The organism is Pseudomonas synxantha (genome assembly GCF_900105675.1).
Classification (GTDB): Bacteria; Pseudomonadota; Gammaproteobacteria; order Pseudomonadales; family Pseudomonadaceae; genus Aquipseudomonas; species Aquipseudomonas synxantha.
Map to the genome: position 1 here is coordinate 2,321,735 of NZ_LT629786.1, position 114,723 is coordinate 2,436,457.

Annotated in this window: 99 protein-coding genes and 2 pseudogenes (1 of these 101 running past the window's edge); 64 read left to right on the forward strand and 37 right to left on the reverse strand. The window is 60.1% G+C overall.

Annotated elements, in window-relative coordinates; genetic code table 11:
* Positions 1–89: 89 nt before the first annotated feature.
* From BLU48_RS11065 to BLU48_RS32265, 4 genes and pseudogenes are all read left to right on the forward strand, one after another.
* Positions 90–1,865: an SIR2 family protein gene (locus BLU48_RS11065; RefSeq protein ID WP_057022373.1), complete on the forward strand. Its 1,776-nt coding sequence runs from the start codon at positions 90–92 to the stop codon at positions 1,863–1,865.
* Between the two features lie 340 nt (positions 1,866–2,205).
* Positions 2,206–2,496: a type II toxin-antitoxin system ParD family antitoxin gene (locus BLU48_RS11070; protein WP_057022374.1), complete on the forward strand. Its 291-nt coding sequence runs from the start codon at positions 2,206–2,208 to the stop codon at positions 2,494–2,496.
* A 2-nt stretch (positions 2,497–2,498) separates the two neighbouring features.
* Positions 2,499–2,855, forward strand: a complete 357-nt coding sequence (locus tag BLU48_RS11075) for a type II toxin-antitoxin system RelE/ParE family toxin (protein ID WP_057022375.1) — start codon at positions 2,499–2,501, stop codon at positions 2,853–2,855.
* 352 nt (positions 2,856–3,207) lie between these two features.
* Positions 3,208–3,322, forward strand: a pseudogene (locus BLU48_RS32265) (recombinase family protein); the annotation flags it as partial.
* A gap of 212 nt (positions 3,323–3,534) precedes the next feature.
* Here the strand turns inward: BLU48_RS32265 and BLU48_RS11080 are convergent.
* Positions 3,535–4,452: a helix-turn-helix domain-containing protein gene (locus BLU48_RS11080; protein ID WP_082636628.1), complete on the reverse strand. Its 918-nt coding sequence runs from the start codon at positions 4,450–4,452 to the stop codon at positions 3,535–3,537.
* A gap of 171 nt (positions 4,453–4,623) precedes the next feature.
* The gene (locus BLU48_RS11085) at positions 4,624–5,997 is read right to left on the reverse strand and encodes an amidase family protein (RefSeq protein WP_057022376.1); all 1,374 of its coding nucleotides are present in this window, start codon (positions 5,995–5,997) and stop codon (positions 4,624–4,626) included.
* 366 nt (positions 5,998–6,363) lie between these two features.
* On the opposite strand from BLU48_RS11085, the gene BLU48_RS11090 reads away from it, so the two are divergent.
* The 3 genes from BLU48_RS11090 to BLU48_RS32505 all read left to right on the forward strand — a co-directional run bounded on the left by BLU48_RS11090 (position 6,364) and on the right by BLU48_RS32505 (position 9,362).
* Positions 6,364–7,263, forward strand: coding sequence for an alpha/beta fold hydrolase (locus tag BLU48_RS11090; protein WP_057022377.1), 900 nt, complete (start codon positions 6,364–6,366; stop codon positions 7,261–7,263).
* Positions 7,264–7,508: 245 nt separating this feature from the next.
* Positions 7,509–8,984: an amidase gene (locus BLU48_RS11095; protein ID WP_197678344.1), complete on the forward strand. Its 1,476-nt coding sequence runs from the start codon at positions 7,509–7,511 to the stop codon at positions 8,982–8,984.
* Between the two features lie 159 nt (positions 8,985–9,143).
* Complete coding sequence (locus BLU48_RS32505) at positions 9,144–9,362, forward strand: hypothetical protein (protein ID WP_156422412.1); 219 nt, start codon at positions 9,144–9,146, stop codon at positions 9,360–9,362.
* Between the two features lie 269 nt (positions 9,363–9,631).
* Here BLU48_RS32505 and BLU48_RS11105 read toward each other — a convergent pair whose 3' ends face one another.
* Both BLU48_RS11105 and BLU48_RS11110 read right to left on the reverse strand, forming a co-directional pair.
* The gene (locus BLU48_RS11105; protein WP_057022379.1) at positions 9,632–10,807 is read right to left on the reverse strand and encodes a sensor histidine kinase; all 1,176 of its coding nucleotides are present in this window, start codon (positions 10,805–10,807) and stop codon (positions 9,632–9,634) included.
* A 5-nt stretch (positions 10,808–10,812) separates the two neighbouring features.
* Positions 10,813–11,502, reverse strand: coding sequence for a response regulator (locus BLU48_RS11110; RefSeq protein ID WP_057022380.1), 690 nt, complete (start codon positions 11,500–11,502; stop codon positions 10,813–10,815).
* Positions 11,503–11,721: 219 nt separating this feature from the next.
* On the opposite strand from BLU48_RS11110, the gene BLU48_RS11115 reads away from it, so the two are divergent.
* Complete coding sequence (locus BLU48_RS11115) at positions 11,722–12,534, forward strand: MipA/OmpV family protein (RefSeq protein WP_057022381.1); 813 nt, start codon at positions 11,722–11,724, stop codon at positions 12,532–12,534.
* A 61-nt stretch (positions 12,535–12,595) separates the two neighbouring features.
* Positions 12,596–13,768 (forward strand): alginate lyase family protein, encoded by a 1,173-nt coding sequence (locus BLU48_RS11120; protein WP_371851116.1) that lies wholly within the window; start codon positions 12,596–12,598, stop codon positions 13,766–13,768.
* Positions 13,769–13,784: 16 nt separating this feature from the next.
* On the opposite strand, the gene BLU48_RS11125 is transcribed toward BLU48_RS11120, so the two are convergent.
* Positions 13,785–14,678, reverse strand: coding sequence for a DMT family transporter (locus BLU48_RS11125; RefSeq protein WP_057022383.1), 894 nt, complete (start codon positions 14,676–14,678; stop codon positions 13,785–13,787).
* A gap of 152 nt (positions 14,679–14,830) precedes the next feature.
* Between BLU48_RS11125 and BLU48_RS11130 the strand changes: the two genes are divergently transcribed.
* From BLU48_RS11130 to BLU48_RS11155, 6 genes are all read left to right on the forward strand, one after another.
* Positions 14,831–15,412 (forward strand): helix-turn-helix domain-containing protein, encoded by a 582-nt coding sequence (locus BLU48_RS11130; protein WP_057022384.1) that lies wholly within the window; start codon positions 14,831–14,833, stop codon positions 15,410–15,412.
* A gap of 64 nt (positions 15,413–15,476) precedes the next feature.
* On the forward strand, positions 15,477–15,656 hold the full coding sequence (locus BLU48_RS11135) for a type 2 periplasmic-binding domain-containing protein (RefSeq protein ID WP_057022385.1): 180 nt from the start codon (positions 15,477–15,479) through the stop codon (positions 15,654–15,656).
* Positions 15,657–15,924: 268 nt separating this feature from the next.
* The gene (mexE, locus tag BLU48_RS11140) at positions 15,925–17,166 is read left to right on the forward strand and encodes a multidrug efflux RND transporter periplasmic adaptor subunit MexE (protein WP_057022683.1); all 1,242 of its coding nucleotides are present in this window, start codon (positions 15,925–15,927) and stop codon (positions 17,164–17,166) included.
* A 15-nt stretch (positions 17,167–17,181) separates the two neighbouring features.
* A complete protein-coding gene (locus tag BLU48_RS11145) occupies positions 17,182–20,361 on the forward strand; it encodes an efflux RND transporter permease subunit (protein WP_057022386.1) in 3,180 nt (1,059 codons plus the stop codon).
* Positions 20,358–21,773, forward strand: a complete 1,416-nt coding sequence (locus BLU48_RS11150) for an efflux transporter outer membrane subunit (RefSeq protein WP_057022387.1) — start codon at positions 20,358–20,360, stop codon at positions 21,771–21,773. The genes BLU48_RS11145 and BLU48_RS11150 overlap by 4 nt, the downstream gene beginning before the upstream one ends.
* Before the next feature lie 290 nt (positions 21,774–22,063).
* Positions 22,064–22,588, forward strand: coding sequence for a hypothetical protein (locus tag BLU48_RS11155; protein WP_057022388.1), 525 nt, complete (start codon positions 22,064–22,066; stop codon positions 22,586–22,588).
* Positions 22,589–23,316: 728 nt separating this feature from the next.
* Here the strand turns inward: BLU48_RS11155 and BLU48_RS11160 are convergent.
* Complete coding sequence (locus tag BLU48_RS11160) at positions 23,317–24,339, reverse strand: AraC family transcriptional regulator (RefSeq protein WP_057022389.1); 1,023 nt, start codon at positions 24,337–24,339, stop codon at positions 23,317–23,319.
* Between the two features lie 168 nt (positions 24,340–24,507).
* On the opposite strand from BLU48_RS11160, the gene efeU reads away from it, so the two are divergent.
* From efeU to efeO (BLU48_RS11180), 4 genes are read left to right on the forward strand one after another with little or no spacing between them, the layout of a single operon-like run.
* The gene (gene efeU, locus BLU48_RS11165; protein ID WP_057022390.1) at positions 24,508–25,353 is read left to right on the forward strand and encodes an iron uptake transporter permease EfeU; all 846 of its coding nucleotides are present in this window, start codon (positions 24,508–24,510) and stop codon (positions 25,351–25,353) included.
* 10 nt (positions 25,354–25,363) lie between these two features.
* A complete protein-coding gene (efeO, locus tag BLU48_RS11170) occupies positions 25,364–26,566 on the forward strand; it encodes an iron uptake system protein EfeO (protein ID WP_057022391.1) in 1,203 nt (400 codons plus the stop codon).
* 13 nt (positions 26,567–26,579) lie between these two features.
* Positions 26,580–27,881: an iron uptake transporter deferrochelatase/peroxidase subunit gene (gene efeB / locus BLU48_RS11175; protein WP_057022684.1), complete on the forward strand. Its 1,302-nt coding sequence runs from the start codon at positions 26,580–26,582 to the stop codon at positions 27,879–27,881.
* A 25-nt stretch (positions 27,882–27,906) separates the two neighbouring features.
* The gene (gene efeO, locus BLU48_RS11180; protein WP_057022392.1) at positions 27,907–28,725 is read left to right on the forward strand and encodes an iron uptake system protein EfeO; all 819 of its coding nucleotides are present in this window, start codon (positions 27,907–27,909) and stop codon (positions 28,723–28,725) included.
* Between the two features lie 72 nt (positions 28,726–28,797).
* On the opposite strand, the gene pssA is transcribed toward efeO (BLU48_RS11180), so the two are convergent.
* Positions 28,798–30,141, reverse strand: a complete 1,344-nt coding sequence (gene pssA, locus BLU48_RS11185) for a CDP-diacylglycerol--serine O-phosphatidyltransferase (protein ID WP_057022393.1) — start codon at positions 30,139–30,141, stop codon at positions 28,798–28,800.
* 124 nt (positions 30,142–30,265) lie between these two features.
* Here pssA and BLU48_RS11190 point away from each other — a divergent pair, with 124 nt between their 5' ends.
* Complete coding sequence (locus tag BLU48_RS11190; RefSeq protein ID WP_057022685.1) at positions 30,266–30,829, forward strand: TetR/AcrR family transcriptional regulator; 564 nt, start codon at positions 30,266–30,268, stop codon at positions 30,827–30,829.
* A gap of 55 nt (positions 30,830–30,884) precedes the next feature.
* Positions 30,885–31,364, forward strand: coding sequence for a nuclear transport factor 2 family protein (locus BLU48_RS11195; RefSeq protein WP_057022394.1), 480 nt, complete (start codon positions 30,885–30,887; stop codon positions 31,362–31,364).
* A 68-nt stretch (positions 31,365–31,432) separates the two neighbouring features.
* Here the strand turns inward: BLU48_RS11195 and BLU48_RS11200 are convergent, their stop codons facing one another.
* Both BLU48_RS11200 and BLU48_RS11205 read right to left on the reverse strand, forming a co-directional pair.
* A complete protein-coding gene (locus tag BLU48_RS11200; RefSeq protein ID WP_057022395.1) occupies positions 31,433–32,590 on the reverse strand; it encodes a PQQ-dependent sugar dehydrogenase in 1,158 nt (385 codons plus the stop codon).
* An 11-nt stretch (positions 32,591–32,601) separates the two neighbouring features.
* Positions 32,602–32,916 (reverse strand): hypothetical protein, encoded by a 315-nt coding sequence (locus BLU48_RS11205; RefSeq protein WP_057022396.1) that lies wholly within the window; start codon positions 32,914–32,916, stop codon positions 32,602–32,604.
* A gap of 184 nt (positions 32,917–33,100) precedes the next feature.
* Between BLU48_RS11205 and ku the strand changes: the two genes are divergently transcribed.
* Positions 33,101–33,940: a non-homologous end joining protein Ku gene (gene ku / locus BLU48_RS11210; RefSeq protein ID WP_046068018.1), complete on the forward strand. Its 840-nt coding sequence runs from the start codon at positions 33,101–33,103 to the stop codon at positions 33,938–33,940.
* A gap of 24 nt (positions 33,941–33,964) precedes the next feature.
* Positions 33,965–36,463, forward strand: coding sequence for a DNA ligase D (gene ligD / locus BLU48_RS11215; RefSeq protein WP_057022397.1), 2,499 nt, complete (start codon positions 33,965–33,967; stop codon positions 36,461–36,463).
* 19 nt (positions 36,464–36,482) lie between these two features.
* Here ligD and lpxO read toward each other — a convergent pair whose 3' ends face one another.
* Complete coding sequence (gene lpxO / locus BLU48_RS11220) at positions 36,483–37,382, reverse strand: lipid A hydroxylase LpxO (RefSeq protein ID WP_056845883.1); 900 nt, start codon at positions 37,380–37,382, stop codon at positions 36,483–36,485.
* A gap of 264 nt (positions 37,383–37,646) precedes the next feature.
* Positions 37,647–38,981, reverse strand: coding sequence for an LPS O-antigen chain length determinant protein WzzB (locus tag BLU48_RS11225; protein ID WP_057022398.1), 1,335 nt, complete (start codon positions 38,979–38,981; stop codon positions 37,647–37,649).
* A 340-nt stretch (positions 38,982–39,321) separates the two neighbouring features.
* Here BLU48_RS11225 and BLU48_RS11230 point away from each other — a divergent pair, with 340 nt between their 5' ends.
* Positions 39,322–39,708: a TIGR03067 domain-containing protein gene (locus tag BLU48_RS11230; protein ID WP_057022399.1), complete on the forward strand. Its 387-nt coding sequence runs from the start codon at positions 39,322–39,324 to the stop codon at positions 39,706–39,708.
* A gap of 139 nt (positions 39,709–39,847) precedes the next feature.
* Here the strand turns inward: BLU48_RS11230 and BLU48_RS11235 are convergent, their stop codons facing one another.
* Positions 39,848–40,660 carry a class I SAM-dependent methyltransferase gene (locus BLU48_RS11235; RefSeq protein WP_057022400.1) on the reverse strand — a complete coding sequence of 271 codons (813 nt, stop codon included), beginning with the start codon at positions 40,658–40,660 and terminating at the stop codon, positions 39,848–39,850.
* Between the two features lie 154 nt (positions 40,661–40,814).
* Between BLU48_RS11235 and BLU48_RS11240 the strand changes: the two genes are divergently transcribed.
* Positions 40,815–42,074, forward strand: a complete 1,260-nt coding sequence (locus BLU48_RS11240) for an MFS transporter (RefSeq protein WP_057022401.1) — start codon at positions 40,815–40,817, stop codon at positions 42,072–42,074.
* Positions 42,075–42,147: 73 nt separating this feature from the next.
* On the opposite strand, the gene BLU48_RS11245 is transcribed toward BLU48_RS11240, so the two are convergent.
* The gene (locus BLU48_RS11245) at positions 42,148–42,594 is read right to left on the reverse strand and encodes a hypothetical protein (protein ID WP_231989034.1); all 447 of its coding nucleotides are present in this window, start codon (positions 42,592–42,594) and stop codon (positions 42,148–42,150) included.
* Between the two features lie 6 nt (positions 42,595–42,600).
* Complete coding sequence (locus BLU48_RS11250) at positions 42,601–43,176, reverse strand: hypothetical protein (RefSeq protein ID WP_057022402.1); 576 nt, start codon at positions 43,174–43,176, stop codon at positions 42,601–42,603.
* Between the two features lie 418 nt (positions 43,177–43,594).
* On the opposite strand from BLU48_RS11250, the gene BLU48_RS11255 reads away from it, so the two are divergent.
* Positions 43,595–45,181 carry an ABC-F family ATPase gene (locus BLU48_RS11255; RefSeq protein ID WP_080889092.1) on the forward strand — a complete coding sequence of 529 codons (1,587 nt, stop codon included), beginning with the start codon at positions 43,595–43,597 and terminating at the stop codon, positions 45,179–45,181.
* A gap of 75 nt (positions 45,182–45,256) precedes the next feature.
* Here the strand turns inward: BLU48_RS11255 and BLU48_RS32275 are convergent.
* Positions 45,257–45,373, reverse strand: a pseudogene (locus BLU48_RS32275) (outer membrane lipoprotein carrier protein LolA); the annotation flags it as partial.
* Positions 45,374–45,412: 39 nt separating this feature from the next.
* On the opposite strand from BLU48_RS32275, the gene BLU48_RS11260 reads away from it, so the two are divergent.
* A complete protein-coding gene (locus BLU48_RS11260; protein WP_057022403.1) occupies positions 45,413–46,585 on the forward strand; it encodes an MFS transporter in 1,173 nt (390 codons plus the stop codon).
* Here BLU48_RS11260 and BLU48_RS11265 read toward each other — a convergent pair.
* Both BLU48_RS11265 and BLU48_RS11270 read right to left on the reverse strand, forming a co-directional pair.
* Entirely contained in the window at positions 46,579–47,616 is a 1,038-nt protein-coding gene (locus tag BLU48_RS11265; protein ID WP_057022404.1) for an alpha/beta hydrolase family protein, read from the reverse strand. The genes BLU48_RS11260 and BLU48_RS11265 overlap by 7 nt on opposite strands.
* Positions 47,617–47,806: 190 nt before the next feature.
* Positions 47,807–48,418, reverse strand: coding sequence for an FMN-dependent NADH-azoreductase (locus tag BLU48_RS11270; protein ID WP_057022405.1), 612 nt, complete (start codon positions 48,416–48,418; stop codon positions 47,807–47,809).
* Positions 48,419–48,543: 125 nt separating this feature from the next.
* Here BLU48_RS11270 and BLU48_RS11275 point away from each other — a divergent pair, with 125 nt between their 5' ends.
* Both BLU48_RS11275 and BLU48_RS11280 read left to right on the forward strand, forming a co-directional pair.
* Entirely contained in the window at positions 48,544–49,452 is a 909-nt protein-coding gene (locus BLU48_RS11275) for a LysR substrate-binding domain-containing protein (RefSeq protein ID WP_056845880.1), read from the forward strand.
* Complete coding sequence (locus BLU48_RS11280; protein ID WP_057022406.1) at positions 49,449–49,805, forward strand: MmcQ/YjbR family DNA-binding protein; 357 nt, start codon at positions 49,449–49,451, stop codon at positions 49,803–49,805. Before BLU48_RS11275 ends, BLU48_RS11280 begins: the two co-directional genes overlap by 4 nt.
* Here BLU48_RS11280 and BLU48_RS11285 read toward each other — a convergent pair.
* Positions 49,794–50,177 (reverse strand): DUF1294 domain-containing protein, encoded by a 384-nt coding sequence (locus BLU48_RS11285; RefSeq protein ID WP_057022407.1) that lies wholly within the window; start codon positions 50,175–50,177, stop codon positions 49,794–49,796. The two genes, BLU48_RS11280 and BLU48_RS11285, sit on opposite strands and share 12 nt — an antisense overlap.
* Positions 50,174–51,004 (reverse strand): undecaprenyl-diphosphate phosphatase, encoded by an 831-nt coding sequence (locus tag BLU48_RS11290; RefSeq protein WP_057022408.1) that lies wholly within the window; start codon positions 51,002–51,004, stop codon positions 50,174–50,176. The genes BLU48_RS11285 and BLU48_RS11290 overlap by 4 nt, the downstream gene beginning before the upstream one ends.
* Before the next feature lie 227 nt (positions 51,005–51,231).
* On the opposite strand from BLU48_RS11290, the gene BLU48_RS11295 reads away from it, so the two are divergent.
* The 4 genes from BLU48_RS11295 (at position 51,232) to BLU48_RS11310 (ending at position 55,767) form a co-directional block, all read left to right on the forward strand.
* Entirely contained in the window at positions 51,232–52,866 is a 1,635-nt protein-coding gene (locus tag BLU48_RS11295; protein ID WP_057022409.1) for a methyl-accepting chemotaxis protein, read from the forward strand.
* 207 nt (positions 52,867–53,073) lie between these two features.
* Positions 53,074–53,637 (forward strand): nicotinamide riboside transporter PnuC, encoded by a 564-nt coding sequence (gene pnuC, locus BLU48_RS11300; RefSeq protein ID WP_057022410.1) that lies wholly within the window; start codon positions 53,074–53,076, stop codon positions 53,635–53,637.
* Positions 53,634–54,164: an AAA family ATPase gene (locus BLU48_RS11305; protein ID WP_057022411.1), complete on the forward strand. Its 531-nt coding sequence runs from the start codon at positions 53,634–53,636 to the stop codon at positions 54,162–54,164. Before pnuC ends, BLU48_RS11305 begins: the two co-directional genes overlap by 4 nt.
* Positions 54,165–54,249: 85 nt before the next feature.
* Positions 54,250–55,767, forward strand: coding sequence for an FAD-dependent oxidoreductase (locus BLU48_RS11310; RefSeq protein WP_057022412.1), 1,518 nt, complete (start codon positions 54,250–54,252; stop codon positions 55,765–55,767).
* Here the strand turns inward: BLU48_RS11310 and xth are convergent.
* Positions 55,764–56,558, reverse strand: coding sequence for an exodeoxyribonuclease III (gene xth, locus BLU48_RS11315; protein WP_057022413.1), 795 nt, complete (start codon positions 56,556–56,558; stop codon positions 55,764–55,766). The two genes, BLU48_RS11310 and xth, sit on opposite strands and share 4 nt — an antisense overlap.
* 60 nt (positions 56,559–56,618) lie before the next feature.
* Complete coding sequence (gene ggt / locus BLU48_RS11320) at positions 56,619–58,343, reverse strand: gamma-glutamyltransferase (RefSeq protein WP_057022414.1); 1,725 nt, start codon at positions 58,341–58,343, stop codon at positions 56,619–56,621.
* Between the two features lie 159 nt (positions 58,344–58,502).
* Here ggt and BLU48_RS11325 point away from each other — a divergent pair, with 159 nt between their 5' ends.
* Positions 58,503–59,171 (forward strand): TetR/AcrR family transcriptional regulator, encoded by a 669-nt coding sequence (locus tag BLU48_RS11325; RefSeq protein ID WP_057022415.1) that lies wholly within the window; start codon positions 58,503–58,505, stop codon positions 59,169–59,171.
* A 145-nt stretch (positions 59,172–59,316) separates the two neighbouring features.
* Here BLU48_RS11325 and BLU48_RS11330 read toward each other — a convergent pair whose 3' ends face one another.
* The 4 genes from BLU48_RS11330 to BLU48_RS11350 all read right to left on the reverse strand — a co-directional run bounded on the left by BLU48_RS11330 (position 59,317) and on the right by BLU48_RS11350 (position 65,696).
* Positions 59,317–62,841, reverse strand: coding sequence for a molybdopterin cofactor-binding domain-containing protein (locus tag BLU48_RS11330; RefSeq protein WP_057022686.1), 3,525 nt, complete (start codon positions 62,839–62,841; stop codon positions 59,317–59,319).
* Between the two features lie 2 nt (positions 62,842–62,843).
* Positions 62,844–63,329, reverse strand: coding sequence for a (2Fe-2S)-binding protein (locus BLU48_RS11335; RefSeq protein ID WP_057022416.1), 486 nt, complete (start codon positions 63,327–63,329; stop codon positions 62,844–62,846).
* Positions 63,330–63,470: 141 nt separating this feature from the next.
* Positions 63,471–63,905 carry a MarR family winged helix-turn-helix transcriptional regulator gene (locus BLU48_RS11340; RefSeq protein WP_082636639.1) on the reverse strand — a complete coding sequence of 145 codons (435 nt, stop codon included), beginning with the start codon at positions 63,903–63,905 and terminating at the stop codon, positions 63,471–63,473.
* A 738-nt stretch (positions 63,906–64,643) separates the two neighbouring features.
* Positions 64,644–65,696, reverse strand: a complete 1,053-nt coding sequence (locus BLU48_RS11350) for a 2,5-dihydroxypyridine 5,6-dioxygenase (RefSeq protein WP_057022419.1) — start codon at positions 65,694–65,696, stop codon at positions 64,644–64,646.
* 306 nt (positions 65,697–66,002) lie between these two features.
* Here BLU48_RS11350 and BLU48_RS11355 point away from each other — a divergent pair, with 306 nt between their 5' ends.
* From BLU48_RS11355 to BLU48_RS11375, 5 genes are all read left to right on the forward strand, one after another.
* The gene (locus BLU48_RS11355) at positions 66,003–67,136 is read left to right on the forward strand and encodes an FAD-dependent monooxygenase (RefSeq protein ID WP_057022420.1); all 1,134 of its coding nucleotides are present in this window, start codon (positions 66,003–66,005) and stop codon (positions 67,134–67,136) included.
* Entirely contained in the window at positions 67,133–67,933 is an 801-nt protein-coding gene (locus tag BLU48_RS11360) for an alpha/beta fold hydrolase (protein ID WP_057022421.1), read from the forward strand. The genes BLU48_RS11355 and BLU48_RS11360 overlap by 4 nt, the downstream gene beginning before the upstream one ends.
* A 10-nt stretch (positions 67,934–67,943) precedes the next feature.
* Positions 67,944–68,696, forward strand: coding sequence for a maleate cis-trans isomerase family protein (locus tag BLU48_RS11365; protein ID WP_043049871.1), 753 nt, complete (start codon positions 67,944–67,946; stop codon positions 68,694–68,696).
* Between the two features lie 10 nt (positions 68,697–68,706).
* Positions 68,707–69,339, forward strand: coding sequence for an N-carbamoylsarcosine amidohydrolase (locus tag BLU48_RS11370; protein ID WP_057022422.1), 633 nt, complete (start codon positions 68,707–68,709; stop codon positions 69,337–69,339).
* Positions 69,340–69,524: 185 nt separating this feature from the next.
* Entirely contained in the window at positions 69,525–70,835 is a 1,311-nt protein-coding gene (locus tag BLU48_RS11375) for an MFS transporter (RefSeq protein ID WP_057022423.1), read from the forward strand.
* On the opposite strand, the gene pdxR is transcribed toward BLU48_RS11375, so the two are convergent.
* A complete protein-coding gene (gene pdxR, locus BLU48_RS11380; protein ID WP_057022424.1) occupies positions 70,786–72,207 on the reverse strand; it encodes a MocR-like pyridoxine biosynthesis transcription factor PdxR in 1,422 nt (473 codons plus the stop codon). The genes BLU48_RS11375 and pdxR overlap by 50 nt on opposite strands.
* Positions 72,208–72,338: 131 nt before the next feature.
* Here pdxR and BLU48_RS11385 point away from each other — a divergent pair, with 131 nt between their 5' ends.
* The 6 genes from BLU48_RS11385 (at position 72,339) to BLU48_RS11410 (ending at position 78,845) form a co-directional block, all read left to right on the forward strand.
* Positions 72,339–72,815, forward strand: a complete 477-nt coding sequence (locus tag BLU48_RS11385) for a carboxymuconolactone decarboxylase family protein (RefSeq protein WP_056845868.1) — start codon at positions 72,339–72,341, stop codon at positions 72,813–72,815.
* Positions 72,808–73,248, forward strand: coding sequence for a GNAT family N-acetyltransferase (locus tag BLU48_RS11390; protein WP_057022425.1), 441 nt, complete (start codon positions 72,808–72,810; stop codon positions 73,246–73,248). The genes BLU48_RS11385 and BLU48_RS11390 overlap by 8 nt, the downstream gene beginning before the upstream one ends.
* Complete coding sequence (locus tag BLU48_RS11395) at positions 73,245–73,838, forward strand: FMN-dependent NADH-azoreductase (protein WP_057022426.1); 594 nt, start codon at positions 73,245–73,247, stop codon at positions 73,836–73,838. Before BLU48_RS11390 ends, BLU48_RS11395 begins: the two co-directional genes overlap by 4 nt.
* Before the next feature lie 58 nt (positions 73,839–73,896).
* On the forward strand, positions 73,897–75,042 hold the full coding sequence (locus tag BLU48_RS11400; protein WP_057022427.1) for a MalY/PatB family protein: 1,146 nt from the start codon (positions 73,897–73,899) through the stop codon (positions 75,040–75,042).
* Positions 75,043–75,129: 87 nt separating this feature from the next.
* Positions 75,130–78,174 (forward strand): dermonecrotic toxin domain-containing protein, encoded by a 3,045-nt coding sequence (locus tag BLU48_RS11405; protein ID WP_057022428.1) that lies wholly within the window; start codon positions 75,130–75,132, stop codon positions 78,172–78,174.
* Positions 78,175–78,191: 17 nt separating this feature from the next.
* Positions 78,192–78,845 carry a hypothetical protein gene (locus tag BLU48_RS11410; protein WP_057022429.1) on the forward strand — a complete coding sequence of 218 codons (654 nt, stop codon included), beginning with the start codon at positions 78,192–78,194 and terminating at the stop codon, positions 78,843–78,845.
* 47 nt (positions 78,846–78,892) lie between these two features.
* Here BLU48_RS11410 and BLU48_RS11415 read toward each other — a convergent pair whose 3' ends face one another.
* Positions 78,893–79,108: a TOBE domain-containing protein gene (locus BLU48_RS11415; RefSeq protein WP_003173733.1), complete on the reverse strand. Its 216-nt coding sequence runs from the start codon at positions 79,106–79,108 to the stop codon at positions 78,893–78,895.
* 379 nt (positions 79,109–79,487) lie between these two features.
* Here BLU48_RS11415 and BLU48_RS11420 point away from each other — a divergent pair, with 379 nt between their 5' ends.
* The 5 genes from BLU48_RS11420 to BLU48_RS11440 all read left to right on the forward strand — a co-directional run bounded on the left by BLU48_RS11420 (position 79,488) and on the right by BLU48_RS11440 (position 84,170).
* On the forward strand, positions 79,488–80,738 hold the full coding sequence (locus BLU48_RS11420; protein WP_057022430.1) for a ribonucleotide-diphosphate reductase subunit beta: 1,251 nt from the start codon (positions 79,488–79,490) through the stop codon (positions 80,736–80,738).
* Between the two features lie 17 nt (positions 80,739–80,755).
* Entirely contained in the window at positions 80,756–81,247 is a 492-nt protein-coding gene (locus tag BLU48_RS11425) for a DUF1289 domain-containing protein (protein ID WP_057022687.1), read from the forward strand.
* Positions 81,248–81,484: 237 nt separating this feature from the next.
* Positions 81,485–82,405, forward strand: coding sequence for a class I SAM-dependent methyltransferase (locus BLU48_RS11430; protein WP_046067980.1), 921 nt, complete (start codon positions 81,485–81,487; stop codon positions 82,403–82,405).
* Positions 82,406–82,553: 148 nt separating this feature from the next.
* Entirely contained in the window at positions 82,554–83,270 is a 717-nt protein-coding gene (gene pcsA / locus BLU48_RS11435; protein WP_057022431.1) for a phosphatidylcholine synthase, read from the forward strand.
* A gap of 120 nt (positions 83,271–83,390) precedes the next feature.
* A complete protein-coding gene (locus BLU48_RS11440) occupies positions 83,391–84,170 on the forward strand; it encodes a TSUP family transporter (RefSeq protein WP_056845863.1) in 780 nt (259 codons plus the stop codon).
* Here BLU48_RS11440 and nudC read toward each other — a convergent pair.
* Together nudC and BLU48_RS11450 are read right to left on the reverse strand one after the other, a co-directional pair.
* Positions 84,138–84,971 (reverse strand): NAD(+) diphosphatase, encoded by an 834-nt coding sequence (nudC, locus tag BLU48_RS11445; RefSeq protein ID WP_057022432.1) that lies wholly within the window; start codon positions 84,969–84,971, stop codon positions 84,138–84,140. The genes BLU48_RS11440 and nudC overlap by 33 nt on opposite strands.
* A 5-nt stretch (positions 84,972–84,976) precedes the next feature.
* The gene (locus BLU48_RS11450) at positions 84,977–85,789 is read right to left on the reverse strand and encodes a crotonase/enoyl-CoA hydratase family protein (protein WP_057022433.1); all 813 of its coding nucleotides are present in this window, start codon (positions 85,787–85,789) and stop codon (positions 84,977–84,979) included.
* Positions 85,790–85,967: 178 nt separating this feature from the next.
* Here BLU48_RS11450 and BLU48_RS11455 point away from each other — a divergent pair, with 178 nt between their 5' ends.
* The 3 genes from BLU48_RS11455 (at position 85,968) to BLU48_RS11465 (ending at position 88,371) form a co-directional block, all read left to right on the forward strand.
* Positions 85,968–86,522 carry a UPF0149 family protein gene (locus BLU48_RS11455; RefSeq protein WP_057022434.1) on the forward strand — a complete coding sequence of 185 codons (555 nt, stop codon included), beginning with the start codon at positions 85,968–85,970 and terminating at the stop codon, positions 86,520–86,522.
* Positions 86,523–86,691: 169 nt separating this feature from the next.
* The gene (aroA, locus tag BLU48_RS11460; RefSeq protein WP_057022435.1) at positions 86,692–87,948 is read left to right on the forward strand and encodes a 3-phosphoshikimate 1-carboxyvinyltransferase; all 1,257 of its coding nucleotides are present in this window, start codon (positions 86,692–86,694) and stop codon (positions 87,946–87,948) included.
* A 33-nt stretch (positions 87,949–87,981) separates the two neighbouring features.
* Positions 87,982–88,371, forward strand: coding sequence for a hypothetical protein (locus BLU48_RS11465; protein ID WP_057022436.1), 390 nt, complete (start codon positions 87,982–87,984; stop codon positions 88,369–88,371).
* Between the two features lies 1 nt (position 88,372).
* Here the strand turns inward: BLU48_RS11465 and BLU48_RS11470 are convergent, their stop codons facing one another.
* Positions 88,373–88,972 carry an NAD(P)H-dependent oxidoreductase gene (locus tag BLU48_RS11470; RefSeq protein WP_057022437.1) on the reverse strand — a complete coding sequence of 200 codons (600 nt, stop codon included), beginning with the start codon at positions 88,970–88,972 and terminating at the stop codon, positions 88,373–88,375.
* A 72-nt stretch (positions 88,973–89,044) separates the two neighbouring features.
* Here BLU48_RS11470 and BLU48_RS11475 point away from each other — a divergent pair, with 72 nt between their 5' ends.
* Positions 89,045–89,647 carry a TetR/AcrR family transcriptional regulator gene (locus BLU48_RS11475; protein ID WP_057022438.1) on the forward strand — a complete coding sequence of 201 codons (603 nt, stop codon included), beginning with the start codon at positions 89,045–89,047 and terminating at the stop codon, positions 89,645–89,647.
* On the opposite strand, the gene BLU48_RS11480 is transcribed toward BLU48_RS11475, so the two are convergent.
* Together BLU48_RS11480 and BLU48_RS11485 are read right to left on the reverse strand one after the other, a co-directional pair.
* Positions 89,637–90,314 carry a GNAT family N-acetyltransferase gene (locus BLU48_RS11480; protein ID WP_057022439.1) on the reverse strand — a complete coding sequence of 226 codons (678 nt, stop codon included), beginning with the start codon at positions 90,312–90,314 and terminating at the stop codon, positions 89,637–89,639. The two genes, BLU48_RS11475 and BLU48_RS11480, sit on opposite strands and share 11 nt — an antisense overlap.
* Before the next feature lie 56 nt (positions 90,315–90,370).
* Positions 90,371–91,255, reverse strand: a complete 885-nt coding sequence (locus tag BLU48_RS11485; RefSeq protein WP_057022440.1) for a LysR family transcriptional regulator — start codon at positions 91,253–91,255, stop codon at positions 90,371–90,373.
* Positions 91,256–92,258: 1,003 nt separating this feature from the next.
* Between BLU48_RS11485 and BLU48_RS11495 the strand changes: the two genes are divergently transcribed.
* The 6 genes from BLU48_RS11495 (at position 92,259) to BLU48_RS11520 (ending at position 100,215) form a co-directional block, all read left to right on the forward strand.
* The gene (locus BLU48_RS11495) at positions 92,259–93,491 is read left to right on the forward strand and encodes an MFS transporter (RefSeq protein ID WP_057022441.1); all 1,233 of its coding nucleotides are present in this window, start codon (positions 92,259–92,261) and stop codon (positions 93,489–93,491) included.
* Between the two features lie 38 nt (positions 93,492–93,529).
* On the forward strand, positions 93,530–94,240 hold the full coding sequence (locus BLU48_RS11500; protein WP_043051049.1) for a FadR/GntR family transcriptional regulator: 711 nt from the start codon (positions 93,530–93,532) through the stop codon (positions 94,238–94,240).
* Between the two features lie 106 nt (positions 94,241–94,346).
* Positions 94,347–95,540 carry an L-2-hydroxyglutarate oxidase gene (gene lhgO, locus BLU48_RS11505; RefSeq protein WP_057022442.1) on the forward strand — a complete coding sequence of 398 codons (1,194 nt, stop codon included), beginning with the start codon at positions 94,347–94,349 and terminating at the stop codon, positions 95,538–95,540.
* A gap of 57 nt (positions 95,541–95,597) precedes the next feature.
* Positions 95,598–96,923, forward strand: a complete 1,326-nt coding sequence (locus BLU48_RS11510; RefSeq protein WP_057022443.1) for an MFS transporter — start codon at positions 95,598–95,600, stop codon at positions 96,921–96,923.
* Positions 96,924–97,005: 82 nt separating this feature from the next.
* The gene (locus BLU48_RS11515; protein ID WP_057022444.1) at positions 97,006–97,857 is read left to right on the forward strand and encodes a CAP domain-containing protein; all 852 of its coding nucleotides are present in this window, start codon (positions 97,006–97,008) and stop codon (positions 97,855–97,857) included.
* A gap of 171 nt (positions 97,858–98,028) precedes the next feature.
* Positions 98,029–100,215 (forward strand): GAF domain-containing hybrid sensor histidine kinase/response regulator, encoded by a 2,187-nt coding sequence (locus tag BLU48_RS11520; protein ID WP_057022445.1) that lies wholly within the window; start codon positions 98,029–98,031, stop codon positions 100,213–100,215.
* Between the two features lie 2 nt (positions 100,216–100,217).
* On the opposite strand, the gene BLU48_RS11525 is transcribed toward BLU48_RS11520, so the two are convergent.
* From BLU48_RS11525 to BLU48_RS11540, 4 genes are all read right to left on the reverse strand, one after another.
* A complete protein-coding gene (locus BLU48_RS11525) occupies positions 100,218–101,345 on the reverse strand; it encodes a GGDEF domain-containing protein (RefSeq protein ID WP_057022446.1) in 1,128 nt (375 codons plus the stop codon).
* A 90-nt stretch (positions 101,346–101,435) separates the two neighbouring features.
* The gene (gene glgB / locus BLU48_RS11530) at positions 101,436–103,673 is read right to left on the reverse strand and encodes a 1,4-alpha-glucan branching protein GlgB (protein WP_057022447.1); all 2,238 of its coding nucleotides are present in this window, start codon (positions 103,671–103,673) and stop codon (positions 101,436–101,438) included.
* Positions 103,670–107,017, reverse strand: a complete 3,348-nt coding sequence (gene treS / locus BLU48_RS11535) for a maltose alpha-D-glucosyltransferase (protein ID WP_057022448.1) — start codon at positions 107,015–107,017, stop codon at positions 103,670–103,672. The genes glgB and treS overlap by 4 nt, the downstream gene beginning before the upstream one ends.
* A gap of 83 nt (positions 107,018–107,100) precedes the next feature.
* A complete protein-coding gene (locus BLU48_RS11540; RefSeq protein WP_057022449.1) occupies positions 107,101–109,089 on the reverse strand; it encodes an alpha-1,4-glucan--maltose-1-phosphate maltosyltransferase in 1,989 nt (662 codons plus the stop codon).
* 549 nt (positions 109,090–109,638) lie between these two features.
* On the opposite strand from BLU48_RS11540, the gene BLU48_RS31695 reads away from it, so the two are divergent.
* On the forward strand, positions 109,639–110,949 hold the full coding sequence (locus BLU48_RS31695; RefSeq protein WP_139811357.1) for a M10 family metallopeptidase C-terminal domain-containing protein: 1,311 nt from the start codon (positions 109,639–109,641) through the stop codon (positions 110,947–110,949).
* 6 nt (positions 110,950–110,955) lie between these two features.
* On the opposite strand, the gene BLU48_RS11550 is transcribed toward BLU48_RS31695, so the two are convergent.
* On the reverse strand, positions 110,956–111,453 hold the full coding sequence (locus tag BLU48_RS11550; RefSeq protein WP_057022450.1) for an MgtC/SapB family protein: 498 nt from the start codon (positions 111,451–111,453) through the stop codon (positions 110,956–110,958).
* 119 nt (positions 111,454–111,572) lie between these two features.
* Here BLU48_RS11550 and BLU48_RS11555 point away from each other — a divergent pair, with 119 nt between their 5' ends.
* The 3 genes from BLU48_RS11555 to mapR form a co-directional block, all read left to right on the forward strand.
* Complete coding sequence (locus BLU48_RS11555) at positions 111,573–111,812, forward strand: DUF3203 family protein (RefSeq protein WP_056845851.1); 240 nt, start codon at positions 111,573–111,575, stop codon at positions 111,810–111,812.
* Between the two features lie 185 nt (positions 111,813–111,997).
* Positions 111,998–113,407 carry a cytochrome c oxidase accessory protein CcoG gene (gene ccoG / locus BLU48_RS11560; protein ID WP_057022451.1) on the forward strand — a complete coding sequence of 470 codons (1,410 nt, stop codon included), beginning with the start codon at positions 111,998–112,000 and terminating at the stop codon, positions 113,405–113,407.
* A gap of 97 nt (positions 113,408–113,504) precedes the next feature.
* Positions 113,505–114,723 carry the 5' portion of a GntR family transcriptional regulator MpaR gene (mapR, locus tag BLU48_RS11565; RefSeq protein ID WP_057022452.1) on the forward strand. It continues 191 nt past the right edge of the window, so only the first 1,219 of its 1,410 coding nucleotides appear in the window; the start codon lies at positions 113,505–113,507; its stop codon lies beyond the right edge, outside the window.

Consider the following 114,723-nt stretch of genomic DNA (forward strand, 5'->3'; position numbering starts at 1 on the left):
TGCCACCGACCGACACGGATCTGACTACTCTTAGATAAGCCGATGCTCGCGCAGAAACCTCACCTCCCCGCTGAAATTTAGGAATGTGCATGACTGCTGCCATCAGTGATTCAACAGCCCAAATCGCGTTTTCAATGTTTGAAAACAAAGGCGTCTACGCAGTGCTTCTTGGCTCGGGGGTATCACGCTCGGCGGGAATACCGACCGGCTGGGAAATCACTATGGAGCTGGTGAAACGATGGGGCATAGCGTCTGGTACCGGCGAACAGGAAGATTGGCTCGCGTGGTACGTAGGTCAAACAGGAGAGCAGCCCAATTACTCCACGTTGCTCGAACGCCTGGCGACAACCCAGACTGAGCGGCGAGCCATCATTCAAGGCTTTCTGGAACCTAGCGAAGACGAGTTAGAGGATGGCCTTAAACTGCCTACCCCCGCACATCGAGCGATCGCTGCGATGATCAAAGCGGGTTATGTGCGCGTGATCATCACGACGAACTTCGACCGACTCATGGAAAATGCACTTCGCGATGTCGGCGTTGAGCCAACTGTAGTCAGCTCAGAAGACACCCTCGGAGGAGCGGAGCCACTCACTCATGCGTCCTGCTACATCCTGAAGATCCATGGTGATTACAAGGATGCCAGGATCCTCAATACCGATGGGGAGCTGGGCAAGTATCCGCCAGCGTTCAATACGCTGCTTGACCGCATCATCGATGAGTTTGGGCTGATCGTCGCGGGCTGGTCAGGTGAGTGGGATCATGCGCTGAGGGCGGCTTTTTTGAGGGCGCCCTCCCGTCGCTACCCGACCTACTGGCTTTCGCGAGGAAAATTGAGCGAGCGTGGCCAAGAGCTCATCACTCAGCGGCGCGCCAACGTCGTGACGGGCCTGGATGCCGACACCTTCTTCGATGGGCTGAACCTCAAACTGGAAACCATCCAGCAATCCCGCCTGCAGAACCCAGCCGGCATCGAGCTGACTCTCGCTATGGCCAAACGCTTTATGGCCAGACCCGAACACAGGATTCAGCTCGATGATTTAGTGACAAGCCAGGCTCATCAAGCGATCAGCCATCTGGCTCCTCTCTTCACAGAACGACCTCAGGGCAGCACGTCCAAGGACTTTATCGATCTGGTTGAGATATACGAAGCGGCCATCGAGCCACTAGCACGCCTTTGTGCAGTGTTAGGGCGATGGGGTGCAGGTGTTGAGCATCTGATCGTTTTGGATGCGATCAAGGGCCTGCACGCTGCGTCTCAAGTCGAGCAGTCAGGCTGGGCAGCTGGACTTGCATTGAAGAGTTACCCGATAGCACTTGTTACCTATGCGTATGGCATGGGACTTGTGCGGGCCAATCGCCTGAGCGAGCTAAACGAGCTGTTTAACACGACCCTTATCAATCGGCGCGAAATGCCTTTCCCTGTGGGAGTTGATCTATCACCGTTCTACGTTGAGGGAGCCAATGGCCTGCTTGAATTATGGAGGAGCTTCGAAGACCAAAGTAGAGCTCTTACCCCCTTGTGCAACCGACTCCATGACCGTCTTGCGTCTCGGTGGGCGCCTGACTTCGCAGGTCTGCAGGATCACGGGCTGCTTTACGAACGTTTTGAGTTTTTCAGTTTCCTGTTCTTCTGCGAGCAACGCGGAGTCAGTGAAGAGTCGCTCGCGGATGCCGTGAAAAACCACGATTTCAAAAGAATCGCATTGGGCCGGCTTTCCTGGCATTCAGAGACCATCAACCGCTTCGCTCACGAATATGCGACCAGCGAGTACAGGGCCCCGCTGCTGGCAGCAGGGTTCGCACTTGGGTCGCAAAGCTACCTGGAGCAAATTCTTGAAGGACTGAAGCGGCTGTCCAGGTACTGACGCCTCACGCATTCCAATTAATGCAAATACGATTCAAATGGGGTACATGCGTTTGCTGCTGAAACTCTAAGACAAGTTTTGATTCTGGCAGCAGGCATCGAGGGAGGTGATTTATGCGTTCTTCATCAACGAAGGAGGTAGCTTGCTGACTGCCTGTAGGCTGCGTTGGGGGCTCAGTCCACAACGCCCCCCCTGCGACAGCCTTTTTTCGAATGGAGCAAAGGATGACGCCGTACGACACAGTCCTTCAGATTAAAATCCCAAACCATGTGTTCGCAAGCAAAATGGCATAATATGCCAATGATCAGAAGAAACTGTTTACCGAAAGCTGGAGCTCATTATGGCAACGAGAAACGTTGTACTTACCCCTCACCAAGAACAGGTTATCCAGGATCTGGTGCAGTCCGGCCGTTATCAGAATGCCAGCGAAGTGATGCGAGAAGGTTTACGTTTATTGGAGCAGCGTGTCGCCGAAGACACCGCCAAAATTGAAGCCCTGCGTCAGGCGACCTCGATTGGCATCATGGATCTTGAACACGGGCGCTTTACTCAGGTGAACGAAGAGGATATGGAGCACTACCTCGAGGGCTTGAGCCTGGAGGCAACCCTCCCCGCGAGAGAGAAACACTGAGCATGCCGCAGTATCAGATTTCCAACGCGGCGCGCGCCGACATTGTCGACATCCTCAGGCTCTCCCAGACGCAGTTCGGCGATCAAGCACGCCAGCGCTACCAGGCGCTGATCCTCGCGGCGCTGCAAGCGCTTGCCGACACGCCTTATCGCATTGGCAGCCACGACCGCGATGAACTTGCACCGGGCCTTCGCAGCTATCACCTCATCTATTCACGCCAGCAGGCCAAACAAACCCATGGAACGGTCAAAAGCCCACGCCATATAGTGTTCTATCGTGTGACAAACGACGACGTGATCGAGGTCGTCAGACTCCTTCATGACGCCATGGAAGTGCAGTTGCACTTGCCTAACGACTGATTAGCGACCTGGCCCAACGGCTTAACTGGCCAGGAATAGCGAAGTCCGTCGGAGATCGCCATTTGCGATCACTCGCACACTCGGTATGAATGGGGGGCAAAAGTGGGGGCAAACGAAAGTGTTATCGACCTGAAAACATCGTCCCAGAGCCTAGTCAAAATGTTCTTCGGGGACCCCGATAGCCTGTAATGGAGCCCCAGTGAATCCCATAAAACTGTTTTATAACAATAGGTTATTGGCAATTTAAGTTCATTGTCGCCTGTCTAAATCCAATGGATTCCACGACTCATGGGGACATAGTTGGGGGGCAAATTTCGGTTCCTTGAAAAGGATGCCCCCACCGATGCCCCCGGAGGGCGACGAGTTCTCCGGGCGGATGCTGGGAGCCATCAACTCAATGTTGGTGGATATGATGGCCGCCATCGCGCAAGGACGAGCAACCCCGCGAACGTCAGGCTCAGGCAGTCGTCAGGCGCGCAATGTGACAACAAATGGTCGATAGACGACGACGAGCTGCGTCCTTGATTGCAGCATAGATCGATAGGCAGTTATCGGCCACGAGCCCTCGTGATGACTGTTGGGCCACGCCGTGGGGGCGCGCCGATGTCGTCTACTACCTTGCAGCATTGAAGCAATCTACAATATTTAGATGCGTCATCTTACCGGCCAGCGGCCCGTCCTATCTGCACGTGCGCTGCAATCGGTATTCGCTCGGCGATACGCCAACAGTTTTTCTGAAAGATCGAGCAAGATTAGCTGCAGAGGTAAAGCCTGATTGCATCGCAATTTCGCTAATGCTTACATCTTTATCAATAAGCAAAGATTGCGCGCGCTTAATGCGCAGGTCTGATATATATCTGATAGGAGATGCGCCAGTCGCAACTTTGAATGACCTCGAAAAATGAAAAACACTAAGGCAGGCTGCGTTAGCCAGATCGTCGAGCGAAATATCTCTGTCCAGGTTGTGTTGTATATACTCTAGTACACGTTTGAGCCGTGCTCGGTCTAAGCCTCTCCCCGAATTAGCATCAAAGTATGATTCAGTAAAGTTTTTACGGTCATCAATACGGTATCTCTGCAGTAGTCGTGCCGCCAGCCCGACGGCTAACGAATCCAACATTAATCGGCTTGTCGCTTCCTGTGAGTCTCTTCTTGCAAGTTCCTCGGCCACAGCAAAACCAATTCCTTGAATGAGTGGGTCATGGAGCCCCCCTATATATTCAAAGCTAGGGTTCATTGTACTTTCTTCCCGCTGACGTAGAGTTCCAAAGAGATCTGGCGGCATATAAATGTGCAGTAAGTCCACGGGACCAGAATTAAGGTGTAGATATCTAACGGCGACTCCCTGGGGACAGATGCTGGCAGAACCTGTATGAGAAACGAATCTCTGTTCAGTTCCCGCTGCCCTTCTGCGAAAATATGCTGTGCCGGCAATATTGACAACGACTTCTGTCACTGGCTGCAGAAAATCGGAGCATTCAAGCGTCACGTGCCGATACATTTCTGCCGTCAGTACGCTAGTCCACCCTAGATCCGCCGATGATTTCAACAGATTACTTCCGCCGTCTAGGTATTTGCTTCCAAAACCTCCACTCATGAGCTCTCCCCTGACTACACAAAACTTCTAGCGCTAATGATGGATAAGGTTTGGGTGTGCAAATCTTATGCATCCATTAAGGATTTTGACAAAGTACCCGCTTGAATTTGACATACCTTATCAATCCGACTGACCACGCTGTCTCTATTTCCTATCTTTTGTCAAGCCCAGTTAGTAATAACTGCTAGAACGGACCAAGGGCTCCATGGCGATTGTCGCCAACAACAATTGGCTGTCATCGCCCGGCCCACCTGAGAAAAGAACAGATGTCGGAAGACCAGTCGCATCGAATCCGCTAGGAATGGCCACGCCACACCAATTCAAAAAGCTGCCGATCATCGTGTTTCTGAGCATAAGCGCATTCGTCGCGGCAAATGCTTCGTCATCGTTTTCAAGGAGCACTAGGAGGGGAGCGACAATGGGGACTGTTGGAAATGCGACAAATGTATTGCCATCAAATAGCGCAGCCAAGGATTCAATTAAGCATCCACGCGAGGTACGTAGTGCTGCCGCCAATTCAGTGCTGATGCTGCCCCCCTCTACTAGACGTGACTTCACTCTTCTATCCATCAGGTTGGCTGCGGTTGTAAGCAAGCGGTGGCCGTGAAGCTCATAGGCTTCAATGGCAACGAGTGTGCCGTATCTAGCCCCTAGTGACAGCACATCGTCCAAAACTGGCAACCGCCGACGTTCTATAACGGCACCTTCATCACTTAGACGGCCGATCGCGGACTCAAAGTTACTGAGGACGGCCGGCTCCACGCCATCCCAAACCGCGTTTGTGGGAACAACCAGCCGTATGCCCCGAACGGTTCGGCGGGGTCGCTCGGCTATGGCGAGTCCACGAGCAGCAGCATCAATAATGGCTGCATCTACGACCGTTTGTGTCAAGACTCCAGCCGTATCAAGAGTGCGCGAAAGAGGGTAACAACCATTAAGAGGCCACCGCCCGCTCGAAGTCTTAAATCCAATGATGCCATTGAGCGCAGCGGGTATCCGCACTGAGCCACTTGTGTCTGTTCCGATAGCTGCGGATACAAGGCCAAGCGCTACGGCGACTCCACACCCTGATGAAGACCCCCCCGGAATGCGTGGTTCTTTCCGGTCCCAAGGATTCCTTGGCGTGCCATAATGAGGATTGAGCCCAAGCCCTGAAAAAGCGAACTCAGTCATATTCAGCTTCCCCACCGTCACCGCGCCCGCATCTGTTAAGCGACGCACCAATTCAGCGTCAACCAGAGCCGGGCCTTGGTCAAGAATGCGAGACCCCGCGCGCGTGACCATTCCCTTCAAGTCATAAAGATCCTTCCACGCCACAGGGATGCCATCAAGGACTCCAAGGGAACGACCTTCTAAGATTCGCTTGGAAGAGGCTTCAGCCTCTCTGAAAGCCCTCTCGGGAGTAACTGAAGTGAATATTGCGGTGTCGTCGCAATTGGCGATCGCGTGAAATGTGGCATGAGCGATGTCGGTGGCCGTCGTAGCACCGCTCTTAATTAGCTCCGTCAGTCCGGATATTAAGCCATTATCCTCCCTAAGTTTCATTCTGCCCCCCCGAATTCCGTGTTAAGTGATTCGCCATTAAAGACACGAGACTGTAAGCATCGTAAAGAAGGCCATTCCATTCGAGACCAGCAGTCACTGAAGGCGGCTTATCAACCTCTTGGCTGAGTGACGCCGACGTGTAGACAGTGAGGCTACGACGGGCCCATTAAGTAACGCAGATTCGCTCTTTGGAATAGCCGACAATCCGTAAGCGGCTACCATCATACTGCTCGGACTGGTAACTTTTGGCAAGAGAACGCAGAACCGCAAGATTCGCTGCATAAGTCAGCAATTTTAGTGTGGCGTGCGTTTTTTTGGCGGACTAAGATTAGTTTCCGTATCTCGAACAAATTAAGGAAACCAACGATGACGACTTTGAAGACGATGGATATTACTCATTTGGGCGGCTCCCAAATAGGATACAGGCTAAGCGCAAACTTTGATCCAGCTCTTCCAACCCTTGTGCTTATAAACTCCTTTACTACTTCATCGGAGCTTTTTTGCGCGCAGTTTTCAGATAGTAGCTTGAGCGGCAGCACGAACTTGCTCGCCATTGAGCCTTATGGACATGGAGCGACTCGTACAAACAGCGAGCAGTTCACCTATTGGGATAGTGCAGCCGCTAACCTTCAAGTTCTGGAAAACCTCGAAATTCGCTCAGCGTTTGCCCTAGGCACATCGCAGGGCGGATGGATTGCGGCGCGCATGGCACTGCTCGCGCCAACCAAAATCAACGGGATTATTTTGCTTGGCACCTCGATGGATTATGAAAGCGCCGAAAGTCGAGAGATCGGCTGCTGGAACGCAGATCAATTCTGCAGTCCGTGGATATCTGAGTTAGCTGAGCAAGTCGATACTGACTGGACGTTGTCCGACCAATACTGCAATGACCTCATTGATCCAGCGTTCGGCGCAACCGTAGATGCGCAGATGCGTTCATTTTGGACGGCTCGCTTGAAAGAGAATTACAATGGCGACGATGGTAGAGCGCGCCTGCGCATGTGCACAATAAACTTGCGCGACCGAGATAGTTTGCGTGGTCGTCTGGATTCGATAACTTGCCCAGTCTTGTGGCTGCATGGCACAAACGACGTCGTATACTCTGTCTCGCATGCTGAGAAGGAAATCAAGATGTTCTCTCGTTCGCGCAGCGCAGAACTGGCTTCTGTAGAAGGTGGACACCATTTTTTGAGCGCCACGAACCCCAACGAAGTTAATAAGCTTACTTTGGAATTTATCAATCGTTGGCAAGCGCATTTGGCGTAATCATTTGATAATAGACAGGGCAGTGTCTCAAGCGCTCTTAAAGTCATCTGTTAACGGGGCGCTTCAATTCGAGACTCAAAGGCTGCTCTGTACTTATCGACCAGGTAATCAACTTTATAGGTTTCCAGTGCTGGCTGTAGTGCCGAAGTAATTGCGTATACTGGCTCGTGCCAAAACACCAATGCAATGCAAGGCCAATATCAGAATGTATTAAGTTTTTTGCCCCTCCCAAATGGGTGAGGGTCGTGCGCTCGAAGCGTAAAGAAGCATTTGAGTACGGGAATTTGAGAATGGACATTGATTGGCCGGATCTGTGTGAGCTGGACAGCGCGACGCTATTGGCAGCTTATAAAAGTCGGCATCTGTCACCTGTTGACGTTGTGCGTGCGGCGCTTGATCGTTGCATAAAAGTTCAAGATGCGTTGAACGCCTTTACATATATTGATTTCGATGGTGCGCTGACAGCAGCCAAGGCATCTGAAAAGCGTTGGCGGAATGGGAAGCCGCTTTCGCTTATCGATGGTATCCCGACGACCCTTAAGGACATCTTCCACGTTGAGGGATGGAGCGTCCGCTATGGAAGTATGACAACGCCGGGAACGCCGAACAACCAAGATGCACCGTCCGTTTCTCGGCTGCGCGAAGCCGGGGCAGTGTTCATCGGCCAAACTGCCGCTCCGGAATACAGCTGGAAAACGGTTACTGACAGCCCAGCGTTCGGTGTAACGCGTAATCCGTGGGATCCAACCTGTACACCAGGTGGCTCTTCGGGAGGGGCGGCTGTGGCGGCGGCCTGCGGGGCGGGTGTGTTACACCTCGGTACGGACGGTGGTGGCTCCATCCGGATACCAGCGTCCTTCACCGGAGTTTTTGGGCTAAAGCCCAGTCACGGCCGCGTTCCTGTCTACCCGCCTAGTTCGTTCGGCACAGTAGCGCACATCGGTCCAATTACGCGTACTGTCGCTGACGCTGCGGCGATGCTTCGGGTTCTATCAGGTCGAGATTTACGTGATTGGACGCAACCGCCGATGGCGTTCCCGAACGTTTCTTTGGCGCCATTCACATGGAGAGGCAAACGAATCGGATACTGGCGTACACCCTGCATCGGAAACGTGGATGGCCAAGTGGCCACGGCTATTGAAGCAACACTCGTAGGTTTGGAAGCGGCAGGGGCGTCGGTGACTGAGATGCGGCTCCCTTATCAGGATGAGCTCCTCGAGATGTACAACCGACACTGGTATATCGGGGCGGCAAATCTTCTGACATCAATCAGCACGCGAAACCATGCCAATCTTGACCCAGGACTCCTCCGGGCCGCTACCGTTGGGCGCAGATACAGTGGGGTCGAGAGGCTGGAGGCAGAGGTTTGGCGGAACAGATATGGCTCGGCGATGGATAATTTACTTTCTGATTTCGACTTTATCATGTCTCCATCCGTCCCAATCCTTCCCTTTGAGGTGGGTAGAGACGTTCCTCGGTCCAGCGATGCAAAAAGTTGGACTGAATGGTGCTCATTTAGCTTCCCCATCAATCTCAGTCAGCAGCCAGCCTGTTCTGTGCCATGTGGCTTGAGCAAAGAGGGGCTGCCAATTGGTTTGCAAATCATTGGATCACGTGGAGCGGACTCAGACGTCCTCAGTGCAGCGCTCTGTTACGAGAGAGCATTTCCCGACCGACTTATACGACTAAAAGGCGCATGGCGGGGAATTGGTGCGGTATAACCTTGATCGTTATCCCCTTGTACAGGTTCGTCGAGCTGCCACCAACGTTTTACGCGTAATACAAGCCCATGGACTCAGCCTCGATAATGAAGAAATCCGAGGCCGCACCTCTGTCGTGGGTCGGCTGGTATCTAGCGCTGCATGCGAGGGGGGAGCTCGATGCAGCTAATTCTCGACATGTTGCAAATCATCGCGGCACCGCCCAGCGGACCAAACTGTTCGCTGACGCCTCTGATCAATCCGGCGGCGGTGCTCCACAAAAGGATTGCCACCAAACCGCACATAGTGGCCGCCCGCTCACTTCTTATCTGCATCGTGCCCTCTGCAACAAAATCGCAAGTCGACCGCACAGACTACCGAGCAAAGCTGGGAGCATAAAATGATATTTCTGCGGTACAAACGATGCGCTGTAGCCATGTCATGAAGCTTGAGCCGCCGAAGCCTTTCATCACAATGCCCTCCACGTCTCATCTGATTGGGGGGGCAATTCCGGTTCCTTAAAAAAAGCTGCCCCCACCAACGTCCCCTACCGCCCCGCACCACGTTTTCCTCTCCACGCACAATGCCCGGTCAATGCAGGCGCTCGAATGACTGCCATCGACGGCATATTTACCTATATCCAGCCACAGACATATAGCCCGAAAAAACTACAGCGCAAACTCCGCCCGGATCAGCGTGCCCCCTTCGGCGCGGTTGCTGGCGGTAATGGCTCCGCCATGGGCCTGGCAGATTGCGCGGGCGATGGACAAGCCCAGCCCGCTGCCGCCTGAATAACGCGCCCTGGAGCGCTCCGCCCGCCAGAAGCGGTCAAATACGCTGTCCAGGTGCTGAACCTCGATACCTGGGCCGCGGTCACCGATCTCTAACACCACCCGGTCTTCGACTCTATGCGCCATGACGCTCAATTCGCCCCCGCTAGCCGCGTAACGCAGCAGGTTATCCACCAGGATATTGATCACCTGGCCCAGGCGATCGCGATCGGCATGCAGACGAAACCCATCGGCAATACTGACCTGCGCACGCACGCGGGCCTCATTCAGTTGCGGCTGGAACCAGGCCAGTCGTTCGGCGACCAGGGCCGCCAAGGAAAAATCGCTGCGCTCCAGCACCAACCGGCCGGCCCGGGCCATCGACAACAGGTGCAGGTCATCCACCAGTTTTCGCAGTTGATCGAGCTGGCGCTTGACCATGCCCAACTGCGCGGCATCGCTGGGGAACACCTCATCGAGCATGCCCTGCACCCGGCCCATGGCGGCGTTCAATGGCGTGCGCAGTTCGTGGGCGATGACCGCGCTGGACTCGCGTACATCGCGCTCATAGCGCTCCAGTTGCGTGGTCATGCTGTTGAAGTCGCCAATCAGTCGCTGCAGCTCATCGGGTGCGTCGCGGTGAACCGGCAGGCGCGTCAGGAAATCACCGCCGGCAACCCGTCGCGCGCCCTGGGCAATCGCCGAGAACTGGCTGGACAAAGGCCGCGAAAACCACAAGCCACAGGCGATGATGATCGGAATAGCCGCCAGCACCAGGCAAGCCAGAATCAGCCAGTCGCGGTTGGCCATGTCCGGCAGGAAGAATTCCACCGGATAGTATTCGGCAACCAGTTGGCGCAAGCGTGTCTCATTGAGCTGCGGCTCGACGCGCAGCTGCAGCAACTCCTCGCGCGCAGCTGGCGGCAGGTGCCGCAAAAAGTACTGGTCCGACAGTCTGAAGTTGATCCACATGCAGATGGCGATCACCACCACCGCGCCGATCGCCAACAGGCTCATGCGCATGCCGACCCAGCGCCACAGGGGTTTGTCGTTGACCCGTGAGTTCTCAAGCATGGTGCTCACCTGAACCGATAGCCAATGGAGCGCACCGTCACCAGTACCCCGACGATGCCATGGGTTTCGAGCTTGCGCCGCAGGTTGTGCACATGGGCGTCGACAACGCGGGCCAGGGCTTCGCTTTCCGGCAGGCAGATTTCCAGCAGCTCATTACGGGTGAAGGCCTTGGAGGGGGTCTTCAGCAAGGTGACCAACAGTTTGAACTCCGTCGGCGTCAGGTCCAGCAACTGCGACGGCACATCGCGGTGTTCAATGGCCGCGGTAAAGGCGATGAGGTCCACTCGCAGGTTTTCATGACGCAGTAACTGTTCCACCGGTTGGCTGCCCGTGGTACGCCGCAACACCGCATGCACCCGCGCCACCACCTCGCGTGGGCTATAGGGCTTGACCACATAGTCGTCCGCGCCATAGCGCAAGGCGCCGAGTTTTTCCGGCTCGTCGCCCATGGCCGTGACCATGATCACCGGCGTGTCACTGCTGCGCCGCACCGCAGACAACACCTCGGTGCCACTCAAGCGCGGCAGCATTACGTCGAGCAATATCAGGTCGGGCCGCCAACTTTTGTGCAGGTCCAGACCGCGCTGGCCATCTTCGGCCAGGGCCACCTCAAAACCGTCCCGACGCAGATAGGCTTCGAGAATGTTGGCGCTGTCGGCGTCGTCTTCGACGATGAGGATACGTTTTCCTGACACAAAGAAGCCTCTTGATGAAACCTTGATAATTCACGAACGGTTTATTGAAAGTCCGCGGGCAGTATTGCCCTACGCCCGGCTTTCGCGAGCCGATCCTATGCCGACCACTGCATCGCTGTCCAAGCCTATCCAGCTGCCTGAACGTCTTGGCGCGGTTTTGCTGCGGGTCGCCACGCTGTCCGGCGCACCGCTATTTTCCTCCGCTGAAAGGGTTTCACCATGAACTTGACCACTCCTCCTACCCGTACCGCGCTATGGGGCGCCGCCGCATTGATGGCCTGCACGCTCGCGGCCCCGGCACAGGCGGCCGACGCCAGCCCGGCAGCCGACAAGACCACCACTACCCTGGGCCTTGGCATGGGGATCACGCCGCGCTACATGGGCGCCGACCGCTACCGCGCGCTTGTGCTGCCGATGTTCAGTATCCAGCGTGGCGTGCTGTTCGCCGACACCACCCGTGGGCTGGGCCTGCAATATCAATCCGACAGCGGCTTTGGCGCCAGCGCGGCGATCAACTACGACCTGGGTCGCAAGGAGAAGGACAGCGCCAGTCGCCCGGGCGACCGCGAGCTGAACGGCATGGGCGATGTCAACGGCGCCACCGTCGCCGACTTCACCCTCAGCCAGCAACTGCTTGACTGGCTGTCGGTCAGCGGCGAAGCCGAACTGCGCATGGCCGGCGAGCACCGTGGCAACCGTTACCGCTTTGGCCTGGAAGGCATCCTGGTTCATACCGACAGCGACACCCTGGCTCTGGACATTGACGCCCATGCCGGCGATGGCCGCTACAACCAAACCTTCTTCGGCGTCACCCAGGCACAGAGCCAGCGTTCGCTCTATGGCAAATACAGCGCCGATGCCGGGATCTACGCCTACTCCGCCACCATGAACTGGCAGCACAGCCTGGACGCACACTGGTCGACGCTGGTCAGCCTGACGCTGACCCAGTACGCCTACCAGGCCCGTAACAGCCCGCTGGTCCGGCGTGAGAGCGCCGGCCTGGGCATGTTCGCCATCAACTACATCTTCTGATAACGAGGCGCCAGGCATGCAGGGTTTTGCACAATTGTTCCGTGCTTGGGGCCGTCTCCTGATGCTCGGCGCGCTGTCGCTGAGTATCGGTGCCCAAGCCTCCGCGTTCGTCCATCCGGGCCTGTTGCAGACCGAGGAAGACTTCATACGCATCCGCGAAAAACTGGCCAACCATAACCAGCCGTGGCTGGCCGGCTGGCAGAAGCTGATCGCCAACCGGCACGCATCCCTGGCCTGGAACCCAAGCCCGGTTGCGGTGGTGTATCGGGGGGCGGATGGTCGACATCCGGAAAACTACGCCAGGTTATTCAACGATGCTGCCGCCGCGTACGCCTTGGCCCTGCGCTGGCAGCTTTCGGGCGATACCGCGTATGCCGACAAAGCCGTAGCGATGTTGAACCAATGGTCCACCACCCTGACGGCGATTGAAGGCACATCGGAACGTTTCCTGGCATCCGGTTTGTATGGTTATCAACTCGCCAATGCCGCAGAGTTACTGCGCGGTTATTCAAGGTGGACGGCTGCGGACTTTCATCAATTCCAGCGCATGATGCTCACGGTCTTCTACCCGATGAATCATGATTTCCTGGTACGTCACAATAACGCGCGGGTCGACCACTATTGGGCGAACTGGGACCTGGCCAACATGAACTCGATGCTGGCGATTGGCGTACTGACCGACCGCCGCGATATCTATGATGAAGCGGTCAACTATTTCAAACATGGCGCTGGCAACGGTGCCATTGAGCACGTGGTCTGGAAGCTCTACGGCAATGGCCTGGGCCAGGTCCAGGAAAGCGGGCGTGACCAGGCGCATACATTGCTTGATATCGCCTTGCTCGGCAGTTTCTGCCAAATGGCCTGGAGTCAGGGTGAGGACTTGTTCGGTTACCAGAACAACCGCGTGCTACAAGGCGCCGAGTACGTGGCCAAGTACAACCTGGGCCACGACGTGCCGTTCACCCCCTTTATCAACAACGGTTTCAAGCAAACCGTTATCTCGCCGGTACATCGCGGCGACATCCGTCCGATCTGGGAACTGCTCTACAACCACTACGTCGTGCTTAAAGGCCTCAAGGCGCCGTATGTGAAAGCCTTCGCGCAGAAGGCCCAGGTGGAAGGTGGTGGCGGAGATTACGGGCCGAACAGCGGTGGCTACGATCAGTTGGGGTATGGAAGCTTGCTGTATTCGTTGGGGGAATACGGGCTGTCCAACACTCAGCTGATGCCGTGAGGGCCTCAGTGCGCCCCTACGTCACTTCCTGACGCGGAGCGCGGCCCAGCGACCAACCGAAGTTCATCCCAGCGGCCGCCAGCAGGATGGCGCTCGCTCCGATCACTTGCAGGACGCTGAGCGGATGCGCAAAGGCAACCCAGTCGACCAGGATCGCCATGATCGGATAGATGAATGACAGAGCCCCCACCAGCGCCGTGGGGATTTTCTGAATGGCGCTGTACAGCAAGGTGGACATGAGCCCGGTATGAACCACGCCGATAATGATCAGGTACGTCCAGGCGCCCTCCACCGTATCGACCGTGCCCACGTCCACGAACGGGGCCAGGACCAGCGCACCGACCACCATCTGGATCAGCACGATCAGGTGCGCGGGCAGGTCCTTGAGGCGTTTGGTGATCGCTGCAGCCACCGCGTAGAAGAAGGCTGAAGCCAGGGCCAGGCAGACGCCCAGCACGTAGTCGGCACCCGTGGCCTGGCCATTGCCCTTGGCGGATACGATCAGCATCAGGCCGGCGAAGGCCAACAGCAGCCAGCAGACCTTGGCGGCGCTGAGGCGTTCGGCAAAAAACACTACACCCAGGCCCACCAGCATGAACGGCTGGACGTGGTAGACCACCGTGGCAACGGCGATGGAGGAGTGTTTGTAGGCACTGAACAGCAGCACCCAGTTGAGGATCAGCGCCAGCCCGCCCAGGCACACCAGCATGAATTGCCGCAGGCTGATCACAGAGCGGCGCAGCACCCCAAGCACGAGGCACGCCACCAGCATCGCCATGGCGCCGAACACGCAACGCCAGAACACCACGGCCTCCGGGCTCTGCCCCGACATGACGACGAACCAGCCCACTGTGCCGGAGATCAACATGGCCGAGATCATTTCGAGGGTTCCGCGGGTTTGCGCCTTCATCACTCACTGCTTCCTTGCTCTCGACATTGCCGTAACCTGAGCCGCCATAGGCAGTCCAGCCGCAAATTCGAACTTTATAATGAACTATTGAACGGTATACTGAACAAGGCGTTTAAAAGCGTCAACTCATTTAAGGATGATTTATAAAACAAATGACCGACATAACGAACGCCATGACCATAAACACCCCGAGCCGAATCGACCTGCTGGCACTTTCCATCAAACGCGAGCGCCTGGCCGCCGGGCTTTCCTTGACCGAATTGGCGAAACGCGCCGGGGTAGCCAAGTCGACCTTGTCTCAATTGGAGTCGGGCATCGGTAACCCCAGCATCGAGACCTTATGGGCGCTGGCGATGGCAATGGGTTTGCAAGTCACCCGGTTCTTCGAGCAACCCCAGCAGACGCTACGGGTGATCCGCGCCAACGAGGGCATGACCGCCTATGCCGAGACGGCCAATTACGCAGCGACACTGCTTGCCGATTGCCCTGCGGGGGTACAGCGCGACATCTACCGGCTGAAGGTGCAGCCCGGCGAAGTGCGGCTGTCTCAGCCTCACCCTTCGGGCACCATAGAGCACGTGGTGTTGTGCAGTGGCAGCGCCCATATAGGCCCGGCAAGCGGGCCTGTATTGCTGAACGCTGGCGACTACATCAGCTACCTGGCAAATGTGCCGCATGTGTTCGAAGCACTCGAGGCGAATACCACGGCGGTGATGGTGATAGAGCATTCCTGAGAAGGAGGCCCTGGAAACGGCGGGGCTGCGCGGTGTTGGCATCGCCAACCTGCCGACCGCCGTCGTGGCCGCTGAGATCGCCGATGGACGCCCGATTGCGTTGCTGCCTGAGTGGCAGCCCGCCGAAGGTGTGATTACCGTCGTCTTTGCGTCCAGGCGTGGGCTGATGCCCTCGGTGCGGTCCTCGATCGACTTCCTGGGCGAGGCGTTCGATGCAGCCGACTCAGTCAAGTCTGGCTCTTGACCTTGCTCCACAACCGCACCCGCTCCATTCTCAGCGTTGGCGTGCAGAAAAGCGGAAGACCAAAGGCCGCAAAGGTTCCTTGCACGCTCAGCAATAGTCTTTTGTCATCACGTCCATTGATAGCACCCTAACGAAACGCTCATGCTAGAGGGCTAAGTGCGCGCTTATATCATTCCGAATGATAGTTACCTTTGCTTCATTCGATTCGTGACATACCGCCTCGCCGCGCATGATCCGCCCATCTCAAATACATTGGCGGATGCACCTCATGGAACAGTCACTCAAACATTTGCGCTTCCCCTTGGCGATCCTGGCCGTGGTGGTGATGAGCGCGTGCGGCAAGACCCCGGATCAAGCGGCCGCCATGCCCCCGGCCAAGGTCAGCGTAGCCAAGGTACTGGAGCAGCCGGTCAACGAGTGGGACGAATTCACCGGGCGCCTCGAGGCGCCGGAAACCGTGCAGATTCGTCCTCGGGTCTCGGGCCAGATTGACCAAGTCGCTTTTACAGAAGGCGCTTTGGTCAAGAAAGGCGACCTGTTGTTCCAGATCGACCCTCGCCCCTTCCAGGCTGAAGTGCGTCGTCTCGAAGCCCAGCTCGCACAAACCAAGGCGGCCGCCACCCGCAGTGAAAACGAAGCTCAGCGCGGCGAACGCCTGCGCCAGAGCAACGCGATTTCCGCCGAACTGGCCGACTCGCGCACCACCGCCGCCCAGGAAGCCCGCGCCGCCATGGCCGGGATCCAGGCGCAGCTGGACCTGGCCAGGCTGAACCTGAGCTTCACCCGCGTCACTTCGCCCATCAGTGGTCGCGTCAGCCGTGCGGAAATCACCGCCGGCAACCTGGTCACCGCCGATACCACCGCCCTGACCAGCGTGGTCTCCACCGACAAGGTCTATGCCTACTTCGATGCCGACGAGCGTGTGTTCCTCAAGTACACCGAACTGGCCCGCCAGGGCCGTCGTGGCGCTACCACCCCGGTGTACCTGGGCCTGTCGAATGAAACCGGCAACCCGCACCTGGGCCAGATGAACTTCGTCGACAACCAGGTCAACCCGGCCACGGGCACCATCCGCGGCCGCGCGGTGTTCGACAACAGCAAGGGCGAGTACACCCCCGGCCTATATGCACGCTTGAAGCTGGTCGGCAGCGGCACCTACTCCGCCGTGCTGATCAACGACGAAGCCGTCGGTACCGACCTGGGCAAGAAGTTCGTGCTGGTGATGGAAGGCGACAAGCCGGCTTACCGCGCGGTAGAGCTGGGGCCGAAGATCGAAGGCTTGCGCATTGTGCGCAGCGGCCTGAACAAGGACGACATCGTTATCGTCAAGGGCCTGCAGCGCGTGCGCCCGGGTTCGCCGGTCGCGCCGGAAACCATCCCGATGGCCAGCAAGGAAACCCTCGCCGCCTTGGCCCAACAACGACAAGCGCTTGAAGCCAGCAACCTGGAGCAAGTGGCGCCGGACAAACCCGTGCCCAAGCTCGCCAGTGTCGCGACTTCACGCGATTAAGGGATACGACTCAAGATGAATTTTTCCAATTTCTTCATTTCGCGGCCGATCTTCGCAGCGGTGCTGTCGCTGTTGATCCTGATCGCAGGTGCGATCTCGCTGTTCCAACTGCCGATCAGCGAATACCCGGAAGTGGTGCCGCCAACTGTAGTGGTACGCGCCAACTTCCCGGGCGCCAACCCCAAGGTTATCGGTGAAACCGTGGCCGCGCCGCTGGAGCAAGCCATCACTGGTGTCGAGAACATGCTGTACATGTCCTCGCAATCCACCGCCGACGGCAAGCTGACCCTGACCATCACCTTCGCCCTGGGCACCGACCTGGACAACGCGCAGGTGCAGGTGCAGAACCGTGTGACGCGCACCCAGCCCAAGCTCCCTGAGGAAGTGACGCGCATCGGTATCACCGTAGACAAGGCCTCCCCCGACCTGACCATGGTGGTGCACTTGACCTCCCCGGATCAGCGCTACGACATGCTCTACCTGTCCAACTACGCGATCCTCAATATCAAGGATGAGCTGGCCCGCCTGGGCGGCGTTGGCGATGTGCAGTTGTTCGGCATGGGCGACTACTCCCTGCGCGTGTGGCTGGACCCGAACAAGACCGCCTCGCGCAACCTGACCGCGACCGATGTGGTCACGGCGATCCGCGAGCAGAACCGTCAAGTGGCAGCCGGTGCCCTGGGCGCGCAACCTGCGCCGAGTGACACCAGCTTCCAGTTGTCGGTCAATACCCAGGGCCGCCTGGTCACCGAGGAAGAGTTCGAGAACATTGTGATTCGCGCCGGCGCCAACGGTGAAATCACGCGCCTGAAGGACATCGCCCGGGTCGAGCTGGGTTCCAGCCAATATGCACTGCGCTCGCTGATCGATAACCAGCCCGCCGTTGCGATTCCGATTTTCCAGCGTCCCGGCTCCAATGCCATCGACATCTCCAATGATGTGCGCAGCAAGATGGCCGAGCTTAAAAAGAGCTTTCCGGCGGGGATGGATTACCGCATCGCCTATGACCCGACCATCTTTGTACGCGGCTCTATCGAAGCGGTGGTACACACCCTGTTCGAAGCACTGATCCTCGTGGTGCTGGTGGTGATCCTGTTCCTGCAGACCTGGCGCGCCTCGATCATTCCATTGGTGGCGGTGCCGGTGTCCTTGATCGGTACATTTGCGGTGATGCACCTGTTCGGGTTCTCCCTCAATGCGCTGTCATTGTTCGGCCTGGTACTGGCCATCGGTATCGTGGTGGACGACGCCATCGTGGTGGTGGAGAACGTCGAACGTAATATCGAGCTGGGCCTGGAACCGTTCCCGGCTACCGAAAAAGCCATGAGTGAGGTCACCGGTCCGATCATCGCCACCGCGCTGGTGCTGTGTGCGGTGTTTATCCCGGCCGCCTTTATCAGTGGCTTGACCGGGCAGTTCTACAAGCAGTTCGCCTTGACCATTGCGATCTCGACCGTGATTTCTGCGTTCAACTCGCTGACACTGTCCCCTGCCCTGGCTGCCGTGTTGCTGCGTGCTCACGACGCGCCGAAGGATCGTTTCTCCAGGTTCCTCGACAAGCTCTTCGGTGGCTGGCTGTTCCGGCCCTTCAACCGCTTCTTCGAAAAGGCCAGCCATGGCTACGTAGGCACCGTGCGCCGAGTGATTCGCGGCAGCGGCATTGCCCTGTTCGTATACGCCGGCCTGATGGTGCTGACATTCTTCGGCTTTGCCCACACCCCGACCGGTTTCGTACCGGCCCAGGACAAGCAATACCTGGTGGCCTTCGCCCAACTGCCCGACGCTGCGAGCCTGGACCGCACCGAAAACGTGATGAAGCGCATGTCGGAGATCGCCCTTAAACAACCCGGCGTGGAAGCCGCGATTGCATTCCCTGGCCTGTCGATCAATGGGTTCACCAACAGCCCGAACAGCGGCATTGTGTTCGTGACCTTGAAGCCCTTCGACGAGCGTAAAGACGCGAGCATGTCGGCCGGTGCGATTGCCGGTGCGCTGAACGGCCAATACGCCAATATCGAAGAAGCCTACATGGCGATCTTCCCGCCGCCGCCGGTACAAGGCCTGGGCACCATTGGCGGGTTCCGCCTGCAGATCGAAGACCGTGGCAACCTCGGCTATGACGAGCTGTATAAAGAAGTGCAGAACGTCATCGCCAAGAGCCACGGGGTGCCTGAACTGTTCGGCCTGTTCACCAGCTACACGGTCAACGTGCCGCAAGTCGATGCCGCCATCGACCGCGAAAAGGCCAAGACCCACGGCGTGGCGATCAGCGACATCTTCGACACCCTGCAGGTCTACCTGGGCTCGTTGTATGCCAACGACTTCAACCGCTTCGGGCGTACCTATCAGGTCAACGTGCAGGCCGAGCAACAGTTCCGCCAGGACTCCGACCAGATCGGCCAGCTGAAAGTGCGCAACAACAAAGGCGAGATGATCCCGCTGGCAACCTTTATCAAGGTCAGCGACACCTCGGGCCCGGACCGCGTGATGCACTACAACGGCTTTATCACCGCTGAAATCAACGGCAACGCCGCACCGGGCTACAGCTCCGGCCAGGCCCAGGCCGCGATTGAAAAGCTGCTCAAGGATGAATTGCCCAACGGCATGACCTACGAGTGGACCGACCTGACTTACCAGCAGATCCTCTCGGGCAATACCGCGCTGTTCGTGTTCCCGCTCTGCGTACTGCTGGCGTTCCTGGTACTGGCCGCCCAATACGAAAGCTGGAGCCTGCCGCTGGCGGTGATCCTGATCGTACCGATGACGCTGCTGTCGGCCATTACCGGGGTGATCATCTCGGGCGGCGACAACAACATCTTCACCCAGATCGGCCTGATCGTACTGGTGGGCCTGGCGTGCAAGAACGCGATCCTGATCGTCGAGTTCGCCAAGGATAAACAGCAGGAAGGTCTCGACCCGCTCGCCGCGGTACTGGAAGCCTGCCGCCTGCGTCTGCGGCCGATCCTGATGACCTCGTTCGCGTTCATCATGGGCGTGGTGCCGTTGGTATTGTCCACCGGTGCCGGTGCCGAGATGCGCCATGCCATGGGTGTGGCGGTGTTCTCCGGGATGATCGGTGTGACCTTCTTCGGTCTGTTGCTGACACCAGTGTTCTACGTACTGATCCGGCGCTATGTGGAGCGCCAGGAAGCGCGCAAAGCGGCCAAGGCCTTGAAGCTGGAGACACAGCAATGAGTGTGAAAGTATTCCTGCCGAGCTTGCTGGTACTGGCGCTCGCCGCCTGTGCCGTAGGCCCGGATTACAAGACCCAACAGTTGGAGGCGGCCAATATCACGGCCGCAGCCGACAGCAAAAGCTATGACCATGCCAAGTACGAAGGCATCTGGTGGCAGCAGTTCGACGACCCGACCCTCGACCAACTGGTGACCCAGTCACTGAGCGGTAACCGCGACCTACGCGTGGCCTTCGCCCGCCTGCGAGCGGCACGGGCGATCCGCGATGATGCCGCCAACGACATCATGCCGGTGGTCACCTCCCGCGCCAGCAGCGATGTGGGCAAGGGCCAGATTCCCGGGCAGACCACCAAGCGCGTCAACAGCGAGCGCTACGACCTGGGCCTGGACATGGCCTGGGAGGTGGACTTGTTTGGACGCATCCGCCGTAACCTGGAAGCCAGCGACGCCGACCAGCAGGTGGCCGAAGCCGACCTGTACCAACTGCAAGTCACCATGATTGCCGAGTTGGTAGATGCCTACGGCCAGCTGCGCGGTGCGCAACTGCGTGAACGCATCGCCCTGGACAACTTGAAGAATCAGCAAGAATCGCGCGCCATCACCGTCAGCCTGCGTGATGCCGGCGTCGGTGATCAGCTCGACGTGGAACGTGCCGATGCGCGCCTGGCGGCGGTGGAAGCCAGCGTGCCGCAACTGCAGGCCGAACAAGTGCGCGAACGCAATCGCATCGCCACCCTCCTCGGCCAGCGCCCCGACAAGCTGAGCGTGGACCTGAGCCCCAAAGACCTGCCGGCAATCGCCAAGGCATTGCCGATCGGCGACCCAGGGCAATTGCTGCAACGTCGCCCGGACATTCTCAGCGCCGAACGCAAGCTGGCCGCCGCCACTGCACGGATCGGCGTGGCCAAGGCCGACCTGTTCCCACGGGTCAGCCTCAGCGGCTTCCTCGGCTTCACCGCCGGGCGGGGCTCGCAGATCGGTTCGGCCGCGGCGAATGCCTGGTCTCTGGGCCCAAGCATTACCTGGGCCGCATTTGACCTGGGCAGCGTGCGCGCACGTTTGCGTGGTGCGAATGCCGAAGCCGATGGCGCGTTGGCGACCTATGAGCAGCAGGTGTTGCTGGCGCTGGAAGAATCTGAAAACGCCTTCAGCGATTACGGCAAGCGCCAGCAACGCCTGGTCTCGCTGATCCGTCAAAGCGAATCCAGCCGCGCCGCCGCCGACCTCGCGGCGATCCGCTACCGCGAAGGCACCGTGGACTTCCTGGTATTGCTCGACGCCCAGCGCGAACGCCTGGCTGCCGAAGATTCCCAGGCCCAGGCCGAAGTGGATCTGTATCGCGGCATTGTGGCGATCTACAAGGCGTTGGGTGGTGGCTGGCAGCCAGATACGGTAGTCGCCAGCAGCAAGTGAGGTAAAGAGCTCCTTTGGTTGGTCGCATCCAGCCAATTTTTAGCCCCGTGGATCATTCGGTCACGGGGCTTTTTTTTGCCAAGACTTCCTAAAATATTGAAAGCTATTTCTGTAAGACAATTAAGAAGTCCTTCGTAGGTAATTTCCTAGTACCGCGCTATATCCGGTTTCCAGGTTTAAATACTTCAGAAACAACTGTGCACTTCATGTAAGCAAGCGTTACACCCACGCTAAAGTAATTGGCACAAGCGTCGACAACCCAATGTCACTTACCAATGGAGGAAGGCGACATGGCTATCATGTTGACTGCTGAGCAGATGAGGTATACCAAGGCAACCAATGCATTCGTGATCAAAAATCCAGAGCAGACAACCAATGCATTTACGATTACAAAGAAGAACGTAGCGGCTGACACCCTACAGCTCAATGACAACAGTCAAATCACCAAACTCAAGGCTTATCTGAAAGATTATGACATGACGTCTATCAATTCAGACGACTTAAGAAAGGTGGGACGCACGCTGTTCGAACACGATATGATTGATATCTATGCATATAGAATGTTCATAGGTGGCAATCTGCACACCGATGCAAACGGCGTTCCAACGGAGACGCACGTAAAATTCAACGCGATTGCCTTATTTAACGAGCGACTGGTGGAGTACAGCGAATTCCTGGAAGACAACCCTGCGGGGGCAAACGAGCATACGTTGAGATGGAGGCAGGGAATGGTAGCCGCTAATCACGCCATGGGAGCACTGGCCTATTTTGTAAAATCTTCCAACAGCGCTTTATCAGTAGATGAAAAAGCTTGATTAAGATGCTCGCAAACAGTGCGCCAATAAACCTCGTGGCGCACTGTTTGGCTCAACGACTCAGCGGCCGTATCTAGCGGTGCCAGAATAAGATTGCGCCTCCGAACCAGAATTAATCATGACGATTCGATAGGTTCCAAACACACCAGAGTAGGACGTAGTCCCTCCAAAGGTTCCAGCAACATCCCCCCAGGAAGCGCCCGCCTGTTTTTGAATAATCAACTGTGGCGCCCTCCCGCCACCGCTCGTGGAAGCTGAGGCATCAATAGTCGCACCCGCACATCCATTCGCGGAAGTTATTGTGAACGGGCCATACACTGTCGTTTCCACACCAGGCTGCAAAAGCCCGCTATAGCTATCACTTATATACAGACACAAGGCCGACACCTGAGTAGAAAAAAGCATTAACGCGAGACACGGCAACGCAATAAGACCTTTCATGATCTCACCTCAAATCAGTAAACAATGAATGAATACTCACTCGAAATATCGGATTTTTTATTTCCCCATAAGCGCACCTCACAGTTAAGCAACGGCTGCCAGCACACGACACTCGATATCAACCCAGCAGATATCAAGCACCCACTAATGCAGGTAGGAACACGTTGCTTACGGTGCGCGAAATCAAGCGCCAAATATGCCAGCCGCTTCCTAAAACATAGAAGGATCGATCTGTCATACCCAGATGAAGGAATAAGAGAGAAATGTCCTAGTCCTGATAACAGCGGTTAGAACCGACTTGGCTCGTTCAAAATCAAACTCCGATAATGCCCGGGATTGGACCCCGCCCACTTACGAAACGCCTTGTAAAACGAACTCGCATCGGCAAACCCCAGCCGCGAGGCAATCTCGGCAAAGCTGATCTGCGGCTCAGCCAGCCACACAATCGCCAACTCCTTGCGTACGCTGTCCTTGAGGCCCTGATAAGTTTGCCCTTCTTCCGCTAGACGTCGGCGCAATGTGGACGCCGAAATGCACAACGTAGCCGCAAGCCCGTCGGTTTCAGGCCAGGCGTCGGGAGGCATCTGCCGAAGGTCATGCTTGATGCGGGTAGCGAGGCTCTCAGGGTCGCGGTATTTGACCAGAATATTGGCCGGCGCATGGGCCAGGAAACGTTGGAGCTCCTGCGGGCTGCGCTTGATCGGTAGGTCCAGGCAGTCCGCAGAAAAGATCATGCGAGTGCGGGGTCGATCAAAGCGCAGGTTGTCGGAAAACATTACCTGGTAATCGTCACAGAAGCCCGGCTGCGCACAGCGCAACTCAATGGCGAGGATGGGGATTCGACGCCCTGCCAGCCAACAGGCAACGCCGTGCACGATCATCCAGTAGGTGAAATAGGTGAACGCACGCTTAGGCTCAGGCTCGGGTTCGAGCAGGACGATCTCCGCCAGGCTCTGTTGGCGAACCAGCTGCGCGGGCATGCGCTCAAGCATCAGCGACAGAAACGCCAAGCCCGTTTCCAGGCCCGGGGCCAGGCTGGGTTGCGCCATGGCGGCACGACACAGAAACGCCAGGCTGCCGGATTTGAGTTTGCGCGGGTCCATGCCGAAGAACTCATCGTCCGTGCGCCGCGCCAGCAATCTCCACAGGCGCGCATAGGCCGTGGCCGCAACCCGTGCGCTTGGCTGCTCCAGCAATGCGGGATCAATCCCGACCTTGCTTAACGCCTCAACGGTGGCCGCCCCAGGCGCACAGCTCTGCAACAGGGCTTCACGCACGAGGTGGATGGAGATGGTGTCTTTTTCCGACATGAGCTGTTGGCCAATCCGACGGCTACTTCAGTGGCGTGCATCATAAAGGCGGTTGCGCTTCGCCACCACCGTTCAGCCCAGGTTCAGCAAAGGTCAATATTTCTTGTTTAGCAATGAGTATCATTATGTTACAACTTAGCTTCCTAACTAGTTACGCCCCGGTGCCCGATGCTCGTTCCGTTTTTAATCATGTTGCGCGAAGGCATTGAAGCCGCCTTGATCGTTGGCATCATCGCCAGTTACCTGCAGCAGACCGGCCGTGGCCAGTGGATGCCTGCGGTGTGGATCGGCGTATTCCTGGCCGCGGCCCTGGCGTTGCTGGTGGGCGGCGGTCTGGAACTAGTCAGTGCGGAATTTCCGCAAAAGCAGCAGGAATTGTTCGAAGGCGTCGTCGGCCTGGTTGCCGTGGGTGTCCTCAGCTCCATGGTGTTCTGGATGCGCAAGGTGGCGCGTTCGATCAAGCATACCCTGCACGAATCCCTCGATCATGCGCTGGCAGGTTCCAGGCACCAGGTGATCGCGTTGATCGCCATGGTGTTTTTCGCCGTGGCCCGCGAAGGTCTGGAGACGGTATTTTTCCTGTTGGCCGTGTTCCAGCAGAGCGAAGGCCCGGGCGCACCGATCGGTGCCCTGCTCGGCCTGATCCTGGCCATCGTCGTCGGTTTCCTCATCTATTCCGGCAGCATGCGCCTGAACCTCGGCGCGTTTTTCCGCTGGACCGGCCTGTTCATCCTCGTGGTGGCCGCCGGCATTCTCGCCAACTCGGTGCAGGCCCTGCACGAGGCCGGCGTGTGGAACCACTGGCAGACCGTGCTGTTCGATTTCAGCGCTGCGCTGCCGATGGACAGCCCGTTGGGCTCAGTACTGGCCGGCATGTTCGGCTACCAGGAGGCGCCGACGGTCAGCACCCTGGGTGCCTATGTGATTTACCTGGTGGTGGCGTTGGTGATGTTCTTCCTGCCCTCGCCCTCCGCCAAGCCCGTTGCCAAGACCTCTTCCGTTTCCAGCCAGTAAGGACCGTCCCTTGTCCAACCCAACCCCTCAATCGGCCCCGCCGTCCCGAGCCTTGCGCTGGGGCGTGGCCGGCTCGGTGGTGGTGATGATCGCCGCCGGTGGCCTGTTCTACTACGCCTCGCAACTGGCCGCTACCAAACGCCAGGTCAACCACAATGAAATCGCGGTGACGATCCACGCCCACGCCTGTGAGCCCAACGCCCTTACCGTACCGGCCGGACGTGCGAGCTTTCGTATCATCAACCGCTCCGACCGTGCTGTGGAATGGGAAATCCTCGATGGCGTGCTGGTGGTCGAAGAGCGGGAAAATATCGCACCGGGCCTGAGCCAGGTGATCAACGCCAATCTGCAGCCCGGCGACTACGCGATCACCTGCGGCCTGCTGAGCAATCCCCGTGGCACGCTGCATGTCACGCCGACCGCTGAGTCCGACGCCCAGGCCAAGGCCAAGCCGTCGATGGTGGCGTTTATCGGCCCGCTGTCGGAGTTCCGTGTGTACCTGAGCGGCCAAGGCGGCGCGCTGGTCAAGGCCGCAGCCGCCCTGCAACAGGCGATCGACGCCGGCGACCTGGCCCAGGCCCAGGCGCTGTACGCGCCGGCCCGTGAAGCCTATCAGCGCCTGGCGCCGGCAGCCCAGCGCCTCGCCGAGCTGGACAACGCTATCAATGCTCGCGCCGATTACTTTGAAAAACGCGAGCAGGATCCGGCCTTCAGCGGCTTCCACCGCCTCGAATACAGCCTGTTCCAGCAACGCAGCCTCGATGGCCTGGCGCCGGTCGCCCAACGCTTGGTCACCGACGTCACCACGCTCAAGCAACAGCTGCTGGCTCAGTCCCTGCCGCCGGAGCAATTGGTCAGCATTGTGGTGCGCAACCTCAACAGTCTGGCGGATGTACGCGCGGTCAGCGGTGAAGAGGAGCGCTACAGCCATATTGACCTGAATGGATTTGCCGCCAACCTGCAGGTCGCCCGCAAAGTGATCGACCTGATGCGTCCACTGTTGACCAAGTCCGCCGCCGACCTGCTGCCCCACATCGACAGCGCGCTCAACGCCTTCGATGCCGAGCTCAATGGATTGAAGGTCGACAACCACTACGCCCGTTACGACAGCGTCACCGACGATCAGCGCAAGCAGATCGCCGACAAGGCCAAGGCACTGGCCGCCGCACTCGATGGAATCGACCCCGCCCTCGGCCTTTCCGGCCTGCAGTGAAGACGACCGCACTATGAGTGATACACCACAGTTTGATCTCCAACGCCGCCGCGTCCTGCTGGGCATGGCCGCCACTGGCGCGGCAATTGCCGGCAGCAGCTTGAGTTGCCCGGCCATGGCCGCAGCGGCAGAGCAAGTGACCAGCGCACCGCGCAGTGACAAGACCCATGACCGCCAGGCGTTTTTCGGCCAGCACCAAAGCGGCATCGTCACACCGCGCCCGGCCTGCGGCATGGTCGTGGCGTTCGATGTACTGGCCAGCGACCGTGAAGATCTGGAGCGGCTGTTCCGTACCTTGAACGAGCGCATCGCGTTCCTGATGAGCGGCGGCACCGTGCCCCAGGTCGATCCGAAATTGCCACCTACCGATTCCGGCATCCTCGGCCCCGTAGTGTCGCCGGATAACTTGACTATTACCCTGTCGGTGGGCGAGTCGTTGTTCGATGAGCGCTTCGGCCTCAAGGCGGTCAAACCCAAGCGCCTGAGCCGCATGGTCGGTTTTCCCAACGATGCGTTGGAACCGGCGCAATGCCACGGCGACCTGAGCCTGCAGTTCAGCTCCAATACGCCGGACACCAATATCCACGCCCTGCGCGACATCGTAAAGAACCTGCCCGACCTGCTGCTGGTGCGCTGGAAACAGGAAGGCAGCGTGCCGCCCCAGGCACCGGCCAAGCCCGGCGAGCCTGCGCAGAGCGCGCGCAATTTCCTGGGTTTTCGCGATGGTTCGGCCAACCCGGACTCCAACGATGCCAAGGCCATGGACCAGATCGTTTGGGTCCAACCCGGCAGCGACGAACCGGCCTGGGCCGCCCATGGCAGTTACCAGGCCGTGCGTATCATCCGTAACTTTGTCGAGCGTTGGGATCGCACCCCGCTGCAAGAACAGGAAAGCATCATAGGCCGCGTCAAACCCACGGGCGCCCCCATGGATGGCCAGCATGAAACCCAGGTTCCGGACTACAGCAAAGACCCGGAAGGCAAGTTGACCAAGCTCGACGCCCATATCCGCCTGGCCAACCCGCGCACCCCGCAGACCCAGGCCAACCTGATCCTGCGTCGGCCTTTCAACTACTCCAACGGCGTCAACAAAAACGGTCAGCTAGATATGGGGCTGTTGTTCATCTGCTACCAGGCCGACCTGGAGAAAGGCTTTATCAGCGTGCAAACCCGGCTAAACGGCGAGCCCCTGGAGGAATACCTCAAGCCGGTGGGTGGCGGCTATTTCTTCACCTTGCCGGGGGTCACCGGGCCCAAGGATTTCCTTGGGCGCACGCTGCTCGCCGCAACGTCCTCAACCACTGCCAATACCTAAAATAAACCAGAGCGGAATGTCTCCCATGAAGAAGTCGTTTATCGCATTGCCGTTGTTAATGAGCCTTGCGCCACTGGCGGCCTTCGCCGCCACAGCGCCGCTGGACCTGGTAGGCCCGGTGTCGGACTACAAGATCTACGTTACCGAGGAAATCGGCGAGCTGGTCACCCAGACCCAGGCGTTCACCGACGCCATCAACAAAGGCGACCTGGCCGCTGCCAAGCAGCTCTATGCGCCGACCCGCGTGCACTATGAGGCCATCGAGCCGATCGCCGAGCTGTTCAGCGACCTCGACGCGTCCATCGACTCCCGCGTCGATGACCATGAAAAAGGTGTGACGGCCGAAGACTTCACCGGCTTCCACCGGATTGAATATGCGCTGTTCGCGCAGAACTCGACCCAGGGCCTGGAGGCACTGACCGCCAAGCTCAACACCGATGTGAATGATCTCCAGACCCGCGTCGACGGCCTGACCTTCCCACCGGAAAAAGTCGTCGGCGGCGCCGCCGCGCTGCTGGAAGAAGTCGCCGCTACCAAGATCTCCGGCGAGGAAGATCGCTACAGCCATACCGACCTGTATGACTTCCAGGGCAACATCGATGGCGCGAAGAAAATCGTCGACCTATTCCGTGGCCAGATCGGCCAGCAAGACCAGGCCTTCCTGGCCAAGGTCGACAAGAACTTCGCCACCGTCAACAAGATCCTGGCCAAGTACAAGACCCAGGATGGCGGCTTCGAGACCTACGACAAGGTCAAGGACAACGACCGCAAGGCGCTGGTGGGCCCGGTCAACACCCTGGCTGAAGACCTGTCGATGCTGCGCGGCAAGTTGGGCTTGAACTAAGCGCTTCGAGCAAAAAAAACACCCAGGCCCCGTTGACGGGCCTGGGTGTTTTTTTACCCGTGGCTTATTCGGCTACAGGATGCGGTACAGCAAACGCTCGATGCGCACCCGGCTGACCCGGCGCAGGAACTTGCCCACCGCTGGCGGATAATCCACCAGCGTCTGCAACTGCTGGTAACCCTGGATACGCGTGGTGTGCTGGAAAATCTGCGTCAACTCGGTACGCCGCGGCGCCAGCCATTGGCCTTTGGGATCGTCGATCAACAAGCCGTTTTCCAGATCGAGGCGGAACGCCCGAGGGTTGAGGTTGTTGCCGGTAAGCAACGTGTAGCGTTGGTCAACCCACAGGCCTTTGAGGTGGTAAGTGTTGTCGCCATCGTGCCACAGGTGCAGGTTCAACTGGCCGCTGTCGATCATTGGCTGGTGACGCTTGGCAAAACGCCGCAGGCTGATCTCGTACAGGTACGGTAATGCCGCGATCACCTTGAACGGCTCGCTGGGCGGAATGTAGAAATCGTTGGCGGTCTTGTCGCCGACCACAATGTCGATCTTCACCCCACGCGCCAGGGCGCGGTTGATCTCGCGGGTCACCGGCAAAGGCAGGTTGAAGTATGGCGTGCAGATGGTCAGTTGCTGCTGGGCGCTGGCAATCAACTCGAGGATCACCCGGCTCAGGGGGTTATTCTTGCCGACACCGAGCAACGGGCTGACTGACAGGTGGCCGTTTGGCAACTGCCCTGCCGTGGTGTCATAGGCCGCATGCTTGAGGCGGCTGCGCAGGTCGCCGATGTCGTTGCGCAGGCTGCGGGTGGTCGGTGGGTTCGGCAGGTCCAGGCGATGCACCGCCTTGGATGCGACCAGGCCATGTTCCACCAGGTGCTGCATCGAATCGGCCAGGGCCTGGCTGTGGATCAGGTGGTAACGGTCGAAGCGGTATTTGTCGAACTTGTGCAGATACACATTGTTCAGGCTGGCACCGCTGTACACCACGCTGTCATCAATAATAAAGCCCTTGAGGTGCAACACGCCGAACAGCTCGCGGGTTTGCACTGGCACGCCATACACCGGCACTTCGCTGGCGTGGCTTTGGGTCATCGCCTGGTACCAGGCACTGTTGCCCGGTTGCTTGCCGGCGCCGATCAACCCGCGCTGGGCCCGCAGCCAGTCAACCATCACCACGATGTCCAATTCGGGTCTTGCAGCCTTGGCGGCGTGCAGGGCGTCATAGATTTCCTGCCCCGCTTCGTCCTGTTGCAAGTACAGCGCAACAATGTAGATACGCCGCGTGGCCTGGGCGATTTTCTCCAGCAGGCAGCGACGATACGCGTCAGCGCTGGGCAGCACCTCGATGGCCTCGGGGGACAATGGAAAACCGCGCAGCTTGGGCAACAGGGAACGTTTGAAGAACGTCGGCATAAGGCTCGCAATGGGTCGAATCCGAAGAGGCCCCGAGCTTACACCATGGGGCGGCTCAGGTCTCGCCATCGACAAATGAAAAAGTCGCTTGACCATGAAGAACGATCGTTCTACTTTGCTCGACATGAACGATATAGCCAGCAGTGAAACCCGCGACATTATCCTCGACGTGACCGAGAAGTTGATCTATCGGCATGGCATTGCCGCCACCGGCATGGACTTGCTGGTGAAAACCGCCGGTGTGTCGAGAAAAAGCATCTATCGCTACTTCGCCAACAAGGACGAGTTGGTGATTGCCGCCCTGCAACGCCGCGACGAGCGCTGGATGCAATGGTTGCGCGACGAAGTGGAGCGTAGTGAAGGCAGCGGCGAGCGCCTGCTGGCGCTGTTCGACGCCCTCAAGCACTGGTTTGGCTCGGCGGACTTTCGTGGCTGCGCCTTTATCAATACCAGTGGTGAAACCGGCAATGCGCAAGATCCGGTTCGCCTGCTGGCCAAAGCACATAAACAAAAACTGTTCGAGTACGCACTTGAACTGTGCCAAGCACATGGCACCCCCGACCCGGAACGGCAGGCCGCGCAACTGCTGATCCTGATCGATGGCGCCATTACCGTTGCCCTGGTCATGGGCGATTCAACAGCTGCCGATAATGCGCAATGCATGGCGCGGACGTTATTGCAACTTTGAACCCCACTGGCCAGGCAACTTTCGATCTAACTTAATTGTATTCAGGAGCCGCCCAATGTCAGCACAAGCAGAAGTCCGTCCGCCCCTGCCGCCGTTTACCCGCGAGTCGGCCATTGAAAAAGTCCGCCTGGCCGAAGACGGCTGGAACTCCCGCGACCCGCAGCGCGTGTCCCTGGCCTATACCCTGGACACGCAGTGGCGTAACCGCGCTGAATTTGCCCACAGCCGCGAAGAAGCCAAGCAGTTCCTGGCGCGCAAATGGGCCAAGGAGCTGGATTACCGATTGATCAAGGAACTGTGGGCGTTCACCGGTAACCGCATTGCCGTGCGCTATGCCTACGAGTGGCACGATGATTCGGGGAACTGGTTCCGTTCCTACGGTAATGAAAACTGGGAGTTCGATGAGAACGGCCTGATGGCCAACCGCTTTGCCTGCATCAACGACAAGCCGATCCAGGAAAGCGAACGCAAGTTCCACTGGCCGCTGGGCCGTCGCCCGGATGATCATCCAGGGTTGTCGGACTTGGGCCTGTAACACTCCCGCTCTACAACCAGATGTGATCCAAATGTGGGAGGGGCTTGCCCTCTCCCACACAAGCCTGATCAGTCCTGGTTGAGCCCGACCCTATACAGCACGCCATCATCTTCATCGGTCAGCACATACAGAAAGCCATCCGGCCCCTGCCTCACGTCGCGAATCCGCGCTTTCAACTCACCCAGCAAGCGTTCCTCGTGAATGACCTTATCGCCATCGAATTGCAACCGAATAAGCTCCTGGCTGACCAGCGCGCCGACAAACAGGTTGTGCTGCCACGCCTTGAAACGGTCGGCATCATAGAACGCCATGCCGCTGATGCCCGGGGACTTCTCCCACACATGGTGCGGCGCCACAGTGCCTTCTGCCGTCTTGCCCTTGGCTTCGGGAATAGGCTGCAGGGAATAGTTGATGCCATGGGTCGCCAGCGGCCAGCCATAATTCTTGCCGCGCTCGATGATATTGACTTCATCACCGCCACGGGGCCCATGTTCGTTTTCCCAGATCGTGCCGCTCCACGGGTTCAGCGCCAGGCCTTGGGGGTTGCGCTGGCCGTAGGACCAGATCTCGGGACGTACACCGGGCTGGCCGACGAAGGGATTGTCATCGGGTACGCGGCCATCCGGATAGATGCGCACGACCTTACCCTGCAATTTATCCAGATCCTGGGCCGTCGGGCGGTCGTTGTTCTCTCCCAGGGTCACGAACAGGTAGCCGTCACGGTCAAACGCCAGCCGCGAACCAAAATGATTGCCGGTGGACAGCTTGGGCTCCTGGCGCAAGATGACCTTGAAATCCTTCAGGCCGCTCAAGTCGTCAGCCAGACGCCCGCGCCCTACGGCGGTTCCGGCTTTACCGCCTTCACCGCCCCCTTCGGCGTAGGACAGGTAAACCATACGGTCCTGCTTGAAGTCCGGCGACAGCACTACATCGAGCAAGCCGCCCTGCCCTTTGGCCCATACCTGCGGTACGCCCGTCAATGGCGCGGAAAGCTTGCCGTCCGGGCTTACAAAACGCAGGTGCCCAGGACGCTCTGTCACCAGGAAACCTTGCTGGTCGGGCAGAAACGCCGGCGCCCACGGATGGTCCAGGCCCTTTGCAATCGGCGTGGCGGTGACGCTGCCTTGCTCACTGGGAAATTGCTGGCCATCGGCGGCGTGTACCGCGCTCAACGGCAGAAGCACGGTGGCGCACAATGCGGCCAACAGGTTTTTGCGTAGCAACATAAGACGAGTCCTTAGCGGCGATTGCCGTTGGCATCATAGGTGGGCGCTTTGGGTTCGGTGGCCGGGCGACTCGGGGGAGCTTCCTGCCTCGGATAACGGTTGCCGATGCCGCCGTTTTCCACAGTCGGTCGCGGGCTGCTCGGGGTAGTCTGGATTCCACGAACAGCCGGTGCGTTGGGCTGGGTGCCCTGCATGCTGTTGGGATTGGCCCGATGAATCGGACTGTTGTTGGTGTCGTAACGGCCCGGCAGGTTTTGCGCCTGGGCCAATGGCGCCAGGGCCAGGCCCAGCGCAAGTGCTGCAAGATGACGTACACAACGGTTCATGAGCAAACCTCTCTATGCCGAGTACTACCTGCGTTCGATAACACGCTACCCCGAGGGTTCGCGTTGTGACACTAAATAGTTTCTCATCAGGTGTAACACGATCTGTCCGAGCATCTACCCGTCGAAACTTTTGTCCTGGCCCATGAGTCACCAGAACACAGTCTCTTCGTTAAGGAGTTCATCTATGCCGCGGGCAATCTGGAAAGGCGCCATCAGTTTCGGCTTGGTTCACATCCCGGTATCGCTGGTCTCGGCCACGTCATCCCAGGGTGTCGATTTCGACTGGCTGGACAAGCGCAGCATGGACCCGGTGGGCTATAAGCGCATCAACAAGACCACCGGCAAGGACGTCACCAAGGAGAATATCGTCAAGGGCGTCGCTTATGAAAAAGGTCGCTACGTGGTGCTCAGCGAAGATGAAATTCGCTCGGCCCACCCCAAGTCGACCCAGACTATCGAGATCATCGCCTTCGTCGCCAGCGACCAGATCCCGCTGCAAAACATCGACACGCCGTATTTCCTGGCCCCGGACAAACGCGGCGGCAAGGTCTATGCGCTGCTGCGTGAAACCCTGAAGAAAACCGGCAAGGTCGCCCTGGCCAATGTCGTGCTGCACACCAAACAGCACCTGGCCGCGTTGATGCCGTTGGAGTCGGCCCTGGTGCTGGTGATGTTGCGCTGGCCTGCCGAAGTGCGCAGCCTGGATGAGCTGGAACTGGGCAGCGATGTGACCAAGCCGACTTTGGCCAAGGGCGAACTGGACATGGCCAAGCGCCTGGTGGAAGACATGAGCGCCGACTGGCAGCCCGATGAGTACCGCGACAGTTTCCAGGACAAGATCATGGCGCTGGTGGCGAAGAAGGCCAAGGCTGGCAAGATCGAAGATGTAGAAACGGCCGAGGGCAGCGAAGAGCGCAAATCTGCCGACGTAATCGACCTGACGGAATTGCTCAAGCGTAGTCTGGCGGGCAAACCGGCAGCGAAGAAGCCCGCCGCAAAAAAGTCCAGTAAAAAAGCCTCTTGAGTCCGCCATCGGTTGGAGAATGACATGGCAAAGCCCCTGAGCGAGTACAACCGCAAACGCGATTTTGAGATCACCGCCGAACCGGCCGGCAGTTCACCAGCCACAAAGCGCAAAACCTCGGCCCTGAGTTTTGTAATCCAGAAGCATGATGCGCGCAATCTGCACTATGACTTTCGCTTGGAGCTCGACGGCGTGCTGTTGAGCTGGGCCGTGCCCAAGGGCCCGAGCCTGGATCCGACCCAGAAGCGCCTGGCGGTGCATGTCGAGGACCATCCCCTGAGCTACGGCAGTTTCGAGGGCAGCATTCCCGCCGGCCAATACGGCGCCGGGGATGTGATCGTCTGGGACCGTGGCCTATGGCAACCCCATGACGATCCGCACAAGGCTTACGCAGCCGGCAAACTCAAGTTCACTCTGGTTGGTGAGAAACTCTCGGGGGATTGGGCCCTGGTGCGTACCCGGCTCAAAGGCAGCGGCGACAAGGAGCAATGGTTGCTGATCAAGGAAAAAGACCAGCAGGCCCGCCCGGCGGCCGACTACGATATCGTCCAGGCCCAGCCCGACAGTGTGCTCAGCGACGCCTCAGTGGGCAAAGTCAAGGCTGCCAGCAAAACCAGGAAAGCTGCAAAACCCAAGAAAGCAACCTCCGCCCTTCCAGACCAGTTCTCCCCGCAACTGGCAACCCTGGTCGACCGCGCCCCTGCTGGCGACTGGCTGTACGAGATCAAGTTCGACGGCTACCGCATGCTGGCACGTATCCGCGACGGTGAGGTGCGCCTGTTTACCCGCAACGGCAACGATTGGACCGAGCGCTTGCCCCGCCAGGTGAAAGCGTTGGAGGCGCTCAAGCTCAAGGACAGTTGGCTGGACGGTGAAGTGGTCAGTCTCAACGCCGATGGTCTGCCGGATTTCCAGGCGCTGCAGAATGCCTTCGATATTGGCCGCAGCCTGGATATCGTCTATTACCTGTTCGATGCGCCCTTCCTCGATGGGCAAGACCTGCGCAACGTAGCGGTAGAAGAACGCCGGGCCGCCCTCAAGGCCGCGCTTTCCGGCAGCCGTAGCAAACTGCTGCGCTTCTCAGAAGCCTTCGCCGCCAACCAGCGCGACATCTTCGAAAGTGCCTGTGACCTGGCCCTTGAGGGTGTGATCGGCAAGCGCGCAGGCAGCCTCTACGTATCAAGCCGCAGCGCGGACTGGATCAAGCTCAAATGTCGCTTGCGCCAGGAGTTCGTGATTGTCGGCTACACCCGCCCGCAAGGGTCGCGCAGTGGGTTTGGCGCACTGTTGCTGGCGGTCAACGACGACAACGGGCTGGTTTACGCCGGGCGTGTAGGCACCGGCTTTGATCAGGCGGCGCTGAAGAGCATCTACGCCAAACTCACCGCCCTTGAACGCAAAACCTCGCCACTGGAAAAGCCACTGACCAGCGCTCAGGCCCGAGGCGTGCATTGGGTTGAGCCGACGCTGGTGGGCGAAGTGCAATTTACTGAGTGGACCCGTGAGGGTGTGGTGCGCCAGGCGGCGTTTCTCGGTTTACGCACGGATAAGCCTGCCGCACAGATCATCCATGAACAACCACGCACGGCAAAATCCCTGGAGAAGCCCAAGAAGCCCAAGGCAAAAACCACCGAGAGTGGGGTGAAAGTCACCCACCCCGAGCGCGTCATCGACACACAAAGCGGCACGCAGAAACAGCAACTGGCACAGTTCTATGCCGGCATCAGCCAATGGATCTTGCCATTCCTGCGCAGCCGGCCCGTGTCGCTGCTCAGGGCACCAGAAGGCATTGAGGGCGAACAGTTCTTTCAGAAGCACTCCGAGCGCATGGCCATTCCCCACATCAAGCAACTTGACCAGGCGCTGGACCCTGGCCACGCGCGCCTGATGGAAATCGACAGCCGGGACGCGTTGGTCGGCGCTGTGCAAATGGGCACCGTCGAATTGCATACCTGGGGCGCCACGACGGACAAGATTGAAACCCCCGACCTGTTCGTGCTGGACCTAGACCCGGATCCGGCCTTGCCGTGGAAAGCCATGCTGGAGGCGGCACAGTTGACCTTATCGGTACTCGATGAGCTGGGTTTGCAAGCCTTCGTCAAGACCAGCGGCGGCAAAGGCCTGCACCTGATAGTACCGCTGGCCCGGCGCGATGGCTGGGACACCGTGAAAGCATTCGCCAAGGCAATGGCCCAGTTCATGACCCAGCAGCTGCCGGAGCGTTTCACCGCCACCAGCGGCCCCAAAAACCGCGTAGGCAAGATCTTTATCGATTACCTGCGCAACGCCCGGGGCGCCAGTACGGTGGCAGCTTATTCCGTGCGGGCGCGGCCGGGCTTGCCGGTGTCGGTGCCGGTCAGTCGGGATGAATTGAAAGACTTGCGTGGCGCCCAGCAGTGGACCGTGGCGAACCTGCACGAGCGGCTGCAGGGTCTGAAGGAGGATCCGTGGGCCGGCTACGCCAATCGACAGAAGATCAGCAAAAAGATGTGGGACAGGCTGGGCGCGAAGCCACCGCAGTGATTCGCGCCCGGTACCAGGTTCAGATAAAAATGAAGATCAGCGCCAAGCCGGCAAAGATCGCCCATTTTTCCAGGTAGTAACGTGTGCGGTTACGCTTCTTGAGTTCTTTGCCGCGCAGGCGGATCTTGTACAGGCGGGTAAAGGCGCGGTTCAGGCCACCGGTCTTGTCACCCTCGTCATTGGGCGAACCCGCCGCCGCCATCACGTTGCGACTGAACCAGCGGTTGAACGCCGCCGCCCAGCGGTACTTCATCGGGCGTTCGATATCGCAGAACAGGATGATGCGGTTTTGCGCGGTGGTATTTTCCGCATAGTGGATGTAGGTCTCATCGAACATCACCGGCTCGCCGTCGCGCCAGTAATAACTCTCGCCATCCACATTGATGTAGCAGCCCGGGTCGTTGGGCGTATCCAGCCCCAAGTGGTAGCGATAGGAGCCTGCGTACGGGTCACGGTGGCGCACCAGCTTGGAGCCTGGCGGCAGCTCGGCGAACATGGCGGCCTTGATCGAGCCGATGCTTTGCACCAACTCGGTGGTGCGTGGGCATAGCTTCATCGCCGAGGGGTGGCTGTCGCCGTACCACTTGAGATAGAAGCGTTTCCAGCCCGACTTGAAGAACGAGTTGAAACCCACGTCGTTGTACTGGTCCGAACGCTTGATCTCCCCTGCCCTCATCAGGTTCTGGCCTTCCTGGCGGATCTGCTCCCAATGTTCCTGCAAAGGGCTCAGCTCCGGAAAGTCGCTGGGTGAGAGGTAGGGGCGGCTTGGCTGCTTGGAGAACAGGTATAGAAAGCAGTTGACCGGCGCCAGGAACGTCGAGTGATCGCTAAGCTGGCGCCCCAGCTTGTGCCGCACCCGACCGCGCAGGTGTACATACGCAATGGAGGCGACGTAGAGAGCAACAATGATGAGTTTCAAGGGATTCGTCACAAGTCAGGGAGAGAACAGGCTGCACCTGCGGGCCCACAACGGCCGAGGATGATAAGCAGCACCTGAAATCACAATTCACATACAGGCGGCACGACCGGTCGGGCAACCCTTCGGCGTGGAACCACTGGCCGTTATTTAGCCACACTTTGTAACCAAAGGTTAACTAAGAATTGTGAAAACCTGTCCACTGATTGTGCTGAGGGTGTGAGCAGGCGGGCCTTTGCGCCCGCCTGCGTGTGGCCTTCTTTACCTTTACAACGGCTCGTCTTTACCGTCGCGACGGGCAAAACTGCTATCACCCAATGCCGTATAAGGTAACGCTTGGCTACGGCTACGGATGAAGTAGCGGATCAGCGCGATCATCAGGCCAAGCAGCATGCCACCGACCAGACTCAAGGCGATCACCAGCGGTTTTTTCGGCTTGACCGGCGACAAAGGTTCCTGGGCACGGCGGTCGATCGTCACCAGCTTCAGATTGCTCATGTCAATGTTCAAGCCGCGCAACCTGGCGACTTCAGCGCGAAGCGGCTCTACGTCCTGCAGGAAGATGTCTTCATTGCCCCGCTTGCGCAACACCTCGACCTCGCGGTTGCTTTCCAGCAGTTGCAACTCCTTGCCGATCTCGGCAATGCGCGGGTTGGTGAAATCATCGCTGGTACGCTGTTGCAATGCGGCGCGTTCGGCCTCCAATGCTTCAGTGCCCATGAAATACAGCGGGATCTTCTGATTGTTCACCTCGGTGCGCATGACCTGGCCCGAGCTGCGCGTGGCGTCGGCCATGGAGGACGGCGTGGTCGGTGTGCGGATACCCATGGACTTGGCAATGCTGATGGCTTCCGCCAGCTCGGCCAGGCGATTGGTACGCTCCATCTTCATCTGCAGGCGCAGCGCGCTGAGTTCGTCCTGTAGCTGGGCGCGCTTGAGACGGTCAGCCTCAAGCAGCTTGGCAATCTTGGACTCCTTGTCGGTATCGTAGTTGGAGCGGGCGGCGTCGATCTTGCCCTTGAGCTCGGTCAAGCGGTTATTGACGATGACCTTGAGATCGGCACCGACTTGCTGGCGTTCCGCGGCAATGGCGTAGTCCACAAAACCGTTGAGGATCGCGACGCCATCGACGTCGGCCGGGTATTGCAGCTCCAGGCGGATATAGTTGCTCAGCGAATCGGATTTCTTCGGGTCGGGAAGGATCAGATTGACGGAATTGCGGTTGAACTCCTCAAAGCTCTGCTCAAGGCTCTGCCCAGGTTTCTTGAACGCCTTGAACAACTCTTCATGGTCCTTGAAGAAGCCTAGGCGGGCCTCGTAGGAGTCCAACTGGGCGCCCACCTTCAGCAACGCATCAGCGGGGGGCAACTTATAAACTTCCGAACGATTCAAGGCATCCAGTTCGTTGATTGCCGCAGGTCGCAGCACACTGCTGACTTCATACGTCTTGGGCGCCAGGAAGGCATACCCCGCACCTAATACACCTGCCAAAAGCGTACAACCGATGACGAGCTTCTTTTGCCGCCAAATGGCGTGAAACAGTTCAAACAGATCAATTTCATCAGACGCTGCGGAAGGCGGGAGTGGGGAAGTTCGATTCAAAATAAGAACACCTTAAAATAATACTAAAAGGCCATCATTCTCAGAAGTCCGAATGACTTCAAAAATCAGGGACAACGCCCTGGCTACGGCGGACCAATGGCGATCTGACCACTTAGTCTGCTGAAATATCCCACAGCTTGGGGGATTATTTCGGTTTTATATCGATGAGTAGTCCAAATGAAACAGCCATGTCGGACTAACCTCGATATCATCGTAGTCAATACAACATGAAAATGCTGTCAAATACCTGTCTTATAAAGAAAAAAATCAGCCTCCCCGCTTTGTGGCCTCACCCCTCGGTACAATTGAATACGTCTTGGATCATCAATAAGGAATTTGCATGTCACCTCTGTCAACCGCTGACTTTCACGCTCTTCAAGGTGCCTGGGAACAAACGGCCCTCGAAGACGGTGGCGTACTCAACCCCGACGACGCTCACAGTGCGCCGGGTGCTATCACGACTATCAACGCAGACCGCTTCGAAGTTGTTACGGTAACGGGAGAGACATTGCTGGCTGGCCGGTTTGCGCTGGACGCCGATACCGCGCCCAAGAGCATCACTTGGATTGACGCCATCGGCGATGATGCAGGCAAGCGGTTACCCGCCAGTTACCGGCTCGAAGGCGACGATTTTGTATTTATTGCAGCGGACGAAGGCATGCCCAGGCCAACGGTATTCAGCACCGGCCCAGGGCAAACCATGCGCACCTTCGTGCGGCGGCGGTGATCGACGCGTTTATCCGATTCGATCACGGTATTTTCACGAGACCTTCACTTTCCGCCCGTTAGAGTCGGACCTACCTACTCCAGTGGATCACTTGGCCCGCCTCTCCTCGCGGGCTTTTTTTTGCGTGAGCCAAACGCTGTCATTCGACCAGCTTGGTGGCCGTGAGGGTAAAGCACAGGGGCAATTGCGCTGCCTGATGCTCATATCGATCGTAGAGTTCTTCCCGATTGGAGTGCGGGTATTCCTGCAAATGAGCAATCTGCATGTGCGCAGCGATTGCCCCGCTGATCACGTTGCCCAGGGTATGCACGTACCAATAGGATGTCGGCCCGGCCAGTTCGCCCTGCCCTTCATAGACAATGGATTCCTGCAGCACAAAAGGCTCACGCTGGAAGTAAGAGCTGGCAGGCAGCAACGGGTTGGCCGCCCGCGGGTCGAACACCTCAAGGAAGGGATGGGTTTCGTACATCACCAGCGTGCCGCCAGGCCTCAGCACACGGGCGACATGCTGCATGAACAACGCCACATCCGGCATCCAGCCCAGTACACCAATGGTCACCAGGGCCATATCGAATTGCGCGTGCAAGCGCTCCGGCAAAGCGTGGATGTCACTCTCTATGAACTCGGGGCTATGGGGCGAGACTGCAGCCAGTTCCCGCGCCTGCCCAAGAAACGCCCGGGATTGGTCGATCCCCACCACCGAACGCGCGCCCAGGCTATACAACGACAGGCTTTCGCGCCCGTTGTTACAACCCAGTTGCACCACATCCTTGCCCGCCACACCGACCTCTTGCAGCACCGCGGTAATGGTGGGATCAAGGCAGGAGAAATCAGGCTTGGCGACCTGGCCCAGCAGGGCCGACCAGGTCGCGGAGTCTTTGTGCAGCCGGGCCGACTCATCCCATGCCTTCTTGTTGCTGGCGATCGCCTCTTGCGCTGAGGGCATGTCCATTGCTTCTCCAGAAAGTCAGTACTGCGGGCTTGGGAAAATAAGCCAAATACCTGCAGGATGAAACCCTCGGCTTCGGCGAAACTTATCGTCGAGCTTGCAGGTCATTACCCCAACGTGTGTTCGGCCCCCGGACGCCGCTCTCGAAGAACGCACCGTGGCCCATCCCTCAGACCTGCGCATTGCCTTATCCCTGGACAGCCTGAACTTCTTCCTCGCGGATGTGCGCGACGGTCTCGGGCCGTACCTGGCGATTTACCTGCTGGCAGTCCATAAATGGGACCCCGCCAGTATCGGCGTGGTCATGACCCTGGCTGGCATCGCCGCGTTGATCACCCAGGGCCCGGCGGGGGCGTTGATCGACCGAACGCGCAGCAAGCGTGCAGTGATTGCCATCGCCGCGCTGCTGGTGACCGCCAGTTGCCTGCTGCTGCCCTTCGTCAGTTCATTTGGCTGGGTGGCGCTGACCCAAGCCGCCAGCGCCGTAGCCGCCTCTGTATTTGCCCCGGCCATTTGCGCCATCTCCCTTGGCATCACCGGCCCCCGTGCCTTTACATCGCGCACCGGGCGCAACGAAACCTTTAACCACGCCGGCAACGCCGTGGCCGCATTGCTGGCCGGAGGCCTGGCGTATCTGTATGGGCCGGTGGTGGTGTTCTACCTGATGGCGTTTATGGCAGTGGCCAGTGTCATCGCCGTGAGTTGCGTGCCGGCCAAGGCGATTGATCATGAGGTAGCCCGCGGCTTCGACCCCGCCCATCACAACGACCATGAGCAGCCCTCGGGCCTGAAAGTCCTGCTGGCCAACCGCCCGCTGCTGCTGTTCGCCGTCTGCTGCGCGCTGTTTCACCTTGCCAATGCCGCGATGCTCCCACTGGTCAGCCAGAAGTTGGCGCAGATCAACCTGCAGATGGCGACGCCGCTGACCTCAGCCTGCATCGTCGCTGCGCAGTTGGTAATGGTGCCGATGGCCTGGCTGGTAGGGCTCAAGGCCGATGTATGGGGGCGCAAGCCACTGTTGCTGGCTGGCTTTTTGATCCTGCCGCTGCGCGGCGTGCTCTATACCCTGTCCAGCGACCCCTATTGGCTGGTAGCAGTGCAAATGCTCGATGGCATCGGCGCCGGTATTTTCGGCGCGCTGTTCCCTGTCATCGTCAAGGACCTGACTACAGGCACCGGGCGCTTCAATGTCAGCCTGGGCGCCCTCTCCACCGTGTTCGGCCTGGGCGCGGCGCTGAGCAACAGTCTGGCCGGTTTCGTGGTGCAGCAGGCTGGCTACAACGCGGCTTTCCTGGCGCTGGCCGGCGTGGCGGGTATTGCGCTGCTGTTGTTATGGCTGGCCATGCCGGAAACGTTGGTAAAATCATCCACTGGCGCAACCCAGGCGCGCTCTGCAACGGCAAGCCAAACGCTATAGTGGACAGGCAGGTTACGCGCCCCGAATTTTTACCGTCTCTTGAGATGGAAATACTCAACGCTTTATCAACACACTAGAAACCTGGAGGAATGTAACCTGGCACATAAGGGACGTTGGTGCATTTACCATGCAGGATGCGCCCATCCTCAATCCTGAAAAGCACTATTTTTTTTGCTTTGTTAACTGTCGCTTCAAGTTTGCAGTCGGAGCTATGCCCAACGCGCTCATAATGTTCGGTGTAAACCATTCCGTTACCTGTATGAGCCATTGAAGTTCCTGCCGCCTCAGTAGTCGTCCAATTGGACGTTTTATACCAAGTCATGACAACCAGCACTTCACCGCTTGAACCTGTTTGCTTCTTCATGCGATCAGGCCTGCCAAATAAATTAATGGCTTCTTGCGCATCCCGTCCTTCCCATCGACTTTGAGCAATCGAAGAGCAACCACTGGCGACCCACCCAATACACACCATCAGCATCAACATGGGTACCTTCGAATATTTCTTCATCCCTAGTGCCATTTCTGCCTACTCTCCATTGCCTAACATCTCATCCAGCTCTTCCATTACGCTCTTCGGCGGCGCCTGGATTTCAGTAATACTCTTCAGCGCCTGCGCACGACGTGCATTGCCCAAGGGGATCATCCCATTGACTTTTCGATTGGCAGGCTGACAAACAAAGGCAAAGCTCTTCAGCAGCCACATATCCTTCCCGCTATCCACCAAGTCCATCATGTTCTGCCATTGACCAGACACTTTCAATTCGTGGCGCTTGTTGCCCTGACGTTCGACAGATGTTCCATTAAGAAAGCGCACTCGATGTTTGGCGCACTGAACCTCAATATTGACATCGTCGCTAAGAGGTTTACTTTTTTCAGCATAGACTTTAGTCACCTCAACTATTTGGGCGCCGCTGGTTTTTTTCGACGGCACCACCGTGGTGCCGTCCGCTATATACATTATATTTTTAGGCCCGGCATCGTCACTGTGAACAATCCACCAGTTACCGATCACCTCTGACTCATTGGCGAACACCAAAGTAGACCCCGATAACAACAGGGCCAATAGAAGAAGACGATTGTTGATTCCTAATATGAAAGACATCTGCGGCTCAACTCCCTGGCCTTTTTAGGACGTACTGCGTTCAAACCATAGCAACTCGACCGAAATAACGATGTAGCACACATGAGCTAGTAGCTATTTAATATCAATCCGTCTTTTGCAATTGCCATGGGCGCCGACATCGAGTCTTTTGGTGAACCAGGCCGGTCACGATGCACCTTCCTGATGCCGCTTGGCGTGGCGTTGCAGCTGTCAGAGCTGGCTACTGCGCAGGCAACGGCAAAACCATCCTTCGTTCGCCATACACCTGTTGCCTGACATATGCGACAATGCGCGCCAAATTCCAACACACACCCCAAATTTTTCGCTCAGCGACCGGGTTTCGCGCCTTGATGTCGCTGTTGACGCATGCCTGAAGGCACCTGCCGTCACGCTCGCAACCCATTGATAGGTAAAGTAATTGATCTCCACAGCTAACATCACCATGCAGTTCGGCGCCAAGCCGCTATTCGAGAACGTCTCGGTCAAGTTTGGCGCCGGCAACCGCTATGGCTTGATTGGTGCCAACGGTTGCGGCAAGTCGACCTTCATGAAAATTCTCGGCGGCGACCTTGACCCATCCGGCGGCCAGGTCATGCTGGAGCCGAATGTGCGCCTGGGCAAACTGCGCCAGGATCAGTTCGCCTATGAAGAATTCACCGTGCTTGACACCGTGATCATGGGCCACGAGGAGCTGTGGAAGGTCAAAGCCGAGCGCGACCGTATCTATTCGCTGCCGGAAATGAGCGAAGACGACGGCATGGCCGTGGCCGAGCTGGAAACCGAGTTCGCCGAGATGGACGGCTACACCGCCGAGTCCCGCGCCGGCGAGCTGTTGCTGGGTCTGGGCATTCCCCTGGAGCAGCACTTCGGCCCGATGAGCGAAGTGTCCCCTGGCTGGAAACTGCGCGTATTGCTGGCCCAGGCGTTGTTTTCCGACCCGGAAGTGCTGCTGCTCGACGAACCGACCAACCACCTGGACATCAACACCATCCGCTGGCTGGAAAACATCCTGACCCAGCGCTCCAGCCTGATGATCATCATCTCTCACGACCGTCACTTCCTGAACAGCGTGTGCACCCACATGGCTGACCTGGACTACGGTGAGCTGCGCCTGTTCCCGGGCAACTACGACGAGTACATGACCGTGGCGACCCAATCCCGCGAGCAGCTGCTGTCGGACAACGCCAAGAAGAAAGCGCAGATCTCCGAGCTGCAATCCTTCGTCAGCCGCTTCTCGGCCAACGCCTCGAAAGCCAAGCAGGCCACATCCCGTGCCAAGGCGATCGACAAGATCCAACTGGCCGAGGTCAAGCCTTCGAGCCGTGTGAGCCCGTTCATTCGTTTCGAGCAGACTAAAAAGCTGCACCGCCAGGCGGTCATGGTCGAAAAGATGGCCAAAGGTTTTGACGGCAAGCCGCTGTTCAAAGACTTCAGCTTCCAGGTTGAAGCCGGCGAGCGCGTGGCGATCATCGGCCCCAACGGCATCGGCAAGACCACCCTGCTGCGTACCCTGGTCAACGAACTGACCCCGGATGCCGGCAGCATCAAGTGGACCGATGCTGCAGAACTGGGCTACTACGCCCAGGATCACGCGAGTGACTTCGAAAACGACATGAGCCTGTTCGACTGGATGGGCCAATGGACCCAGGGCGAGCAAGTGATCCGCGGCACCCTTGGGCGCATGCTGTTCTCCAACGACGAGATCCTCAAGTCGGTCAAGGTGATCTCCGGTGGTGAGCAAGGACGTATGTTGTTCGGCAAGCTGATCCTGCAAAAGCCGAACGTGCTGATCATGGACGAACCGACCAACCACTTGGACATGGAATCCATCGAAGCGCTGAACCTGGCGCTGGAGAACTACCCGGGCACGCTGATTTTCGTCAGTCACGACCGTGAGTTCGTATCGTCCCTGGCCACTCGCATCATCGAGTTGAGCCCGAGCGGCGTGATCGACTTCAGCGGCACCTATGACGACTACCTGCGTAGTCAGGGCGTGGTGTTTTAAGGGCAGCCATTAGTTTTTAGCTGCTAGCTGCAAGAGAAAGCCCTGTCCATGTGACAGGGCTTTTTGCATACCCACTACTGTAGGAGCGAGCTTGCTCGCGAAAAACCTGAGAGCGCCGCGGAGAATCAGTCTACCCGCGTTATCATTGACGTTTTTCGCGAGCAAGCTCGCTCCTACAGGGGTGCCGGTTATGCCATGATGCTTTCACCGCCCGCCAGCGAACGAGTGCCCATGCCTGCCGCCCCCTCCTCCCTGTCGATCACTTTGCAGATCGTCTCCATCGTCTTCTATACCTTCATCGCCTTTATCTGCATCGGCCTGCCGATTGCGGTGATTCCAGGCTATGTGCATGAACAACTGGGTTTCAGCGCGGTAGTGGCCGGTATCGCCATTGGCTCGCAATACCTGGCCACGCTGCTCAGCCGCCCGATGGCCGGACGGGTGTCGGATAACGTCGGCACCAAGCGGGCGATTGTGCTGGGTTTGGCCGGCATCCTGATCAGCGGTGTGCTGACATTTATCGCCACGCTGCTGGAAAGCCTGCCGAACTTGAGCCTGGGGATTCTGATCGTCGGCCGTTTGTTGTTGGGCGTGGCCCAGGGCCTGATCGGCGTGGGCACCATCAGCTGGTGCATGGGCGCGGTAGGCGTCGAACATACCGCGCGTTCGATTTCCTGGAATGGTATCGCTTCCTACGGCGCCATTGCCATTGGTGCGCCATTAGGCGTGGTGATGGTCGCGGAATATGGCTACATCAGCCTCGGTATTGCGCTGTCAGTGTTGGCGGCGTTGGGCCTGGTGCTGATCCGCAATAAGCCATCAGTGCCGGTGGTGCGCGGTGAGCGGCTGCCGTTCTGGGCGGTGTTCGGGCGAATCGCACCGTTCGGCACCAGCCTGTGCCTGGCCTCGATCGGCTATGGCACGCTGACAACCTTTATCACCCTGTATTACCTCAATCGTGGCTGGACCGGTGCGGCGTACTGCCTGACGGTATTTGGCGTGTGTTTTATCCTGTCGCGCCTGATGTTTATCTCCGCCATCAGCCGCTTTGGCGGGTTCACCGCCGCCATCGGCTGCATGCTCATCGAAACCCTGGGCCTGACCCTGTTGTGGCTGGCGCCGTCCACCGGCGCGGCCTTGATCGGCGCCGGCCTGACCGGCTTTGGCTTGTCGCTGGTGTACCCGGCGCTGGGGGTGGAGGCCATCAAGCAGGTGCCGGACAGCAGCCGCGGTGCGGGGTTGAGCGCCTATGCGGTATTTTTCGACCTGGCCCTGGCGATTGCCGGACCGCTGATGGGCGCCGTGGCGTTGAACCTCGGCTACGGCTGGATCTTTTTCTGCGCGGCCTTGCTGTCGGTCAGTGCACTCGCCCTCACCGTACTGCTCAGGCGCCGCGCCTACTGATCAGCTGTCTGCAAACCGGCGCGGGTCACCTCGCCGAGGGTATGGCTGAAAAAGCGCCCGGCTTCGGAGACCATGTCGCGATGGATACCTTCCCGGTCAACCCCATCGGCATCGGTGCAGATCGCCGGCATCGTCGCCAGTTGATTACTGTCACACGGCGCCATGAACACAAAGTGCCCTGCCCCGGCCAACAGCTTGAAGTCCGGCGGCTGCGGCAGCTTACGCGCCAGGGCGGCGGCGTTCTTGTCCACCGCCACCAATTGGTCGCCGTCGCCACTGTAGAGCAGCACCGGCACGTGCACGTCCGCCAGGGTATGGCGACCGAACATCAGGCTCAGCGGCGCCATCAGCATCAGGGCATGGATACGCGGGTCGGCCTGGGGCTGCAAGTCATCGCGGTCGACCACCAGCTCACCGTTGGTGGTGCAGGCATCGCGGTCCTCGGGGCGTTGCTGGCAGTAGCGGCGCAGGCGCTCGAAATCAGGCTTGGCGCCCGCGAGGATCAGCGCCGTTTCGCCACCGGCTGAATAGCCGATGACGCCGATCTGATCAATATCGACGAAAGGCGACAGCATCGGGTCGGCCAGCGCGGCGGTAATGGCCTGGGAAATCTGGATCGGCCGGCCATACAGGTTGCTCACGGTGCCCAGGCGGCTGTGGTCCTTGTAGTTGTCGCCAGGGTGCAGCACAGCCACCACCACAAACCCCTTGCGTGCCAGGGACGTAGCCAGGTCGTGCAAGGCCAAAGGCGTCCCGGTATTGCCATGGGACAGCATCAGCATCGGGAAACGGCCGATGGCGACCTTGGAATCTTCGCTGGCGGCAACTTGATAGGCGCCCAGTGACGTGGTGTGCTCGGCCTCGGTGGAAGGGTAAAACGCGATAGCTTTCATCGGCTGCGAATCCAGCGGATCGAGCACACTCATGCGATGAAAGCCCACGCTCCAATGGGGGGGCGGTGCCGGGGCAGCGTGCACTGAAACCAGGCCGCCAAGCAGGGAGAGAGCCAAAACAGCACAAAGACGCATCATGGGGACGTCCACCTTTGCTGCGCAAAAACCGGCATGGCGAATTAAAGCCCAGGGTATTGGAGCAATGGTTGCATAACCTGGGCCATAAACAAAAAAACTCCGTACTCCGCTCGCGTTCAGGCGATCAGAATACAGAGTTTAGGCGCCCGGCTTCAGAATGAAACCGGGAAAAATGCTATTTACAAAAGCCTTACGCAGCTGCGAACAACTGCTGGTTGATGCGCGCGTTGGCATCGTTCAACGCTTTGCTGCGAGCTTCATCACCGTAGGCCAGGCCTTCGGCGCGAACGATCTCGATATCGGTGATGCCGAGGAAACCAAACAGCAGTTTCAAGTAACCTTCATGGGCGGCGCCCGAAGCTTGGTCCGCATGCAGGCCGCCGGCGGTGGAGACGATAATGACTTTCTTGTTGCCGCACAGGCCTTCCGGGCCGGCTTCGGTGTAGCGGAAGGTCTGGCCGGCGACCGCGATGCGATCGATCCAGGCTTTCAACTGGGTAGGAATAGTGAAGTTGTACATCGGCGCGCCCACGACCACGGCATCGGCAGCCAGGAATTCAGCCAGCGACGTTGCACTCAGTTGAGCCTCGTGTTTTTGCGCCGCATCGCGCAGTTCAGCAGCCGTGCCCAATGCGCCCAGGGTGGCGCCGGAAAAGTGATTGATGCCTTCGCTGGCCAGGTCACGGTAAGTCACTTCCACCCCCGGCTCAGCCGCTTGCCACGCCTTGACCACACCAGCGCTGAGCTGGCGGGAAGCGGAGTTGTCGCCGAGGATGCTGGAATCGATATGCAGTAGTTTCATGGTGGATCTCCGAGGTGGGATCGACAGTGGCGATCAGATGGTGGTGATGCTACGCATGAAACCAATAGTCGATAAGCCAGCTAAAATGCGATAGTTTGTCCCACTGACAGGACAATAGGCCCAGCATGCAAGACCTCAATGACCTCTACTATTTCGCCAAAGTCGTCGAAGCCGGCGGTTTCGCTGCGGCCGGGCGGCTACTCGGGATTCCCAAGTCCAGGCTGTCACGGCGCATCGCCGAATTAGAAGAACGCCTGGGCGCCCGCCTGTTGCAACGAACTACCCGGCAACTGACGCTGACCGCCGTCGGCGAGCGCTACTTGCGCCATTGCCAGGCCATGTTGCTGGAAGCGGAGATGGCCGATGAGGCCGTGGCGAGCATGTCCAGCGAGCCCCGTGGGCGCCTGCGGGTCAGTTGCCCGGTGGGCCTGGCCCAACACATCCTGCCGGAACTGGTGGCCGGGTTTCTTGCCGCGCATCCGTTGGTGCAGTTGGATATGACCCTGGTCAACCGCCGCGTCGACCTGGTGGCCGAAGGCATTGACGTGGCCCTGCGCGTGCGCGAACTGGGCGATGAAGACCCGCTGCTGGTGACCAAGCGCCTGCGCCAGGCCCAGACCGTACTGGTCGCCAGCCCCGCGCTGATGCGTGAGCGGCAGGTACATACCCTCGACGACCTCAGGCAACTGCCCGTACTTGGTGCACTTGAGGCGGATCGCATGGTGCACCAGCGCATCCTCGACCCTCAGGGCAACCCCTACGACCTGGTGATGGAGGCCCGGCTGGGCATCGAAGACTTTATCGTGCGCAAGGCCAGCGCCATCATGGGTCTGGGCTTCACGGTGCTGCCGATGATGTATTGCGAGGAAGAACTGGCCAGTGGCCGCCTGGTGCAATTGCTGCCGCAATGGTCATTGCCGGGCGGCTGGTTGCAAGCCGTGTACCCGCATCGACGTGGTGTGTTGCCAGCCATCCGCGCCTGGATCGACTACCTGGAAGAAGGCTTCAAAGGCTGTGGAGACCGTTTGCTATGAGCCTGAGCGAAGCACAAGTCGCCGCGTTCTGCCTGGGCCTGCCTGGTGCGCGGGAAGACTACAAATGGGGCGGCGTGCGCGTGTTCTCGATTGCCGGCAACAAGATGTTCGCCCTGCAGAACCTGCGTGGTGAATCGCTGGCATTCAAAGTGGACAAGGACCTGTTCCTGGGCCACGTCGACCGCCCGGGCATCCACCCGGCGCCATATCTGGCCCGGGCACAGTGGATCATCATGAACACGCCCTACCCGCTGGGCGCCGACGAGCTGCGCGGCCTGTTGCAGCGCTCCCACCAACTGGTGGTGAGCAAGCTGCCCAAGCGCACACAGATTGGCCTGTTGCTAGAGGATTGACAGCAACGTGCCGCCCAGGAACAGCTGGTCCAACCAGAACACCTGGTGCAACAGCACGATCACCCAGAACAGCACTTGGTAGGACACCTTGCGCGTCTTGTGCCGGAACACCTGCTGGGCGATCAACGCCCCCGGCCAACCGCCCGCCAGCTCGACGGCATGCAGGATGTTTTCCGGGGTGCGCCAGCCTTCGGTCTGGGCCTTGCGCTTGTCGCTCCAGTACAGGAAAAACGCCACCACGCTGACCAGCCCATACGCCGCCAACGGGATCACCGTCTCACCGCGATACCACAGCAACGCCGAGCCCAACAGCGGCGCGGCGCACAGCAGCGCAAAGATCAGCGCCTTCAGGCGTGGATGCTGGACGCTCATGGCTTGACTGCAGTCCAGTCGACCAAGCCGAACTGCCAAGTCGCCAGGATCACCAGGCCGAAGGCGATCCGGTACCAGGCAAACGCCGCGTAGCTGTGGCTGGCGATGAATTTGAGCAACGCCTTGACCGCGATCATCGCGAAGATGAACGAGGTGACAAAGCCAATGGCGAACACCGGCAGGTCGGCCGGCTGGAACAGATCACGGTATTTGTAGCCCGAGTACACCGCGGCACCGACCATGGTCGGCATGGCCAGGAAGAACGAAAATTCGGTGGCGGTCTTGCGCGACAGGCCGAACAGCAGGCCGCCGATAATCGTCGCACCGGAGCGCGAAGTACCCGGGATCATCGCCAGGCACTGGGCCAGGCCAACCTTGAGGGCGTCTTTCCAGGTAATGTCATCCACGGTTTCAGCGCGCACCGCATGCTGGCGGCGCTCGGCCCACAGCATGATCACGCCACCTACCACCAGGGCGGTGGCGACGGTGATCGGGTTGAACAGGTAGTGCTTGATCAGGTCGGCAAAAATCACCCCCAGTACCACCGCCGGCAACACGGCAATGATCAGGTTGACGGTGAAGCGCCGGGCCTTGGGCTGGGTCGGCAGGCCGATGACCACGTCGAGGATCTTGCGGCGAAACTCCCAGACCACCGCGAGGATCGCGCCGAGCTGGATGATGATATTGAAGGCTTCGAAACGTTCGCCGCCGAAATTGATCAAGTCGGCGACGATGATCTGGTGGCCGGTGCTGGAGATCGGCAGGAACTCCGTCAGCCCCTCGACGATGCCGAGAATCAATGCCTGTATGGCGGTCCAAAAATCCATGCTGTCTCCAAAGGTCACGCGCGTGGCATGCCTCTTAAGTTTTTTTAAAGTTCACTGACGACGAGCGCACTCAAGCGCCCGCGGTTGATTCTCAACGCCGGTCTGCAAAAATTCCGTGAAAAATCAGGCAGTACTCAGGTTTTCCGATTCCGGGCCGAAAGCCTATCAGACACGCCGGAAATCTCGAAGCAGCACCACAATTATAAAGAGCATGGAGTGACAGGACGATGAACAGTTTGCGCAGCATGTCGATCAGCCGCCGCCTTTGGCTGATCCTGATAGTCGCCGTGTTGATGCTGTTGGCCTTGGGGTTGCTGATGCTCAACCAGATCCGTGGCGACCTTTACCAGGCCAAGCGCCAACAGACCCAGCATGTGGTGCAGACCGCCAGCGGCGTGCTCAGCTATTACCAGAACCTGGAAAAGACCGGCGTACTGACCCGCGATACCGCGCAGCAGCAAGCCCTCAGCGCAGTGCGCGGGCTGCGCTATGACCACGATGATTACTTCTGGATCAACGACCTCACCCCCGTGATGATCATGCACGCGGCCAACCCCAAGCTCGATGGCCAGAACCTCTCGGCGATTCGCGACCCGGACGGCTTCGCCGTATTCAACGAGTTCGTGAGTCTGGCCAAGGCCAAGGGCGCCGGTATCGTCAACTACCGCTGGCCGAAACCTGGGGCCGAAGCACCGGTGGAAAAAACCTCGTACATCCAGCTGTTCGAACCCTGGGGCTGGATTATCGGTTCCGGCGTCTATGTGGATGATGTGCAGGCTGAATTCAACGCTCAGGTGTGGAAAGCCTCGTTCATTGTGCTAGGCATCGCGCTGGTCATGGGTCTGCTGGTATCACTGATTGCCCGCAGTATCGTGCAGCCGTTGCAGGCGGCCGTGAACGCCATGGGCAATATTGCCAGCGGCGAAAGCGACCTGACCCGCAGCCTCGACACCCACGGCAGCGACGAGCTCACCCAACTGGCCCGGCATTTCAACAGCTTCACCGCCAAGTTGCGCCAGGTGGTTGGCCAGTTGCAGGTATGCGCGACCGCCCTGGGCCAGTCGTCCACGGAGTTGGGCCACAACGCCAGCCAGGCCCACGACCGCAGCCAGCAGCAATCGCAGCAGATGGAGTTGGTGGCTACCGCTATCAATGAAGTCACCTACGGCGTGCAGGACGTGGCGAAGAATGCCGAACATGCCGCCAGCGAAATGCGCGATGCCCAAGCCCAGGCGCAACAGGGCCAGGTCAACATCGATGGCAGTTTGCAGCAGATCGACCAGCTCTCCAACACCATCAGCCAGGCCGTAGAGGTGATTCGCACGCTCTCCAGCGAAAGCACTCAGATTGGCGGCGTCCTCGAAGTGATCCGCTCCATCGCCGACCAGACCAACCTGCTCGCCCTGAACGCCGCCATTGAAGCCGCCCGCGCTGGCGAACAGGGCCGTGGGTTTGCGGTGGTCGCCGATGAAGTGCGCCTGCTGGCCCAGCGCACGCAGAAATCCACCGCCGAAATCCAGGCAATGATCGAGCGCTTGCAAGGCCACTCGGAAGCGGCGGTCAAGGTCATCAGCGACAGCCACAGCGCCTCGCAACTGACCATCGAGCAGGCCGGCCAGGCGGGGGCCAGCCTCACCGCCATCGGCCAGGCGCTGCACAACCTCAACGGTTTGAACGCCTCGATTGCCAGCGCCACCCTGCAACAGGCCCATGTGGTCGAAGATATCAACCAGAACGTCACCCAGGCCGCAGGGTTGTCCCACAGCACGGCGCTGGCGGCCGAACAATCCAGCGTGGCGAGTGGGCAGTTGCGTGGGCTGAGTGAGCAGCTTGATGGGTTGCTGCGCCAATTCCGAATCTAGCGCCGGCAACTTTGGGAGGGGCGGTGCGACGATTCGACTTGCTCCCGATTACGGTGGGTCAGTTGCAAATGAGCTGACTGATCCAACGTAATCGGGAGCAAGCCCCCTCCCACATTTTTGTACGATGTATGCCCATTGCACGCAAGTTTGAAGATCGCTGGCCTCTAGGTACAATCACCGCCCTCTCCCACTTCCCAAGGATCCACCATGTCCGGGCTTGAACTGTTCGCCGCCGCCCTGGGGGTGATCGCTGTCTGGCTGACGGTCAAGCAGAACCCCTGGTGCTGGCCCATCGGCCTGGTAATGGTGCTGCTCTACACCTGGGTTTTCTTCGAGGTAAAACTCTACTCCGACATGCTGCTGCAGGTGGTCTACGCCGCGTTGCAAGTCTATGGCTGGTGGCAATGGACCCGCGCCGGCGAGGTCAGGCAGGGTCGCCAGGTCACCCGCCTGGGGGCACCTGCGATCATGACCAGCCTGGCCGTGGGCGCCGTTGGCAGCCTGTTGCTCGGCGCCGCCATGGCCCACTGGACCGACGCCGCACAGCCATGGCTCGACGCGGCCCTTACCGGTTTCAGCCTGGTGGCGCAAATGTGGATGGCGCAAAAACGCCTGCAGTGCTGGCCGTTGTGGATTGTGGTGGATGTAATATTCGTCGGGCTCTTCCTCTACAAAGGCCTCTACCTCACCGCCGCGCTCTACGCGCTGTTCACCGCCATCGCTGTGCAAGGCTGGCGTGAATGGCGCGCCGACCCGGCGTTGCAGCCATGAAGGTGGTAGTGCTGGCAGGCCCGGAATCCAGTGGTAAAAGCTGGCTGGCTGCCGAGTTGCACGCACACTTCGGCGGGCTGATGGTCGGCGAGTACGTGCGCTATTTCATCGATCACCATCAGCGTGACACCTGCCTGGCGGATATCCCGGCGATTGCCCGTGGCCAGCTGGAATGGGAAGACGCTGCCCGCGCCGAACGCCCTGGCCTGCTGGTGCTCGACACGCACCTGCTGGCCAACAAACTGTGGAGTCAGACCCTGTTCGGCGACTACCCCGGCTGGCTCGACAGCGAACTGCTGGCCCGGCATTACGACCTGCACCTGCTGCTCTCCCCCGAGGATGTGCAATGGTGCGCCGACGGCCAGCGCTGCCAGCCGGAGCTTGAAGACCGCCGCGCGTTTTTTCAGGCGAGCCTGGACTGGATGCAGCAGCATCGACAGCCAGTACTGGTGATTCGCGGAACCTGGCAAGACCGCCGCACGGCGGCATTCGCTGCAGTAGAGCGACTGCTCGCCCAACCCGCGTAGCAACGCACCGCCACCTGCACCGACCGTCGGGTCAACGCAGTCCATCGCTGTGACCGCCAGTCAACCTTTCAAAGGAGACTGGCCTATGAATATGCGCATCGTTGCCCGCCTGATCAATTTGCCCGAAAACCGTGGCGTTCGCGTCGAAACGGCGGCGCACCCGCTGTTACTGGTACGCAGTGGAGGCCAGGTACGCGCCTTCCAGGCCGATTGCCCCCATGCCGGCGCGCCACTGGAAGAAGGCGTTATCTGCCAAGGCCGCATCGTCTGCCCCTGGCACAAGGCAACCTTTGCCGTGGCCAATGGGGCGGTGCTCGAACCGCCAGCCTTAGTGGCGCTCAAGCAATACCCGGTGCAGGTTCGCGATGGTGTGGTCAGTGTCGGTGACGCGCCAGTTGACCCTGCACCCACGGTCGTGGTCGATGACTCGCGTTGCTTCGCGGTGATCGGCGCGGGAGCGGCCGGTACCGCAGCGGTCGCCACCTTGCGCCGCGAGGGTTTTACTGGGCGCCTGCTGTGGATCGACCGCGAATCCGCGCCGGCCTACGACCGCACCGCCTTGAGCAAATTCGTGATCGCAGGGCAAATGGCGCCGCAGGATACGCCACCCCTGCTGGAAGACGCGCCCTTCGACACCCTCGGTATCCAGGGTGAGGTGCAGCGCCTGGATGCCGTTGCCAAACGCATCGAACTGGCCGACGGTCGCCACTTCGACTACGACGCTGCGCTGGTTGCCACCGGCGGCCAGCCGCAGTCACTGGATATTCCCGGCGCCGTGCTGAGCAACGTCTTCGTGCTACGTAGCCGCGAAGATGCCGCACGCATCGACGCGGCCGCAGAGTCGGCAGCCTGCGCAGTGATCATCGGCGACAGCTTTATCGGCCTGGAAGCCGCGTCGGCCCTGCGCCAGCGCGGCCTGGTGGTGCAAGTGGTCAGCCGCCATGACGTTCCACTTGCCGCGCAATTGGGCCGACGCATCGGCGCCGCCCTGCGACAGTTGCATGAAGACAATGGCGTGATCTTCCACGGCAATACCGAGCCGGTGAGCCTGGACGGCCACGGCGCGGTCGGTACGGTACTGCTGAAAAACGGTAAACGACTGGCGGCCGACCTGGTGGTGATCGGTGTCGGCGTAACGCCTGCCACGGGTTTTATCGAGGGTGTCAGTAAAGCCGAGGACCAGTCGCTCCTGGCCGATCACCACCTGCAAGCCGCCCCCGGGTTATGGGCTGCCGGCGATAACCTGACCTTCCCTTGGAACCATCAGCCAACACGCATCGAACACTGGCGCCTGGCCCAGCAGTTGGGGGTGCTGGCGGCACGCAACATGCTCGGCGCCGCCCAGGCCTATGCCGACGTGCCCTTCTTCTGGACCTACCACTTTGGCAAGACATTCGAGGTGCTCGGCCATGGACAACACTGGAACCGCCTGCACATCGAGGGCGACTTGCAGCGACACCACTTCATCGCCCTGCTCTGCCATGACGATCAGGTGGAAGCCGTGGTCGCCTGCGAATATCCGCAGGCGATGGCGCGCCTGTCACAGCGCATGCAGAGTCCGTTGAACAAGGCCGAAGCCCTTGGGTTGATTCACGAAGGTTAGCGCTTTTTGCGCGTGCCCAATTGAATCCAGGTCGGCGCATGGTCGCTGGCGTGGGCCTCGTTGCGGACCCAGGCATCGACGCCGGCATCTTTCAAGTACGGCTTGAGGGCGGGGTTGAGCAATAGGTGGTCGATGCGCAGGCCGGAGTTTTTCTGCCAATGCTGGCGGAAGTAATCCCAGAAGGTGTAGACGCGCTCTTCGGGATACAGGTGGCGCAAGGAATCGGTCCAGCCCTGCTCCAGCAATCGCTGGTAGCAGGCGCGGCTCTCGGGCTGCAACAAGGCATCCTTGAGCCAGGACCGCGGGTTGTAGATGTCCAGGTCGGTGGGCACCACATTGAAATCCCCCGCCAGCAACACTGGATGCTCACTGGCTTGCAGGGCCTTGGCATAGTCGATCAGGCGCTCGAACCAGGCCAGTTTGTAGTCGAATTTCGGACCCGGTTGCGGGTTGCCATTGGGCAGGTAGAGGCAGCCGACCAGCACGCCGTGCACTGCCGCTTCGATATAGCGGCTCTGGGTGTCGCTGTCATCGCCGGGCAAACCACGCCGGCTTTCCAAGGGCTGCGCATCCCGCGCCAGGATCGCCACGCCATTCCACGACGCCTGGCCCAGGCAGATCGCGCCGTAGCCGGCGGTTTCAAACTCAACATAGGGGAACAGGCTTTGCGGCGCCTTGAGCTCCTGCAGGCAGACGATATCCGGCTGTTCGCGCTGCAGCCAGTGCAACAGGTTAGGCAGGCGCGCGCGGATACCGTTGATGTTGAAGGTGGCGATTTTCAACGCTTTCATCGGGTTGGTTCCTCTTCCAGGGCTCTTGGGGTAGAGCCTGGAAGGGACCCGGATGTTCCTTTAATACCCCAAGGACAAGCCCGTATTACGTCGTGGGTCGTTCGCCCCATAGAAGCGGTTGTTGCCCACCGGCTTGCTATCCAGGGACGGCGCCCCCACCAGGATCGCCGCCAGGTGATTGGCATCCTGGGGGCCGGCAAACTTGTGGCCCCAGCTTTCCAGGATTTTCTGGGTGTCTGGGCTGACGGCGAAGGTCTCCAGGTTGGTGGTGTCAGGCATCCATTGCTGGTGGAAGCGCGGTGCATCCACGGCTTCCTGGATGTTCATCTTGTAGTCGATGACATTCAGGATGGTCAGCAAGGTAGCGGTAATGATGCGGCTACCCCCCGGCGTACCGACCACCATCACCGCCTTGCCATCCTTGGTGACGATGGTCGGGCTCATCGACGACAGCGGCGCCTTGCCCGGCGCGATGGCGTTGGCCTCACCCTGGACCAGCCCGTACATGTTCGGCACGCCGACCTTGACGGTGAAGTCGTCCATTTCATCGTTGAGGATCACCCCGGTCTTGCTCGCCATGACGCCGGCACCGAACCAGTCGTTGAGGGTGTAGGTCACCGAAACCGCGTTGCCCCACTTGTCGACGATGGAATAGTGGGTGGTGTTATTGCCTTCATGGGGCGACACCCCCGGCTTGATCGCCTGGGAATCCCCGGCTTTATGCGGTTCGATGGCGTCACGCAGTTTCGCCGCGTAGTTCTTGTCGAGCAGGTGTTCGATCGGGTTCTTCACGAAATCCGGGTCGCCCAGGTAGCTGTTGCGGTCCACATAGGCATGGCGCATCGCTTCGATCTGGTAGTGCAGGCCTTGGGCCGAGTGATAGCCCAGGTCGGCCATAGGGTAGCCTTCGAGAATGTTCATGATCTGGCAGATCACCACGCCGCCCGAGCTGGGAGGCGGTGCCGACACCACGTGGTAGCCACGGTAATCGCACTCGATGGGCGCCAGCTCGCGGGTCTTGTACTTGTCGAGGTCGGCCTGGGTGATGATGCCTTTGCCGGCCTGGCTGGAGTCCACCAGGGCCTTGGCCACCCAACCTTTATAGAACCCGTCGGTGCCCTTGGCGGAGATTTCCCTGAGGGTCTTGGCCAGGTCTTTCTGCACCAGTTTCTGGCCCACCTGCAGCGGTTGGCCGTTGTGCAGGAAGATCCCGCGCAAATCCTGGTCTTTTTCGAACTCGCCGGTGGCGGTATGCAACAGGTCGATATCGCCCTGCTCCAGTTCAAAGCCATTTTCCGCCAACTTGATCGCAGGGGCTATCACCTGGTCACGCTTGAGCGTGCCGTATTTGCTCAGGGCCAGTTCCATGCCGGAAACGGTGCCCGGTACGCCAACCGCCAGATGGCCTTTGGCACTCAGGCCCTCGACCACGTTGCCGGCCTTGTCCAGGTACATGTCGGCAGTCGCCGCCAGCGGGGCTTTTTCGCGGAAGTCGAGGAAGGTCTTGCGCCCGTCGGCCAGTTGCACAGTCATGAAACCGCCGCCGCCGAGGTTGCCCGCCGCCGGGTACACTACGGCCAGCGCGTAGCCTACGGCCACTGCCGCGTCCACCGCGTTGCCCCCGGCCTTGAGTACATCCACGCCAACATGCGTGGCCAGATGCTGGGCCGTCACCACCATGCCATTTTCACCGGCGACCGGGGCCTGTGACGCGGCTTGCACGCCGCTGAGCGTGAACACCAGCACCGTGGCAATCAAGGTGCGGCTCAAAGATAGGTATTTCATCCATGGCTACTCTGGTTATTGAGATGCACCAAAATAGCCCCTCGCGGATTTATTCCCCAGCGCAATGGCGTTTTTATTACAGAACCTGTCGGTGGTAGAACGGGCCCGAAAAAGCCCATGCTATATTTCGCGCCCTGAGTGTCTAGCAAGGCCCTATAGATGGCGATCAAGAAGAGTGGTATCCGCGCCCAACAGGCCGACCAGACGCGGGCGCGCATCCTGCAGGCGGCGGTCAAGGTGTTCACCCGCGACGGCTATTCCGGCGGGCGCGTCGACAGCATTTCCAAGGCCGCAGACTCCAACGACCGCATGCTTTATTACTACTTCGGCAGCAAGGAACAACTGTTCACCTGCGTGCTGGAGCATATCTACGAGCAGTTCAACCAGGCCGAGGGCAAGCTCAAGCTGGACCTTGCGGCACCGGCCCAGGCCCTGCGCGAGCTGGTGGCGTTTATCTGGAACTATTACGTCAAGCATCCCGAATTCGTAGCGATCCTGAGTATCGAGAACCTGCATCAGGGCAAGCATGCCCGGCAGTCCAGCGAAATGCGTCGGTTGTCCGGTGAGGCGGTCGGCGTGCTGCGCCCGATCATCGAGGCCGGCCAGGCCCAGGGCGTGTTTCGCCAGGACATCGACCTCAAGCATGTGTACTTGATGATTGCTTCGCTGTGCTACTTCTACAACTCCAACCGCCATACCCTCAGTTCGTTCCTGGGTGAAGACCTGTCGAACGAGGGACAGCAGCAGGATTGGCTGGCATTTATCACCGACCTGGTGCTGCGCGGCGTCATGCCTGACAGTGTGTCAGCCAAGGGTTTTATTAACTGAACTACTGCCATCGGGGGCAAACCCCCTCCCACATTCTGATTTGTGAATACAGTCAAAATGTGGGAGGGGGCTTGCCCCCGATGGCGGTGGGTCAGCCCCATCTATATCGGGGACAAGTCGAATCGTTGTGCCGCTTCTCCCACTGTCAATGGCTGCCGGGATCGGCACGCAAGTGAGCGACCTTCTGTTCCAGCCCTTGCCACTGTGGCGCGTTCGGCGCAAATCGCCCGCGCAAGTAGGCCACCAGATCCGCCACCTGGGTATTCGACAAGCTGTCCCTGAACCCCGGCATATACCCCAGGTCGCGGGTCGCCGGCTGGGAAATACCTTGCAAAATCACCTTGATCAAATTATCCGGCTGGTCGCTGAATACATTGGTATTGGTCGCCAATGACGGGCTGACCCCAAACAGTTTCGGCCCCAGCCCATCGGCATGGCAGGCTTTGCACGAACCTTCGAAGACGCGCCGGCCGTTCGGATTCGGTATACCCGCTGCTGCGACCTGTGCCTGCGCTGCCGCTTCGTGATTGAGCGAAGCCAGGTACACCGCCATCGCACGGATATCCGCCTTCGGCAGCTTCGACAACTCGCTTACCACTGGCCCCATCGGCCCCCCTGCCACGCCATGGGCGTCGGAATAGCCGGTGCTCAAATAGCTAAACAGCTGGTCTTCGGTCCAGGGCGTCGGGGCCTTGGACAACCCCGTCAGCGCCGGGGCCTCCCAGCCATCTACCACACCGCCGGCGAGGAATGCCTTGCCGCCCTTTTGCGCCCCCATCAGGTTGCGCGGCGAATGACACGCGGCACAGTGTCCCAGGCCATTGACCAGATAATTGCCGCGATTCCATTGTTCACTGCGCTCAGGCTGCGGGGTGATTTCGCCGCGCCTCAGGTTCAGTGCGTTCCACCCCGCCATCAAGGGTCTGACATTGAACGGAAACTTCATCGCGTTCGGCTTTGGTGCCTGGCTGACCGGCGCCTGGGACATCAGGTAGGCATACAGCGCCTGCATGTCCGCCTCGTTGATATTGCGAAACGCCGTATAGGGAAACGCCGGATACAGGTTACGCCCGTCGCGCCCGATGCCGTCACGCATTGCCCGTTCGAATGCCGGGTACGACCAGGCGCCAATGCCGGTGTTCACATCCGGGGTGATGTTGCTGCTATACAAGGTGCCGAACGGCGTCTGCATGGCCAGGCCGCCGGCATTGGGCGCTCCGCCCGGCGCCGTATGGCACACCGCGCAGTCGCCGACCGCCGCAAGCAGGCGCCCGCGCTCCAGGGTGGCTTTGGACCAGGTGCCGGGGCTGGGCGGTGCGATAGGCGCGATTTCGCTGTGGAACGGCCAGGCCGTGGCCAGCAGTGCTCCGAGGGTCGCGAACAGCGCGCCGAACCACCATTTGCGGCGTTTTTGTGGCGACTTGGCCGGCTCAGCCAAGGTGCCGGCATTCAATGCCGCCAGTACTCGCTCCGGGGTGATCGGCAACTCGCGAAAACGAATACCGGTGGCGTCATAGATCGCATTGGCAATCGCCGCCGCGCTGGGTACCGACGCCGATTCACCGGCGCCCATGGGCGGCTGGTCCTGGCGCGGCATCATCAGCACATCGATCTTCGGCACCTCGGGGAAGGTCAGGATCGGGTAACCGCCCCACTCCTTGCTCGCCACCGTGGATTCCTCGAAGGTCACCCGCTCCTTCAACACACGGCTGGTGGACTGGATCACATTGCCGTGAATCTGATGCTCAACCCCCGCCGGGTTGATCATCATCCCCGCGTCATGGCCGATCACCACCCGCGTCACCGATACATCGCCGGTGTGTTTATCGATGGCCACGTCCGCTACCCATGCGGCCCAGGCCGCGCCGAAGCCGGGAAACTTACTGTGGATGTAGCGCGCATAGGCAAAGCCGCGGCCACGTAACAGGTGGTCATCGCTGGCGGTTTGCATCGGCGCGGTGCGTGGGGACCAGGCGGCGCGTTCGGCGGTAGATTTCACCAAGTCGATGGCGCGCGGGTCCTTGAGGTAACGCAGGCGGTATTCCACCGGATCGACGCCGGCGGCGAAAGCCAGTTCATCGATATAGGATTCGTGAGCAAAGGTGTTGGGCAAAGCCGACACGCCACGCATCCACGAGGCCCGCACGATAGGCGCCATGTCATTGATGGTTACGCGCATATTGTCGATGTCATAAGGCGGGATCGAGGTGCGGTCGCCCATTTCGAACATCGCCGCCACCGGTTCGACGCGGCCGGTCAGCAGCAGTGCCAGGGTCGGCGCGCCGTTGGACGGGTAGCTGGTTTCGAAGTCATAGGCGGCGATGCTGCCATCGGCGTTCACGCCGCCGTTCACCTCCATCAATTGCGCGGTGCCCTTGGGCTCCCATAGATGTTCCTGTTCACGGGTCAGTTGCACGCGCACTGGCTTGCCCACCGCCCGGGACAACAACAAGGCGTCGGCGCACACATCGTCGGCACAGTTGCGCCCGTAACAGCCGGAGGCTTCCATGCGGATCACCTCGATCAGGGCTTCATCGCATTCCAGCAGCCAGGCCAGATCGGCACGCAGCAGATGCGGGTTCTGGCTGCCGGACCATACGCGGCTGCCGTTGTCCTGATAATCCGCCACCGCGCAGGATGGGCCGATGGAGGCGTGCATCTGGTAGGGCCACAGGTAAGTGCGCGGCATGCGCTGGCTGGCATTAGCTAGGGCGGCATCGACCTCACCCTGATCGAGCACGGTGCGGCGCACGCGCGGGTTAGCGCGAATGGCCTGCGCCACGTCGCGCATATCCGGCGCCGCGTGAGCCCACGATTTCCATTGCACCTGCAGCTCGGCGGCAGCCTTGATCGCCTGTTCTTCGCGCAACGCCACTACGCCGACAAAATCCCGGATCACCACCACCGCGACGATACCGGGGATATGGGCGATGGAGGCTTCGTTCACACTCAACAGGCTATTGCCAACAAACTCCCCACAGTCGAGCCCCGCATACGGTGGGCGCACCACCCGGCCATGGAGCATGCCCGGCACGCGCATGTCGTGCACATAGGTCAGCTCGCCGGTGGCTTTGCCGGGGATGTCCAGGCGGGTCGTGTCCTGGCCGACCAGGCGGTAGTCCGCGGGGGCCTTGAGCGGCGCGTTGCCACTGATGCGCACTTGGTCATGCTGGCCGCTGACCAGCTCGGAATAGGTGGTGGTGCGCCCATCGGCGGCATGGATAACACCGGCCTCGACCTTGAGGCTGGCGGTACTGACGCCCCAGCGTCCTGCCGCCCGCGCCAGCAAAAAGCGTCGCGCCTCTGCTGCTGCGTTGCGCAAGGGCACAGCGGAAATCTGCAAGGTCGCACTGGCAATGGTCGCGCCCTGGTTCGGCGCACGCGCGGTATCGCCCAGCACCATCCTCACCTGATCCATGCCCAGGTCCAGCTCTTCGGCGACGATCTGCGCCAACGCCGTGCGCACGCCGGTCCCCAGGTCCACATGACCATTGAACGCATACACCAGGCCATCATCGTTCACAGCGATAAACAACCCCAGCTCCTTGGGTTTCACCGTGGGCGTGCCGCCCTTGGCCACCGGCCCCGACGGCGGCAATACATCATCGACAATCAGCAATACACCGGCCTTGGCCAGCCACTGCTCACGGGAAAGGGTCGTTTCGGTCATGATCATCCATCCACGTTCATAAGGCGTGCCGCACGCAATACCGCGCGCAGGATCTCGATATGAGTGCCGCAGCGGCAAAGGTTGCCCGACAGCTCGTTGCGTACCTGGGTTTCACTGGGCTTGGGGTTGCGGTCGAGCAGGGCCTTGGCGGTCATGATCATGCCGTTGAGGCAGTAGCCGCATTGCGCGGCCTGCTCGTCGATGAACGCCTGCTGCACCGGGTGCGGCGCCTGGCGCGTACCCAAGCCTTCAAGGGTGACGATCCTGCGCCCTGATGCACCCGACAGCGGGAACACGCAGGAACGAGCGGCCACGCCATCAATGATCACGGTGCAGGCACCGCACTCCCCCAGGCCACAGCCGTACTTGGGGCCATTGAGTTGCAGGTCGTTGCGCAGTACCAGTAACAGCGGTGTATCCGCCATGGCGCTGACTTCGCTTGTCTGGCCGTTGACCTCAAGCGTTACCGTGATGGGTTGGCTGGTCATTCGCTTCGCCTGTGCCGGTTGATGAAGTGCCTACTACATCAAACAGTCAAAAAAAACGTCGCGGACCTGGGGCCTCGCGACACACTCGACTGGTGAAGTGGCTACTACATCAACACAGAGCAAAAACGATGCCAGCGCAGGTTATTCCTGGGGATCGTCAATCATCTTGCGCAGCAGAAACAGGACCGCCACACGCTCGGCTGGGTTGAGATTGCTCATGGTCAATTCGCTGATCTGGCCCGCACGCGGTGCGGTTTGCGCGACCAGTTCGGCACCGGAGGCAGACAAGTCGACTATTACCTTGCGCTTGTCTGCAGGGTCCGGTTCCAGGGTAATCAGCGCCTTGGCCTTGAGACGTTCGACGATACCGCGGATGGTCGCCTGGTCCACGGCGGTGGCCTTGACCAGTTCAGTGAGGGAGCTTGCACCCTGATCGCGCAACGCACACAGGGTCACGAACTGCACGGCGGTGAGCTGGGAGTCGCCGACATTCTGCTGGAATATCGCCAAGTGGCGCTGGTAGGCCTTGCGCAGCAGGTGGCCGACTTGTTCAGAAAAAACGTAGGAATCAGGCACGGCGGGCTCGGTGGGTGGTGGGTATTGGAAAGGCATGATGGCGGGGTTGGCGGGCGGACTCAAGATGCCCTTGAAGAAACACGCCGAGCCTGTGGGAGGGGGCTTGCTCCCGATGGCGGTGGGTCAGGTATTGATGCATTCACTGACACGCCCTCATCGGGGGCAAGCCCCCTCCCACATTTGGCTCGAGTTATTACCTTTGAACCCCGTGTTTGCTTGGATGAGCTTAAGAGATACCCACGTTAACTGACACACCGCAAAAACTGTGGGAGGGGGCTTGCTCCCGATGGCGGTGGGTCAGGTATTGATGCATTCACTGACACGCCCTCATCGGGGGCAAGCCCCCTCCCACATTTGGCTCGAGTTATTACCTTTGAACCCCGGTGTTTGCTTGGATGAGCCAAGAGATACCCACGTTAACTGACACACCGCAAAAACTGTGGGAGGGGGCTTGCTCCCGATGGCGGTGGGTCAGGTATTGATGCATTCACTGACACGTCCTCATCGGGAGCAAGCCCCCTCCCACATTTGGCTCGAGTTATTACCTTTGAACCCCGGTGTTTGCTTGGATGAGCCAAGAGATACCCACGTTAACTGACACACCGCAAAAACTGTGGGAGGGGGCTTGCTCCCGATGGCGGTGGGTCAGGTATTGATGCACTCACTGACACGCCCTCATCGGGAGCAAGCCCCCTCCCACACTTGGATCTCTATATCTATCAGCTCCCACACGGATACTCAGCGTGCCAGCGATCGCGCTGGCGCGACCACATCGCCACCCAGCACCACCGCCTCATCGTCCAGATACACATCACAGTTGCGCAGCGGGATATCCATATGGCACGGCGTCTTGCGCGTGCCGCCCACCTCGGTATTCGGCCCAGTGGAGAACAGGAAGTTGCCATAGAACGCCCGCGCATCCATGCACATGCCGTCGTTCTTGTCGTGCAAGCCCATGGCCGTCCATTGCGCCCGCGGTTGCAGGCCCCAGCCAATATGGGAGATGCCGTACACCTCGGGGTCGTCGAAGTACTTCATGTAGTCGCTCAGGTACTGCGCCTCGAACCCACCGTGAATCCGCGTAATAAAGCCCTTTTCGATTTCCAGGGTGATCTTTTCACGGGTGTAGGTCTTGAACGGCAACAGGATGTCGCCGATGTCCCGCACCAGCACGCCCTCGGCGGTTTCTTCATTGGGCCAGGAGAACAGGAAGCCGCTGGGCCAGTGGTCCCAGCGCCCCGGTTCATCGGCGAAGCCGTACTCGGTCACCGACGGGTATTGGCCCAAAGCAGCGCGGAAGTCGCTGCCGGCGCGGGACTTGACGTGGATCGAGCGCGCCTTCTTCAGCAGCTGTTCGGCGGCCAGTACACGCACCTTGTCCTCTTCGCTCGGCAGCATGCGTGCCAGCACTTCCGGCGGCTCGACGGCAAGCAGGATGCGCGTGCCGGTCTTGAGGATCTGCTCCTGCTCCGGCGAGTGCAGCAGCATCATGGTGTCGACGATCAAGTCCGCCGCCTCCAGGGCACGCTGGGCGGCAATATTGCCAGTGAGCGCGGTGTCGCCGCAGTAGGCAGTCATGTCGTTGCCCATCGCCCGCGGATGGTTGAACGACGGCAATTCCACCGCATACACCTTGGCCCCCAGGCGCTGCGCCGCATCCATGGCGGCACGCACAGTACGCGGGTCGGAGTAATGGCTCTTGAGCACCGCGACGCTCTGGGTCGGGTCGACCTTGGACAGCTTCAACACGTGTTCAAACATCTGGGTCAGTTCACAGTCGCTTACCGGCATTTTCCTGTCTCCTGAGGGGCTGCACCCTGTTCGGGCAGCGCGCTTCAACTTAGTGCATTTTTATAGCGTATACACCATTTAAGAATGATGAGACCTGATTTGCAGACGGACTGCAAGTGCCAGATAAAAACGTTACCAATCCACACATATTCAATATTTATTAGCCACAGCTGGTTACACCAGCCTATAAATACCAAAAAATAAATTTCCTCACACAGGCTTCCCATTTTAAAAAATGAGCGTATACACTTTAAAAACCTTGCGGACAGACGCCGCCTGAATTCAAAAAAGAGAGGATCACGCCCCATGGGAAGCACACAAAAAATCGCCATAGTCGGCGCCGGCCTGGGCGGTGCCGCTGCGGCCACCTTGTTGCAGCAAGCCGGCTTCAGCGTAGATGTCTACGAACAGGCGCCGGAGTTTTCCCGCTTGGGCGCGGGGATCCACATGGGTCCCAACATCATGAAAATCTTCCGCCGCATGGGCATCGAGAAGCAGCTGGACCTGATGGGCTCGCACCCTGAGCACTGGTTCAGCCGCTGCGGCGAAAGTGGTGATTACCTCTCGCGTATCCCGCTCACCGGCTATGGCGCCTCCTACATCACCGTGCACCGTGGCGACCTGCATGCGTTGCAGATGTCCACGCTGCAGCCCGGCACCCTGCACTTCAACAAGCGCCTGGAAACCCTCGAAGAAACCGATACCCAGGTGCGCCTGACCTTCGCCGACGGCACGGTGACCTATGCCGACATCGTAATCGGCGCCGACGGCATCAATTCGAAGATTCGCGAAGAACTGCTGGGGGTGGAAAAACCTTTGTACAGCGGCTGGGTGGCGCACCGCGCATTGATCCGAGGCGAACAACTGGCCAAGTACGACCTCAAGTTCGAAGACTGCATCAAGTGGTGGACCGAGGATCGCCACATGATGGTCTACTACACCACAGGCAAGCGCGACGAGTACTACTACGTGACCGGCGTACCCCATGCCGAATGGGACTTCCAGGGCGCCTTCGTCGACAGCAGCCGCGAGGAAATGTTCGAAGCCTTCAAGGGCTACCACCCCACCGTGCAGGCGTTGATCGAATCCACCGACAGCGTGACCAAGTGGCCGCTGCGCAACCGCAACCCGCTGCCGCTGTGGAGTCGCGGTCGCCTGGTCTTGCTCGGCGACGCCTGCCACCCGATGAAGCCACACATGGCCCAGGGCGCCGGCATGGCCATCGAAGATGCCGCCATGCTCACCCGCTGCCTGCAGGAAACCGGGATCAGCGACTACCGCAGCGCCTTCGAACTGTATGAAGCCAACCGCAAGGAACGTGCGTCCCGGGTACAAGCGGTGTCCAATGCCAACACCTGGCTACGCACCCAGGAAGACCCGGCCTGGGTGTACGGCTACGACCTGTATGCCCAGGAGCTGAAGTCGGGGGTGGCCGCATGAGTACCTTTCTCCATGGCGGCAACGTGCAGGCCAATGGCATTCGCCAGCACTATCTGCGCTACGGCGGCACAGGCCCGGCGCTGATCCTGATCCCGGGCATCACCAGCCCGGCGATTACCTGGGGTTTCGTCGCCGAGCGCCTGGGTGAGCAGTTCGATACCTATGTGCTGGATGTACGCGGGCGCGGGCTGTCGTCCACCGGGCCGGAACTGGATTACAGCGCCGGCACCTGCGCCGAGGACATTGGCGCATTTGCCGACGCACTGGGCCTGGACAGCTATCACCTGGTCGGCCATTCCATGGGTGCGCGCTTTGCCGTGCACAGTGCGATCAAGCACCCGCAAGGCGTCAACCGCATGGTGTTGATCGACCCGCCGGTGTCCGGTCCTGGCCGGCGGGAATACCCGAGCAGGCTGCCCTGGTATGTCGATTCGATCCGCCAGTCACTGATCGGCATGGATGCCCAGGCGATGCGCGCCTTCTGCGCCACTTGGACCGATGAACAGCTGCAACTGCGCGCCGAGTGGCTGCACACCTGCTACGAACCGGCCATCGTGCGTGCCTTCAATGACTTCCACACGGTGGACTTCCACCAGGACCTGCCCCACCTCAAGGCCCCTGCCCTGCTGATGGTGGCCGGGCGCGGCGGGGTGATCCTCGATGAAGACATCGCCGAAATCCAGGCCCTGCAACCGAGTATCCAGGTCGCGCGCGTGCCGAATGCCGGGCACATGATCCCGTGGGACGACCTTGAGGGCTTTTTCGATGCCCTTGGCGACTTCCTCACCCAACAATAAGGACACCCCCATGCTCAAGCCCTACCGCATCGGCCAGATCGTGCCCAGTTCCAACACCACCATGGAAACCGAGATCCCAGCCATGCTCAACGCGCGCCAGGCGATCCGTCCTGAACGTTTTACCTTCCACTCCAGCCGCATGCGCATGAAGCAAGTGCGCAAGGAAGAACTGGCGGCGATGGATGGCGAGTCCGACCGTTGCGCCATCGAATTGTCAGACGCCAAGGTCGACGTGCTGGGGTACGCCTGCCTGGTGGCGATCATGGCCATGGGCCTGGGCTACCACCGCAACTCCGAACAGCGCCTGCGCCAGGCTACGGCTGACAACGACGCCAATGCCCCGGTGATCACCAGCGCAGGCGCCTTGATTGAAGGCTTGAAGGTGATGGGCGCCAAGCGTATCGCGATTGTTGCGCCCTATATGAAACCGCTGACGGAGCTGGTGGTGAACTACATCCGCGCAGAAGGTTTTGAAGTCGTCGACTGGCGCGCCCTGGAGATCCCGGACAACCTCGAAGTGGCCCGCCACGACCCGGCCAACCTGCCGGCCATCGTTGCCGGCATGAACCTGGAAGGCGTCGACGTGATCGTGCTGTCGGCCTGCGTGCAAATGCAGTCGTTGCCGGTGGTGGCCAAGGTCGAGGCGCAAACCGGCAAACCTGTGCTCACCGCCGCCATCGCCACCACCTACGCCATGCTCAAGGCCCTGGACCTGGAACCCATCGTTCCTGGGGCCGGTGCCCTGCTTTCCGGCGCCTACTGAGGAAATTGAGATGAGTGAACAATCCGCCGACGCCAACTATCAGGGCGTGTGGGGCAACCGCATCGGCTTCGGCAACAAAGCCGCGCTGCTGATGATCGACTTCATGCAGGGCTACACCCGCGAAGGCGCGCCACTGTTCGCGCCCGGCGTGGTCAGCGCCGTGGCTGAAAGCGTCGAACTGCTGGCCTGTGCGCGCCGATACGGGATTGCGGTGGTGCACACTAATATCCGCTACCATCCCGGCCATTTCGCCGACGGCGGTATCTGGGTAAAAAAGGCCCCGGTGATGAAAGACATGATCGAAGGCAACCCACTGGCGGCGTTCTGCACCGAGGTATTGCCCCAGCCTGATGAAGTGGTGATCAGCAAACAGTACGCCAGCGCATTTTTCGGCAGCAGCCTGGCCCCGATGCTGCACGCCCAAGGTATCGATACCGTGGTGCTGGCCGGCTGCTCCACCAGCGGCTGCATCCGCGCAACGGCGGTGGACGCGGTGCAGCACGGGTTCCGCACCATTGTCGTGCGTGAATGCGTCGGCGACCGCCATCCGGCGCCCCACGAAGCCAACCTGTTCGATATCGACAGCAAGTACGGTGATGTGGTGAGCAAGCAGGAGGCGATGCGCCAATTCAAGGAGCAATAAGGTTTCACCCGGAACCGCGCCATAGAGCGCGGTCCTGCACAAAACTGTGAGCCGCCGAGGTTGATAACCTCGGCGCAGCTTTCAGTCTTCTGACACTGCCTTTGGACGTCGCTTTAACAGCACGCCGAAGTGCTGGAACAAAAGCGGCTGTATAAAAACCATAAGTCACCGCCAGGAGACACCCCATGCCCATTGCGAATGCTGTGCCCGCGACTACAGTCGCCGACCCCGTCACCACGCTCTACCACAAGATCACCTGGAAGCTGATCCCGTTCCTGTGTTTCTGTTATCTGGCTGCCTACCTGGACCGCATCAACATCGGCTTCGCCAAGCTGCAGATGCTCGACCAGTTGCACTTCAGCGAAACCGCCTTCGGCCTTGGCGCCGGCTTGTTTTTCGTCGGCTACATCATCTTTGAAGTGCCCAGCAACCTGGTGCTGGAGCGGGTCGGCGCGAAGATCTGGATCGCGCGCATCATGATCACCTGGGGCTTGCTCTCGGCCTGCACCATGCTGGTCACCTCCACCACCCAGTTCTACATCCTGCGTTTTTTGCTCGGTGCCGCCGAAGCCGGTTTCCTGCCGGGGGTGCTGTATTACCTGACCACCTGGTTCCCCACTCACCGGCGTGGGCGCATCATCGCGCTGTTCATGATCGGCCTGCCGCTGTCCAGCGTGATCGGCGGCCCGCTGTCCGGCTGGATCATGGGCCACTTCGACCAGATGGCCGGGCTGCGCGGTTGGCAATGGCTATTCCTGATCGAAGCGGTACCCAGCGTGTTGCTTGGGGCGCTTACATTCTGGGCGCTGCCCAACAGCTACCAGCAAGCCAAATGGCTGTCGGATGAGGAAAAAGCCCTGCTGGAAAACGAGCTGCGCAAAGACGACGCCGATGGCGCCGGCAGCAAGCACAGCTTTCGTGACGGTTTCTTCAACCTCAAGGTGTGGATGCTCGGCGGTATCGACTTCTCGATCCTGCTCAGTGCCTATGCCATGGGCTTCTGGATGCCCACCTTCATCCGCAATGCCGGGGTCACCGACACCTTCCATATCGGCATGCTCACCGCGCTGCCCAGCGTGGCCGCACTGCTCGGCATGCTGCTGATCGGCGCCAGTTCCGACAAGCACCGCGAACGCCGCTGGCACATCATCGTGCCGTTTTTCATCGGCGCAGCGGCGATGGCCACCAGCACTTTCTTCACCCATAACGTAGCTGCCACCGTGGCGTTGTTCGCGATTGCCTCAGCCGCCATCATCGGTGCCGTGCCGGTGTTTTTCAGCCTGCCGGCGACCTTTCTCAAAGGCACTGCCGCGGCCACCGGGTTTGCCCTGGCCTGTTCGGTTGCCAATATCGCGGGCCTGGTGAGCAACTCGCTGATGGGCGTGGCGATCGACCTAACCGGCAGCAGTGCGGGCGCGCTGTGGTTTTTTGCCGGCTGCCTGATGCTCAGCAGTTTGCTGGTGATTGCGCTGCCAGCGAAACTGGTGAACCGTTGAGCGCTTGAGCCGCACACGCCTGCAAGATCTCCAACAGCTTCAGGGCCAGGTCCGTGGCCTGCCCTGGCGTTGCCACATTGGTGAAACCCATCAGCAATCCCTGCCCGCCCCCGGCTTCGAGGGTCCAGCCGGACAAGGGTTGAACGCCCAGGCCGGCCATGTTGGCGGCCTCTGCAACCTGCACATCCGGCACCTGCACGCGCAATCGCGCAAGCAAATTGATCCCGCCGGCCTGCTCATCCACCTGCAGGAACGCTGCACAATGCGCCTGCAGCGCTTGCACCAGCATCGCCCTGCGCTGCGCATACAAGCCGCGCATCTTCTTCAAATGCCGAGTGAAGTGCCCCTGCTCCAGAAAGTCCGCCGCCGTCAGTTGCAGTAGCTGTGCACTGCGCTGCTGCAACACCTTGGCACTGTGCTGAAATGTGTCGATCAATGCCGCCGGCACCACCAGGTAACCCAAGCGCAAACCGGGAAACAGCATCTTGCTGAAGCTGCCGGCATAGATCACCCGGTCATCGGCGTCCTGGCTCTTAAGTGCAGCCAAGGGCTGGCCCTGGTAACGAAACTCGCTGTCATAATCATCCTCGACCACCCAACTGGCCTGCGCCCGAGCCCACCCCAGCAAGGCCCGTCGCCGCGTCGGGCTCAGTGCCACCCCCAGCGGGCTCTGGTGCGCCGGTGTGACGATCGCCAGTCGCGCCTGCTCGCCGCGCTGGATGCCCTGCTGCACATCCAGCCCATCGTGATCCACAGGCACCGGCACCAGCGTCACCCCCTGATGGCGCAACAATTGTCGTGCATGCAGGTAGCCCGGGTCTTCGAACCAGCAAGCCTGTCCCGCCATGCCCAATGCATCGCACAGCAGTGTCAGGCACCCGGCGTAGCCGGCACACACAAACACTTGGCTGGGCGTGCATTCCACGCCGCGGTACAACGCCAGGTAGCTGGCAATCGCCACCCGCAATGCCTGGGCTCCCTGTTCGTCGCCCATCGCCAGGCTGTCGGCATCGATGCGCCGCACTTGCCGGGTGACCAGGCGTGCCCACAATTTACGCGGGAAGGCATCCAGCGCTGGCAAGCCCATTTGCAGTGGGCGCGGCCCGCTGACCAGCGATGGCTGCCTGGGCAATGGCTTTAACTTGACCGGTGCCAGCGTTGCGGCAATCACCGTACCGGCCTGCCCACGGGCCTGGAAAAAACCTTCGCTGACCAGCAACTGATACGCCGCCTCAACGGTACCCCGCGCCACCTTGAGTTCCTGGGCCAGTGCGCGAACCGAAGGGACACGCTCGCCAGGGCGCAGTTGGCCCTGGTCGATAGACAGGCGAAAGCGTCGATAGATTTCCTGGTATTTGGGCAGTGACGGCATCGTATTCAGCTCGTTGGCAAGACGGATGGGAGTCTGATCATGTCCCAACCCACTTGTCCAATCATGCCCCTGTCGACGGGCAACTGCCGCCGCGAAAATGGCGCATCCCCCACACCTACAAGGATCGCACCATGAAACACCGTCTCGATTACGCCCTGGCCGCCCCCGATGGCTACAAAGCGCTGGGCTCCGTGCACAGCTATATCCACCGCTGCGGCCTGGAGAAAGAACTGATCGACCTCGTATACCTGCGGGTCTCGCAGCTCAATGGCTGCGCCTATTGCCTGGACTCCCATTCCCGCGATCTGCTCAAACAGGGGGTGAGCCTGGAAAAGATCATGTTGCTGGCCACCTGGCACGAAGCGCCAGTGCTGTTCACACGCCGTGAAAGCGCGGCGCTGGCCTGGGCCGAGGTAGTCACGCAGGTCGCGCAAAGCCAGGTCCCGGATGCCGACTACGCCGCCGTCGCGGCTGTATTCAGTGACAAGGAAGTCGCCGACCTGACCCTGGCAATTTCCTTGATGAACGCGCTGAACCGCGTCGCCATCAGCTTTCGCAAGGTACCGGCAGCGATCAAGGCGCACCTGGAGAACCTCAACCATGAATGAGCACGTCGAGTTCCAGCTGATGGAAACCGTGGCCGACTGCATGGTCAGTTTCGACATCATGCGACAATTACGTCCGCACCTGACCGACGCCAGCGCCTTCGCCGGGCAGGTCCAGCGCCAACGGGAAAACGGCTACCGCTTGCTGGCCGCCCGCGAGCACGGACGGGTGATTGGCCTGGCCGGTTACCGCCTCACGGAAAATACCCTCTACGGCCGCTTTATCTATGTCGATGACCTGGTCGTGGACGCCTCCCTGCAACGCAGGCGCCTGGGTGAACAGCTACTTGAGCGGGTACGCCAGGCAGCCCGTGCCCTGGGCTATCGTTACCTGGTGCTGGACACCGGCATGCATATGGCCCTGGCCCAGCGTTTCTATTTCCGCCAGGGCTTGCTGCCGCTAGGCATGCACTTTTCCCAGGACCTCAGCCAATGACCCGTGCCCTGTTGCTCAGTTTCAGCCCCCATGGCAAAGCCGCGCAGACGTTCAAGCTGGCCCGCGCCCTGCTCACTGACCTGATGCCCAACGCCCAGGTCAGCGAACGCGACTACGGTAGCCAGGCGTTGCCAGCGCTGACCCGTGAGTACGCCACTGCACTGACGACACCAGGCGGCCTGAATGCCGATGCGATGGCGCTGTCCGAACAGTTGATCGTCGAATTGCAAGCCTGCGAGCTGTTGATCCTCTGTACCCCAGTGCACAATTTCACCGTACCGGCGGCGCTGAAGGCATGGATCGACCACGTGGTGCGCATACACCGCAGCTTTACGCTCAATGAACAGTTCGCCAAAGTCGGCCTGCTGGGGGATCGGCGCACCTTCGTGCTGGTGAGTTCCGGCAATGCGCGCAAGGGGCATGAGCCTGACTTTCTTACGCCCTACCTGACCGCCATCCTGGCCACCGTGGGCATTCACTCCGTGGAGTTCGTCTACCTGGGCGCCATGGTCCGCGGCGAAGCAGCCGTCAACCGTGCCCTGGAGCAGGCACACCGGCAGTTGTCCGCGGCAATCAGCGCTGGCCTATAAGGTGAATGGCGCTAGAATCAGCGCCATTCTTTCGCCTCCGCCCTGACATGAGCCTTCCATGAGCTTTGATTTCGACACCCTCCACTCGCGCCTCGGCACCGGCAGTACCAAGTGGAGCCGTTACTCGCAAGACGTTCTGCCGATGTGGATCGCCGACATGGACATCGCCGCGCCACCCGCCGTATTGCAAGCTCTGCATGCACGACTCGACCAGCAGATCCTCGGCTACAGCATGGCCGGCGACGACGTGCGCGACGCTATCGTCGCCGACCTGTGGGCCAAGTACGCCTGGCGCGTGCAACCTGAAGAGCTGCTGTTCCTGCCCGGCGTCGAACCTGGTTTCAACATGGCCCTGCATGCCTTTGTCCAACCCGGCCAGGCGGTGGTGTTGCAAACCCCCAACTATCGGCCGATTCGCCTGGCCCCCGGCCATTGGGGCCTGCCGCGCATCGAAGTGCCATTTGGACTGATCGACGGCGAATACATCACGCCAATGCCCGCCATGCGCGAGGCATTGAGCGGTGCCGGCGCACTGCTGCTGAGCAACCCGCACAACCCTATCGGCAAGGTCTTCCCCCGCGAAGAACTGCTGGCGGTGGCCAACGCCTGCCTGGAACACGGCGCACTGATCATCAGTGACGAAATCCACGCCGAACTGTGCTTCGACGGCCGCCGCCACATTCCCACCGCCAGCCTCAGCCCCGAGATCTCCCAACGCACCATCACCCTGATGTCGGCGAGCAAGGCGTATAACGTCGCCGGCTTGAAGACTTGCTTTGCCGTGGTGCAGAACGCCGAGCTGCGCGAGCGCTTCAACCAGGCGCGCTGCGGCATGGTCGACAGCGTCAGCCCGCTGGGCCTGGAAGCCACCCGCGCCGCCTACAGCCAATGCGGCGACTGGCTCGCTGCACTGGTGCAGTACCTGCAGGCCAACCGCGACTACCTGCTCGATGCGGTAAAGACCCGCCTGCCCGGCGTGGTGATGCACGCGCCCCAAGGCACCTTCCTGGCGTGGCTCGATTGCAGTGCCCTGGGCCTGGACGACCCGCAGCAGTTTTTCCTGGAACAGGCCAAGGTCGGCTTGAGTGCGGGAATCGAGTTTGGCGATGACAGCCAGCCATTCGTACGCCTGAATTTCGGCTGCCCGCGGGCGATGCTCGAGGAAGGTGTGCGGCGCATGGAAATCAGCTTACAAAAGCGCTGACGCCGGCCGGAACCCCTCCGGGGCTTTTCAACACACACGTGGAGCAGCCGCCCATTGTGCTGTTGAAGACCCCGGAGCCGTCCGCCCATGATCCTGCCGCCCCACACCCAGCCCTCGCCGGTCTGGGATTTCAAACCCATCACCGGCGAAAAACCCGCGGCGATGCCGTCCTACTCGATTTTCGAGCCGGCGCAGCCCCAGGTGACCGATAGCCGCCTTCCCTCGATGGCCCGTCAGAAAGCCGACTACAAGCAACTGTTGCAGGCCACGCACAATGCGCTGCCCAGCGTGCGCGACGAGGCAAAAAAATGGGCTGAAGAAATGCTGCTCAAGTTGACCGGCCTCAACGTAGATGCCGACAAAGTCTTCCTGAATCGCTTCCAGCAAGCACAAAGTGCCAACACTGCCACCGGCTGGGAGCACTTGGGGGAGGAACCGACGATTTCCCAGGCGCTGCCGGACGCGCTGCTCGGCAACTTTAACGAACACGACTCGCTACCGGGCGTGCTTGACCAGCAAGCCGGTTTGTATAAGACGGGCCGTGGGCAAAGCACAAAAGGCGGCTATGGCGCCCATAACCAGTTTGCCCTGGCGCCCTCCCAACTGATGCATGAGAGCTGGAAAAGCGACTTCCAGGCGCACATGACGGGAAAACTCGAGCATTTCTGGCGTGACCATGGCGATGATTACCGCACCTGCCTCAAAGGTGAGTTCGTCTACCAGGCCCGCCAGCAGCTCAAGGGCTACGAGCGAGCCTCGCCCGCCGAACGCGAGCAGATGCCGGCCGAGCAGCGCTTCACCCGGGCAGACTACCGTCTGGTCATGGGCGCGGTCGCCAACTTGCCGCTGGATGAAAACCAAGCCCTGAGCGTCGACCAACTGCGTGCGCAGGCGCCGGTCAAAGGCGTGGTATTGACCCACCTGTTCGATATCAACGGGTTGCCCGCCAACGACATCCTGCGCTTTACCGCCGTCGATGACGGCCCTGCCCGGCAATTGGGTGACCGCCGTGACGGTGTGCAAATCCTCTATATCCCCGGCCATCAACCGGCATTCCTGCGCTTTGACTCCCTGACCGCCATGGACCAATGGGTAGCCGCACAGGGCCGCGACGCCGATAAGCGCAAGGCGCTGCAAGCACACTTCCCCCTCAGGGATCGGCAAGACAACGGCGTCGGGTTCTGGAGCGATATCAAAGCCTTCATCACCGGCGATCATCAATCGAACAAAGGCGTCGACACCGCCCTGAGTTACCTGGGCAGCGGCTACTGGGACAGTCTTGAAGGCACCGTCATCGACAGCGCCAACGTACGTATCCAGGGCGATGTATTCAGCGTGATCAAAGACGCCACGCAACAGCGTATGACCAGCGATGCAGACATCATGATCAAGTCCAACAGCGAGGTCACCCGCGACACCTGGCTCAACGACCTGACAGTGGCAGCGGGGCTGGCCGCCAAATTCGCCGTGATTGGCGAACCGATTGCCGTGGGCGCCGCCGTCGTGACCGGCTTTACCGAGACCCTATTGGGCACTGAAAAAGCCCTCAGCGGCGACACCCAGGCGGAGCGTAGACACGGCGCCATGACGGCATTGGATGGCGCGCTCAACACCTTGTTCTCGGCAGCCGGCGGTACAACCAGGGAGCCGCCCCTTGAACAGCCCAGCACGATAGCTGTGCGCCCGGAGCTGTTCGCCGACGGCCAACAGGCGCTGGTCATCGAACATCCGTTGAGCGCCACTGCTTATACCCTGCCGCGGGCCAACGGCTACGACCTGGTGGACCGCAACCGGGTCTATCGTTACCTTTACAGCAGGCCAGGCGAGCTTACTGACCTGGAGTCAACTGCACACACCGCCCCGCTGGAAGGCTTCGAAGCGTTTTGCCCAGTGCCTGGGCTGGGTGGGCGGGTGCGCCGCGGCGCCAATGATGAATGCTTCGCCAAAGTCATTGCAGACCTGCCCGACGCCGAACGTGCCCTGCAAGCCCTCGAACACGTGCGGTTGTTTCCGTCCAGGGCCGGGCTGTTCAAGCGTGCACGCACGGTGGTCTATGAAAAACGCCTGCACGAATGGGTTGAAGGCGAGACCGGCGCCAAGTTGGTGCCGGTCGCCAATGGCGAGCGCATCACCTACAGGTCACGGGTACAGGGCCAGGTCATCGCCGACCCGGGGTTCGGTTTTTACGCAGGCCACGGCGCGCGCGCTCTCGCTGAAGACACGCGGGTGGTCAAGCTCAACAGTATCAGCAAGGCCAGCGATGACCAACGCCAGGTCATGGGTGTGGTGGTCACCAGTGGCAGCCAGCGATACCTGGTGGTGGAAGCTGACACCGCCGAGTTCTATTACGCACCGCTGGGAAGCGCCCAAACCGGCGATATCACCTTCAAAAAGTGCGGGCCTATGGAGACGGGCCTCGCCCAGGGTTACCGCCAGTTCATGAGCGCTCACCACCCTGTGCAGCTCGTGGATGCGGACTTCATCGCCCTGCCCCCTCTCAAGAAGGTTTACAAGCAGCTGAAGCGCTCAGGTTTTCGCGAAGCTGACATCAATGAGCTTAAACAGCAATGCAAGGGCATGAGCCCTGAACAGCAACGGGAAGTGGCTTACCAATTGCAGCAGGCCAACGCCATCCTGAAACCGGATGTAGCGTTACGCCCCCGCCGTGTCGCCCCCCTGCAAACACCCCCTGGCTTTGCGCAATGGCCGGCGAAACGTCAAAACCAGTTCTATGCCGAGCACGCCAAGGACAGCGTCAATCAGGCCCTCAAGGCCACCGGATTGGGGCCTGGCAACCAGGTACGCTCAGCCACCGATGTGGCCAGGGCTGATGCGGCAACCATTACCTTGGGCTGGTTGCGGCGCACCACTGATCTCAAGGCCCGCCATGCAGGCGACCTGATCATGAAGACCGGCGCAGGCAATTGCGGCGAAATGGCGATCCTGGCCAGGGAAATTCTCCACAAGAGTGGCGCCAGGGCCGCCGAATGGCATGCAGGCAATGCGCACGCTTTCACCGTCGTCGGAGGCCCGACAGGTCCTGTGAAGCCCACCGTGCAGAACCCGCCTGGGCCAACGCCTGGGTTGTCGATCCATGGGCTGATATCGCCTGCCCGGCCTCCGACTACATAGCTCAATTGAAGGCAACCATGGCCAAATGGGACAAGGCCGGCTGGAAAATCCGAGAAGGTATCAAGCGCAATATGAGCCCCTTGGACCCGGACTGGCTGGACAAGCTCATCAACCAGCCCAAGCAGCCCTACGGCTCGCAGGTGGATACCGTCACGCCAGTGATCGCCCGATTCCCGCTCAGGCCGACCAATACCGTGCATGTCCCCATGGGTGAATCGGCGACCTTGAACACCGGCAACGAGGCGCTTTCCACCCGCAGCCTCACCGACTGCTCGGCCATTGCCGTGCTTACCGACTGGGACGGTACTCGCTACCAGACCCGCACGCTGATGCACGTCACCGGCAGTAACCTGGAACTGGGCCTGCGGGGTAATACCCAGGCACTGCTGGACCAATTGCAAGCATCCTTGAACAATGGCGGGCGCGTTATCTTGGTGGGAGGCATCAGTTCAGACTCCCTGCAAGGCATGGCCACCACTATCGGGCAATCGTTCCAGGGCGGGCAACCGCTCAGAGACTTGCTCCAAGCGCGAGCGGGCGTCTCAGTGACACTTGCCAGTTCCCTGGGCATCACCATCAATGCCGATGGCACGTTTGAGCTGATCGAAGGCAGCGGCAAGGGCGTATTTCCCGTGGATCAAGTCAGGGAGATTTTCGATCGGGTTGATTGACGAGCAGCGCTACGCCCCCTACCTGCGCTGTCCGCCTACGGCAACGCCTACAACTTGGCGATGGACACTTCAGTGGACTTCACAAAAGCGATCACTTCACTGCCTACTTTCAATTCCAAGTCACGCACAGAGCGCGTGGTAATGACGGACGTCACAATCCCGGACGCGGTCTGCACGTCGATTTCCGACACCACTTCCCCCAGCAGGATCTCCTTGATCACGCCCTTGAACTGGTTGCGCACGTTGATCGCTTTGATGGTCATGTCGGCTTTCCTTTTGGCTGTTGGGTCAATCCGCACGAATGCGCAGGCCCTCAAAATGCGCTGCACGCAGGAATATTAAAAGGAATAAATAACTATTTATCTATTCCTTATAGATATATATGACATGCCAGCCCCGCATGCTGGTGATCGCCGATCCGGTAGTGAACAGCGACCTATCAACGCACATCTTGTGCGTTGACCAACCTTGTTACACCCCATATAGTGTGCCCACAAACAGAACAGACCACTACATAGTGTGCAGTATCGGTATTTACCGACCACACTACGCGCAGTATTTCAATGCCTAGTAGCCTGCAAACCGCACATTTTTTTGCACGGTTTTACACACCGTCGGAACAGATCAGGAAGGAGTATTTCAATGCTGAGTTGGGATGAAGTCGACAACGAAGACACCGGTGCAGCGGTGATCAAGGGCGCCAACGCCGGCCATGCGAGCGAAGCCAACATGGACCGCCTCGACGGTGCCGGCGCCGCCGCCGCCATCGAAGCCCGCGCCGTCACTGCCAGTGATTCGGCCGCCATCGTGCGCGCCAAGGCTGCCCTGGACAAACTCGACGTCGCCGAAGGCCTCGCCGAACTCGAAGGCGCCTCCGCCCGCGTCGCCGTCGACGAAAAGCGCATGATCAACTGCCGCGCCGACCTCAACCAACTGGTGCCTTTCAAGTACGACTGGGCCTGGCAGAAATACCTCGACGGCTGCGCCAACCACTGGATGCCGCAAGAGGTCAACATGACCGCCGACATCGCCCTGTGGAAAAACCCCGAAGGCCTGACCGACGACGAACGCCGCATCGTCATGCGTAACCTCGGCTTCTTCTCCACCGCCGACTCGTTGGTCGCCAACAACCTGGTGCTGGCCGTGTACCGCCTGATCACCAACCCGGAATGCCGCCAGTACATCCTGCGCCAAGCCTTCGAAGAAGCGATCCACACCCACGCCTACCAGTACTGCATCGAATCGTTGGCCATGGATGAAGGCGAGATCTTCAACATGTACCACGAGATTCCATCGGTCGCTAAAAAAGCCGCCTGGGGCCTGAAGTACACCCGCTCGATCTCCGATCCGAAGTTCGAAACCGGCACCGTCGACACCGACAAGGAACTGCTGCGCAACCTGGTCGCCTACTACTGCGTGCTGGAAGGCATCTTCTTCTACTGCGGCTTCACCCAGATCCTGTCCATGGGCCGCCGCAACAAAATGACCGGCGTGGCCGAGCAGTTCCAGTACATCCTGCGCGACGAGTCGATGCACCTGAACTTCGGTATCGATGTGATCAACCAGATCAAAATCGAAAACCCGCACTTGTGGGATGCCGAGATGAAGGAAGAAGCGACCCAGATGATCCTGCAAGGGACTCAGTTGGAGATCGAATACGCTCGTGACACCATGCCTCGCGGCGTGTTGGGCATGAACGCGGTGATGATGGAGGACTACCTCAAGTTCATTGCTAACCGTCGGTTGTCGCAGATTGGTTTGAAGGAAGAGTACCCAGGCACGACTAACCCGTTCCCGTGGATGAGCGAGATCATGGATTTGAAGAAAGAGAAGAACTTCTTCGAAACCCGCGTGATCGAGTACCAAACTGGCGGCGCGTTGAGCTGGGATTGATTCAACAGATCACATTTATGCCCAATCAAACCATCAAGACCCCTTGCGTCGGGCTGTGCTCCACCGTCTACGGTGACTTGGTCTGTCGGGGCTGCAAGCGTTATCACCACGAAGTGATCCAGTGGAATGGCTACAACGCCGAGGAAAAACAGGCGGTGTGGCTGCGCCTCGAACAATTGCTGGTGCAGGTAATGGCCAGCAAGCTGGAAGTCTTCGACCCGCAGCGCCTGCGCCAACAGTTGGAAGCGCGCAAGATTCGCTTTATGCCGCACCAGTCGCCGTATTGCTGGGCGTACCAGCTGATTGCCCGGGGTGCGCGGGTGATTTCCAAGCTGGACGCCTACGGATTGGCATTGTTGCCGGAGTTTCGCGAACGCCACCTGGCGGAGCTGCGGGATGCGATAGACCGGGAGTTTTTCCTGCTGTCCGAGGCGCATTACGAGCGCTATATCGCCCCGGTCTTCCTGAAAGACGCATTCGGCGGCCCGACCCTGATTGCCACGCTCTAACTAACACCAGGAACCAATGTGGGAGGGGGCTTGCTCCCGATAGCGATGTGTCAGTAACAAATAAACTGACTGATCCACCGCTATCGGGAGCAAGCCCCCTCCCACATTGGATCTACGTCAATCAGCAAGCCCACGGCGATCCTGACCCAGACCAAAAAAGCCACGTTGTGCCCACGCCCCCCGCAAACCCCACGATTGTGTTTAAAATGCCGGCCGCTCGCTGACTGACGCTAAACGATGACCCCAGAAGCACTCGCTACCTTGCACGCCCACCTGCTCACCACCCTGGCCGACGCGCCGGTGGAAACCCGGCGCCTGTTCCATGGCCGTGGCCGCTGCTGGCCGGGGTTGGAACAACTGACAGTGGATTGGCTGCAAGGCGTTGTGCTGGTGGCCTTGTTCAAGGAAACCGAGCAACTGGAAGCCTTGAGGCAGATGCTGCTGCAGATCGACTGGGCCGGCGTTGGTGTACGTACCGTGGCCCTGCAACATCGTTACCTGCCGCAAAGCACCACCGAGTGGCTGGTGGGCGATGCCATTGACGAGCTGACCATCACCGAAGGCGGCCTGCGCTATTTGATCGACCTGGGTAGAAAACAGAACAGCGGGCTGTTCCTCGACATGCGCTACGGGCGCAACTGGGTGCGTGAACAGGCCAAGGGCCAACGCGTGCTCAACTTGTTCGCCTATACCTGTGGCTTCTCGGTGGCTGCCATCGAGGGCGGCGCTGACCATGTGGTGAACCTGGACATGGCCCGTGGCGCGCTCAGCCGGGGTCGCGACAATCATCGCCTGAATGGGCATGACTTGGGCAAAGTCACCTTCCTGGGCCACGACCTGTTCAAGTCGTGGGCAAAGGTCACCCACAGCGGCCCCTATGACTTGGTAATCATCGACCCACCGTCGTTCCAGAAAGGCAGCTTCCTGCTGACCAAGGACTACCAGCGTGTGCTACGGCGCTTGCCGGATCTGCTCACGGCACAAGGTACAGTGCTGGCGTGCATGAACGATCCGGCGTTCGGCGAAGACTTCCTGATCGACGGCGTAACCCGCGAAGCACCGGGCCTGCGCTTTGTGCAGCGCCTGGAAAACCCACCGGAATTCCCCGACATTGACCCGCAGAGTGGCTTGAAGGCACTGGTATTCCGTCAGGGTTGATGCCGAAATGTCCTACCCTTGCTACCCTAACGGATACGCCGGGGTGGTGAACCTTATCCCCCCCTTCCCGGTCGATACCTGCATTCCTGGCCAGACTCGACGGCGTTACGTTGTCGGCTGCCCCGTTTGACCTTTTGGAGAACCGCCCGTGATATCGACCCTGCATGTAGCCAGACTCAAAGCCTGGGGCGCCCACGGCTTTACCGCCACCGGTGTGGTATTGGCCTTCCTGGCCACCCTGGCGCTGCTGGAAAACTCCCCCAAGGCATGCCTGCTGTGGCTGGGTCTGGCACTGGTGGTGGATGGCGTCGATGGCTCCCTCGCGCGACGGGTCAACGTCAGCACGGTGCTGCCCAGCTTTGACGGCTCGGTGCTGGACCTGGTGATCGATTACCTCACCTACGTATTTATCCCCGCGCTGTTTATCTACCGTTATATCGACCTGCCGGAGTTCACCCACCTGTTCACCGTGTCGGTGATTCTGGTGTCGTCGCTGTTCTGCTTCTGCAACGTGAACATGAAAAGCAAGGACAACTACTTCGTCGGCTTCCCCGCTGCCTGGAACGTGGTCGCCCTGTGCGTGTACATCATTCAGCCTGACGCCTGGGTCACCTTGCTGACCGTGATCGGCCTGGCATTGCTGACCGTGACACCGATGAAGTTTTTGCACCCGTTCCGGGTCAAGCGCTTCATGCCGATCAATATCGCGGTGACCACGATCTGGCTGTTGTGCAGCTTCCTGATGGTGGTGGACTACCCCAACACCAATCCCTGGACGTTTGGCTTATGGTCGCTGATGTCGGCGTACTTCCTGGGGATTTGCATCTGGCGCACGGCGCTGGAGTGGATCGGAACCCACAAATAACCAAGCGGACACGGTAAAAATGTGGGAGGGGCCTGCCCCCTCCCACATTTGGTTATGCGTGCATTCGGCAGGTAAGATGGCAGCCTTTCGCATAGCGCCCCCCAACAATAAGCCCTGCCCATGCCCTTCGAACTCAGTGTTGACCTCACCACCCTGGCCATCCTGGCCGTCGTCGCCTTTATCGCCGGTTTCATCGACGCCATTGCCGGCGGTGGCGGCTTGCTGACCACCCCCGCGCTGCTCACCGCCGGCATGCCGCCTCATCTGGTACTGGGCACCAACAAACTCAGCTCCACCTTCGGCTCGGCTACCGCCAGTTTCACCTTCTACCGCCGCAAGCTGTTCCACCCGCGCCAATGGGTGCACGCCATCGTCGGCACCTTGGTCGGCGCGTTGACTGGCGCAGTGGTCGCCCACTACCTGCCCGCCGAGGCGTTGAACAAGATGCTGCCGGTGATTGTCTTCGCCTGCGGCGTGTACCTGTTGTTCGGCGGCACGCCAAAGGCGCCACTGGACGTGGATGCGCCGATCAAGAAGAAGTGGCAAGCCACCCAGGGTTTTGGCCTGGGCTTCTACGACGGCGTGGCCGGCCCCGGCACCGGGGCGTTCTGGACCGTCAGCACCATGCTCTTGCACCCCATCGACCTGGTAAAGGCCAGCGGCGTGGCGCGCAGCATGAACTTCGTCAGCAACGCGGCGGCGCTGACGGTGTTTATCATCAATGGCTCGGTGGATTGGATTGTCGGCCTGGCGATGGGTGTGTCGGTGATGGGTGGCGCATTCTTTGGCGCCCGCAGCGCGATCAGCGGCGGCGCCAAATTCATTCGCCCGGTGTTTATCACCGTGGTCCTCGGCCTGACGGTGCGCCTAGCCTGGCAGCACTGGTTCAGCGTGGCCTAGGCGGCGGGCCACGTAGAGGTCGATCAAGTAGCGGGCAATCGAACGTGACGCCGGCAACGGTGGCAGCTCATGGATATTGAACCACTGCGCGTCTTCGATCTCGTCGGCCTGGGGCACGATATCGCCACCGGCGTACTCGGCATGAAAGCCCAGCATCATTGAATGGGGAAACGGCCAGCACTGGCTGCCCATGTACTCGATGTTCTTGACCTCCACCTGCACCTCTTCGCGCACTTCGCGGATCAGGCAGTCTTCGGCGGACTCACCCGGTTCGGCAAAGCCGGCCAAGGTGCTGTAGACCCCGGTCACAAAGCGTGGCGAGCGTGCCAGCAGAATCTCATCGCCACGGGTCACCAGCACGATCATGCTCGGCGAAATCCGTGGGTAGCTGCGCAGGTCACAGGCCTGGCAGTACATCGCCCGTTCCCGCGGCACCTGGACCATGGCCTGGCCGCAACTCCCGCAGAACCGATGCTCTCGCGCCCAGGTGCCGATCTGTGCGGCGTAGCCCAGCACCTTGTACAGGGTGTGATCGCCTTGCAGCATGAAGCCGCGCAGGCCTTGCCAACTGCACCCGGGAACCTCTGCCGGCGCATTGAGCTCCAGCAGGTACACCGGCTCGCCGTCGAGGTGGCCAATGCCGTGCTCGGCAAACACCGACAGGTCCTGGCGCTTAAGCCATTCACGCGGGAACAGCGGGCCATTGGTGTCGTGCAAAAAGCCCTCGCGGCTGCGGGCAACAGCCCAGCCGCCCGGGGTGTCGTTGTCCAGCAGCGTTGTGGTAATCCAGCCTGGGGTCATGTCAGTCAATCCACGAATTCGGGTTTCTGCTTGCTCATATGGGCCGCGATGGCCACGCGCAGGTCGTTGGATTGCAACATAGCCGAGTTCCAGGTGGCAACGTATTCCAGGCCGTCATTGACTGTGTGGTCACGCATGTAACTGATCATAGCTTTGGTGCCGGTCACGGCGATCGGCGACTTGGCCGCGATTTCATGGGCGATTTCCATAACGCCGGCCAGCAGGCTGTCCTGATCGGCATACACGCGATTGACCAGGCCGATGCTGCGCGCTTCTTCGGCGCCAAACTGGCGACCGGTGTAGGCCAGCTCACGCAGCATACCGTCGCCGATGATGCGCGGCAGGCGTTGCAAAGTGCCCACGTCGGCGGCCATGCCGATGTCGATTTCCTTGATCGAGAATTGCGCGTCCTCGGCGGCGTAACGCATGTCGCAGGCACTGATCAGGTCGATGGCGCCGCCGATGCAATAACCCTGGATCGCCGCCAGCACCGGCTTGCGGCAGTTGTCGACCGCATTGAACGAAGCTTGCAGCTCGAGGATCTTGCGCCGCAGCAGGCGTGCGTTGCGTCCCACGTCCTTGCCAAACTCATTGGCCACCGAGGCCAGCAGCATCAGGTCGATACCCGAGGAAAAGTGCTTGCCATTGCCGCTGAGCACCACGACGCGCACGGCATCGGTATCTTCGACCCATTGGAAGATCTCGATGATTTCGCTCCAGAACGCCGCGTTCATGGCGTTGATCTTTTCCGGGCGATTGATCTGCACATGGGCAACGTTGCCGCTGAGTTCGACAACGAAGGCTTGGTATTCGGACATGGCAGTGATCCCTGACTGGCGATTGAGAAAGCCCAGACTATATCAAGGGTGTGCCACGGCGCATCGGCCAAAAGCGGGACCGGCCGCGCAAAAGACGCTGGATAAAATGCCGCGTACACGCCATCCTGCGCGCTTTAAGCCGCCTGACCCGCGGCGTTCGACGCTCGAAGGATATGCCATGCACGCCCAGCCCCTCACATGCGCCGATTTAGACCTGATCGACGAAACCCTGCTCAAGTACGGCGATGACCATTCGGTGCTGAACCTGGCCGAACTCGATGGCTACTTCACCGCCCTGGTGTCCGGCCCGGCCCAGGTTGACGTGGCTCAATGGTTCCCAGCCATCTGGGGTGGGCAGAACCCGGAATGGGAAAGCATGGACGAGGCCCAGGGTTTTCTTGAACTGTGCGTGCGCCATATGAATACCCTGGCCGCCCAGTTGGCCAGCGATTCCCAGGCGTTCAAGGCGCGTTTCGATGAAACCGAGCATCAGGGCCAGGCGGTGACCCTTGCCGAGGAATGGTGCTTTGGCTACGTGCGAGGCGTGACGATCGGTAACTGGCCTGAATTGCCCGTCGAACAAGCCGGGCAATTGGAGAAAATCTCCTGGTGCGCTGAGCAGGACAATTTCGAATTGCCGGTGGACCTGGATGTAGACGCCCATCAACAGCAGGTCAGCGCTATCGAGCCGGCTGCGCGGACGCTACATGACTACTGGCTGAGCCAGCGCTGAGGCGGGCTTATTTCGTCTACAAACGCTAGCCGCAGACCTGTGGGAGGGGACCACTAAAAAGTCATGCCGATCACCAGCTCACTCGACAAACATGGCGTGTTTGCCTGATTATTCGGGTCCGCACGTCGGCCACTCCATGCCATCTCGCCTTGACCAGGAGCCTTGTCCCTTGAGTTCGCAGAAAACCTTGACCGTTACACCGCCCGACTTTCCCCTCAATGGCAAGGTTGCGCCCCCCGGCTCCAAGTCCATTACCAACCGCGCCCTGTTGCTGGCGGCATTGGCCAAGGGCACCAGCCGCTTGAGCGGTGCGCTGAAAAGCGACGATACTCGCCACATGTCGGTCGCCCTGCGCCAGATGGGCGTAAGCATCGATGAACCGGACGACACCACCTTCGTCGTCACCAGCCAAGGTTCGCTGCAATTGCCGGCCCAGCCGTTGTTCCTCGGCAACGCCGGCACCGCCATGCGCTTTCTCACTGCGGCCGTGGCCACCGTGCAAGGCACCGTGGTACTGGACGGCGACGAGTACATGCAAAAACGCCCGATCGGCCCGTTGCTGGCTACCCTGGGCCAGAACGGTATCCAGGTCGACAGCCCCACCGGCTGCCCACCGGTGACCGTGCACGGCGTGGGCAAGGTGCAAGCCAAGCGCTTTGAAATCGATGGCGGCCTGTCCAGCCAGTACGTATCAGCCCTGCTGATGCTCGCAGCCTGTGGTGAGGCGCCGATTGAAGTGGCGCTGACCGGCAAGGACATCGGTGCCCGTGGCTACGTGGACCTGACCCTCGATTGCATGCGCGCATTCGGCGCCCAGGTCGAAGCCGTGGACGACACCACCTGGCGCGTGGCCCCGACCGGCTACAGCGCGCACGATTACCTGATCGAACCCGACGCGTCCGCCGCCACCTACCTGTGGGCCGCCGAAGTGTTGACCGGTGGCCGTATCGATATCGGTGTCGCGGCACAGGATTTCACCCAGCCGGACGCCGAGGCCCAGGCCGTGATCGCCCAGTTCCCGAATATGCAGGCCACGGTAGTGGGCTCACAAATGCAGGACGCCATCCCGACCCTGGCCGTCCTCGCCGCATTCAACAACACCCCGGTGCGTTTCACTGAACTGGCGAACCTGCGCGTCAAGGAATGTGATCGCGTACAGGCGCTGCACGATGGCCTAAATGAGATCCGCCCAGGCCTGGCGACCATCGAGGGTGATGATCTGCTGGTTGCGAGCGACCCTGCCCTGGCCGGCACCACGTGCACGGCGCTGATCGATACCCACGCCGACCATCGCATCGCCATGTGCTTTGCCCTGGCCGGTCTGAAAGTCTCGGGCATTCGCATCCAGGACCCGGACTGCGTGGCCAAGACTTACCCAGGGTATTGGAAAGCCTTGGGCAGCCTGGGCGTGCAATTGACCTACTGAGACGCCGACCGTGAAACCTCGCCGGGAGCGTCAATGAGCATTCGCCAACCTTGCCCACCCGGCGCCTGTGTCTGCGACCGTGAACAACTGCTGGAGGCGCCCGGCGCTGACCTGCGCATCCTCCAACTGACGCGACAGCAGGAAAAAATCCTGCTCGAGCGCCTTGAAAACCTCAAAAGCCTGCAAGACCTGGAACATATGCAACAGCGGATGTACGAGCAACTCGGCATCCGCGTGCATATCGCGCCAGGGCACACCGAGGTCAAGAGCATGCGCGGGATCCAGATCGTCATCGACGAACTGCCGGGCATGTGCCGCAAGACCCGGCAAGCGATCCCGACGTCGATCCGCCGCGGCCTCGAGAAACGCCCGGAGATTGCCTACCGCTTGCTGGATGCCCACGACCTGTTTCGCGACGCTTGAATCATCCCGCGACCGTCTCGCGCTGAAACACTCCCAGCCCCACGGCCCTGGCCGCTTGCAAATGCGCCTGGGCACTACCGCTTTCCGAGTCCAGCAACAGCTCGGAGGTCAGTACTTGCGCCCCGCAGTAATCAAAAATGCCGTAGTCGATCTGGGTGCGCATGGCCTTGGCATAACCGTGTCGATCAAAAGCGCTTTCATCCGCGCCACCGAGGGCCAGCAGGTGCACCTGCAAGTGCCGCAATTTTTTCTCCACCGCTGTGTCAGGGCCATAGTCGATCGCCCAGCCATTGACAAACACGCGGTCCACCCAACCCTTGAGCAAGGCCGGCATTGACCACCAGTAGATCGGGAACGCCAGCACCAGGGCGTCGGCGCGCTCGATGCGGGCCTGTTCGGCCACCACGTCGGCTGGCGGCGTTGCGTGATTACGGTGCACCTGGTGATCAGCGGCGGTGTAGCGAGGGTCGAAGCCTTCTGCGGCAAGGTCGGCGATTTCAAAGGTGTGGCCGGCGGCGGTCAAACCGGCACCGACCTGGGCGGCCACGCTGTGGGTGAGGGATTGCGGGTCGTGATGGGCAACAACAATCAGTGCGTGCATGACTTTGACTCCCTTTTGGCTTAATCTACTTTTAGTAAGTTAAGTTGAATAAGTTACTTTTGGTATATAAGCATGTCAAGCACTGAATCCCCTGCCCCGCGTCGGCGTCTATCCCGTGAAGGTCGCCTGCGCCAGTTACTCGATGTGGCCTGGCAACTGGTCCGCGCAGAGGGCACCGACGCCCTGACCCTGGGCCGTCTGGCAGAACTGGCGGGCGTTACCAAGCCGGTGGTCTACGACCACTTCACTACGCGTGCAGGGTTACTGACCGCGTTGTATGCAGATTTCGACGAGCGTCAGGATCAGGTCTTTACCGATGCCATCCAGACCAGCAACGCGACGCTGGAGGACCGGGCGTGGGTGATCGCCTCGTCCTATGTCGATTGCGTGTTGTTGCAAGGCCGGGAAATCCCGGGGGTGATTGCAGCGTTGAGCGGTTCGCCGGAGCTGGAGGCGCTCAAGCGTGAATATGAGGCGATCTTCCTGGAGAAATGCCGCGACGCGCTGGCCCCCTTCGCCTCAGGTGGCAGTATTTCCCAGGCTGGCCTGCGGGCCATGCTCGGCGCAGCAGAAGCGTTGTCCCATGCGGCGGCCAATGGCGAGATCAGCCGCGAGGAGGCGCAAGAGGAATTGCTGGCGACCATCCTGGGGATGGTCAATCGCGTCAGGCGGTAGGAGAACGGCCCTGGATAAACAGCTGGACCTTGCGCGTCAACTGATCCAGGTGCCGGTCGCGCTGCTTCTCCGCGTCGACCATGGCGCGCTTGCCGTGCTTTTGCAGCAGGTAGGTATGGATCTGGCGTACTTCCAGCGAGCTATAGATCGGCGCCACATCCAGCACGCCCATCAGCCCGTCGGTGCCGTAGTCGCGGGTGTTCATCAACACTTGCGTACCCCGCGCCCCGCGCACTCGGAACCCTATGGCCTCGAAGACCGGGACCTTCTCCACCGCACAGGCCAGCTCAGCATGGGGATAGCGCGCCAGCACCTCGCCCAGCATGCCCCGCGCCACACCCTGACGACGAAAGCCAGCCTGCACCGCCATGAAGGCTATGCCACACGCCTCTGGATCGTCCTTCACCGGCAGGTATAGGCAAAAACCAATAACGGTCTCTGCCTGCATCGCCACGACCAACTCGACGGCAATGCCCTTTGTGCCATTCAACGCCTCAAGGTACAGATGCACCTCAAAGCCAATGGCGTACTGGTAGATGTTGTACAGCAGGTTGCTTGGCGCCAACGCCACGCTGCTGATGTCGGTGAGGTTGTCCACCACCATCTGCAGGATCTGGCTGTTGACCGATTCTGGGCACGGCGTGGTATAGCGGGTAAGGCTGAACATGCAAATTCCTGGAGTTTCGCGTCAAGGCAGCGGCGATTGTACCCGTTGCGGCCCCCTCATGGCCCGCATACCTCGCGCAGGCAACCGCGCAGCCAGCGATGGCCCAGGTCGGCATCCTGGCGTGGGTGCCAAAGCATTGCCACGGTGAACGTCGGTAACGTGACCGGCAGTTCAAAGCAGTGCAGCCCTCGGGCCGGTACGGTGATGTAGCGCTCAGGCACGCTGGCGATCAGGTCAGTCTCGCGGGCCAGGGCGATGGCAGTGTTGAAGCCGGCGACCACGATACCGACCTGCCGTACAAGACCCAGGGCCTGCAGTGCAGCGTCGATCTGACCACGATCCTGCCCACGCCGTGACACATAGACATGTTGCCCCTGGGCAAAACGCGCGGCGCTGATCTTGCCGCCGCTCAAGGCATGGCCATCGCGCACCACGCCCACCAGGCGGTCACGAAACAGCGCCTGGGTCAGCACCTCAGGGCTGGCATCGGCATCGACCACACCGGTTTCCAGGTCGACACCGCCTTCACGTAACAGCGCGCTGGCTTTGTCGCTTTTATTGACGAAACGCAAACGCACACCTGGGGCCTCACGTGCGATGCGCGCCAACAGCGCCGGGCCGAAGCTTTCGACAAACTCCTCACTGGTGCGCAGGGTGAAGGTGCGCACCAACCCACCCAGATCCAGGCTGTGAGCCGGACGCAGCACGGCGTAGGCATCCTGCACCAGTTGGCTGACCTGCTCGCGTAATTGCAACGCCCGTGGCGTCGGCACCAAGCCGCGACCGGCGCGTACCAGCAACGGATCACCAGTGGCCGCACGCAAACGCGCCAAGGCCCGGCTCATGGCCGAAGGGCTCAGGCGCAGGCGCTTGGCGGCACGGGCGACGCTGCCTTCGGCCAGCAAAATATCCAGGGTGATCAGCAAATTGAAGTCGGTCATGCGGGCTCCGATGAGTATGGGTATTGCCGAAGGCGCTCACCCTCGCGACGCTCTAAATGGGGGAGCGGCTTGCCCTAACGCCGGTCAGTTAAGCGCAGCCCCCCTGTGGGATGGGGCTTGCTCCCGATGGCGGCCTGACAGCCAGCGTGGTTTAACGGGACGGCTCAGATCAAAAGCAGATCAAGATCAAGAGCGGCTCGCTGCGCATCGTGGTTACCGTCGGCTTCTACACAGTTATGTAGATATCCTTGCCCCGATGAGGGAGTGTCAGTCAATACATTTGCAGCTGACCCACCGCCATCGGGGCATGGGTATCTACACAACTTTGGTACGCCGCTGCTCCTCTGCAAGGGAGCTTGCTGCCTGGCAACTTATAGCTATCTAACTGATGCACCGCGATCCAAATGTGGGAGGGGCGGTGCGACGATTCGACTTGCCCCCGATGGCGGCCTGACAGCCGAACAGAATGTTGGATCAGACCGAGTACATACCCGTTATTTGGGCAACGGCCACTATTGGTTCCGCTTTTACAGCGGGTCACTTTGAAAAGCGCAAAGTAACCAAACGCTCTTGCCCCACCACTCGGCACCTCGCCCAGGCTCGGTGTGCCCGTAATCCGCCATGGATTTGGGGGGCCGCCGCCACGCGCCATCCATGGCGCGGGGCGGCTAAACCGGCATCCCTGCCGGTTTACCCCCCAAATCCCTGTCGAATTCCGGCCAGCGTGGTTTAACGGGGCGCCTAAGATCAAGATCAAAAGCCAGATCAAGAGCGACTCGCTGCGCATCGTGGTTACCGGCGGTCGCTACATCAAAGATGTGTAGATACCCATGGCCATCGGGGGCAAACCCCCTCCCACAGGTCCGGTGGCGTACCAGTAGTTGTGGAACACCATGCCCCGATGAGGCGTTTTGTGCAGCTATAACCTGCAACCCATGCGTCTTCCGCCATCTTAGGTGACGCCGTAGATTTGTGACAGTCGCATTCACTCAAGGAAACGCTCATGCAGACGTCCTCACGCGGCGGCCTTGTCGCCTTGTCGTTATCCATGTTGTTGGCGGCGCTGGGCACCAGCATCGCCAATGTCGGTCTGCCAAGCCTGGCGCACGCATTCGCGGCATCGTTTCACGCAGTGCAATGGGTGGTGCTCGCCTACCTGTTAGCCATCACTGCAGTGATCGTCAGCGCCGGGCGCCTGGGCGACTACCTGGGTCGTCGACGCCTGTTGCTGGCCGGGTTGTTGCTGTTTGCCCTGGCATGCGCAGGCTGTGCCGCCTCGCCCTCCTTGCCCTGGCTGATCGGCGCACGGGCGCTGCAGGGCCTGGGCGCGGCAATCATGATGGCGATGACCCTGGGCATGGTTGGTGACACGGTCAGCAAGCAAAACACTGGTCGGGTCATGGGCCTGCTCGGCACGATGTCAGCGCTTGGCACCGCCATGGGCCCAAGCCTCGGGGGGCTATTACTCAATCTTTGGGGCTGGCAGGCGTTGTTCCTGGTCGGTATGCCATTGGCCGGGTTGGCCGCCGTCCTCGCCTATCGCTATCTGCCGATGGATGCTTGCCGCCGTGACGCGTCACTCCCGGATACATCCCGGTCGCCCTTGCGCGATGCGGGGTTGCGCGCCGGCCTGGCAATGAGCGCCCTCGTGTCGGCGGTGATCATGGCCACGTTTGTGGTGGGCCCGTTCTATCTTTCCCGTGGCTTGGGCCTGGATCCCGCCTTGATGGGCCTGGCGATGGCGGTTGGCCCGGCGGTCGCGGCCATTACCGGCATACCGGCGGGCTACCTCACCGACCGCCTGGGTACCCGGCGCCTGACCCTGTTGGGCATAGGCACGATGCTGTGCGCTGCCCTGTGGTTGTCGCAGGTCTCGGGGCTCGTCGCGTACATCGCGGCGCTGATGGGGTTGACGACGGGCTACAGCCTGTTCCAGGCGGCCAATAATACCGCGGTCATGAGCGATGTGCCGGCGACACGCCGGGGTACCGTTGCCGGTCTGTTGAATCTGTCGCGCAACCTGGGCCTGATTTTCGGCGCATCGGTCCTGGGCGCGGTCTTCGCCCGCAGCAGCCCGGATGTCACCCAGGCTACGCCACAGACTGTGACCGCCGGCCTGCATGCCACCTTCGCCACAGCAGCGGGGTTGATCCTGCTCGCCGGTGTGATTGCCTGGAATCGCGCGCGCAAACGGGCCGGCTCGGAGCAGACAAATATTGACAAGTTAAAATCGTAACGACTATTGTCTGACAACCTGATCACCAAGGTTTCATCATGCTTGAGCTCCAGCGCCCCGATTCGCTCGTCGTACGGGTTGTCAGCGCGATTCGCGCAGAAATCGAATCCGGCCAGTTGGCCCCGGAGTCGCGCCTGCCTACCGAACAGCAACTGGCTGAACAGCTCAACGTCAGCCGCTCCGTGGTGCGCGAAGCCATTGCCCAGCTCAAGGCTGACGGCGTCCTCACCGCCCGCCGCGGCCTGGGCTCATTTATTTCGCAGACGCCCGCTGGCACGGTGTTCCGTTTCCCGCAGCCGAACGGGCGCCGGCCTGACCTGGCGCAGATGTTCGAAGTGCGCCTGTGGATCGAAACGCAGGCCGCCTCGATTGCCGCCCAGCGACGTGACGCTGCCGACCTGCAACGCATGAAAAGCGCCTTGCAGGCCATGCAGGACAACCGTGACGATTTCGAGGCCGCGGCCCTGGCCGATGTGGAATTCCACCGCGCCATCGCCGACGCCAGCAAGAATGACTACTTCGTGGCCTTCCATGACTTCCTCAGGAGCCAGTTGGCCAGTGCCCGCAAGACCGCGTGGGAAAACTCCGCGTCGCGCTTCGCTACCGGCTCGGCCGATGCGACCCAGGAACACCAGCAGCTCTACCAAGCCATTGCCGACGGCGACGCTCAACGCGCAGCCGCCAGCGCCGAGGCGCATTTGCGTGCAGCAGCACGCCGCCTGCAACTGGAATTGCCGACCACGAATTGATCCACTGTGTTTATAGCGTGTCCTGGGACACGCCATTTTTTTAACAAAAACATTAGTCTGACAACCTGATAAGCAGACTGAAATGTGTGACTTGGGAACTCCTGCAATGATTCACGATTTTTGCATCATCGGCGGCGGCATCGTTGGCCTGGCCACCGCCATGGAATTGCTCAAGCGCCAGCCAGGCGCGTCACTGGTGATCCTGGAAAAAGAACCGGTGCTGGCCAAGCACCAGACCGGTCACAACAGCGGCGTGATTCATGCAGGCATCTACTACGCCCCCGGCAGCCTCAAGGCCGACCTGTGCAAACGCGGCGCTGAAGCCACCAAGCAGTTCTGCCGTGATCACGGGATCAAGTTCGAGGTGTGCGGCAAGCTGCTGGTGGCGTCCAGCCCGCTGGAAATGCAACGGATGGAAGCGTTGCACGCCCGCGCCCAGCTTAACGGCATGCAGGTCGAGCGCCTGGATGCCGAGCAATTGCGCCAGCGTGAACCGAACATTGTCGGCCTCGGCGGGTTGTTTCTCGACGCCACCGGGATCGTCGATTACCGCCAGGTGTGCGAGACCATGGCCCAGGTGATCCGTCGCGGCGGCGGGCAGATCTGCCTGGAGCGCACAGTAACCGCCATTCACGAAGACACCGATAAAGTCACCGTCAGTACCCATGGCGAAACCTGGCAAGCCCGCCACCTGGTGGTGTGCGCCGGCTTGCAATCGGACCGCCTGGCCCGCCTGGCCGGAATCAGCATTGATCATCAGATCATCCCGTTTCGCGGCGAGTACTTCCGCCTGCCGGCATCGAAGAACAACATCGTCAACCACCTGATCTACCCGATTCCCGATCCGGAGCTGCCGTTCCTCGGCGTCCACCTGACCCGCATGATCGACGGCAGCGTCACCGTCGGCCCGAATGCCGTACTCGGGCTGGGGCGCGAGAACTACCGCAAGTTCTCGGTGAACTGGCGCGACGTGGCGCAGTACGCCAGTTTTCCGGGTTTCTGGAAAACCCTTTGGCAAAACCTCGGCTCCGGTACCACCGAGATGAAGAACTCGCTGTTCAAGTCCGGTTACCTGGAGCAGTGCCGCAAATACTGCCCGTCCCTGACCCTCGACGACCTGCTGCCCTATGAGGCCGGTATCCGCGCCCAGGCAGTCATGCGCGATGGCAGCCTGGTCCACGATTTCCTGTTCGCACAGACCTCGCGAATGCTCCACGTGTGCAACGCGCCCTCGCCGGCCGCCACGTCAGCCATGCCCATCGGCGCGATGATCGCCGACCGCCTGTTCCACCCCGAGTAATACCCGCTCTGCCCGTTCACCCAACAATAACTACAAAGACCCAGAAGGAAGTCCAGCATGACGGCAACCGCCTCCATCCCCGGCACCGAAACGCCTGTGCAAACCCGAAAGCGCCTGCGCAAAGTCGCGGCCGCCACCATTTTTGGCTCGATGCTGGAGTGGTACGACTTTTACTTGTACGCAACCATGGCGGCCATTGTGTTCTCGAAGATCTTCTTCGATAACAGCGACCCCAAGACGGCCACGCTGATGGCCTTTTCCACCTTCGCCATCGGCTTTATCGCCCGCCCGTTCGGCGGCATCCTGTTTGGCTACCTGGGCGACAAGTTCGGACGCAAGCAGGTGCTGGTGCTGACCTTCTGCCTGATGGGCGTGTGCACCACGCTGATCGGCCTGATCCCCAGCTACGCCTCCATCGGCATCTGGGCCCCGATCCTGCTGGTGTTCATCCGCATCATCCAGGGCCTGGGCGCCGGTGCCGAGTTGTCGGGCGCCGCAGTGACATCCTACGAACACGCCGCCCAGGGCAAGCGCGGCAGCCAGGGCGCCTGGCCGGCACTGGGCCTGAACCTGGGCCTGCTGCTGTCCTCGCTGACCATTTACCTGCTGACCATCAACGGCAACGAGTTCCTGCTGGCTGGCGGCTGGCGTATTCCATTTATCTGCAGCATCGTGCTGGTGGGCGTGGGCCTGTGGGTACGTAACAGCATTCCGGAAACCCCGCAGTTCCAGGAACTGAGTAAAGAGGCCGTCAAGGCCAAGCCGTCCCCGCTCAAGGCGCTGTTCAAGAACGATCTCAAGGGCCTCGCGGTGGTGTTCTTTGTTGCTATTGGCTACAACGCCCTGAGCTACATTTTCAAGACCTTCTCTCTGGCCTACCTGACTCAATTCAAAGGCGTAGACGTGCATGTCACCTCCCTGTCGGTGACCATCGCCAGCCTGGTCGCCATCGTCGCGGTGCCCTGCTTCGGCTGGCTGTGCGACAAGTGGAGCAGCAAGACCGTGCTGATGCTCGGTGGCCTGTGCTCGTTGCTGTTCGCCTACCCGTTCCTGGCGCTGCTCAACAGTGGCGAAAGCCTGATGATCTACCTCGCCATCGGCGTAGGCACCGGCATCCTCGCGCCGATGATGTTCGCTCCCCAGGGCTCGTTCCTGAGCCGGCAGTTCCCGACCCAGACGCGCTCATCGGGCTTCGGCACCGGGCGTGAAATCGGCACGGCCATTGCCGGTGGCCTGGCACCGCTGGGCGCGCTGTCGATGGTGGCGGCCTCGGCCACCCATTCCACCGATGGGGTGGTGATCATCCTCGCGGTTTCTGCGCTGTTGGTGGTGGTGTTTGCCCTGTGCGATCAGGGCGCAAAACATTCGACATTCAAGAACTGAAGAAAAAAAGTTCGGACCAACGGGTGCATGGATGCACCTGGATCGCGCATCATGGGCACTTTCAAGCTCAAGGGTAACGTCCATGCGCGTTCTGTCATTGATGATGGGTCTTACGACGCTGGCCGCCAGTACGGTGTTCTGCGCCAGCGCGATGGCGAATGAAGAAAGTCAGTTGATACAACAGATCAATCAATACCGCAGCCAGCTGCAACGCTGCGGTGACCAAGGCTCCCAGGAGTTGCCGCCACTGACCAGCGACACACGCCTGGTGCTGCCGGCCTCCAACGTCGGCGACTTGCAGCAGTCCCTGGCGCGGGCTGCGTACCCGATGGTCAACGTGCAGGCCATCAGCCTGTCCGGGCCAAAGGACGCCGACGCCGCCATGAAAGCGGTACGCGAAAGCTTCTGCCGGGTGGTGCTGGACCCGCAATTTGTCGACATCGGCGTGAGCAACAGCGGCCAGGACTGGCGCATCGTATTGGCCCGCCCGTTGGTGACCAGTGGCCTGGGTGACTGGCAGACCGAGGGCAGGCAACTGCTCAACCTGGTCAACGCCGCTCGCGCAGAATCGCGCACTTGCGGCACCCAGGCGTTCACCGCCGCCGCCCCGCTGTCGTGGAACGATGCACTCGCCAGCGCTGCCAACAGCCACACACGTAACATGGCCAACGGCAATTTCTTCGACCACCTGGACCACGACGGCCGTACCCCTGGCGACCGCGCCGAACTGGCCGGGTATATCGCCAAGAACATTGGTGAGAACATCGCCGCCGGCCTCGATACCCCACGCAAGGTCGTCGACGGGTGGCTCGCCAGCCCTGGCCATTGCGCCAACCTCATGAACCCGCAATTTCGCGAATTGGGGGCCGCCTACGCGATGGATCCCAAGAGCGACGCGGGCATCTACTGGACCGGAGTATTCGCCGCCCAATAAGCCTTGGGCGAGCGCCTGGAAAGCGCTGAATTTATTCATCCATATGCAGATATGTTCAAACTGCTATCACCTGCATGGTCGCGCTGAACTGGTTGCGGTCATGCAGGTCTGTTGCTTGCGACCTGACGTTTCAGGCAATAGTTGAACCGTGGCAAATAAGGTGTTGACCCAATGATGAATTGGCTGCAAGACGGCAGCGACATGGCCGAGCGGGTCCGCCAGCATGATTGGGCCAGTACGCCCCTGGGGCCGCTGGAGCAGTGGCCCGACGTATTGAAGACCACCGCCGCGCTGTGCTTCGCCTCCCGGTTTCCCCAGGCCATCGTCTGGGGGCCTGAATTGATTACGCTCTATAACGATGCGTTCGCCCCGATCCTGGGTAACAAGCCTGAGGCATTGGGCCGCCCGTTCAACGAGGTATGGCATGAGGTGTGGAGCGATATCAGCCCCATCGCCAGCGCTGCATTCGATGGGCATGCCACCTTCATCGAGAACTTCCCGCTGCTGATCCAGCGCAATGATGTGCCTGAACAAGCCTACTTCACCTTCTGCTACAGCCCCATCCGTGACTCCCGGGGCAAGGTGGTCGGCATGCTCGACACGGTGACCGAGACCACCGCCACTGTGTTTCTCGCCCGGCGCCTGGAAGTGCTGGATGCCATCGGCAGCACTGTAGCCAACGCCACCGACGCCGAAACAATCATGACCGCCACCACCCAGTTATTGGCGCAACACCTGCAGGTGTCCATTTGCGCTTACGCCGACATGGATGCCGATGAAGACGGCTTCACCATCCGCGGCGACTGGGCGGCGAACGGCTCGCCAAGCATCATCGGCCATTACAGCCTGGCGCAGTTCGGCGAACGCGCCGTGACCTGCCTGCGGGCCGGCGCGCCGCTGGTGATTTGCAATAACCTGGTCGAACTGCCGGCCGATGAGTCGGCGACCTTCCAGGCCCTGGGCGTAACCGCCACCATCTGCATGCCGCTGATCAAGGATGGGCGCCTCACCGCGTTGATGGCCATACATGACAAGCAGCCCCGCTACTGGTCTTCCTACGACCTGGCGTTGTTGGGCGAAGTCACGGAGCGCTCCTGGGCGCACATTGAGCGCGTGCGCGCCGATGCCGCCGTACGCGAGGGGCTGGCGGCATACACCGAACTCAACGCCACCCTGGAGCAGCGGGTGGAAGAACGTACCCTCGCCCTGGCCCAGGCCGAGGCTGCACTGCGCCAATCGCAAAAGCTTGAAGCCATCGGCCAGCTTACTGGCGGCGTGGCCCATGATTTCAACAACCTGCTGACCATCATTCGCTCGTCCGTGGACTTCCTGCGCCAACCGGGGTTGGCGCAAGAACGTCGCCAGCGCTACATGAGCGCCGTTTCCGATACGGTGGAGCGGGCCAGCAAGCTGACCAGTCAACTGCTCGCCTTTGCCCGTCGCCAGCCGTTGAACCCGCAGGTATTCGATGTCGGTCAGCGGGTGCAGAACATCGGTGAAATGCTTGAAAGCGTCACCGGCGCACGTATCCACGTGAAGGTGCAATTGCCTGATCAGCCTTGCTACGCACGCATCGACCCGAGCCAGTTCGAGACTGCATTGATCAACATCGCCCTCAACGCTCGCGATGCCATGGAAGGCCAGGGCACACTGACGTTGAAAGTCACCGGGCACCAGCCCCTGCCGCGCATCCGCGGGGATGCCGGGTCGCACCTGCCCTACGTGACGATTTCTCTGGCAGACACCGGCCCCGGCATTCCCAGTGACACCTTCGAACGCATTTTCGAGCCGTTCTTTACCACCAAGGCGGTGGGCAAAGGGACAGGCCTGGGTCTATCCCAGGTGTTTGGCTTTGCCAAGCAATCAGGTGGCAATATCGACGTATCCAGCGCCCTCGGCCAAGGCACGGTGTTTACCCTGTACCTGCCACAGGTGGACAGCCAGGACGCACCGCCATCGCCCACGCCCGAGCAGTTCGTGCCACTGCCGAACAACATCCAGCGCCATGTGCTGATCGTGGAAGACAACCTGGAAGTGGGACGCTTCGCCAGCCAGATCCTCCAGGACCTGGGCTACCAGACCACTTGGGCCACCGACGCTCGCCAGGCACTGGCCCTCGCAGGCCCCGACGCTGGGGCGTTCGATGCGATTTTTTCGGATGTGGTGATGCCCGGGATGACCGGCGTGGCGATGGCCAGGTTACTGCGCGAGCGCCGTGCCGACCTGCCGGTGGTGCTCACCTCGGGCTACAGCGAAGAACTGGCCGACAGCGGCTACGAAGGTTTCGAATTCCTCGCCAAGCCCTACTCTGCCGAACAGGTCGCACGCGCCCTGGCCAGGGCCATGTCCAAGGATTGAGCCTATTGCGCGATCACGACCTGATTGCGACCCAGGGATTTGGCGCGGTACAGCGCCTGGTCGGCATCGTTCATCAGGCCGGGCAGATCGTGCTCGTTGCCCTCGGTCGACGCCACCCCGAGGCTCGCGGTCAGGCCCTGCACCGGTTCAGCGCTCAAGCCGGCAATCGCTTCGATCAATTGCTCACCGATAGCCCGCGCAGTCTCCAGGGACGTATTGGGCAGCAGCACGGCAAACTCTTCACCGCCCAGGCGCCCGGACACGTCGGCTTGACGAAACGAAGCGCTGATCACACCGCCGACCTGGCGCAACACCTGGTCACCGGCCTGGTGGCCGTAGGTATCGTTGATGTATTTGAAATGGTCCATGTCCAGCATCAGCGCACACAGCGGCTGCTGGTTCTGTCGACACTGCGTGTACAACAACTGGGCATGCTCGAAGAAAGCACGACGATTCTTCAGGCCGGTGAGTTCGTCGGTCTGTGCGGCATGGGTTGAAATGGTGTGGGCCTGTTCCATTTGCCGGGTCAGGCGAAAAGCTTTTTCCAGGGCATCAGACAGCTTGCGCGTGGCACTCATCACAAAGGTCGAGAACACCAGCACCGCAAGCGCCACGCCCACCTGCATCGATGAAGGCTGCAATAGCAACCACAGCGTACACGGCAGCAGCACCAGGGCCATGGCCCCCAGCGTCATGTAGCGATACGCTGAGTAACAGGATACAGCGCTGACCGACATGCCTACGGTAAACAACATGACCAGCACTTGAGACACCCGGTCGTCACTGGGCATGACCGCCAACGCACCGCCACCCCAGATGCCGGCCGATAACATCAATGTGACCCAGTAACGCCGCTCCCAGCGAGCGGGTGTGCGCTCGCTGTCAGGGCACCCAAACCAGCCCATGAACATCTTCAATCGCAGCAGCGACGCACCCGCCAGCAACACCAGCCACACCAGCATGACCCGGTGCTCAAAGCGATCCCAGCACAGCCAGCAGAGCATGGCCGCGCCCAAGTAACTGCCGAACACCGCGGAAAACGATTGGCGAAACAGCTGATGCAAACGGTCAGTTCGCACCTGCTCCTCGATCACGTCGTCCTGATCCTGCGCACGACTGAAGCTGTTCATGCAAACCGCCTGTTTGGACTGCTACGACAAAGGCGCCATTGTGGCACCCTGCCAGTAGCCTGGACAACTGCGTCCAGCAAGGAAGAGCCCTTAAAGTCCTTGCGGGCGCAGAATCAGTACGCCCAACGGCGGCAGGTTCAACGACAACGACGCCGGTTGCCCATGACGTGGCTCCTCCTGGGCAAGCACCTCTCCGCCGTTGCCAAAGTTTGACCCGGCGTAGGTATCCGCATCACTGTTGATCACCTCGCTCCAGCGCCCGCCGAAGGGCACACCCACCGCATAGCCTTCACGCGGTACCGGGGTGAAGTTGGCGACCACCAGCACCGGCTTACCGTCCTTGCTCCAGCGCAGCCAGGCGTAGACGCTGTTGATCGCGTCATCGCCAATCAACCATTGGAAGCCCTGGGGTGCATCATCCTGTTCGTGCAGCGCCGGCTCCTCGCGATACAGGCGGTTCAAGTCACCCACCAGCTTCTGCACGCCGCGGTGCTCGGGGTATTGCAACAAGTACCAATCCAGTTGCTGGTCATGGTTCCACTCGCGCCACTGGCCAAACTCACAGCCCATGAACAAGAGCTTCTTGCCCGGGTGCATCCACATGAAACTCAGGTAGGCGCGCAGGTTGGCGAACTTCTGCCAGCGGTCGCCAGGCATCTTGTCGATCAGCGAGTGCTTGCCGTGCACCACCTCGTCGTGGGAGATCGGCAGGATAAAACGCTCGGACCAGGCGTAGACCAGGCCAAAACTCAGTTCGTTGTGATGATGGGCGCGGTACACCGGGTCTTGCTGAATGTAATGCAGCGAGTCATGCATCCACCCCATGTTCCACTTGTAGTTGAACCCCAGGCCACCCTGTTGGGTCGGCTGGCTCACCCCGGGCCAGGCGGTGGACTCCTCGGCAATCACCAAGGCCCCCGGCGCTTCCAGGGCGACCACGTCGTTCAAGTGCCGCAGGAAGTCGATGGCTTCCAGGTTTTCCCGGCCGCCATGGCGATTGGGCACCCACTCTCCAGCCTTGCGCGAGTAGTCGCGGTACAACATCGACGCCACCGCATCCACTCGCAGACCGTCGACATGGAAATGCTTGAGCCAGTGCAACGCCGACGCCAACATGAAGCCATGGACCTCGGTGCGGCCCAGGTTGTAGATCAACGTGTCCCAATCCTGGTGGAAGCCTTCCAGCGGGTTGGCATATTCGTACAGCGCCGTGCCGTCGAATTGCGCCAAGCCGTGGGTGTCGGTGGGAAAATGCGCCGGCACCCAGTCAAGGATCACGCCGATATCTGCCTGATGGCAGGCATTGACGAACCAGGCGAAGTCTTCCGGCGAGCCAAAGCGCGCACTGGGCGCGAACTGCGACAGGGCTTGATAGCCCCAGGAACCGCCAAAGGGATGCTCCATGATCGGCATCAGCTCGATATGAGTGAAGCCCAGTTGCTGCACATAGGGAATCAGGCGCTCGGCCAGTTCACGCCAGCCGTACTGGCGGGCGACTTCGCCGGTCTCGTCCAGTTCGCACTGCCAGGAGCCCACATGCAGCTCATAGATCGACAACGGCGCAGTGGATTTCTGCTTGTCGCCACGGGCCTGCATCCAGTCATGGTCCTGCCAGTCTACCTGCAAGGGAGCGGCGACTTTAGAGGCGGTATCGGGCGGCAATTGGGTGGCCAGGGCCATGGGGTCGGCCTTGAGCGGCAGGATCCCATGGGCACCGAGGATTTCATATTTGTAGGCGGCACCCGGTTGCAGGCGAGGGATAAAAATCTCCCAGACGCCAGACGGATGGCGCAGGCGCATCGGATGACGGCGACCGTCCCAGATATTGAAGTCGCCCACCACCGAGACCCGCCGTGCATTCGGTGCCCATACCGCAAAGCGCACGCCCGCGACGCCGTCGACGCTGGTCACCTGGGCGCCGAGGCAACTGCCAAGGTCACGATGATTGCCTTCGGCAAACAGGTAGAGGTCCATTTCCCCCAGCAACAATTGGCTGAAGCTGTAGGGGTCTTCGGTGATCTGCTCGCCGCCCGCCCACTGGATTTTCAACAGGTAAGGCTGGCGCGTGCTGAACTGCCCGACAAACAAACCCGGTACCTGGTTGGCCTCCAGGCTGCCAAGGGTCTCGCTGCCATCGCGGCTGAGCACTTGGACGCTCAACGCCTCCGGCAGAAAGACGCGGATAAACTGCCCCCCCTGCTCGTCGTCATGGGGCCCCAGGATCGAGAATGGATCGGGGTGCTCGGCGCGCACCAGCGCTTCGACGTCCTTGGACGCCGGCAATGCCGTCAGCTTGGGCTGCAGCGGTTCTTTATGTGTAAAACTCATGAGGTCTCCCCACCGCGTACAGGTTTCGATTTAGGTGTTAGCCCGCTGAGCAAACCGTGCAGCCCTTGCAGGGGCACCGGCAACCAGGTCGGGCGATTTTCCGCTTCGTAGGCCACTTCGTACGCAGCCTTCTCCAGGCTGAACAACGTCAGCGCTGCGTCCTGGCCCTTGGCATCCTGCCAATCATGCGCCAGTGTAGCCGTCGCCGCCTGGTAGGCCTGGGTAAATGCCTGGCGGGCTTCATTCAGGTAGCGATCGGTCACGCGTTTACGCGCGTTGTCCGCTTCCGGCGAGTGATCCACTCCTTGCACATTCAGGGCCGTGGCCGCCGCGTAATCGAAGGAGCGCAACACGCCACTCACATCTTTATAGGGGCTGTGTTTGCCACGCCGTTCATGCAGTGGTCGCGCCGGTTCGCCTTCAAAGTCGATCAGGTAGGCATCGCCCTTGACCACCAATACCTGGCCCAGATGCAAGTCTCCATGCACCCGGATACGCAATCCGCCTAGCGTGGCCTTCGCCAACGCCTGGACATGCCCGGCGATGGCTTTTTTCTGCGCCAGTAATTCACTGACCAACGCCTGATCAGCGGGGTTCAACTGGCTTTGATGAAGTTTGAGCAGTTGCAGGGCGCGGTCGATCTGGGCGCCGACATCCTTGGCCCAGGCCTGGGTATCCTTGGCCGTGGTGAGTTCGGGCTTGAAAGCCTTGTCGGCGGTCGGCGTGCCCAGCACCAGGTGCATTTCCCCCAGGCGCTGGCCAAGCAGCCCGGCGAAATCCGCCAGTTCCCCCAGGGCGTTGTAGTGCTGCTCCTGTTCGGAGATGGCCTCGGCCAGTTCGTCGCGGATCGCCCGCTCCAGGTTGTTCTGGGTCCAGCTCCAGGCATCGCCCTGGTTGCTGAGGTAGCCTTGGGCAATCATCAGCAGGTTGTCCTGGCCTTGCCCATCGCGGCGACTCATCGAACCCAGCAATGGCGAAATATTCGGGTAGCCGGCGGCGGTCAGGTAGGCACTCATTTCCAGCTCCGGGTGCACCCCGGCGCTGACTTTGCGGATCAACTTGAGCACCAGGCTCTCGCCCACTACCACCGAGCTGTTGGACTGCTCGGCGGACAAGTAGCGCACCGGCGATTCGCTGCCCAGTTGCAGCCCGGCCAAGTGTTGGGTCGACTCGAAACGCAGATCGCCCTCAACGGAACTGAGCACGGTACCGGCCTGCATGGCCTGGATCACCTCACGGATAAACTGCTCAAGGCTGAACGCATCAGTCACCAACCCTACCTGGCGGGTACGCCGCACGCGAGCCAGGGCCAATTGCTGGGGCAAGGCACTGGTGAACTGGTCTTCGCCCAGAAAGCCCAACGGCAATTGATAACGGCTGACCTGGCCGCCACTGGTTACCTCGATTTCACTGAGCAGCACCGGGTGCTGCGGGTCGCCAAAGCGAATACCGTAAGCGATGTGCACGCTGTCGATGGCCGTGTCTTTGCCGGCAAACCAGCGACGCTTGGGCAGCCAGGCCGGCAATGAGGTTTGCTCAAGACTGGTGCGGCAAGGTTCTTCCAGCAATTCTTCCATGCGTTTTTTCAGTACCAGGGTGGTGAAGTCAGGCATGCTTTGCGCCGGTTCCACATGCCAGCTGGGCATCTGGTTCTCCGCCGCCAGTACAAACCAATAGAAGCCATAGGGCGCCAGGGTCAGCAGGAAATTCAGCTGGCCGATGGGTGGGAACGCATTACCGCCAAGCATTTCCACCGGTACCATGCCGGCAAACGCAGACAGGTCCAGCTCCGCAGCCTGGGCGCTGCGCGACACGTTGGCCACGCACAGGATGATCTCGCTACGGCCATCTTCGCCGGTGTACTCACGGGTATAGGCAAGAATGCGGCGATTGGTTGGCGAAAGCATTTTCAGGCTGCCGCGGCCAAACGCCTTCGACTGCTTGCGTACGGCGAGCATGCGTCGGGTCCAGTTGAGCAGCGAGTGCGGGTCCTGGGCCTGGGTTTCGACGTTGACCGACTGATAACCGTATTGCGCGTCCATGATCGGCGGCAACACCAGGCTGGCCGGGTCGGCGCGGGAAAAACCGCCGTTGCGGTCGATGGACCATTGCATCGGTGTACGCACGCCGTCGCGGTCGCCCAGATAGATGTTGTCACCCATGCCAATTTCATCGCCGTAATACAAGGTCGGCGTGCCCGGCATCGACAGCAACAGGCTATTGAGCAACTCCACACGGCGGCGATCGCGCTCCATCAGCGGCGCCAGGCGCCGGCGGATGCCCAGGTTGATACGCGCGCGGCGGTCGGCGGCGTAGTAGTTCCACAGGTAGTCGCGCTCCCTGTCGGTGACCATTTCCAGGGTCAGTTCATCGTGGTTGCGCAGGAAGATCGCCCATTGGCAGTTGGCGGGAATCTCCGGGGTCTGACGCAAAATATCAGTGATGGGGAAGCGATCTTCCTGGGCCAATGCCATGTACATGCGCGGCATCAGCGGAAAGTGGAAGGCCATGTGGCACTCATCGCCGTCATCGCCCTTGCGGTCGCCAAAGTACAGCTGGGTGTCTTCCGGCCATTGGTTGGCCTCGGCCAGCAGCATGCGGTCAGGGTAATGGGCGTCGATTTCGGCACGGATCTGCTTGAGAACGTCGTGGGTTTCCGCAAGGTTTTCGTTATTGGTGCCGTCGCGTTCGATCAGGTAGGGGATCGCATCCAGGCGCAGGCCGTCGATGCCAAGGTCGAGCCAATAGCGCATCACCGACAGCACCGCTTTCATCACTTGCGGGTTATCGAAGTTGAGGTCGGGCTGGTGCGAATAGAAGCGGTGCCAGAAGTACTGGCCCGCCACCGGGTCCCAGGTCCAGTTGGACTTTTCGGTGTCGAGGAAAATAATGCGCGTGCCGTCGTACTTCTGGTCATCGTCCGACCATACGTAGAAATCCCGTGCCGCCGAGCCCGGCTTGGCCTTGCGCGCACGCTGGAACCAGGGGTGCTGGTCGGAGGTGTGATTGATCACCAGCTCGGTGATCACTCGCAGCCCGCGCTTATGGGCTTCGGCAATGAAGCGCTTGGCGTCGGCCATGGTCCCGTAGTCGCTGTGTACGCCACGGTACTCGGCAATATCGTAGCCGTCATCACGGCGTGGCGAAGGGTAGAACGGCAACAGCCAGATGGTGTTCACACCGAGGTCGGCAATGTAGTCGAGCTTGGCAATCAGCCCGGGAAAGTCACCGATGCCGTCGTTGTTGGAGTCGAAATAGGATTTGACGTGAACCTGATAGATCACCGCGTCCTTGTACCAGAGCGGGTCTTTGATAAAGGTGGCTGCCTTGGGTTTCTTCGCCATTGGAAACTCCTGAAATTCTGCACACGCAAATGCAATCAATGTGGGAGGGGCTTGCCCCCTCCCACGCTCTGATCTCCACTTGCCTAGGAAACAGTGATACGCCAGATCCCAAATGGCATCTGCGGTTCTAGCCGTGTCCATTGGGTCTTGCCGTACCAGGTCCAGCGATGGCCATTCATCAGGTCCTCGCCCTGGGTCTGGGCGTCGTCGGGCAGGCCCATCTCCCACAGCGGCAACTCGAAATGAGCTTCCTGGGCATTGAAGGGGTCGAGGTTGACCGCCACCAGGATAAAGTTACTGCCGTCTTCGCTGCGCTTGCCGAAATACAGGATGTTGTCATTCCAGGCGTTATAGAGCTTCAGCCCCAGATGGGTCTGCAACGCCGGGTTCTGCCGACGGATACGGTTGAGCTGGGCGATCTCGGCAATGATGTTGCCGGGCGCGGTAAAGTCCCGAGGGCGGATTTCGTACTTCTCCGAATCCAGGTATTCCTCTTTACCGGGCACCGGCGCGGCTTCACACAGCTCAAAGCCCGAATACATACCCCACAGGCCCGAGCCCATGGTCGCCAGGGCGGCACGGATCAAGAAGCCGGGGCGCCCGGACTGGTGCAAAAAGCCTGGGTTGATGTCCGGTGTATTGACGAAGAAATTCGGCCGGTAGCATTCGCGCCACGGCGATTGGTTCAGTTGCGTCAGGTATTCGCTCAACTCGGCCTTGGTGTTGCGCCAGGTAAAGTAGGTATAGCTCTGGGAGTAGCCGACCTTGCCCAGGCGCGCCATCATGGCCGGGGTGGTGAACGCCTCCGCCAGGAAGATCACCTCAGGATATTTGGCCCTGACGTCGCTGATCAGCCACTGCCAGAATGGCAGCGGCTTGGTGTGGGGGTTGTCCACGCGAAAGGTCTTGACGCCCTCTTCCACCCAGCCCACCACAATGTCGCGCAGCGCGGTCCACAGGCCGGGGATCGCATCCGCCGCATAGAAATCGACGTTAACGATGTCCTGGTATTTCTTTGGCGGGTTTTCCGCATACTTGATCGTGCCGTCCGGGCGCCAGTTGAACCAGCCTGGGTGCTGCTTGAGCCACGGATGGTCCTGGGAACACTGGATGGCGAAGTCCAGGGCGATTTCCAGGCCGTGGTCGGCGGCGGCCTTGACCAGCCGGCGGAAGTCATCGCGGCTACCCAACTGCGGGTGGATCGCCTCGTGACCGCCCTCTTCACTGCCGATGGCATAGGGGCTGCCGGGATCATCGGGGCCGGCCGTCAGAGCATTGTTCTTGCCCTTGCGATGACTGCGGCCGATGGGATGGATCGGTGGGAAGTACAGCACGTCAAAGCCCATGTCATGGATCATCGACAAGCGCGAGTGCACATCGTTGAAGGTGCCGTGGCGCGCCGGCTCGTCGGTGATCGAGCGGGGAAACAGTTCGTACCAACTGGCAAACTGCGCCGCTTCGCGTTCCACATCAATCGGGTACACCGGGCTGACGCTCAGGTAGGCGCGGTGATCGGCCTGGGTCATCAAGTGTGCACTGTTTTCATGCAGAAACAGCGCCACCTGCTCGGTTTCCAACAGGCCCGACAGTTCGTGGTGCAACAGCATCAAGCGGTCGCGCAGTTCGTTGTCACTGCGCTCGGCGGCCTGCAGCACCAGGCTGCGGCCTTCCTGCAGCTCGAGGCTGACCGGCACCCCGGCCTCATGTTTCTTGCGCAGTTCGTAACAAAAGCTGGCGAAGGTATCGATCCAGGCTTCGATGCAGTATTCATGCGGGCCCTGCTGGGCGACGCTGAACGCCCCTTCCCAGCCATTATTGCCCAAATCGTTCATGACCACGCTGTGCCAGCTTTCATCCTCCCGCGCTCGCCAGCGGATGAGCACCGCCAGTTTGTCGTGGCCATCGGCGAACACTTTGCTGGTGACATTGATCCGCTGGCCAACCACCGCCTTGACAGCGAACTCGCCATTGTCGATCACCGGCATGGTGCTTTCGATAGCGATCCTGGGTAACAAAAGCGCCTGGGACAGCGGCAATACGGAATCTTCTGGAGCCAGTGTTTCAGCAGTCATCGAGCATCTTCCCCTTACGCCCCGTGGACGCCCTTTGCTTGATCCGAATTCAGAAACGGCGACACTCTTCCTGAGTAGGGCCGTATAAGGTCCGAGCCTGGGTGCCATTCAAAAGTTCAGGTGGATATACCGCCACTGGGCGGGAATCAATTCCCGCAGACCATGGTCCACCGATAGAGCAAAGCACAAACGAGGCCATACCCATGAATATCCCGTTACCCCCTGAACCCGAAGATCCGAATATCGACGAGCCCCCGCTGCCGCCCACAGAACCCAAACCCGTTCCTGAACAAGAGCCCCCTGAAAACGAGCCACCGCCCGTCCAGGAGCCCCCCACAACGATGCCGCCCGTTATCGCCTGATTCACAGGCCCGCAATCGCTTGCTTGCGAACCAAACATCGCGAGCAAGCTCTGTTGATTTTTCCCACTCGTATTACAGACGGCGCCGAGCTCCCCCCTCCCAAGGTCAAGATAGATTCAGTGCTCGTGCGCTGACCCGCCTTGTGGCTGGCTGCAGACTATTTCCATCCGTAACGCGAGTACCTTCCATGTCCATCTCACTACTGCCCCCAACGTCGAATATTCACGGCATACAACAACCGTCAGCCAACGATTATCGACAGAAAGTGAACGATTTATTAAGGGCCGGCCCCAGCGGAATCATGCGCAGGAAAGAGCCTGACAGGCACCCCTCGGACCTCCCCAGAGGGCCGCAAGCTTTTACCCCGCCCAACCCTGCCCCCGCGACGAATGTAAAACCGCAGGTGCCCAATGCCGATACCCCCAAGGCTGGGCAAATCTCAACGCCGCCCAGTCCTCCACCCACCACGAATGTAGAACCGCAGGCGCCCGGTACCGACGCCCCCAAGAAGCAAACCTCAACTGCGCCCAGCACTGCACCCACTACGAATGTAGAGCCGCGAGCGCCCGGTGCTGACGCTCCCCAGCTCGCCGAGCTTCGTGCGCTCACCAGCCGGGAGAACGTTACCAAGATGCTGCGCGAACCGAACTCGCGGGAGACCGCAGGGCAGTTGGCCGCGATCTGGAGTCTGTTGAGCAAGGAAAATGTCAAGTCCTTGCTGCAAGGCCCGGATGCAGATGAGGCGCGTAAGGTGATTACCGAAGCGAAGGAACGTTTAGGTCAGTCAAGCCTGCAGAGGATCCATGACCGCTCCGCACAAACAGAGGCATCGGGCTTGAGCGCTCAAGAGATCCGCGACCGCATCTCCACTTCTGACCCCGAGGAAGGTTTCAGCCAATACAGGCAAATCGAGCATGAGCTACGCATTGAGGACTCTTATACCAAACAGCGGGTGCGGCAAAGTACGCCCCTCGCCTCGGCCCTCTTCGATATCGGCAAGGAAGTGGACCTCGGCGAGCCGACCCCGCAACCGGACAATTCACCGCCAGCGGCAGACAGCCCCAAACCTGACAACAACGACAACGACAACAACAACAACAACAACAACAACAACAACAACAACAACAACAACAACAACAACAACAACAACAACAACCAGAGCACCCAGAGCACCCAGAGCGCCAGCAGCAACCCCAGGACTGACAATAGCCAGACCTTCACATTCCACAACATCCGCGATTCAAACTTCGACGCACCTAAAGAAGTGATGGATTTTGACCACAACAAAGACAAACTCGATGTATCGGCAATTCGACACCAACTCGGCAACAAGCCATTGAAATTGGTAGAAAATTTTTCAGGCGCCAGTGGTGAGATGCAGATTCACTACAGCCCGGCCAATAATACGAGCGTGGTGATGATTTCCGGTAACCCAGGAGAGCCGCCTTTTGTAGTGAAGGTCTTCGGTGAGGTCAGGTACAGCAACCTCACTACCTGACCCGTGTCACTCATCCTTCTCCAGCAGCTTGACGACCCGTGGCATCACACTGAATACCATCAGTGCCAGCAGCGTACTGAGTACCGCCGTCGATTCACGCCCCATCCCCGCCGCCACCCCAATGGCGGCGGTCATCCATAACCCGGCCGCCGTGGTCAGGCCCTTCACGTGCTGGCCCTCCTCGTCTTCCTTGCCCTTGAGGATGGTACCGGCGCCAAGGAAGCCAATCCCAGCAATCACCCCCTGCACCACGCGGCTCATGGCGTCCGCCTGGCTGCCGGACATTTGCGGCACCAGCACAAACAACGCGGCGCCCAAGGCCACCAGCATATGGGTGCGCACCCCTGCCGCCTTGCCCTTTTGTTCACGTTCAAACCCCAGGATGCCGCCTAAAAGCGCGGCGATCAGCAGGCGCACAGTGATTTGCGTCAACTGCCGAGCGTCGCCGATGTCGGCAAATTCAGCCTGCAGGGTTTGCCACACTTGATGCCACCAGGCGTCCATGGATGTGTCCTTTCTTATTGTGAATGAAAGATAGACAGTGCAGACCGCCAGTCAGTTGCCTGGAACCCGCCAGCGTTACCGTCGCCTAACGGGACATAGCCCATGAACAGGAGATCGCCATGTCTGTACGCATCGAAAATCATTTGTGCTACTTCACGCTCGACGAGACCGGCCAGGAACAGAGCCTGCCGGCTACTCGGGTAAATATTCTTACCGACAATGAAAAAGCCATGTCTTATGTGGAATTGGCCGGCCAGCAGATCTACATCACCGAAGCCGAGGCCGACGCCCTCACCGTAGAAGGCGCCAAAGATGGTCGTAACCACGTAAAGGCCGATAAACCGGGTTCGGTGATTTGATTGATCTGTATCAATACACATCTAAGCCCCCCTGTACCCCAGTGAGCCTGGGGTACAGCAGATTGCCAAAGACGGTTGAACCAGCCCCATCTGATCCGCTTTTTATCACCATGCCTGAGCCTGTTATGCGAACAGACTGTCGCCCATAGTTCCCCGGCCTGATGGAGGCTGATGAGCGAACGACCATGAGCGAACGAATCCCAACCGTGGAAACCTTTGAGCCCAACCACCCAAAGAAGGTGAAGGCCAGATCCAGCGACAACCTGATTCATACCCGCAGCTTCACCGGCGTGTTTCGCACCTTGCGCGTCGGCGGTGCCGGCCTGCTGTTCCTGATCTTTTTTGGCACCGTATGGCTGAACTGGGGTGGCCGCCAAGCCGTGCTGTGGGACCTGGCCGAGAGTAAGTTCCACATCTTCGGCGCTACTTTCTGGCCTCAGGATTTCATCCTGCTCTCGGCGCTGCTGATCATCTGCGCCTTTGGCCTGTTTGCAATCACGGTGTTTGCCGGCCGCGTATGGTGCGGCTACACCTGCCCGCAAAGTTCGTTCACTTGGCTGTTCATGTGGTGTGAAAAGGTCACCGAGGGCGAGCGCAACCAACGCATCAAGCTGCAAGCCGCACCATGGAGCCTGAATAAACTGGCGCGGCGCTCGGCCAAACATACGTTGTGGCTGGGTATCAGCGTGCTGACGGGGCTGACGTTTGTTGGCTACTTCACACCGATCCGCCCGCTCGCCACCGAATTGCTGACCTGGCAGATGGGCGGCGTGAGCCTGTTCTGGGTGCTGTTTTTTACCGGTGCCACTTACATCAATGCCGGCTGGCTGCGCGAAGCGGTGTGCATGCACATGTGCCCCTATGCACGGTTCCAGAGTGTGATGTTTGATAAAGACACCCTGACCATTTCCTACGACGCCGCCCGTGGCGAACGCCGTGGCCCGCGTAAACGCGAGGTGCAGCCCGCGGACGTCGGCCTCGGCGATTGCATCGATTGCCAACTGTGCGTGCAGGTATGCCCCACCGGCATCGATATTCGTGACGGCCTGCAAATGGAATGCATCGGCTGCGCGGCCTGCATCGACGCCTGCGACTCGATCATGGACAAAATGGGCTATGCCCGCGGCTTGGTGAGCTACACCAGCGAACACCAATTGCAAGGTGGCAAGACTCACCTGCTGCGGCCCCGCCTGATCGGCTACAGTGCCGTGCTGTTGGTGATGATCGCAGCGTTGGTGGTGGCCTTGGTCGAACGGCCGATGGTATCGCTGGACGTCACCAAGGACCGTGGTATGTTCCGCGAAAACAGCCAGGGCTTGATCGAAAACATCTACAGCCTCAAGGTCATCAACAAGACCCAGCAACGCCAGGACTACCGTCTGGGACTGGTGGATGCCGACGGCTTCCAGTTGCAGGGCAAGACCCAGTTCAGCCTGGCGCCCGGGGAAATCGTCGATGTACCGGTGTCGGTGGCATTGCTGGCGGACAAACCGGTGAGCAGTTCGCAGACTATCCGCTTCAAAGTCACGGATGTGGATGAACCCTGGATCTACAGCGCTGCAGACAGTCGTTTTGTTGCACCGTTGAATCGCTGAAATCTATCTGGATAGATAGAGATCCAAATGTGGGAGCGGGCTTGCTCGCTCCCACATTTACCCAGCGTACACACAGAAAAACCTGTTTAAGGCCCCCATGAAACGCTACGAAAAATTCGCCGACGACATCGCAGAACTGATCCGCTCCGGCGTCCTCGGCCCTGGCCAGCGTGTACCATCGGTGCGCTACGCCAGCCAGACCTACGGCGTCAGCCCGTCCACAGTGTTCCAGGCTTACTACCTGCTGGAGCGCCGCGGCCTGATTCGCGCACGGCCGCGTTCCGGCTACTTCGTCAACACCCATGCGCCCAGCCCGTTTTCCGAACCGGAGGTGAGTGAGCAGGTGCACGAATCCACCGATGTAGACGTGAGCGAACTGGTGTTCTCGGTCCTGGACTCCATCAAGGACCCTAACACCGTGCCCTTCGGCTCGGCGTTCCCCAGCCCGATGTTATTCCCACTGCCCCGCCTGGCTCGGTCCCTGGCCAGTGCCAGCCGCGAAATGGACCCGCGCCTGGTCGTCACCGACATGTCGCCGGGCAACCCGCAACTGCGCCGACAGATTGCCCTGCGTTACATGGTCGGCGGCCTGATGCTGCCCATGGAGGAGTTGTTGATCACCAATGGCGCCCTTGAAGCACTGAACCTGTGCCTGCAGGCCGTGACCGAACCCGGCGACCTGGTTGCCATCGAAGCCCCGGCGTTCTATGCCTGCCTGCAAGTGCTGGAGCGCCTGAAGCTCAAGGCCGTGGAAATCCCGGTGCACCCACGCGACGGCATTGACCTCGACGCCCTTGCCCAAAGCCTTGAGCGCTATCCGATCAAGGCCTGCTGGACCATGACCAGCTTCCAGAACCCCATGGGCGCTACCTTGCCTGAGGCGAAAAAACAGGCGCTGGTGGAACTGCTGCGCGGTCATCAGGTGCCGTTGATTGAAGATGATGTCTATGCAGAGCTGTATTACGGGCAGCAAGCGCCGAAGCCGGCCAAGGCTTTTGACACTGAAGGGTTGGTGATGCATTGCGGTTCCTTTGCCAAAAGCCTGGCACCGGGTTACCGCGTCGGTTGGGTCGCGGCCGGGCGCTTCGCGCAGAAAGTCGAGCGCCTGAAACTGATGACCTCATTGTGCCCATCGATGCCGGCCCAGGCGGCAATTGCCGACTACCTGCAGCACGGCGGTTATGACCGGCACCTGCGCAAACTGCGCTATGCCCTGGAAGAACAGCAAAGCGCCATGCTGGCAGCCATCGCCCGTTACTTCCCGACCCAGACACGGGTCAGCCAGCCGGCCGGCGGGTATTTCCTGTGGCTGGAAC

What these genes read in the sequence shown, in the direction of transcription:
- BLU48_RS11065 (WP_057022373.1), top strand. Translation starts at nt 90, where the DNA reads ATGACTGCTGCCATCAGTGATTCAACAGCCCAAATCGCGTTTTCAATG.
- BLU48_RS11070 (WP_057022374.1), top strand. Translation starts at nt 2,206, where the DNA reads ATGGCAACGAGAAACGTTGTACTTACCCCTCACCAAGAACAGGTTATC.
- BLU48_RS11075 (WP_057022375.1), top strand. Translation starts at nt 2,499, where the DNA reads ATGCCGCAGTATCAGATTTCCAACGCGGCGCGCGCCGACATTGTCGAC.
- BLU48_RS11080 (WP_082636628.1), bottom strand. Translation starts at nt 4,452, where the DNA reads ATGAGTGGAGGTTTTGGAAGCAAATACCTAGACGGCGGAAGTAATCTG.
- BLU48_RS11085 (WP_057022376.1), bottom strand. Translation starts at nt 5,997, where the DNA reads ATGAAACTTAGGGAGGATAATGGCTTAATATCCGGACTGACGGAGCTA.
- BLU48_RS11090 (WP_057022377.1), top strand. Translation starts at nt 6,364, where the DNA reads ATGACGACTTTGAAGACGATGGATATTACTCATTTGGGCGGCTCCCAA.
- BLU48_RS32505 (WP_156422412.1), top strand. Translation starts at nt 9,144, where the DNA reads ATGCAGCTAATTCTCGACATGTTGCAAATCATCGCGGCACCGCCCAGC.
- BLU48_RS11105 (WP_057022379.1), bottom strand. Translation starts at nt 10,807, where the DNA reads ATGCTTGAGAACTCACGGGTCAACGACAAACCCCTGTGGCGCTGGGTC.
- BLU48_RS11115 (WP_057022381.1), top strand. Translation starts at nt 11,722, where the DNA reads ATGAACTTGACCACTCCTCCTACCCGTACCGCGCTATGGGGCGCCGCC.
- BLU48_RS11120 (WP_371851116.1), top strand. Translation starts at nt 12,596, where the DNA reads ATGCTCGGCGCGCTGTCGCTGAGTATCGGTGCCCAAGCCTCCGCGTTC.
- BLU48_RS11125 (WP_057022383.1), bottom strand. Translation starts at nt 14,678, where the DNA reads ATGAAGGCGCAAACCCGCGGAACCCTCGAAATGATCTCGGCCATGTTG.
- BLU48_RS11130 (WP_057022384.1), top strand. Translation starts at nt 14,831, where the DNA reads ATGACCGACATAACGAACGCCATGACCATAAACACCCCGAGCCGAATC.
- mexE (WP_057022683.1), top strand. Translation starts at nt 15,925, where the DNA reads ATGGAACAGTCACTCAAACATTTGCGCTTCCCCTTGGCGATCCTGGCC.
- BLU48_RS11145 (WP_057022386.1), top strand. Translation starts at nt 17,182, where the DNA reads ATGAATTTTTCCAATTTCTTCATTTCGCGGCCGATCTTCGCAGCGGTG.
- BLU48_RS11150 (WP_057022387.1), top strand. Translation starts at nt 20,358, where the DNA reads ATGAGTGTGAAAGTATTCCTGCCGAGCTTGCTGGTACTGGCGCTCGCC.
- BLU48_RS11155 (WP_057022388.1), top strand. Translation starts at nt 22,064, where the DNA reads ATGGCTATCATGTTGACTGCTGAGCAGATGAGGTATACCAAGGCAACC.
- BLU48_RS11160 (WP_057022389.1), bottom strand. Translation starts at nt 24,339, where the DNA reads ATGTCGGAAAAAGACACCATCTCCATCCACCTCGTGCGTGAAGCCCTG.
- efeU (WP_057022390.1), top strand. Translation starts at nt 24,508, where the DNA reads ATGCTCGTTCCGTTTTTAATCATGTTGCGCGAAGGCATTGAAGCCGCC.
- efeB (WP_057022684.1), top strand. Translation starts at nt 26,580, where the DNA reads ATGAGTGATACACCACAGTTTGATCTCCAACGCCGCCGCGTCCTGCTG.
- efeO (WP_057022392.1), top strand. Translation starts at nt 27,907, where the DNA reads ATGAAGAAGTCGTTTATCGCATTGCCGTTGTTAATGAGCCTTGCGCCA.
- pssA (WP_057022393.1), bottom strand. Translation starts at nt 30,141, where the DNA reads ATGCCGACGTTCTTCAAACGTTCCCTGTTGCCCAAGCTGCGCGGTTTT.
- BLU48_RS11190 (WP_057022685.1), top strand. Translation starts at nt 30,266, where the DNA reads ATGAACGATATAGCCAGCAGTGAAACCCGCGACATTATCCTCGACGTG.
- BLU48_RS11195 (WP_057022394.1), top strand. Translation starts at nt 30,885, where the DNA reads ATGTCAGCACAAGCAGAAGTCCGTCCGCCCCTGCCGCCGTTTACCCGC.
- BLU48_RS11200 (WP_057022395.1), bottom strand. Translation starts at nt 32,590, where the DNA reads ATGTTGCTACGCAAAAACCTGTTGGCCGCATTGTGCGCCACCGTGCTT.
- BLU48_RS11205 (WP_057022396.1), bottom strand. Translation starts at nt 32,916, where the DNA reads ATGAACCGTTGTGTACGTCATCTTGCAGCACTTGCGCTGGGCCTGGCC.
- ku (WP_046068018.1), top strand. Translation starts at nt 33,101, where the DNA reads ATGCCGCGGGCAATCTGGAAAGGCGCCATCAGTTTCGGCTTGGTTCAC.
- ligD (WP_057022397.1), top strand. Translation starts at nt 33,965, where the DNA reads ATGGCAAAGCCCCTGAGCGAGTACAACCGCAAACGCGATTTTGAGATC.
- BLU48_RS11230 (WP_057022399.1), top strand. Translation starts at nt 39,322, where the DNA reads ATGTCACCTCTGTCAACCGCTGACTTTCACGCTCTTCAAGGTGCCTGG.
- BLU48_RS11235 (WP_057022400.1), bottom strand. Translation starts at nt 40,660, where the DNA reads ATGGACATGCCCTCAGCGCAAGAGGCGATCGCCAGCAACAAGAAGGCA.
- BLU48_RS11245 (WP_231989034.1), bottom strand. Translation starts at nt 42,594, where the DNA reads ATGGCACTAGGGATGAAGAAATATTCGAAGGTACCCATGTTGATGCTG.
- BLU48_RS11250 (WP_057022402.1), bottom strand. Translation starts at nt 43,176, where the DNA reads ATGTCTTTCATATTAGGAATCAACAATCGTCTTCTTCTATTGGCCCTG.
- BLU48_RS11260 (WP_057022403.1), top strand. Translation starts at nt 45,413, where the DNA reads ATGCCTGCCGCCCCCTCCTCCCTGTCGATCACTTTGCAGATCGTCTCC.
- BLU48_RS11265 (WP_057022404.1), bottom strand. Translation starts at nt 47,616, where the DNA reads ATGATGCGTCTTTGTGCTGTTTTGGCTCTCTCCCTGCTTGGCGGCCTG.
- BLU48_RS11270 (WP_057022405.1), bottom strand. Translation starts at nt 48,418, where the DNA reads ATGAAACTACTGCATATCGATTCCAGCATCCTCGGCGACAACTCCGCT.
- BLU48_RS11275 (WP_056845880.1), top strand. Translation starts at nt 48,544, where the DNA reads ATGCAAGACCTCAATGACCTCTACTATTTCGCCAAAGTCGTCGAAGCC.
- BLU48_RS11280 (WP_057022406.1), top strand. Translation starts at nt 49,449, where the DNA reads ATGAGCCTGAGCGAAGCACAAGTCGCCGCGTTCTGCCTGGGCCTGCCT.
- BLU48_RS11285 (WP_057022407.1), bottom strand. Translation starts at nt 50,177, where the DNA reads ATGAGCGTCCAGCATCCACGCCTGAAGGCGCTGATCTTTGCGCTGCTG.
- BLU48_RS11290 (WP_057022408.1), bottom strand. Translation starts at nt 51,004, where the DNA reads ATGGATTTTTGGACCGCCATACAGGCATTGATTCTCGGCATCGTCGAG.
- BLU48_RS11295 (WP_057022409.1), top strand. Translation starts at nt 51,232, where the DNA reads ATGAACAGTTTGCGCAGCATGTCGATCAGCCGCCGCCTTTGGCTGATC.
- pnuC (WP_057022410.1), top strand. Translation starts at nt 53,074, where the DNA reads ATGTCCGGGCTTGAACTGTTCGCCGCCGCCCTGGGGGTGATCGCTGTC.
- BLU48_RS11305 (WP_057022411.1), top strand. Translation starts at nt 53,634, where the DNA reads ATGAAGGTGGTAGTGCTGGCAGGCCCGGAATCCAGTGGTAAAAGCTGG.
- BLU48_RS11310 (WP_057022412.1), top strand. Translation starts at nt 54,250, where the DNA reads ATGAATATGCGCATCGTTGCCCGCCTGATCAATTTGCCCGAAAACCGT.
- xth (WP_057022413.1), bottom strand. Translation starts at nt 56,558, where the DNA reads ATGAAAGCGTTGAAAATCGCCACCTTCAACATCAACGGTATCCGCGCG.
- ggt (WP_057022414.1), bottom strand. Translation starts at nt 58,343, where the DNA reads ATGAAATACCTATCTTTGAGCCGCACCTTGATTGCCACGGTGCTGGTG.
- BLU48_RS11325 (WP_057022415.1), top strand. Translation starts at nt 58,503, where the DNA reads ATGGCGATCAAGAAGAGTGGTATCCGCGCCCAACAGGCCGACCAGACG.
- BLU48_RS11330 (WP_057022686.1), bottom strand. Translation starts at nt 62,841, where the DNA reads ATGACCGAAACGACCCTTTCCCGTGAGCAGTGGCTGGCCAAGGCCGGT.
- BLU48_RS11335 (WP_057022416.1), bottom strand. Translation starts at nt 63,329, where the DNA reads ATGACCAGCCAACCCATCACGGTAACGCTTGAGGTCAACGGCCAGACA.
- BLU48_RS11350 (WP_057022419.1), bottom strand. Translation starts at nt 65,696, where the DNA reads ATGCCGGTAAGCGACTGTGAACTGACCCAGATGTTTGAACACGTGTTG.
- BLU48_RS11355 (WP_057022420.1), top strand. Translation starts at nt 66,003, where the DNA reads ATGGGAAGCACACAAAAAATCGCCATAGTCGGCGCCGGCCTGGGCGGT.
- BLU48_RS11360 (WP_057022421.1), top strand. Translation starts at nt 67,133, where the DNA reads ATGAGTACCTTTCTCCATGGCGGCAACGTGCAGGCCAATGGCATTCGC.
- BLU48_RS11365 (WP_043049871.1), top strand. Translation starts at nt 67,944, where the DNA reads ATGCTCAAGCCCTACCGCATCGGCCAGATCGTGCCCAGTTCCAACACC.
- BLU48_RS11370 (WP_057022422.1), top strand. Translation starts at nt 68,707, where the DNA reads ATGAGTGAACAATCCGCCGACGCCAACTATCAGGGCGTGTGGGGCAAC.
- BLU48_RS11375 (WP_057022423.1), top strand. Translation starts at nt 69,525, where the DNA reads ATGCCCATTGCGAATGCTGTGCCCGCGACTACAGTCGCCGACCCCGTC.
- pdxR (WP_057022424.1), bottom strand. Translation starts at nt 72,207, where the DNA reads ATGCCGTCACTGCCCAAATACCAGGAAATCTATCGACGCTTTCGCCTG.
- BLU48_RS11385 (WP_056845868.1), top strand. Translation starts at nt 72,339, where the DNA reads ATGAAACACCGTCTCGATTACGCCCTGGCCGCCCCCGATGGCTACAAA.
- BLU48_RS11390 (WP_057022425.1), top strand. Translation starts at nt 72,808, where the DNA reads ATGAATGAGCACGTCGAGTTCCAGCTGATGGAAACCGTGGCCGACTGC.
- BLU48_RS11395 (WP_057022426.1), top strand. Translation starts at nt 73,245, where the DNA reads ATGACCCGTGCCCTGTTGCTCAGTTTCAGCCCCCATGGCAAAGCCGCG.
- BLU48_RS11400 (WP_057022427.1), top strand. Translation starts at nt 73,897, where the DNA reads ATGAGCTTTGATTTCGACACCCTCCACTCGCGCCTCGGCACCGGCAGT.
- BLU48_RS11405 (WP_057022428.1), top strand. Translation starts at nt 75,130, where the DNA reads ATGATCCTGCCGCCCCACACCCAGCCCTCGCCGGTCTGGGATTTCAAA.
- BLU48_RS11410 (WP_057022429.1), top strand. Translation starts at nt 78,192, where the DNA reads ATGGCCAAATGGGACAAGGCCGGCTGGAAAATCCGAGAAGGTATCAAG.
- BLU48_RS11415 (WP_003173733.1), bottom strand. Translation starts at nt 79,108, where the DNA reads ATGACCATCAAAGCGATCAACGTGCGCAACCAGTTCAAGGGCGTGATC.
- BLU48_RS11420 (WP_057022430.1), top strand. Translation starts at nt 79,488, where the DNA reads ATGCTGAGTTGGGATGAAGTCGACAACGAAGACACCGGTGCAGCGGTG.
- BLU48_RS11425 (WP_057022687.1), top strand. Translation starts at nt 80,756, where the DNA reads ATGCCCAATCAAACCATCAAGACCCCTTGCGTCGGGCTGTGCTCCACC.
- BLU48_RS11430 (WP_046067980.1), top strand. Translation starts at nt 81,485, where the DNA reads ATGACCCCAGAAGCACTCGCTACCTTGCACGCCCACCTGCTCACCACC.
- BLU48_RS11440 (WP_056845863.1), top strand. Translation starts at nt 83,391, where the DNA reads ATGCCCTTCGAACTCAGTGTTGACCTCACCACCCTGGCCATCCTGGCC.
- nudC (WP_057022432.1), bottom strand. Translation starts at nt 84,971, where the DNA reads ATGACCCCAGGCTGGATTACCACAACGCTGCTGGACAACGACACCCCG.
- BLU48_RS11450 (WP_057022433.1), bottom strand. Translation starts at nt 85,789, where the DNA reads ATGTCCGAATACCAAGCCTTCGTTGTCGAACTCAGCGGCAACGTTGCC.
- BLU48_RS11455 (WP_057022434.1), top strand. Translation starts at nt 85,968, where the DNA reads ATGCACGCCCAGCCCCTCACATGCGCCGATTTAGACCTGATCGACGAA.
- BLU48_RS11465 (WP_057022436.1), top strand. Translation starts at nt 87,982, where the DNA reads ATGAGCATTCGCCAACCTTGCCCACCCGGCGCCTGTGTCTGCGACCGT.
- BLU48_RS11470 (WP_057022437.1), bottom strand. Translation starts at nt 88,972, where the DNA reads ATGCACGCACTGATTGTTGTTGCCCATCACGACCCGCAATCCCTCACC.
- BLU48_RS11475 (WP_057022438.1), top strand. Translation starts at nt 89,045, where the DNA reads ATGTCAAGCACTGAATCCCCTGCCCCGCGTCGGCGTCTATCCCGTGAA.
- BLU48_RS11480 (WP_057022439.1), bottom strand. Translation starts at nt 90,314, where the DNA reads ATGTTCAGCCTTACCCGCTATACCACGCCGTGCCCAGAATCGGTCAAC.
- BLU48_RS11485 (WP_057022440.1), bottom strand. Translation starts at nt 91,255, where the DNA reads ATGACCGACTTCAATTTGCTGATCACCCTGGATATTTTGCTGGCCGAA.
- BLU48_RS11495 (WP_057022441.1), top strand. Translation starts at nt 92,259, where the DNA reads ATGCAGACGTCCTCACGCGGCGGCCTTGTCGCCTTGTCGTTATCCATG.
- BLU48_RS11500 (WP_043051049.1), top strand. Translation starts at nt 93,530, where the DNA reads ATGCTTGAGCTCCAGCGCCCCGATTCGCTCGTCGTACGGGTTGTCAGC.
- lhgO (WP_057022442.1), top strand. Translation starts at nt 94,347, where the DNA reads ATGATTCACGATTTTTGCATCATCGGCGGCGGCATCGTTGGCCTGGCC.
- BLU48_RS11510 (WP_057022443.1), top strand. Translation starts at nt 95,598, where the DNA reads ATGACGGCAACCGCCTCCATCCCCGGCACCGAAACGCCTGTGCAAACC.
- BLU48_RS11515 (WP_057022444.1), top strand. Translation starts at nt 97,006, where the DNA reads ATGCGCGTTCTGTCATTGATGATGGGTCTTACGACGCTGGCCGCCAGT.
- BLU48_RS11520 (WP_057022445.1), top strand. Translation starts at nt 98,029, where the DNA reads ATGATGAATTGGCTGCAAGACGGCAGCGACATGGCCGAGCGGGTCCGC.
- BLU48_RS11525 (WP_057022446.1), bottom strand. Translation starts at nt 101,345, where the DNA reads ATGAACAGCTTCAGTCGTGCGCAGGATCAGGACGACGTGATCGAGGAG.
- glgB (WP_057022447.1), bottom strand. Translation starts at nt 103,673, where the DNA reads ATGAGTTTTACACATAAAGAACCGCTGCAGCCCAAGCTGACGGCATTG.
- treS (WP_057022448.1), bottom strand. Translation starts at nt 107,017, where the DNA reads ATGGCGAAGAAACCCAAGGCAGCCACCTTTATCAAAGACCCGCTCTGG.
- BLU48_RS11540 (WP_057022449.1), bottom strand. Translation starts at nt 109,089, where the DNA reads ATGACTGCTGAAACACTGGCTCCAGAAGATTCCGTATTGCCGCTGTCC.
- BLU48_RS31695 (WP_139811357.1), top strand. Translation starts at nt 109,639, where the DNA reads ATGTCCATCTCACTACTGCCCCCAACGTCGAATATTCACGGCATACAA.
- BLU48_RS11550 (WP_057022450.1), bottom strand. Translation starts at nt 111,453, where the DNA reads ATGGACGCCTGGTGGCATCAAGTGTGGCAAACCCTGCAGGCTGAATTT.
- BLU48_RS11555 (WP_056845851.1), top strand. Translation starts at nt 111,573, where the DNA reads ATGTCTGTACGCATCGAAAATCATTTGTGCTACTTCACGCTCGACGAG.
- ccoG (WP_057022451.1), top strand. Translation starts at nt 111,998, where the DNA reads ATGAGCGAACGAATCCCAACCGTGGAAACCTTTGAGCCCAACCACCCA.